Genomic DNA, 109987 nt, shown 5'->3' with positions numbered 1-109987 from the left:
CTCCCCGCCCGTGCCGGCTTCCCGGGCCGGTCCGTGCCGGCGACGACTGGTCCGTGCCGGCCTCCTGGCCAGCCCGGGGCCGGTCAGGAGGCGAGGCCCGAGGCGCGCCAGGCCACGTCGGCCAGGCGGTCCTGGCCGGCGGCGTTGGGGTGGAACCAGTCCAGCGGGTTGACGAGGTTCAGGTCGAACCGCACCCGGTGCACCGCCCCGCCGTCGTAGCGGCAGCGTGAGCCGTACGCCTTGCAGGCGGCGGCGAGCTGGGCGTTGTAGTCGTCGATCCGCTCCCGGACGGCCGCCCGGCGGGCCCGGTCCAGCGGGTCCGTCGAGGCCGGGTCGGCCAGCAGCGCCGGGCAGACGCCCCGCTTCCAGGCGCGGACCGCCCGGGCGTCGGTGTGCCCGACCTCCCAGAGCCGATACAGGTCCGGGATGCTCACCACCAGCACCCGCGCCTTCGGCCGGCCCTGCCGCAGCACCCGCAGGCCCCGGTCCACCTCCGCGCGGAACCGCGTCACGGGCGTCATCGCCTCGATGCCGCCCCGGCACACGTCGTTGGCCCCGATCAGCACGGTCACGTGGTCGACGCGGTCGCGTACCGCCTGCTGGGCCTGTCCCTCCAGTGACGCCGCGCGCGCTCCCGGGCGGGCGTGGTTGTAGGCCCGGCCGCGGATGGCGGGGGTGCGGTCGAGCAGCCGGCGGTAGAGGCTGTCCACGCGCAGCCCGTCCCCGGTGGACCACGAGTTGCGCTGGCACGAGGTCAGCACCAGGCAGGAGCCGAAGCCGGTGCTGATCGAGTCGCCGAGCGCCGCGATGCCGCCGGACGCGCCCGGCGACGGCGTCTCGCGTGGCGGGCGGGAGCCGGGGTCCCCGCCGCCCTCGCAGGCGAGGGCGACCAGTGCCAGCAGGCAGGCGACGGCGGCGACCCAGCGTCGAGGCATCTCTTCCCCAGTCCCGCAGCGGAGAGCAACAGCGCGGTAACTCTACGCGCGGGCCGGGGTGCGGTCACCCGCTGCTGTCGGCTATGCGGCACAGGCCTGTTCCGCCGCGCCTCGACCTGCTATTGGCAGCCCGCCTGCCCGGCGGGCGACGGGGTGTCAGCGGGCCGAGCGCCACGGCGGGCGCTGCCCGTGCAGCCACCAGTGCAGGGACGCCGTGATCCGGGGCAGCACCAGGTAGGTCATCAGCGGGGTCAGCGTGAGGGTCATCAGCAGCACCCGGGCGGCCAGCGGCACCTCGGGGAGGAACCGGCTGGTCAGCAGCGTCGCGGTGAGGCTGAGCGGGAAGAAGGCCAGCCAGATCGTCACGGCCTGCTTCCAGCGCGGCGGGGACGGCGGCGGCACGGTGGGATCGGCGCTGACCGGCACCGTCTCGACGACGTGCTCCCGCGGCGGGTCGAACCAGCCCTCGATCCCGGTGCGCCGCTCCACCCGGGTGTGCTCCACGATGCCCTGCGCCGAGGAGAGCCACCAGTGCCGCTGCGGCGACTCCTCCCACCGGCGCAGCGTCTCGTGGTCCGCGAAGCGGTAGATGATGTGCCACTCGCCGGAGCCGGGCGCGCTGCGTACCCAGCCGGACCCGAGGAACCCCGGGAACGCCTCGGCCAGCGCCGTGCCGGCCCGCATCCAGGCCACCATCTCGCTGGTCCGGGCGGGATCGGTGCGCCGCGCGACGGCGACGGTCACCGGCAGGGCGTGGGTCATGGTCATGCCGACCATCCTCCCCGGCCACGGGCGGGATCCGGCGGCTCATGGCGCCCGGGTGTAACGCACCTTACCGGCGGCGTGACGCGGCCCACGCGGCCCGCGGCGGGGGCCGGGGTGGCCGCGGAGCGGGTTAAGTCGGCCGATCGGGGGTAGGTCCGTGCAATGACGAGATCGCAGCCCCGGCGCGCCCGTGGCACGGTCGGCCACGCCTACAGCGCGCTGAACATGCGGCTCCTGCTCGCCGGGTTCGGGCTGGTCACCATGGCCGTGTTCGCGGTGCTGGCGTTCCGTGCCGACCTGGTGTGGCTGGGGGTCCTCTGCGTGGTCTTCGCGGTGGTCGCCGTGGTCGACCTGATCATCATCCAGCGCCGCCGTGCCGCCCGCCGCCGGGAGGAGCCGGGCGCCCGCCACTCACTCTTCGAGTGACAGGAGTACGAGATGCCCATCGCGACCACCAACCCCGCCACGGGACAGGTGCTCAAGAGCTACGACCCGATGTCGGCCGAACAGATCGACGCCGCCATCGAGCGCGCCGACCTGGCGTACCGCCAGCTGCGGGGCACCACGATCCCGCAGCGCGAGCGGTGGCTGACCGCGGCGGCCGACCTGCTGGAGGCCGAACGCGACGAGACCGCCCGGCTCATGACCACCGAGATGGGCAAGACGTACGCGGCGGCCAAGGCCGAGGTCACCAAGTGCGCCACCGCCTGCCGCTTCTACGCGGCGAAGGCCGCCGAGTTCCTCGCCGACGAGCCCGCCGACGCGACGGCGGTCAAGGCCACCCGGGCGTTCGTCCGCTACCAGCCGATCGGGCCGGTGCTCGCGGTGATGCCCTGGAACTTCCCGCTCTGGCAGGTGATGCGCTTCGCCGCGCCGGCGCTGATGGCCGGCAACACCGGCCTGCTCAAACACGCCTCCAACGTGCCGCAGACCGCGCTGCTGCTGGAGGACCTCTTCCGCCGCGCCGGCTTCCCGGAGGGGGCGTTCACCACGCTGCTGGTCGGCTCGGCCGAGGTCGACCGGGTGCTCAGCGACCCCCGCGTACGCGCGGCGACGCTGACCGGCAGCGAGGGCGCCGGCCGCTCGATCGCCCAGATCGCCGGCCGGGAGCTGAAGAAGACGGTGCTGGAGCTGGGCGGAAGCGACCCGTTCGTGGTGATGCCCTCGGCGGACCTCGACCGGGCCGCCGAGGTGGCGACCACCGCCCGCTGCCAGAACAACGGCCAGTCCTGCATCGCCGCCAAGCGGTTCATCGTGCACGCCGACGTGTTCGACGCCTTCGCCGAGAAGTTCGCCGCGCACATGTCGGCCCTGCGGGTCGGCGACCCGATGGACCCCGACACCGACGTCGGCCCGCTGGCCAGCGAGGGCGGGCGCGACGAGATCCACGCCCAGGTGCGGGACGCGGTCGACAGGGGCGCCACGGTGCTCTGCGGCGGCGAGCCGCCCGCCGGCCCTGGCTGGTTCTACCCGCCGACGGTGGTGACCGACCTGAGGCCGGAGATGCGGATGTGGTCCGAGGAGGTCTTCGGGCCCGTCGCCGGCCTCTACCGCGTGTCGTCGTACGACGAGGCGATCGAGGTGGCCAACGGCACCTCCTTCGGGCTCGGGTCGAACGCCTGGACCCGCGACCCCGAAGAGCAGGAGCGCTTCGCCACCGACCTGGACGCCGGCAACGTGTTCGTCAACGGGATGACCACGTCCTACCCGGAACTGCCCTTCGGCGGGGTGAAGAACTCCGGGTACGGCCGGGAGCTCTCCGCGCTGGGCATGCGCGAGTTCTGCAACACCAAGACCGTCTGGGTGGGCGAGGGGGCCGCCACGGCCGGCGCGGGCGCGCACGCCGAGTAGCAGCGCCCGGGCGCGGCCGGGCGGGGGGCAGCTTTAGCCGGACACCGTCACGGGTACGGAGTGACGCCATGACGGTGTTCGGCTTCCACGCGTCCCACGAGCAGATCCATCCCCGCGCCCTGCTGGACGCGGTGGTCCACGCCGAGCGGGCCGGCTTCGACGCCGCCATGTCCTCGGACCACTTCTCGCCCTGGAGCGGGCGGCAGGGCCAGTCCGGCTTCGCCTGGTCCTGGCTCGGCGCGGCCCTCCAGGCCACCAACCTGCCCTTCGGCGTGGTCAACGCGCCCGGCCAGCGCTACCACCCGGCGATCGTCGCGCAGGCGATCGGCACCCTCGCGGCGATGTACCCGGGCCGGTTCTGGGCGGCGTTGGGCACCGGCGAGGCGAGCAACGAGCACATCACCGGCGACGGCTGGCCGCGCAAGGACGTCCGCAACGCGCGGCTGCGGGAGTGCGTGGACGTGATCCGCGCGCTGCTGGCCGGCGAGGAGGTCAGCCACGACGGCCTGGTCCGGGTCGACCGGGCGAAGCTGTGGACCCGGCCGGAGCAGCCGCCGGCGCTGATCGGCGCGGCGGTCAGCGTGGCCACCGCCCGCTGGTGCGCCGAGTGGGCGGACGGGCTGATCACCGTGAACGCGCCGGCCGCGCACCTGCGGCAGATGATCGAGGCGTACCGGGGTGGCGGCGGGAGCGGGCCGCTGCACCTGCAGGTGCACCTGAGTTGGGCGCGGGAGCAGGCCGAGGCCGAGCGGCTCGCGTACGACCAGTGGCGCAGCAACGTCTTCGCGCCGCCGGTCTGCTGGGACCTGGACACGGCGGAGCACTTCGACGTGGTGTCGGAGCAGGTGCCGATGCAGCGGGTCCGCGAGGTCGTCAACGTCTCCGCCGACCTGGGCCGGCACGTCGGCTGGCTGGAGGAGTACCTGGACCTCGGCTTCGACCAGATCGCCCTGCACCACGTCGGGCAGGAGCAGCGGGCCTTCGTCGACACGTTCGGGGCGGAGGTGCTGCCGAAGCTGCGCGGCGTCGGGTGAGCCGAGCGGGCCATAGGCTCGTACGTCATGGAAGCTCTGTTCGACGTCGTCGTCTTCCTCGCGATCGCGACGCTGGGTGCGGCGCTGGCCCGGAAGCTCGGGCTGCTCGCGCCGATCCTGCTCGTGGTGCTCGGCCTCGCCCTCGCCTTCGTGCCGGGCTTCCCGCAGGTGCGGCTCGACCCCGAACTGGTGCTCGTGGGCATCCTGCCGCCCCTGCTCTACGTCGCCGCACTCGAGACCTCGGTGCCGGCGTTCCGGCTCAACCTGCGGCCGATCCTGCTGCTCGCCGTCGGGCTGGTGCTGTTCACCGCGTTCGCGGTCGGCCTCGTCGTACACCTGATGCTGCCGGCGGTGCCGTTCGCGGTCTGCCTGGCCCTCGGCGCGGTGGTGGCACCGCCCGACGCGGTCGCCGCCACCGCGGTGGCCCGCCGCATCGGGCTGCCCCGACGGGTCGTGACGATCCTGGAGGGGGAGAGCCTGCTCAACGACGCGACGGCGCTGGTGCTGCTGCGGGTCGCCACCCTGGCCAGCATCGGTGCCGCCGTCGGCGTCACGGAGGTGGCCGTGGAGGTCGTCACGGCCACCGGTGGTGGCATCGTGGTCGGCGTGCTCGGCGCGGTCGTCTTCGGCTTCCTGCACCGGCACATCACCGACCCGCTGCTGGACAACGCGCTGTCGCTGATCATCCCGTTCGCGGTCGCCTTCGCCGCCGAGGAGATCCACGCCTCCGCGGTGGTCGCGGTGGTGGTCACGGGACTGGCGCTCGGGCACCGGCTGCCCCGGCTGATGTCGGCCGCGTCCCGACTCCAGGTCGGTGCGTTCTGGCGGTTGACCCGGTTCCTGCTGGAGGGCCTGGTCTTCCTGCTGGTCGGCCTCCAACTGCCGGAGGTGCTCCGGGAACTCGACGAGCCGGCCGGATTCCTGGTCGCGATCACCGCGGCGGTGCTGCTCGCCGTCTTCCTGACCCGGTTCGTCTGGCTCTTCCCGGCCACCTACCTGGCCCGGCTGGTGCCCAGGATCCGTCGCCGGGAGTCCACGCCGTCGCCGCGCTACCCGATCGTGCTCGGATGGGCCGGCATGCGCGGCGTGGTCACCCTGGCCGCCGCCCTCGCCCTGCCGCTCACCCTCGCCGACGGCCGGTCCTACCCGCGCGCGCTGTTCATCTGGCTGGCCTTCGCGGTGATCGTGGTGACCCTGGTCGGCCAGGGCGCCACCCTGCCGCTGGTGGCTCGCCGGATGCGGCTGCCGCCCGACGACCCGGTGCAGGACGCGCTCTCGGCCGCGGGCGTGCAGCAGCAGGCCAGCCGCGCGGCACGGGAGCGCCTCGACGCGCTCGCCGACACCGCCCCCGCGCCCGTGGTGGAGCGGCTGCGTCGGGCGCTGGACGAGCGCACCAACCTGGCCTGGGAGCGCCTCGGCGGCACCGCGCGGGAGACGCCGTCCCAGGCGTACGGTCGGCTGCGGCAGGAGATGATCGACGCAGAGCGGGAGGTGTTCCGGGACGCCCGGGACTCCGGCCGCATCCCCGAGGAGGTGCTGGTGCGCGCCTACCGGGAGCTGGACCTGGAGGAGTCGTTGCTGCGGCGGGAGGTCGTGGAGTGAGTTGTCAGCACCTGACCGAAGCGGGCGCCGCCGTGCCGGAGAGCACCGACGTCTGCCCGGAGTGCGTGGCCATCGGCAACGAGTACTGGGTGCACCTGCGGTCCTGCCTCACCTGCGGGCACGTCGGGTGCTGCGACTCCTCGCCGTACCAGCACGCCTCGGCGCACTTCGCCGCCACCGCGCACCCGGTCATGCGGTCGATCCAACCGGGGGAGACCTGGCGCTGGTGCTTCGTGGACGAGGAGATCGGCTGAGCCCGCCCGGGGTCAGGGCAGGCGGCGGGCGAGGACCTGCCCGGGCCACGGGTCGCGGCCCGGGCGCTCGACCGTGAACGGTTCGGTGGGGGTGAAGCCCTGCCGCTCGTACCAGCGGACCAGCGCTCCGTCCCCGCCCGCGTAGCAGTCGACCCGGAGCAGGCTGAGCCCGTGCCCCCGGGCCAGCTCCGCGGCATGGGCGAGAAGCCGGCCGCCGATCCCCGAACCGCTGTGCGCCCTGTCGGTGACCAGCAGGTTGACGTACAACTCGGGCTCGGTGGCCGGCGGCACGTAGTCCGTCGCCGCGCCCACCACCAACGCCCCGACCGGCCGGTCACCGAGCATCGCCAGCCACAGCCCGCCGCCCGCCGACCAGGCGTCGGCCTGCGCGATCCGCCGCGGATCGGTCGACGCCGGCTCGGTGCCCCACTGGCCGGTGCGCCCCAGCGCCACCAGCCAGGCGGTCGCGTCGTCGAGCAGCCGCAGCACGGCGGGCGCGTCGGCGGGGCCGCCGGGACGCAGGGTGATGCTCCGCTCGGTCATGGTGGGCATCGTGCTACAGCGGTGTGCGTCGATTGCTGCCGCGGTCGTGCGTCGAGTGGCAGCCGGTTGCGCCATTCCGCGACGATCGCCCCTCCGCAGCCGCTCGGCGAACGCTGTCGAGCTGCCCCACCCATGGGACCAACCGTGCCCACCCCTGCCCATCTGCGCGGGCAGCTCGACAGTCCCGTGTCACCTGCCCCGGCCCCGGCGCTCCGCTCAGGGGCGTCAGGGCCGCCGGGCGTCGGGGGCGTCGGCCCCGGCCGGGGCTCCGGGGCCGCCGGCCAGCGCGGCGAGCCGCTCGGTGGCCAGGCAGGAGACCAGGCAGCGTTCCTTGCGGTCGCCGGCAAGCTGGGCGGTCCAGTCCGTGAAACCGCCGTCGCCGAGCTCGACCTCGTTCCCGCCGTCGCCCGCGGTGATCCGCAGCGCGGCGTCCACGTAGTAGCCCCGGCCGCGCCGGCGCTCCGGCTCGTCCACCAGCGGCACGGTGGACGGGCCGAGCCCCGGCCGGACGGTGTCCGCGATCCGCTCGCCGACGACGGGGCTGTCGAGGACCGTCAGGCGTAGCCGCGCCGACGCCTGCGGCACCAGGGTGGCGAGCACTGTCCGCCAGTACGCCAGGTGCAGCGTGAGCAGCCGCGCCTGGGTGCTGCCCGACCCGCTGTCACGGGCGCTCGAGACCAGCGCGAAGAGCCGGAAGTGCGCCGAGAATCCGGGCCCGAAGTCCTGCGCCCGCAGCACCCGGTGGCAGGCGGCCAGGTGCACCGTGCCGGCGGCGGGCTGTTCCCGGCGGCGCACCGCGGCCTCGATCGCGAGGGCGTTGGTGGGATCGCTCAGCACCTCGGTGAGCCGCAGGGTGGTGACGATCCGGTTCTGGCTCACCGGCGCGACCGCGGCGCAGGTCCCGAGCGGCGCGACGGGGGAGAGGTCGACGCCCGTGACGTCGGCGGGCAGCAGGTCCCACAGGCGGGCCTCGACCCCGGACAGCACCCGCGGGTCGACCGCCGCCGGCCGGGTGAACCGGTCCGTCCGCCAGCGGCGGACCAGGTCCGCCGGGCGTGCCGCCGCGGCCCGGTCCCGGGCCACCGCCAGCAGCAGCGTGCGCAGGTCCGCCGGGGCCAGGCGGGCCAGCGCGGCGCGGGCACCGTCCGGCAGCCGCCCCCACACCCGCCGCTCCGCGTCGTCCATGCCGGCCACCATCTCGTACGCCCCGGGCCCGGTCCACCGATATCTGGACGGCGTCCGGTACGTGATGGCCTTCCGTCGGTGCGGCGGCGCGCGACAGTGAGATTCGCCGCGCGACGCGCCGAGGTGCTGATCTCCTAGAGACAACTGCGCCCTCGGCCTGGCAGGCTGCCACCCATGACCCTGAAGCTGCGTTCCGTGGGAACGAGCGACCGTGGGCTGATCCGCAGTGGGAACCAGGACGCCCTGCACGCCGGCCCCTGGCTCGTCGCCGTCGCCGACGGCATGGGCGGGATGGCGGCCGGCGATCTGGCCAGCGCGATCGCCATCGAGGCGGTCGCTCCGCTGGACGTGGAGACCCCGGAGGACGCGCTGGTGGCCGCGCTGCAGAGCGGCATCGAGCTGGCCACCGCGCGGATCCGCCAGGCGGTCGCCGAGGACCCGGAGCGGCAGGGCATGGGCACCACCCTGACCGCCCTGCTCTTCGCCCGGACGGGCAGCTGCCTGGCCCTCGCCCACGTCGGCGACTCCCGTGCCTACCTGTTCCGGGAAGGGGTGCTCAAGCAGATCACCCGGGACGACACGTTCGTGCAGATGCTCGTCGACCAGGGGGTGATCACCCCCGACCAGGCCAGCAGCCACCCCCGCCGGGCCGTGGTCACCCAGGCCCTGCAGGGCGACGAGGTCTCCCCGGCGTACGCGACGATGGTGCCCTGGCCCGGCGACCGCTGGTTGCTGTGCAGCGACGGCCTGTCCAACGTGGTCCGCCCCGACACGCTCGCCGAGGTGCTCGCCGAGCACCCGGACCGCGCGGAGTGCGCCCGCAGGCTGATCGACCTGGCGCTGCGCGCCGGCGGGCCGGACAACGTCACGGTGGTCATCGCCGACGTGGTGGAGGAGTAGCCCGGCTCAGCGGCGGCGCGGGGTGGCGTGCCGGGTGGGCTGGGCCGTGGTCGGGTCCTCCGGCCACGGGTGGCGCGGGTAACGGCCGCGCAGCTCCGCCCGCACCTGCGGATAGCCGGCGCGCCAGAACGACGCCAGGTCGGCGGTGACCGCCACCGGCCGCCCCGCCGGCGAGAGCAGGTGCAGCAGCACGGGCACCCGGCCGTCGGCGACCCGCGGCGCGTCCCGCCAGCCGAACGTCTCCTGGAGCTTCACCGCGAGGACCGGCGCCGCCGGGTCGGCGTAGTCGAGCCGGATCCGGGAACCGCTCGGCACGGTGATCCGCTCCGGCGCCACCTCGTCGAGCCGGGCCGCCAGCGCCCACGGCAGCAATCGGCGCAGCGCGCCCGCCACGTCGACCCGGGCCAGGTCGGCCCGGCGGCGGGCGGCGGCCAGCTCCGGGCCGAGCCAGGCCGGCGCGTCGGCGAGCAGCGCCTCGTCGCCCACGTCGGGCCAGTCGCCGCCGAGCGCGTGCCGGCAGAACGCCAGCCGCCCGCGCAGCGCCCGCGCCGCCGGGGTCCAGGTCAGCAGTCCGAGACCGGTGCGGCGCAGGCCCGTCAGCAGGGCCGCCGCCACCTCCTCCGCCCCGGGCCGGATCGGCCGCTCGGCCAGCTCGATGGCGCCCAGCCGCACCACCTCACGCGCCACCACGTCCTCGCCGGACCAGCCGACCTCCCGCTCGGCGCGCAGCAGCGGCCCGCCCGCCTCCCGGGCGGTCGCCTCGTCGAGCGGGGTCGCCAGCCGCACCCGGGCGGCCGGCGCGCCGGGGGAGCGGTCCGCCACCGCCACCGCCAGCCACCCGGCCCCCGCCAGCCCCGACCCGGGCGCCAGCTCCGCCGCGGTCCCGCCGCTCATCAGGTACGCCGAGCCGCCCGGCCGCCGCGCCCGGGACAGCCGCTCGGGGTGGGCCAGCCCGACCAGCAGCCCGGCGGCGAGGTCGTCGGTCAGGTGGTCCTGGCCGGGGTTCCCGGTCGGGCCGAGGTCGTCGGCCGGCCGTGCCCGGCCGGTGTCTCCGGCCTTCGCCGCTTCGGGGCGGTGGGTCGGGCGGGCCCGACCGGTGTCTCCGGCCTTCGCCGCGTCGGGGCGGTGGGTCGGGCGGGCCGGGTCGGTGCCGGCCGCCGGCGCCGGTCCCGAGGGGGCCGGGGGCAGGGCGGCGCGCAGGCGGCGTACCTCCGCCCGCCAGCGGGCCGTGGCGCCCGGGTCCGCGCCCGCGCGCAGCCGGCGCCACGCGGCGGTCAGGTCGTCGCCCGGCCCGGCGACGGTGTCCTCCGCGAGCAGCGCCACGACCTCGGCCGCCCGGTCCGCGCCCACCCGGGCGGCCCCGTCCAGCAGCGCCCGGGCCAGCCGGGGATGCGCCCCGACGGCGGCGATCGAGCGGCCCCGGTCGGTGATCCGGCCCTGCGCGTCGACCGCGCCGAGGGTGGTGAGGGCGTCCCGGGCCACCGTCATCCCCGCGGCCGGGGGCGGGTCCGGCAGGGCCAGCCCGGCGCCGTCGGGCGAGCCCCAAGCGGCGAGTTCCAGGGCGAACCCGGTCAGGTCGGCGGTGGCGATCTCCGGCTCCGGTTGCGCGGCCAGCCGCTCGTGAGTGGCCGCCGACCAGCAGCGGTAGACGTGCCCGGGCGCCTCCCGGCCGGCCCGGCCGGCCCGCTGGGTCGCCGCCGCCCGGGACACCGGCACGGTGACCAGCGCCCCCAGGCCCCGGGCCAGGTCCATCCGGGCCACCCGGGACAGCCCGGCGTCCACCACCACCCGGACCCCCGGCACCGTCAGGCTGCTCTCCGCCACCGAGGTCGCCAGCACCACCCGCCGCCGGTCGGCCGGCCGCAGCGCCGCGTCCTGGTCGGCGGCGCGCTGCCGGCCGTGCAGCGGGAGCACGGCGACCGTGTCGCGCAGGTCGGCCAGCCGGGCCGCGACGGCGGCGATCTCGCCGGCCCCGGGCAGGAAGACCAGCACGTCCCCGGCGTGCTCGCGCAGCGCCCGGCGCACCGTCGCCGCGACGTGGTCGAGCAGGCCCCGGTCGACCGGGCCGGCACCGGGCGCGGCCACCGGCCGGGGCGGCGGCGCCCAGATCCGCGTCACCGGGTGCAGGGCCGAGGAGGCCCGGACGACCGGCGCGGCACCGCCCGCGCCGCCGAGCAGCGCGGCGAACCGGTCCGCCTCGGGGGTCGCCGACATCGCCAGCAGCCACAGGTCGGGGCGGAGCGCGGCCCGGGCCTCCACCGTGAAGGCGAGCGCCAGGTCGGCGTCGAGGTGCCGCTCGTGGCACTCGTCGAGCAGCACCGCGCCCACCCCGGCCAGCTCGGGGTCACGGTGCAGGCGGCGGACCAGCAGGCCGGTGGTGACCACCTCGACCCGGGTGCGCGCGCCGGACCGCCGCTCGCCGCGCACGGCGTACCCGACCCGCTCGCCGACGGGCTCACCGAGCAGCGCGGCCATCCGGCGTGCCGCCGCCCGGGCGGCCACCCGGCGCGGCTGGGCGACCAGCACCCGGCCCGCCACCTCGTCGGCCACGGCCAGCGGGGCGAGGGTGGTCTTGCCGGTGCCCGGCGGGGCCACCAGCACCCCGGCGCCGGCCGCGCGCAGCGCCGCGACCAGTTCCGGCAGCACCGGCCGTACGGGCAGGTCGAGGGGCACGTCCGAGAGCACGGCCCAGTCTCGCACCGCCAGCCGCGGCCCGGTCGGGGCGTACCCGTGGATGCCCGGCGGCGAAGGCCGGCCAGGCCGGCGCCGGGAACGCCAGGCACCGGCCCGCGCCGGTCGCCGGCCGGTGCCACGGGTCGGACGCGGCGAGGGCCGGACCCGCCGGCCCGGCCCTCGCCCACCATTTCCTAGTACGTGCCGTCGAGCTGCCCCCGCAGCTTGGTCAGCGCGCGGGCCAGCAGCCGGGAGACGTGCATCTGCGAGACGCCGACCTGCTCGGCGATCTGCGACTGCGTCAGGTTGCCGTAGAACCGCAGCGTGAGGATCTTCTGCTCCCGCTCGTCGAGGGTGGCCAGCGCCGGGCCGAGGGCGACCCGCAGCTCGGCCAGCTCGAACTCGCCGTCCTCGCCGCCGAGCATGTCGCCCAGCTCCGTCGCGCGGTCACCGTCGCCGGTGGGCGTGGAGAGCGAGACCGCGTTGTAGGCCCGCGCGCCCTCCAGGCCCTCCAGGACCTCTTCCTCGGTGAGCTTGAGGTGGGCGGCGATGTCGGCGACCGTCGGCGAGCGGCCGAGGGTCTGCAGCAGCGAGCTGTTGGCGTCGGAGATGGCCAGCCGCAGCTCCTGGAGGCGGCGCGGCACCCGGATGTCCCAGGTGCGGTCGCGGAAGTGCCGCTTGAGTTCGCCGATGATGGTCGGGATGGCGTAGCCCGCGAAGTCGACGCCCCGCGACGGGTCGAACTTGTCGATCGCCTTGATGAGGCCGACGGCGGCGGTCTGGGCCAGGTCGTCGGTGGGCTCGCCGCGACCGCTGTAGCGGTGGGCGAGGTGGTTGGCGAGCGGCAGCCAGGCCTCGATCGCCCTGTCGCGCAGGGCGGCGCGGGACGGGTGGTTGGCCGGCAGCGCGGCCATCGCGTTGAGCAGGTCGGCGGCGCTGTCGGTGAGCGCCCGCGGGTCGAGCTTCTCGGTGGTGCCCGGGGCCGCTGTGGTCGCCTGCTCGCTGATCGTTGGCGCGGTCATGGGTGGTCCTCCCTGCACCTCGTCCGCGGATAGAAAGACGTGACGCTTTGGTTTAGCTTCAGATGTCCGTTCGGAAGTCACCTTAGCCCGATCGGTCCGACGAAATCTAGCCGAAAGTACGATGTACTTAGGTGATTTTCCCCTATCAAAGGCCCGAAAAGGGCAAAATCCCATCGGATTGTGAGTCGGCTTACGCGATGCGTACGGTCAGCCGGCGTGGGCCGGACATCGACGCATCGACATCTGGCGGGCCATACCGGTCGGCCGGGTGGCCCCGCGGGCGCGGATGACCGGCCGCCAATGTCGGCTTTCCGTCGTTGTCCTATGGACGGGACCGGCCGTAGCGTGCGGTTACATCCTTCCGGAGGTGCCGTGCTCGACCCCGTCGCTCCCCAGCTCGTCGTGAACAGCCGCACGCTGTTCTTCAGCTGGCTGCCGGCGGACCCGCAGGCGGTCGCGGCGCTGGTGCCCCCGGGGCTGACCCCGTGCCCGGACCGGCAGGTCTTCATCAACCAGTACGTCGTCGACGACGAGAGCCAGACCTCCGGCTTCGGTGCCCACTCGCTGACCTACCTCGGGGTGTGCCTGGCCGGCGTCGACGCCCCCGGCGGGGCCAGCCTCGGCGGCTGGTGGACGCACTACGTGACCTCCAGCGAACGGGTCCGCGACTACGCCACCGCGCGCGGCGCGCCCGCCGTCGCCGGCCGCACGAGCATCGAGTGCCGGGGCGAAACCCTGGTCGCCGAGACGGCGATCGGCGGCACCCCGCTGATCCGCGCGCGCTGCCAGGTCGGTGAGACGGGGCAGACGATCAGCAGCGGCCACCACCGGTACTTCACCGGCCGGGACGGGGAGCTGCTCAGCGCCGTGTACCCGTTCGTCGCCGAACCGGTCGACCCGTTCGTGATCGACTCGGTGGAGTTCCTGGACCCGGGGCACCCGCTCTACGCGCTACGTCCGGAGAATCCGCTCACGATCGGCTTCGGCTTCTACTCCCCGCGCGCTTCGTTCGCCTACCCCGGCGGCCTGACCGTCTACACCCCGGAGACCGACGGCACGTCCCGGGTCGCCGGGCCCGTACGCGCCCGGGCCGCCGCGGTCTCCGTGCCGGCCTAGCCCCTCACCAGGTGCCGGCCCGACGCGCCCGCAGCGGCCGGCCGTCGGGGTCGTAGACCAGCCGGTACGCCGGCAGCGCCCACGCGCGGGTGTACCAGGGCAGCCGCTCCGGCCGGTGCGGCAGCAACCGGCCCGGCGGCCGGGGACCGACCCGCCCGGAGTCGTGCCACCGCCGCAGCGCGTCGGCGGCGGCGGTGATCGCCGCCACGGCGTCGGCGGGGTCGATCAGGTCGGCGTCCTCGCCGCCCCCGGGGTCCCGGTCCAGGTGCTCGCGCCACAGGCGCAGCCGCAGGTCCCGGGCGAAGACCCGGGCCCCGTCGCCCAGGCCGCCCGGGTCCGTCGGCGCCCGCCCGTCCCGGGTCTCGTCCAGCACCGCGCAGGAGAGCTCGCTGTCGTGGGTCCAGGAGCGGCGGTTGAAGTTGTCGCTGCCGACGCTGGCCCAGACGTCGTCGACCACGCACACCTTGGCGTGCACGTACACCGGCGTGCCGGCGGGGTTCTCCAGGTCGAAGACGTGCACCCGGTCCGGGGCAGCCCGCTCGCACAGCGACAGCGCCTGCTCGCGGCCGACGGAGTTGGGCGGCAGCGCCAGCCGGCCGTCCACGTCCGGATAGCGGGGGACCACCGCGACCAGGTGCAGGTCGGGGCTGTCCCGCAGCGCGCGGGCGAACAGGTCGGCCACCTCCGTGGACCACAGGTACTGGTCCTCCAGGTAGATCAGCCGGCGGGCCCGGCGGACCGCCTTGGTGTAGCCGCGGGCCACCGTACGCTCGCCGTCCGGGGCGAAGGAGTAGCGCGGGCGGACCACCGGGTAGGTGCGCAGCACCTGTACGTGGTGCGGGCCGCAGGGCGGCGGGTCGGCCGGCTGGTCCGGCAGCGGGTCGGGGCGCAGGTCCGAGCCGCGCAGCCGGTCTCGCAGGTAGGCCAGGGGGTTCTCCGAGTCCAGCGGCACCGGGTCGGTCCACCGTTCGCGGAAGGCGGTGTCCAGCGCGCCCACCACCGGCCCCCGCACCGCGAGCTGCACGTCGTGCCACGGCGGGTGCTGCCCGTACCGGGCGGACATCTGCACGACCTGCCGGTCGCCCCGGTGGCCGGCGTCGTCCCGCCGGCTGTGGCACAGGTCGATGCCGCCGGCGAAGGCGACGTCCCGCTCCGGCGCCCGCGGGTGGCGCAGCACCACCAGCTTCTGGTGGTGCGAGCCGCCCCGGCGGACCCGCTGGTCGAGCAGCACCTCGCCGCCGGCGGCGGAGATGGTCTCGCTGAGGTTGCGGTTCTCCGCCTCGCTGTAGGCCAGCGCGTCGAGGTGGGAGCGCCAGATCAGGCCCTTGACCACCACGCCGCGCTGGGCGGCCTGCGCGAAGAGCTGGGCCACGGTCGGCCCGTCGGGGCGCAGCAGTTGGTCCGGGTCGCCCCGCCAGTCGGTGAAGAAGAGATGGTCGCCCGCCTCCAGCGCCGACACCTCGTCGACCAGCCGGTCGAAGTACGCGGCACCGTGAATTAAGGGCTCCGCAAGGTTTCCGCTGGTCCAGACGGGTAACTCTGACACCGGGTTGGCGCGTTCCCGTGCGCTGAGGAACCAGTTGCGCGGTCCCACCGTTCCAACCCCCCGAGGTCGACAACGTCCTCACGGTAGGACCCCCGTCGCGGGTCCGCATCCCGGCCGGCGCCCCCGGCGACCGGTCGGCCGACCCCCGACGCCACCCGACACGACGCGAGCAACCGAGGAGGCAACACCATGCCCGGCGAGACGACGAACTCCGTGCCCGAGTACCGCGAGCAGGCGGTGGAGAGCGAACGGGGTGCGCTGGTGGCGGTGTTGCTCATGGTGATCCTGGGCGTCGCCGGCATCTTCGCCGTCTCCTGACGCCACGCGCCGCCGTCCGGTGACGGCACCGCACTCGACGCGCCGGTGGCGCCTCCGGTCGTCCGCCGGAGGCGCCACGTCCGCGCCTGCGCTCAGGGCCGGGGCGCCTGGCCGTCGGTGTGCGGCAGCCGCTCGGCCGGGACGACGCCGAGCCGGCCGGCCTGGAAGTCCTCGACCGCCTTGAGCAGCTCGTCGCGGGTGTTCATGACGAACGGGCCGTAGTGCGCCACCGGCTCCCGGATCGGCTCGCCGCCCATGATGTAGAGGTCCAGCGCCGGGGTGTGGCTGTCCTGGCGGGCGTCCGCCGCGAAGGTCAGCGCGTCGCCCGGGCCGTGCACGGCGAGCTGGCCCGTGTGCACCGGCCGCCCGTCGGTGCCGACGGTGCCACGGCCGCCCAGCACGTAGACCAGGGCGTTGAAGTCCGGCCGCCACGGCAGGTCGACGCGCGCGCCCGGCTGCACGGTCACGTGGGTGATGGTGATCGGGGTGTGGGTGGAGCCCGGCCCCCGGTGCCCGGCGACCTCTCCGGCGATCACCCGGATCAGCGCGCCGCCGTCCGGCGTGGTGAGCAGCGCCGCCTCCTTGCCGCGGATGTCCTGGTAGCGGGGCGGGCTCATCTTGGCGACCCGGGGCAGGTTGACCCAGAGCTGCGTGCCGTGGAACAGCCCGCCGCTCGTCACGAGGTGCTCCGGCGGCGCCTCGATGTGCAGCAGGCCACTGCCGGCCGTCATCCACTGGGTGTCGCCGTTGGTGATGGTGCCCCCGCCGCCCTGCGAGTCCTGGTGGTCCATGATCCCGTCGATCATGTAGGTCACGGTCTCGAAGCCGCGGTGCGGGTGCCAGGCGGTGCCCTTCGGCTCGCCCGGCGCGTAGTCCACCTCGCCCATCTGGTCGAGGTGGATGAACGGGTCCAGCTCGGTCACCGGCACGCCGGCGAAGGCCCGGCGGACCGGGAAGCCCTCGCCCTCGTAGCCGCTCGGAGCGGTGGTCAGCCGGCGGACCGGCCGGAACGCGGTGGACTCGTCGAGCCGGGGCAGGCGCGGCAGGACGAGCACGTCGTCGACGGTGATGGCGGGCATCGGAGGCTCCTCAGTTGTCGGGGTGCGGGGTCGACGCGTCGCGGTCCGCGCGCAGGCGCCGGCCGAGCCGCTCGAAGATCCGGGTGAGGCAGGCGACCTCGGCGTCGTCGAGGTCGTCCATCAGGTGGGCGCGCACCGACCTCAGGTGGTGCGGGGCGGCTTCGCGCAGGGTCAGCAGCCCGGCGGCGGTGAGCACCGCCTCGCTGCCGCGGCGGTCCTCGGGACAGGGCTCCCGGGCGACCAGGCCGCGCCGCTGCATCGACGAGATCTGGTACGTCAGGCGGCTCGGCGAGAAGACCAGGCGCCCGGCCAGCTCGCCCATCCGCAGCCGCTGGTCCGGCGCCTCGGAGAGCAGGACGAGCACGTGGTAGTCGGCGAAGCTGAGCGCGCTGTCGGCGCGCAGATCCTCCTCCAGCCGCGTGAACAGCCGCTGGCTGGCCTCGATGTAGGCCCGCCAGGCGGCGAGTCGGGGGGCGTCCAGGCTCTCGGTCACGCCGCTACAGTAGCACTCTTTCAAAATTTAACTAGTGGGGTGTGAGCGCGGTTACCGCCGCTGTCCGGAACGGGTACTCCAGCTTTGAAAGACAGCGCTGGAACCCGAGTGGCGGGGTGCGCGGGTGTGTCAGACTCCGGCGTCGTGGACCATCTCGAACTGACCGCCCCGGGCCTGCTGCTGCGTCCGTGGCGGGAGGCGGACGCGCCGGCGGTCCTCGCCGCGCTGCGCGAGCCGGCGATCGCCCAGTGGAACCCCCCGGCGGGGCCGGTCGACGGGGAGGCGGCGCTGGCGTGGGTGCGTCGCCGGGCCGACTGGTCCGCCGGGGACCACGTCTCCCTGGCGGTCGCCGACCCGGCCGATCCCGCCAGGCTGCTCGGCTCGGTGTCGCTGTTCCGGATCCACGACCGGAACGCCTCCATCGGCTACTGGACGGTGGCCGCGGCGCGCGGTCGCGGCGTCGCCTCCAGGACCGTCGTCCGGCTCACCGGGTGGGCGTTCGCGGCGCTCGGGCTGCACCGGATCGAGCTGTGTCACGCCGTGGCCAACCCGGCCTCCTGCCGGGTGGCCCAGCGGGCCGGTTACCTCGCCGAGGGCACGCTGCGGGAGTCCTACCGCTACGGCGACGGCCGCCGCTACGACGAACACCTGCACGCCCGCCTCGCCACCGACCGCTGAACAACGCCCCGCGCCCCGCCCGCCACCCACCCGGGCCCGGCAGGTCCCCGCCCGCCGCCCGGGCGGGAGGTCCCCGGGCGGCGGTCGCCCGGGTCCGGACGTCACCGGGTCTGCGGCGACGCGGTGAGGTGCATCCGGCCGACCAGTTGCCGAGCCTGCTCGGCGAACTGCGCGTCGACGATGACCGCGTACTGGCCGGCGCGCAGCGAACTGGCGGAGGTGAAGTCGCGCTGCCCGCCGGTCATCGCGTGCGTGACCGCGCCGAACACCGCACCCCAGATCGCGCCGACCACCAGCGCGACCAGGATGATCGCGATCCAGTTGTCGCCCGCCGTGAAGATGCCGAACAGCAGCCCGACGAAGATCCCGAACCAGGCACCCGTGCCGGCGCCCAGCAGCGCCGCCCGGCCGGTGGTCATCCGGCCGAGCACCGTCTCGACCAGGGTGAGGTTCGTGCCGACGATGGCGGTGTGCTCCACCGGGAAGCGGTTGTCCGCCAGGTAGTCCACCACTCGCTGGGCGGACGGATAGTCCGGGTACGAGCCGATCGTCACGGTGGGCGGGCCCATCTCCGGGCCGTGCCCGTCGCCGGCATGGGCGGCCGGCCGACCGGCGGGACCGGACGGGAGGGTGTCGCCGCCAGGCATGCCGGGCCGCCAGCCCGAGGTCCCACTCGACGGTGTGCTCATGAGCCTCCTCCTTCGTCAACCGCCCGCGTTCCCGCCGCCGTCCACGGGTAACGCCGCCGGGGGCGCGGACCGCACCCGTCGGGCCGGCCCGGTTCGACAGGACGCCGCGTCCGGCCGGTCCTCCCCGGCCGGTCCGCCGCGGCGGTCACCGGCGGCCGGGACGGGGTCAGCGGCCGGCGTCGCGCAGGTACGCCGAGGTGGCCTCGTCCGCCGGGAAGAACGACTCGACGGACAGCTCCTCGACCGTCACGTCGAGGGGGGTGCCGAAGGTCGAGACGGTGCTGAGGAAGGAGAGTTCGCCGCCGGGACGGCGCAGCCGCAGGGGCACCACGACGTCACCCGCGCGGGGCAGTTCGGCGGCCGGATCAGCCGACCCGCCCGGGTAGCCGCGCAGCTCCTCGTGGAGCGCGGTCAGCTCCGGGTCGGCCGTCAGTCCCAGGTGCCGGCGCAGCCGGCCGAGCAGGTGGTCGCGCCACTCGGCGAGGTTGACGATGCGGGGGGCCAGACCCTCGGGGTGCAGGGTCAGCCGCAGCGCGTTGACGGGCGGCCGGAGCAGGTGCGTCGCGACGCCCTCGGTGAGCAGCGGCAGGGCGGCGTTGCCGGCGACCAGGTTCCAGAGCCGGTCCACCGCGACCGCCGGGTACGGCTCGTGCGCGCGCAGGACCCGGCGTACCGCGTCGAGGACCCGGCGCAGCTCGGGGGAGTCCAGCGGCGCGTGGGAGTAGACCGGGGCGTACCCGGCGGACAGCAGCAGCCGGTTGCGGTCCCGCAGCGGCACGTCGAGGTGCTCGGCCAACCGCAGCACCATCTCCCGGCTCGGCGTCGCGCGGCCGGTCTCCACGAAGCTGAGGTGCCGGGTGGAGATCTCCGCCTCGACCGAGAGGGCGAGCTGGCTGAGCCCGCGCCGTTCCCGCCACTGCCGCAGCAGCGCCCCGACCGGCGCCGACCGCCCCTCGACCACCTCGGCAGCGCCCACGTTCCGATCCTATGGCCGGGGTGGACGGGCGGTGGGGGCCGGCACCGCCGTCGCGGAGAATGGGGAGATGCGTCTGGTGATCACCGCCGACACCCACGTGCCGGCGCGGGCCAAGGACCTGCCGGCGCCGCTCTGGGCGGCCGTCGACGCCGCCGACGTGGTGCTGCACGCGGGAGACTGGGTGGACGAGGCGCTGCTCGACGCCCTGGCCGCCCGGGCCCGCCGGCTCGTCGGCGTGTACGGCAACAACGACGGGCCGGCGCTGCGCGCCCGGCTGCCGGAGGTCGCCCGGGTGGAACTCGACGGACTGCGGATCGCGGTCGTGCACGAGACCGGGCCGAAGGCCCGGCGCGAGGAGCGCTGCGCGGCCCGCTTCCCCGACACCGACCTGCTCGTCTTCGGTCACTCGCACATCCCCTGGGACACGGTCGCCCCGGGCGGGCTGCGCCTGCTCAACCCGGGCTCGCCGACCGATCGGCGCGCCCAGCCGTACGCCACCTTCGTGACCGCGCGGGTGGCGGCGGGGCGGCTCGACGAGGTCGAGTCGCACCGCCTCCCGCCGCGTCACTGACCGCGGCCGGTCTCCTCCTGAAGCTCGTCGATCCGCTTGGACGCCTCGGCCTTCGTGAGCCCCTCCGGCAGGTCCTCGCCGGCCTCGCGGGCCAGCGTGGCCAGGTACGACTCCTGCGCCGCCGTCGGCGGCTCCTCGCCGGTGACCCACTCGTCGGGGTCCTTGATCGCGCCCTGCGGATTGGCCCGGGTGCTGTCGCGGTCCGCCATCATCTCCACCTTTCCTCGAACAGACGTGCCAATACCCCGCCCCGGGCCGATCCATGCGGCGGCCCGGACGGGGTCCTGTCGTCCGCCGGCGATCCGGCTCGGACCCCCACCCGCCCCGCCGTCCCGCCGGCCTGCCGGGGTGGCCTTCGCGCGCCGACGTGCCCGGGTCGATCTCGTCCGCCCGCCGGGCGTCGGGGCGCATACGATCACCCGGTGAGCGCGGACCGGGCGGGTGTGGTGGTGGTCGGCGCCGGCATCGCCGGGGTGGCCTGCGCGACGGAACTGGTCCGCGCCGGCGTGCCGGTGGAGATCCGGGAGCGCGCCCGGGTGGCCGGTGGCCGGCTGGCCAGCCGCCGCTTCGACGGCCGGCCCGCCGACACCGGTGCCGCGTACCTCACCGTCAGCGATCCCGACTTCGCCGAGGTGGTCGAGGGGTGGCGGGCCGCCGGGCTGGCCCGGGAGTGGACCGACACCTTCGTCGCGTACGGCGCCGACGGCCGGCGCGAGGTGCCCGGCCCGATGCGCTGGGCGGCGCCCCGGGGGCTGCGGTCGCTGGTCGAGCACCTGGCCCGGGACCTGCCGGTGACCGTCGACCGGCTCGTGCTGGGCGTCGAGCCGGGGCCGGTGGTGGACGGACGGGCCTGCGAGGCGGTGGCCCTGGCGATGCCGGGGCCGCAGGCGGCCCTGCTGCTCGACCCGGCCCTGGACGCCGCCACGCGGGTCGTGCAGGCGCAGCGGTGGTCGCCGTCGCTGGCCGGGGTTCTGCGCTTCCCGAGTCGCCGGTGGGCCGCCTTCCGGGGCGCGTTCGTCAACGACCACCCGCTGCTGAGCCTGGTCTGCGACGACGGCGACCGGCGCGGCGACGGCGCGCCGGTGCTGGTCGCGCACACCACGCCCGGGTTCGCCGCCGGCCACCTCGCCCAGCCCACCGGCGCCGGGCCGGCGATCGAGGAGGCCGTCCGGGACCTGCTGGGGCTGCCCGAGCCGGCGGTGCACGTGCACGTGCACCGCTGGAGGTACGCGAAGCCGACGGCCGGCCGGGGCGGCACCTACCACCTGGACGCCGACGGCGTCGGGCTGGCCGGCGACGCCTTCGGCGAGCCCCGGGTGCAGAGCGCCTGGCTCTCGGGCCGCGACCTCGGCCGCGCCCTGGTCGCCCGCCTGACCTGACCGCCCGCCCCGGACCTCGGGTCGCCGCCGCCTGACCGGGCCCCGGCCAGGCCGATCGCTCGCCGCCGACTGACCGGTCGCCCCGGTCTGCGCCGACCGGTCAGCGCGTGACAGCGACGGGCTCGCCGGCGCGGCCCCGCTCGGACGGGTCGGCGGTGCGATCGCCCCTGCGGTCCAGCAGTTGCATCACCGGGGTCGCCGCGACACCGTGCACCACCACCGACACGATCACCACGAGGCCGACGGTCGCCCAGATCAGGTCCGCCTGCGCGAAGTCGGTCTTCGCCGTCGCGTACGCGAGGTAGAACAACGAACCGACGCCGCGGATGCCGAACAGCGCGATCACCCAGTGCTCGGCGGGCCGGCCCGGCGCGCCGAGCAGGGACAGCCGGCCGACCAGGGGCCGGACCACGAAGACCAGCGCCAGCCCGACCGCGGCGGCCGGCCAGGTCAGCGGGGCCAGCAGCCCGCCCACCACCGCGCCGCCGAAGAGCAGCAGCAGCATGACGGTCAGCAGCCGCTCGATCTGCTCGGCGAAGGCGTGCAGCACCGAGTGGAACTCGTGGGTCCGTTCGGCGGCCCGGATCGCCCGGGCGGCCACGAAGACCGCCAGGAAGCCGTACCCGCCGACCACCTCCACCAGCCCGTACGCCAGGAAGGTCGCGGCGAGGGCGAGAAAGCCCTCGGCGTGACGGGCCAGCCGCAGCTCGCTCGGGGCCCGGAAGAAGAGCTTGCCGAGCAGCCAGCCGATCAGCCAGCCGCCCGCCACCCCGGCGACGATCTTCCAGAGCACGTCCACGGCGAGCCAGCGGCCCAGCCAGTCCGCCGGGGCGAGGCCGGCGGTGGCGATGGCGATGGCCGCGTACACGAAGGGGAAGGCCAACCCGTCGTTGAGCCCGGCCTCCGAGGTGAGGGCGAAGCGGACCTCGTCCTCGGAGTCCTCGACGTCGGTGGGCTCGCCGACCTGCACGTCGGCGGCGAGCACCGGGTCGGTGGGGGCGAGGGCCGCCCCCAGCAGCAGCGCGGCGGCCGGCACGAGCCCGGCCCACCACCAGCCGAGCAGCGCCACCGCGGCGATGCACACCGGCATGGCGATGGCCAGCAGCCGCCACGTCGACGACCAGCGGGCCCAGCTCAGCGGCCGGTCGATCTTGAGGCCGGCGCCCATCAGCGCGACGATCACGCCGATCTCGGTGAGGTGGGTGGCGATCTCCGGGTACGCGAGCGGATCGGGGTTCGGCAGCCCGGTGGGAAGGACGAAGGCCAGCATGCCGAGCCCGAGGAAGGCGATCGGCATCGACAGCGGCCGGCGTTCGAGCACCCGGGGCAGGACCCCCGCCAGCAGCGCGCCCAGACCGACCACCGCGAACGCCACGTCTACCGGCTCCACGACACCACCTCTCCGCGTCGCCCACGGCGTGCGGGCAGGCGGAGAGAGTCCTTGCCCCCGGAGGTCTTTTCGTATTCCTGTCCCGATCGACTTCGTGTCCCGGTCCGGTGCGGTGCGACCGTCACGCCGTGGCGATCGGCGAGTCCGGGAGGGCGGCGAGCAGGGCCGCGGGATCGTCGTAGACGGCCAGCGCCCCGGCCCCGGCCAGCTCGCCCCGACTCGTCCCGCCGCAGGTCAGCCCGACGCACGGGATGTCCAGCTTGCCGGCGGCCGCGACGTCCCAGACCGAGTCGCCGACGAAGACCACCCGCTCGGCGGCCAGCCCGGACTGCTCCAGCGCGGCCACCAGGATGTCGGGTGCGGGCTTGCTCTCCTGCGCGTCCGCCGCGCAGGTCACGGTGTCGATCACGTCGTCGGCGGCCAGGGCCCGGCGCAGCGCGGCGACCTCGTGCTCGGCGGCGGAGGTGGCCAGCACCACCCGCAGCCCCCGCTCCGCGCAGGCCCGCAGCAGGTCGGCCGCGCGGGGCAGCGGGACCAGCCGCTCCCAGTACTCCGCGAAGAGCGCGTCGTGGGCGTCCCGCAGCTTCCCGTCCGCGCCGCGGTCCCGCTCCGGGCCGAGCAGGTGGTCGAGCAGTTTGTCCGAGCCCATCCCGATGGCGCGGTGGATCTCCGCCATCGGTACCTGCCGGTCGGTCTGGCGCAGCGCCTCCCACCAGCTCACGGTGTGCAGGTATGTGGTGTCGACCAGGGTGCCGTCCACGTCGAAGAGGACACCGGCGGGCTGTTCGGTGGGCATGGTGTTCCTCCTACCCCGTGCCGGGCCGGCTGACGCCACCGCTCAGCCGGACGGGATCAGCAGCTCGAACCAGACCGTCGAGCCGCGTACGGTCGGGTCCGTCCCCCACGCGTCGCTCAGCTCCTCGATCAGCCCGAGCCCCCGGCCCCGGCTGCTGAGCGTGTCGGTCTGCGCCCGGGTGACCGTGCCCCGGGTGCCCGAGTCGGCGACCGACACCAGCAGCCGCTCCGGGCTCAGGTCGATCTCCACGCGGGCGGCGGTGCCGGCGTGCAGCAGCGCGTTGGTGGTCAACTCGCTGGTGCAGAGCACCGCCGCGCCGATGATCGACTCCGGCACCTGCCACTCCGTGAGCTGCCCGGTCATCCAGTGCCGCACCCGGCTCGGCGCGGTCGGCTCGGCCGGCACCTCCATGCTCGTCGACCGGCTCGGCCGCAGCGCGTGCTCCACCGCCAGCACCGCGACGTCGTCCTCGGTGGCGCCGGGCACCGCCGCGGTCGCCACCGCGCACAGCGCGCGGGGGTCGCCGCTGCCCGCCCCGGCCACCGCCTCGGCCAGGGCGTCCAGGCCCGCCGTCAGCCCCTGCCAGCGCCGCTCCACCACGCCGTCGCTGAACAGCAGCAGCGTGTCGCCGGGGGCGAACCGGACCGTCGCGGTGGGCGGCCGGCAGCCCAGGCCCAGCGGGGCGCCGGCGGGCACGTCGACGTACTCGGCGACCGGCTCGCCGTCCGGGGCGCACCGACGGATCAGCGGGGCGGGGTGGCCGGCGCTGGCCAGGGTGAGCTGCTGCCGCTCGGCGTCGACCACCCCGAAGACCACGGTCACGAAGAGCTCCTGCGTGTCGCCCTCGGCGCCCAGGCTGGTGACCAGCCGGTCGAGCCCGGCCAGCACGGCGTCCGGGCGCGGATCGGTCAGCGCCAGCGCGCGCAGCGCGGCCCGGACCTGCCCCATCCGGGCCGCGGCCTGCACGTCGTGGCCGGCGACGTCGCCGAGCACGATGCCCAGGCCGCCCGTCGGCAGCAGGAACGCGTCGTAGAAGTCCCCGCCGGCGGCGTTGCCGTCGACGCCCGGGTCGTAGCGGGCGGCGATCCGCATCCGGGGCAGGTCCGGCAGGTGCTCGGGCAGCATGCTGCGCTGCAGGAGCTGGGCGGTGCCGTGCTGCGTCTCGAACCGGCGGGCCCGCTCGGCCGCCTGGCCGACCAGCTCGGCGGACGCGGCCAGCAGGGCCCGCCGGGCGGCCGACCAGACGCGCGGGGCCTGGTAGCCGACGGCCAGCCCGCCGCGGACCACCGACGCCCGCAGCGGCACCGCGGCCAGCGCCCGGATCTTCTGGTCGTGCCGGTCCACCGCGATCTCCCGCAGCGGGTGGCCGTCGTCGACGAAGAGCGGCACGCCGGTGCGGGCGGCCGACGCGACCGGGCCCTCCCAGTCCGGCGGGATGCGCCGCCACAGCGGGGGGAGCCGCTCGTCGGCCTCGTCCATCAGCTCGCCGCGTACGCGCCGGACCATCCGCCACCCGCCGCCGCCCTCGTCCACCGCGAACGAGACCCGGTCGGCGTCGAACGAGGTGATCGCGTAGCGCAGCGTCACCCGGGCCACGTCGTCCAGGGTGAGGGTGCCGGCGAGCGCGGCGGCGAAGTCGCTGAGGCTCTGCAACTGCTGGGTGACCTGGGCGGTCTCCGCGGCCACGGTCAGCACGCCGACGATCCGCCCGGCGCTGTCCCGCACCGGGGAGTGGCCCCGGGTGAAGACCCGCTGCTCGACCGGGCCGGTGCGCCGGTGCAGGGGAAGGGTGGACTCCTTCTCCAGGAACGGCTCGCCCGAGCGGTAGGCGCGCTCGACGGCGTCGCCGACCCCGGGCATCGGCCAGACCTCCGGGAACACCTCGCCGGCCGGCCGGCCCACCGCCCCCGGGTGCCGGTCGCCGATCAGCTCCGCGTACCCGTCGTTGTAGAGCAGCAGGTGGTCGGCGCCCAGGGTGAGGGCCATCGGCACGGGTGAGGCGAGGACGACCTCGGTCGTCGCGCGGACCGCCGGGTCCCACGAGTGCCACGGGCCGAGCGGGGTGCCGGCCCAGTCGTGGCCGAGGACGGCGGCCGCCGCGCCCGAGGCGGAGGGCGCCCCCGACACCGGGGCTGGTGGGTTGGGGACCCGTCCGACCGTTCCTGGCATGAACGCAGCCTAACCGGACCACCCGGCACCCGTTCCCGATCATGTCCCGCGCGTCGTCCACGGCGAATGTTCGGCCAGGTCGGGACGGTTCTGTGATGACATGTCGGGAAAAAGACGGGGACCGGCACGGCGTGCCGCGTCGGCGACCGGGTAAGCGCCCGACGCAGTCCATGCGACAGGAGGGACATCATGCCGGAAACCCTCGCGGTCAGGCAGGTCGACATCGGCGACGCCGTGGCCGACATGTGGAGGTCGGTGCTGCTGTTCATACCGCGGGCCGTCGCGTTCATCGCGATCCTCGTGGTCGGATGGCTCATCGCCAGAGCCGTGCTGAAAATCGTCGACGCGGCGCTGGAACGGGTGAACTTCGACAAAGCGGTCGAACGGGGCGGCATCAAGCGCGCGCTGGAACGCACGAAGTACGACGCCAGCGACATCCTGGCGAGACTCGCCTACTACGCCGTACTGCTGTTCACCCTGCAGTTCGCCTTCGGGGTCTGGGGACCCAACGCGATCAGTGACCTGATCCGCGGCGTGGTCGCCTGGCTGCCACGCGCCTTCGTGGCGATCATCATCGTCGTCGTGGCCGCCGCGATCGCCAACGCCGTCCGGGACCTGGTCACCGGGGCGCTGGGCGGGCTCGCGTACGGCAAGATCCTGGCCGACCTGACGGCGATCTTCATCCTCGCGCTGGGTGTGATCGCCGCGCTGAACCAGGTGGGCATCGCCACCACGGTGACCACACCGGTGCTGATCGCGGTGCTCGCCACGGTGGCCGGCATCCTGATCGTCGGCGTCGGCGGCGGTCTGGTGAAGCCGATGCAGAACCGCTGGGACGGCTGGCTGAACCGGATGGCCGAGGAGTCGCGGGCGGTGCAGGAGCACCGCCGGGCCCGGGCGGCCGGCGAGACCGACGTCGGCCGCCAGATGGCCGACCGGGCGGCGGCCGAGCGCGCCCAGGCCATGCCGCAGGAGCCGACGATGGCCGGCGGGCGTGGCACCTACCAGTCGGGGAACGTGGGCGACGAGACCCAGCAGTTCCGCCGCTGATCGAGCCGGTGACGGCCAGTCGGGAGGGGTGTCCGCGAACGTGGCGGGCGCCCCTCCGGCGTGCCGGCGGACGCGGTCGGCCCGCTCAGACGCGGGGGAGCGGACCCGGCGCCGGGGTGCCCAGCGAGCGGGCCAGCGCGCAGACCGCGAGCAGCCGCGTGAGCAGCCAGTCCGGCTCGGACCAGTCCACCGGCGCCGCCGTCGGCTCCCAGCCGTGCTCCAGCGCGGCCGCGCGCACGCCCTCCGCGTAGCCCGCGAGTGCGGCGGCGCTCAGCGACCGCCGGTCGCCGTCCAGGCTCTCCCGCACCGCCGCGGCGTGCTGGTCGACCAGGGCGAGCAGTCCCGGCCGCGCCGCGGCGGCGGCCAGCCCCTCGACGCCGACCGAGGTGGACAGGAGGGCCAGGGTGGCTCGCGCCGAGCCGGCGGCGGAACGGGCCTCGACCCGGTTGAACGGCACACGCATGGGAAACGAGGCTATCCGGCCGATTCCCCGGTCGACCTCGGCCACTCGGCGGGTTTTTGGTCCTCCACCGATCGGTCAACCCGGCCACCGGGATTGACCCGGCGCGGGCGGGGCAGGAGGAGAACCGCCCGGACGGGCGCAGCCGACACCGTGGAGGAACGGATGGGACAGCACGTGGACGGACCGGACGAAAGGCACCGCCGGCCGGCCGGGGTCAGCGACGAGACGGTGGCCGCGCTCGGCAAGCTCAGCGAGGCGCTGGAGTGCGTCGAGCGGGTCCGCGGCCACCTCTACTCGATGCACCAGCTCGTCGGGCACGCCGACCTGATGCTCGACGACGCCGTGGAGATGTTCCGCGCCGCCGGGCACCCGCACATCGCCGAGCGCATCGACACCGAGCTGCTGGGCCGCAACGTGATCGCCGGCCGCTGGACGTTCCAGATCGTCGAGGACTTCGACGACGGGTACTACGCCCTCTTCCGCGACCTGGACCGGTCGGCCCGCGAGGAGCTGGTCGACGGTCGCCGGCACCTCTACGAGGCGGAGATGAAGGAGCGGCGGCGGAGCCGGGGCCGCCCCGGCCACGAGGCGCGCCCCGGCGGAGCGGGCTAGCGGCCTTTCTCCGGTCACGAGGCGCGCCGGAAGCGGGCCCCGCACAGGCGCCCAGGGGGCCGCGCCGGCCCCGAGGCGCGCTCCGCCGGTGCGGGGCTAGCGCGCCGCCACCGCGTGCTCCTCGGCCGCGATGCGCAGCGCCACGACCAGCCGGCGGTAGAGGTCGTCGCCGGCCAGCAGCTCGGAGTGGGTGCCCTGGGCCCGGATCCGGCCGTGCTCCATCACCACGATCCGGTCGGCGTCGAGCACGGTGGAGAGCCGGTGCGCGATGGTCACCACGGCCCCGGCCGCCGCGCGCTGCCGGACGCACTCCTGCAACGCCGCCTCGGTCAGCCCGTCGACCTGCGCGGTCGCCTCGTCGAGCAGCAGCACGTCGGGGGTGCGCAGCATGGCCCGCGCCAGGGCGATGCGCTGGCGCTGCCCGCCGGACACCTCCGTCGACGACAGCGACGTGTCCAGTCCGTCCGGCAGCGAATCGACCTTGTCGTCGAGCCGGACGGCGCGAAGAACCGTCCGGATTTCCTCGTCCGTGGCGTCCGGGTGGGTGAAGCGCAGGTTGTCACGGATGGTGCCGGGCACCACGGGGGTCTCCTGCTCGACGTACGCGAGCCGGGCCCGCACCTCGTCGTGCCCGTGGGCCGCGTACGGGCGGCCGTCGAGGAGCAGTTGCCCCCGCTCGGGCTCCAGGAAGCGCAGGATCAGCGAGAACAGCGTGGTCTTGCCGGCCCCCGACGGCCCCACGATCGCGGTGTGCCCGCGCCGGGGAATGGCCAGGTCGATGTCGTGCACCGCAGCGGGCGCGTCCGGCCCGTACCGGGCGGTGACCCCACGGAACACCAGCACCGGCTGCTCCGCGTCGGGTGTGCCCGGGTGTTCGGTCGGGGCGGACACCGGGCCCGCCGGCTCGGCCGGGATGGTCTCGACCTCGCGGATCCGCCCCGCCGCGGCGATCCCGGCCTGCAACGCCGTGGTGTTCTGGGTCAGCTCGGTGATCGGCCCCATGAGCTGGAACGTGTACAGCAGGAACGCGATCAGGCTGGAGATCTCCAGCAGATCACGCTGGGCCCGCCAGGCGCCGATGCCCAGGATCGCGATCACCGCGAGCTGGATCCCCGTCCAGGCGATGGTCCAGACCGACGCGGTCACCCGCGCCGCCCGTACGCTGTGCGCCGCCGCCTGCCGTGCGTCGGCGACGATCCGCTCGGTCAACCGGGCCTCGGCCCGGCTGGCCTTGACCGTCCGGATCGCGCGCAGCGCCCCCTCCAGCGTGCCGCCGAGCGTGCCCATCGACTCCTGCGCTGCGGCCTGCGCCGCCGCGATGCGGGGCATGAGCGCGCCCATGACCGCCGCGACGACCAGCACGGCCACGATGGTGCAGCCCAGCAGGAACAGGTCGAGCACGCCCATCAGCACCAGCGTGCCGAGTAGGGCGATGCCGGCGTTGACCAGGCCGACGATGCTGCCGGACGCCTCGCGCAGCAGTTGCGTGTCGGAGGTGGCCCGGGTGACCAGCTCGCCGGTGGGTCGGCGTTGCAGGTCGCCGACGCGGGCCCGGAGGTAGTGCCGGACGATCGCGGCCCGGGCGTCGAGCACGATGTGCTCGGCCAGCGTCCCGAGCAGCCGCCACTGCCACAGCGAGATGGCCGCGCCGACGACGACGAGCGCCAGCAGCAGGCAGATCGGGCGGGCCATCGACCCGCCGGCGCCCAGTGTGTCCAGGACCCACTTGGTGACCATCGGCGTCGCGAGCCCGGCCGCGTTCGCGGCGAGCCCCAACACGAGCCCGAGGGCCATCGTCCGCCTGTGCGGGGCGAGGAACGACGCGAGCGTACGCATCCGGGATGGCGCCGGCACGGAGGAAGTCATGCCCTGAATGGAACAGCGATGTTCCAATCCAGTCAAGCGCTATACCGAAACGACGTATTGCTATCCTCGCCGCGTGACCGATACGCAGGTGTCCGGCAGCCGGGCCCGGACCCGCCAGGCCATCGTCGGCGCGGCGATCGAGGTGCTGGGGCGCAACCCCGCCGCCTCCCTCGGCGACATCGCCGCCGCCGCCGACGTGGGGCGTACGACGCTGCACCGCTACTTCGCCGAGCGCGCCGACCTGCTCGCCGCCGTCGGCACCGAGGCCGGGGCCCGGCTGGCCCGCGCGACCGCCCAGGCGCGGATGGCCGAGGGCAGCGGGGCGTCGGCCGTGCGCCGGCTCTGCCAGGAGTACTTCGACCTCGGCAGCCTGCTCTCGCTGATCTTCACCGAGCCGGGCCTCGCCGCCGCCCCGACCACCGAGGGGCCGGCCGGCTGCGATCCGGAGTTCGCCGCGATGGTCGAGCGCGGCCACCGCGACGGGACCATCGACCCGGAGCTGCCGGCGGCCTGGGTGCAGAGCCTGGTCTGGTCCCAGCTGTACGCCGGCTGGGCCTACGTCGCCGAGACCGGCGCCTCCCGGCACGAGACGCTGCGCCTGATCCTGCGCACCGTCGACGGCGCGATCGCGGTCAAGCCGGGCTGATCCCGCGCGGCGAGGGCCGCGCTCTCCGCAGCGCTAGTCCGTCGAGCGCGCGTCGGCCGGGCGGCGGCGGGCCGCGTCGTCGGCGATGATCACGGTCGCCACCATCAGCGCCACGCAGAGGCTGAACAACCAGGAGTCGTCCGAGACCAGCTTGGCGGAGACGGGAGCCTGGAGCGCGGCGAGGAGAAAGCCGAGCCAAGCCAGGCGGCGCTGACGCGTGGAGAGGAAGCCGGAGCCCTGTTGCATCCCGAAAGTCTTGCGCGCGACCCAGGGGTTGCCGTCAGCCGAACGGCCGATTCTGGATGAGCTGTCCGTTTCTCCACCCGTCCGGACCGCACTTTTTGTCCCTGCGGGGGAGGCCCGGTCGCGGCGCCGGTGACACGAGGCAGGATGGTGGTTCGTGTCCACTGTCCCGCCCCGCGCCTCGCTGCTCCTGCTGGCCTACCTCGCCTTCGTCAGCCTCGGCCTGCCCGACGGGCTGATCGGGGTGGGCTGGCCCTCGATCCGGGCCGACTTCGGCGTGCCCACCGAGGCCGTCGGCCTGGTCCTCACCGCCGGGACCGCCGGCTACCTCACCTCCAGCGTGCTGGCGGGCTTCACGCTGGCCCGGCTCGGGGTCGGCTGGCTGCTCGCCGGCAGCACCCTGCTGGCCAGCCTCGCGCTCACCGGCTACGCGTTGACGCCCGGCCTCGCCCTGATGGTGGGCTGCGCCCTGGTGCTCGGTCTGGGCTCCGGCGCGATCGACTCCGGGCTCAACGCGTACGCCGCCGGCGCCTTCGGTCCGCGCCACATGAACTGGATGCACGCCTTCTTCGGCCTCGGGGTGGCGCTCGGGCCGCTGATCATGACCGGGGCGCTCAGCGCGGGGCTGGCCTGGCGCTGGGGGTACGGCCTCGTGGCGACGGCCCAGCTCGTCCTGGCCGCCGCGTTCGCGCTGACCGTCCGGGCCTGGCGGGACCGGGCCCCGGCCCGCGAGCCCGCCGGGCCCCCGGTCGGCGCGGCGCCCGTCGCCCCGCCGACCGTCACGCCGGTACGCGAGACGCTGCGGCTGCCGGCGGTCTGGACCGGCGCGCTGGCCTTCGCCGTCTACGTGGCGATCGAAGTGGACGCGGGGCTCTGGGCGTTCCTGCTGCTCACCGAGGGCCGCGGCCTCGGCGCGGCGGTCGCCGGCATCTGCGTCTCGGGCTACTGGGGGTGCCTGTTCGTCGGGCGGGTGGTGCAGGGCGTGGTGGCCGAGCGGCTGGGCGCGGGGGTGGTGCTGCGGGGCAGCCTGGTCGGGATGGCCGTCGGCGCGGCCCTGATCGCGGCCCCGGCCCCGGCCTGGCTGGCCGTGTCCGGGCTGTTCGTCGTCGGGTTCGCCGCCGCCCCGGTCTTCCCGCTGCTCACCCTCACCACCGTCGACCGGGTGGGCGCCGCGCACGCGGACCGGACCATCGGGCTCCAGATCGGCGCCGCCGGGCTGGGCGGGGCGCTCGTCCCGGCGGGGATCGGCGTGCTGCTCGGCAACACCTCGGTCGAGCTGCTCGGGCCGGCGCTGGTCGTGCTCGCGCTGGCGCTGATCGCGCTGCACGCGGCGGGCACCCGCCGGCAGCACGACCGCCACCGGGCCGGAGGTGCCGGCCGGCCGGTGCCGGCGACCCGCTGAACGGACCGGCGCCGGCCCAGGCCGATGGCGCCGACCGGCCGGTGCCGGCGGCCCGCTGAGCTGCGGCCGGCGCAGGCCAGGCGACGCCGAGGGAGACCGCCAAGGCGGCTCCGCACGATGATGGAGACCCGATGAGCATGGCCCCGAGGACCGGCGGGGCGCTCGCCCGCGCCGGCCGCGGCTCACATCGTGTCGGGGCCGGTCCGTCCGGTCGTGGAGGGGCGGTAGGCGCGCTGCGGGTCGGTCGGCTCGCGGCCCGCCCCGGCGGCCTGCCCGCCGCGGTCCACCGCCTCCGGCCCGTGCCCGAACGCGGCCTCCTCGCCGGCGTCGTTGCCCGTCGCGTCGTCGGCCTGGCCGTCCAGGGTCGACCGCGCGACGGCCTTGTCCAGTTCCGGTAGGGGAATCCGTTCCTCGTCCCGCCACACCGTGTTCTCGTCCGTCATACCCATCGCGGTACCCGGGCCGACTCCCCGCAAACGGCGATGGCCGCCGGGGGAGCCGGCGGCCATCGGAGTTCGTTGCCCGGGGGCGGGGGATCAGGGCTGCGGCCGGTCGACCCTGCCGCGCCAGGCGCCGGTCTCCTGACCGCGCCGCTCGATGAACTGCTTGAACCGATCGAGGTCGCCCTTGGCGCGCCGGTCGACGATGCCCAGCTTGTCGCCGGCCTGCTCGACCACGCCGTGCGGCTCGAACTCGAGTTGCAGGGTGACCCGGGTGGTGTCCGGGTCCAGCCGGTGGAAGGTCACCACTCCGGCCTGCTTCGTGCCGCCGGTCGAGCGCCAGGCGACCCGTTCGTCCGGGAGCTGCTCGGTGATCTCGGCGTCGAACTCGCGCTTCACCCCGGCGATCTCGACGGTCCAGTGGGTCATCGTGTCCGACAGTTGCCGGACCTCCTGCACCCCCTCCATGAAGTGGGGGAACTCCTCGAACTGGGTCCACTGGTCGTACGCGGTGCGCACCGGGACGGAGACGTCCACGTGTTCGGTAACGCCACTCATCAGGCATCCTCCTTCGTCCGCCGGTGTCGGGCCGGATCGTGCGGGAATCCGGTCACCAGCGGGTCGTCTCGTTCTTGTGGCCGAGCGCCGCCCACACCTCGGAGACCGTCTGGTAACGGATGCCCTCGGGCAGCCGCTCCAGCTCCGCGAGGATGTCCGCCGGCGCGTCGTTGTCCCGCGCGTTGGCGATCAGCGCCTCCCGGTCGCCCGGCAGGGCGGCCATCGTGATGTACCGTCCGAGCCGGCTGCGCCGTTCGACGTCCTGGGAACTCATCCCCTTGGGCGCGCCCGTACGCAACTCGCCGGCCGGGGCCGTCGTCGGCTCCGGCTGGTCCTCACCGGCCGGCTCCGGCACACGGGACTCGTCGACCCGCGAGCCGCCGGTCCCCGGCCCCTGCACGAGGCCGCTGACCTCCCGGCTCATCTGCTCGTCGACCCTCGGTCCGTGCTTGCTGCTGCCACGTTCCATGCCTTCTGCGCTACCCGGTGGCACCGGCGGTAAACCGGCAGCGGTCACGCGTCGGCGGGCGTCTTCGGGGGCAGGACCGGCTCGTCCGGGTCCGGCTCGCCGGCCTGGAGCACGCGACCCCGCTGCAACTCGGCGTTGATCTGCACGCCGAGCATCAGCGCCGAGTTGGACAGGTAGAGCCAGACCAGGAACGCGATCACGGCGCCGAGGCTGCCGTAGGTGGCGTCGTACGAGCCGAAGTTGGCCACGTAGAGGCCGAAGCCGAAGGATGCGACGACCCAGGACACCAGGGCGACCGCCCCGCCCGGGGTGAGCCAGCGGAACCGTGGCTGCCGGACGTTCGGCGCGATCCAGAACAGCAGGCTCAGCAGCACCATCATGACCATGGCCAGCACCGGCCACTTGGCGACGCTCCAGGCGATGCGGGCCAGCCCGCCGGCGTTCAGCAGGTCGCCCACGGCGTCGGTGACCGGGCCGCTGACGATCAGGCCGGTGGCGACGACGGCGAGCAGCACCAGCGAGACCGCCGCGAGCCCGATCTGCATGGGCCGCAGCTTCCAGACCGGCCGCCCCTCCGCCACGCCGTAGACGGCGTTGGAGGCCCGGGTGAACGCCCCGATGAAGCCGGACGCCGACCAGAGCGCGCCGAGCAGACCGAAGCTCAGCAGCACGCTGGCCGAGTCGTTCTGGTCGACCACGCCCCGGACCACCGAGACGAAGCCCTCGTTGGCCACCACCGAGCCGGCGCCCATGTCCCGGGCCAGGTCGAGCACGGTGTCCACGGTCTGCTCGCCGTTGGACACCAGCCCGACCAGGGCGACCACCACGATGGCGGAGGGGAAGAGCGCGAGCACACCGTAGTAGGTCAGCGCGGCGGCCCAGTCCGCGCAGTTGTCCTTGACGAAGTTCCGCGCGCTGCGCACCAGCACCCCGCGCCAGGTCCGCCAGCTCAACTGCCGCACCCTGCGGGGGATCCACAGCCGCTGCTCCCCGGTGCGCGCCGTGCCGGGCTCCGTCGTCGTCATGGCCCGCTCCCTGTGCCCCGGCCGCCGGACGCCCGGGCGCCTCCGGCTCAGCCTGGCCCCGCCGGTACCCCCGGCCGGAAAACGACAAACCCGGCCGCCCGGTTTGCCGACCGGCGGTGGGGGAACGGTCAAACCAGAACCCATCGACGCGGAGGAGGACGAGATGCCCGGGCGCGAGGTACTGCCCAGCACGCTGCGACGCTCCCCGGAGAAGGCGCAGCGCACCTGGGAGAAGACGCACGACTCGGCCGTGGAGACGTACGGCGAGGGGGAGCGGGCGCACCGCACCGCGTTCGCCGCGGTGAAGCACCGGTACGAGAAGGTGGGCGACCACTGGGAGCCCAAGGGCCGCAAGGGCCCGAGCGACCGACAGGCGGCCGGCGGCGGACCGGAGCGCCGGGCGCCCACCGCCGGCGGGGTGGACGCCAACGCCACCAAGGACCACCTGATGAAGGTGGCCCGCAAGCTGGACGTCCCCGGCCGGTCGAGCATGACCAAGCCCGAACTGGTCAAGGCCATCGAGAAGGCGAACAACCGGCAGACCGCGAAGGCCCGCGGCCGCTGAGGCCACCATCGCGTACGACGCAGGGGCTGCCCGACCGCGGGCAGCCCCTGCGTGCGCGTGCTCACCAGTGACCGCCGCCGGGCGCCTCGATGTGCACCGCCTTGGTGGCGGTGAACTCGTCCAGCAGTTCCGGGCCGTACCCGAAGCCGTGGCCGCTGCCCCGGCGCGGATGTGCGGCACCGCCCGGCGCCCCGCCGAACACCGCGTTGATCTTCACGGTGCCCACCGGCAACTCCCGCCAGGCGCGCTGGGCGTGACTCATCGACCCGGTCAGCACCGTGGCGGACAGCCCGTACGGGGAGTCGGCGGCGCACCGCAGCGCCTCGGAGAACGAGTCGACCACGACGATCGCGGCGACCGGCCCGAACGTCTCCTCGCGTACCAGCGTCATGTCGTGCCGGCAGTCGGTGACCACCGTTGCCGGGTAGAACGCCCCCGGGCCCTCGGGCAGCGTCCCGCCGGTGCGGATCCGGGCCCCCTCCGCCACCGCCGCGGTCACCTGCCCGTGCACGTGGTCGCGGTGCCGCCGGTCCACCAGCGGCCCCAGCTCGGTCGCCGGGTCCGCGCCCGGGCCGACCCGCAGCCGCTCCGCCCGCTCCACGAGGGACCCCGTGAGGTCCTCGGCGACGTCCCGGTGCGCGTAGATCCGTTCCACCGCCACGCAGATCTGCCCCGCGTTGGCGAACGCGCCCGTCGCCGCCTGCCCGGCCGCCCACACCGGGTCGACGTCGCCGTCGACGACCAGCGGGTCGCTGCCGCCGTTCTCCAACACCACCTTGGCGCCGGTCCGCGCCGCCGCCGCCGCGATGGCGCGCCCGGTGGCGGTGGAGCCGACGTGCGCGACCACGTCGACCTCCTGCGCGGCCAGCGCCGCCCCGACCTCCGGGCCGCCGGTCAGCAGCGACAGCACCCCGGGCGGCAGCGCGGAGTCCAGCGCCTTCGCCAGCAGCCAGCCGGTCGCCGGGGTGCGCTCGCTCGGCTTGTAGAGCACCACGTTGCCGGTGACCAGGGCGGCGCCGAGCAGCCCGCACGAGACCGCCACCGGGTCGTTCCACGGGGTGATCGCGGCGACCACCCCGCGCGGCTGCGGCACCATGAAGTCGAGGGCGTGCGTGCCGCCGTGCAGGGTCCGCCCGCCGCGCACCGGGGCGAGCTCCGCGTACTGTCGCAGCGTGCCGATGCCCGCCTCCACGCCGCCCCGCGCGTCCGCGAGGGGCTTGCCCATCTCGGCCGTCGTCGCGCGGGCCAGCTCGTCGGCGACCGCCGCCACCGCGTCCGCCGCCCGGTGCAGGGCCGCCACGCGCTCGGCGGGGGCGGTCCCCGCCCACTCCGCCGCGACGCCGCGCGCCGCCTCCACCGCCTTGCCGACCTCGTCCGCCGTCGCCACCGGCACGGAGCTGACCGGGGAGCCGTCGGCCGGATCGCGTACGACCAGCTCGCCCCCCTCGCCGCCCGCGCCCCACACTCCACCTATGAGCTGCGCAACCGTGTACATGCGGCGGTGGATCCCCGTGCCCCGACGAGGCAAACGCGTTTCGCCCGGTTGCCGGCAGGGTAGGCGGACCGGATGAGTTCGCCCGGCACGGAGAGCGCGGACGCCGTCGTCGTCGGAGCCGGTCACAACGGTCTGGTCGCCGCCAACCTGCTGGCGGACGCCGGCTGGGACGTCCTGGTGCTGGAGGCCACCGCCGCGCCCGGCGGGGCGGTGCGCTCCGCGGAGGTCACGGCCCCCGGCTACCTCAGCGACCTCTACAGCTCCTTCTACCCCCTCGGCTACGCCTCGCCGGTGCTGCGCGGGCTGGGGCTCGACCGGTACGGCCTGCGCTGGCGGCACTCGCCGGACGTGCTGGCGCACCTGCTGCCCGACGGTCGGGCGGCGGTGCTCAACCGCGACCCGGAGGCCACCGCGGCCTCGCTGGAGACGTTCGCGCCGGGCGACGGCAAGCGCTGGCTGCACGCGTACGACGACTGGCGGCAGGTCGCCGAGCCGATGCTGGACACCATCACCAGGCCGTTCCCGCCGGTGCGCGGCGGCCTGGCCCTGCTGCGCCGGCTGCGGGTCTCCGGCGCGCTGCGGCTGGCCCGGCGGCTGGTGGTGCCGGTCCGCAAGCTCAGTGAGGAGCTCTTCGACGGGGAGGGGGGTCGCGCGCTGTTGGCCGGTTGTGCCCTGCACACCGACCTGTCGCCGGAGGAGGCCGGCTCGGGCGTGTACGGCTGGCTGCTCGCCATGCTCGGCCAGCAGGTCGGCTGGCCGGTGCCCGAAGGCGGCGCGCAGAAGATCACCGATGCGCTGGTGGCCCGGCTGACCGAGCGCGGCGGCCGGATCCTCTACGGCGCCCGGGTCGACCGGGTGCTGACCGCCCGGGGCCGGGCGATGGGCGTGCGCACCGTCGGTGGTGCCCTGTGGCGGGCCCGCCGGGCCGTGCTGGCCGACGTCCCCGCCCCCGCGCTCTACCTGGACCTGGTCGGTGCGGCGGCGCTGCCGCCCCGGCTGGTGGAGGACCTGGCGCACTTCCGGTGGGACGGCTCGACGCTGAAGGTGGACTGGGCACTGTCCGCGCCCGTGCCGTGGACCAACCGCGCGGGGGCCACCGCCGGCACCGTGCACCTCGGGGCGGACCTGAACGGGCTGACCGGCTACGCGGCCACACTGGCCCGCTCGGAGGTCCCGCGCGACCCGTTTTTGCTGGTCGGGCAGATGTCGGTGGCCGACCCCAGCCACTCGCCGCCGGGCACCGAGTCGCTCTGGTCGTACACCCACCTGCCGTTCCGCCGGCACTGGCGGGCCGAGGAGATAACCGACCACGTCGACCGGATGGAGCGGGTGCTGGAGGAGGCCGCGCCCGGTTTCCGCAGCCTGATCGTGGGACGGCACGTGGCCGGGCCGGCCGACCTGGAGGCAGGCGACCCGAACCTGGTCGGCGGGGCGGTCGGCGGCGGCACCTCCGCCGCGTACCAGCAGCTCTTCCTGCGCCCGATCCCCGGCCTCGGCCGCGCGGACACCCCGGTGGACCGGTTGTTCCTGGCGAGTGCGTCGGCGCATCCGGGCGGCGGGGTGCACGGCGCCCCCGGCGCGAACGCCGCCCGCGCCGCCCTGGCCCGCGACCGCGCCCTCACCGGTCCGGTGTACGCCGCCACGATCGACGCGGCGCACCGCGCGATCTACCGCTGACCCGACCGCACCACCCACGCGCGTCCGGCGTCGCCGCCCGCACCCGGGCCGCACCGAAATCCCGGCTGTACCCGGGATTCCGGCTGTACCGGTAGATCCCGGCCGCCCTGTGGATTCCCGCGGCTTCCATGGATCCCAGCGGGCCAGCCGGCGGGACCGGCGGCTGACCCACGCTGCCGTCACCAGCTCGTCGAAGACGCTGCTCGCTGCTCGCTGTGCCTCAGCGTTCGACGTTGCGGTGCTTGGTGCGCAGCTTGAACGGCATCAGCGCGCTCTCGATCTTGGTGGCGGTGGTCATCTTGGACGCGCCGTCGCGCCGCTCCTCGAAGCGGATCGGCACCTCCAGGATGGTGTGCCCCAGCTTGGTGGCCAGGTAGTGCATCTCCACCTGGAAGCTGTAGCCGTTGGACTGCACGCGCTCCAGGCCGATGTCGCGCAGCGCGTCCGCCTGCCAGATCTTGAAGCCGGCGGTGAGGTCACGGATCCGGACCCGCAGCAGGGTGTGCACGTAGAGGTTGGCCCAGCCGCTGAGCGCCCGCCGGTAGAGCGGCCAGTTCTCGTCGAGTTCGCCGCCCGGCACGTACCGGGAGCCGATGACCACGCCCGCCTGGGTGGAGAGCAGCGCGCCGAGCATGCCCGGCAGCGCCTCCGGCGGGTGCGACAGGTCGGCGTCCATCTGCGCCACGTACTCCGCGCCGCCGTCCAGCGCGCGCCCGATCCCGTCCACGTACGCCCGGCCGAGGCCCTCCTTGCCGGCGCGGTGCACGACCTCGATCCGGTCGGGGTGCTCGATGGCCAGCTTGTCCGCCACCTCGCCCGTGCCGTCGGGGGAGTTGTCGTCGGCGACGAGGATCTTCAGGCCCGGCAGCGGCAGGGCCAGGAGCCGCTCGACCAGCACCGGGAGGTTGCCCGCCTCGTTGTAGGTGGGAACCACGACGGTCAGGCGTGCGTCCCGCCAGGGCGCGGGCAACTGCACGGGTTCGATCATGTCGGACATCCTCGGTCGGCGGACAGGGCTCCCTGAGAGCGTAGCCAGTTGCCACATCCGGGTCGAAAAGGCACCCCGTTCCGCCGGTCATCCGCCCCCTGGTCGGGGCGAGGACGGGCCTGAGTGGTGGTCCGTGGATCAGCGGAGGCGGCGGGTGAGGGCGGTGCCGGCCAGGGCCAGGCCGGCGAGGGCGACGGAGACGGAGACGGCCGGCTTGTGCGTACCGACCCAGAGGGCGGCCGAGCGGGTGCGGGCCCGGTCCGTGAAGACGCCCTCCACGCCGCGGTCCCGCTCGTCGTCGCCGGGGCGGTCCAGGTTGTCCCGCCAGGTATCCGGGTCGATGGGCGTCCCGGTCTGCTGGCTGTCGTAGCCGTCGCGGGCGAGCTTCCGGTCGAGCAGGCCGGGCGCCAGGATGTCGCCGAGCCGGGCCCGCCAGGTCGGCCCGCCCACGTTCAGCTCGCGCGGCCCGTGGTCGGCCGCCCAGACGATCGCCTTCGCGGCCACCTCGGGCGCGAAGATCGGGGGCACCGGCTGCGGATGCCGGGGCAGCCGCGTGCGCACCCAGGAGAACTGCGGGGTGTTGAGCGCCGGGAGCTGCACCATCGACAGGCTCACGCCCGGGCAGTCGTGCAGCAGCTCCGCCCGCAGCGAGTCGTTGAAGCCCTGGATGGCGTGCTTGCTCGCGCAGTACGCCGACTGCAGCGGGATCCCCCGGTAGGCCAGCGCCGAGCCGACCTGCACGATCGCGCCCCGTCCGCGCGCCCGCATGTGGCGCAGCGCCGCGAGGGTGCCGTGCACGGTGCCGAGGTAGTTGACCTCGGTGACCCGGCGGAACTCCGGCGCGGGGATCTCCCAGGCCGGGGCGAACACCGAGACCATCGCGTTGTTCACCCACACGTCGATCCCGCCGAACCGGTGCGCCACGTCGTCGGCGGCCCGCTGCACCGCGCCGGCGTCGGCCACGTCGACCCGGTAGGCGTGCACCTCGGAGGCGCCCAGTTCCCGGCAGTCCCGCTCGGCGGCGGCCAGGCCGGCCTCGCCGCGGGCGAGCAGCGCGAGCCGGGCGCCGCGCTCGGCGTACCGGCGGGCGACGGCGCGTCCCACGCCGGCACTCGCCCCGGTCACCACCACGGTCTGCGTCATCCGTCCGCCTTCTGCCGCTTGGCGATGTCCGTCAGCCGGGTCAGCGTCTCCCTGTTGCGCTGGTGCAGCACGAGGTCGTTGAGCTTGTTGCGTACCCAGCGCAGCGGGCCGGCGGCGAAGTCCTCGCCGATGCGCACCCGGGTCGTGCCGTCGCCGACCGGTTCGAGGGTGAAGACCACGTTCGCCTCACCCGCCGGCCAGAGCCCGGCGCGGATCACGAGCCGGCGCGGCGGCTCGCAGGCGAGCACCGTCGAGGAGTCCTGGAGGGAGAGCGGCCACGGCCCGGCCTTGTGGTGCAGTTGGGTGCCCACCCGGGGCCAGGCGTCGTCCACGTCCCGGACGTGCACCGTGCCGACGACCCAGTCGCTGTAGGTCCACCCGTCGGCCAGCACCGCCCAGACCTGCTCCGGGCGAGCTTCGATCACTTTCTCCACAATCGCCACTGCGTCCCCATACCCTGACGCGGCCCGGCCTAACAGCGCCCGCGGGTTAGCTTCTCCGGGGCGACGGGTAACGCCACCCCGGGCCGGCGTGTCGACGCCGCCGGCGTGGGCGACGCGGCGGCGCGTTGAAGATGACGTTTACTCCCCGGGGCGCCGGGAACCCGCCGGCTGTGCGACAGGACCAGGTGGAGCCGGATCAGCGCAGGTCAGCCCGGGTTTGTGCCGGCGCTGACCGGGGCGCGTCCGGGCCCGTCCTGTTCGACGCGGTGCTGCTGGACCGGGACGGCACGTTGGTGGAGGACGTGCCGTACAACGGTGACCCGGAGAAGGTGCGGCCGATGCCGGGGGCGCGGGCGGCGCTGGACCGGTTGCGGGCCGCCGGCCTGAAGCTGGCGGTGGTGACGAACCAGTCGGGCCTGGCGCGGGGCTGCTTCGGCGAGGCGCAGATGCGGGCGGTGCACGCCCGGGTCGAGGAACTGCTGGGGCGGTTCGACGCGTGGGTGGTGTGTCCGCACGACGACGGTGACGGGTGTGGGTGCCGCAAGCCGGCGCCGGGGCTGGTGCACGCCGCGGCCCGGGAGTTGGGCACGGTGCCGTCGCGGTGTGTGCTGGTGGGTGACATCGGCCGGGACATGACGGCGGCGTTGGCGGCGGGGGCGGTGGGGATCCTCGTGCCCACGCCGGTGACCCGCCCCCAGGAGGTGGCTGCCGCCCCGCAGGTCGCGGCGGACCTGCCGGCGGCGGTGGCGGAGATCCTGCGCCGCCAGACGGCCCTCGACCCGGCCACCTACGGCCAGCCGGCCCTCGACCCGGCCATCCCCGGCCGGGCCGGCATTCGACCTGCCCGGTGGACCGGGACCGGCACCGTTCCGCCGGTCGGCCGGCGGGAGCGGGGCGGGACGGTGCTGGTGGTGCGGTCGGACTCCGCGGGGGACGTGCTGGTCACCGGCCCCGGCATCCGCGCCGTCGCCGCCACCGCCGGACGGGTGGTGATGCTGTGCGGGCCCCGGGGGCGGGCCGCCGCGGAACTGCTGCCCGGCGTCGACGAGATCGTCGAACACCCGCTGCCCTGGATCGACCCCACCCCGGAGCCGGTCGACCCGGCCGACATGACGGCGTTGACGGATCGGCTGGCCGCCGTCGGCGCCGACGAGGCGGTCATCTTCACCAGCTTCCACCAGTCCGCCCTGCCCCTGGCGCTGCTGCTCCGGCTGGCCGGGGTCGACCGGATCAGCGCGATCAGCGACGACTACCCCGGCGCCCTGCTCGACGTGCGCCACCGCGTCCCGGCCGGCGTACCCGAACCCGAGCGCGCCCTCTCCCTCGCCGCCGCCGCCGGCTACACCCTCGCCCACGACGACGAACCGGCCCTGCGGTTGCGCCCGGCGCCGGAGCCCCCGCCCGAGGCCGGCGAGCCGGGCTACGTGGTGCTGCACCCCGGCTCGGCGGCGCAGGCCCGGGGCTGCCCGCCGGAGCTGGCCGCCCGGATCGTCCGCACCCTGACCGGCGCCGGCTACCGGGTGGTGGTCACCGGTGGCCCCGGCGAGCGCGAGCTGACCGCCCAGGTGGCCGGCGACGACGCCGTCGACCTCGGCGGGCGGACCGGGCTCGCCGAACTGGCCGCCACCGTCGCCCGGGCCGGCGCGGTGGTGGTGGGCAACACCGGCCCCGCCCACCTCGCCGCCGCCCACGGCGTCCCGGTCGTCAGCCTCTTCGCCCCGACCGTCCCGTTCGGGCAGTGGGGGCCGTGGCGGGTGCCGACCGTACGGCTCGGCGACGCCGAGGCCCCCTGCCGGGACACCCGGGCCGCCCGGTGTCCCGTGCCCGGGCATCCCTGCCTCAGCGGCGTCGGGGCCGGGCAGGTGCTCGACGCGCTGCGGCTGCTCGGGGTGGCCCCGGCGGGCCTGCCGGCGCCCGACGGGGGCGGCGTGGGAGACCGTGTGCCGGCGGCGGCCAGCACCGGCGGGAGCGGCCGATGAACGTCCTGCTGTGGCACGTGCACGGCTCCTGGACCACCTCGTTCGTGCACGGCAAGCACCGGTACCTCGTGCCGGTCACGCCCGACCGGGGCCCCTACGGTCTCGGCCGCGCCCGCACCTATCCCTGGCCGGACACGGCGGTCGAGGTCACCCCCGACGACCTGCGCACCGCCGACGTGGACCTCGTCGTCCTCCAACGCCCCGAGGAACTCGACCTCGCCACCGAGTGGCTCGGTCGCCGCCCCGGCCGGGACATCCCCGCCGTCTACGTCGAACACAACACCCCCAAGGACGGCGACGTCCCCCACAGCCGCCACCCCATGGCCGACCGGGACGACCTGCTCATCGCCCACGTCACCGCATTCAACGAGCTGTTCTGGGACACCGGCGCCACCCGCACCACCGTGGTCGACCACGGCATCGTCCCGCCCACCGCCGAGTACACCGGCGAGCTGGAGCGGCTGGCGGTGGTGATCAACGAGCCGGTACGCCGCGGGCGGGTCACCGGCACCGACCTGCTGCCCCGGTTCGCCGAGATCGCCCCGCTGGACGTCTTCGGGATGCGGGTCGCCGGGCTGGCCGACCACCTGGGCCTGCCGGCCGACCGGCTGGCCAGCCACGACGACGTGCCCCAGCACCGGATGCACGCCGAGCTGGGGCGGCGGCGGGCGTACCTGCACCTGTGCCGGTGGACGTCCCTCGGGCTGAGCCTGATCGAGGCGATGTCGATCGGGATGCCGGTCGTCGCGCTGGCCACCACCGAGGCGGTGACGGCGGTGCCGCCCGGCGCCGGAGCCCTGTCCACCCGGGTCGACACGCTGCTGGACGCCGCCCGCCGGTTCGTCGAGGAGCCGGCGGAGGCGCGCCGGGCGGGGGCCGTGGCCCGCGCCGCCGCCCGGGAGCGCTACGGCCTCGACCGTTTTCTCGCCGACTGGGACCGGCTGCTGGAGGAGGAAGTATGCGCATCGCGATGATCTCGGAGCACGCCAGCCCGCTCGCCATCCTGGGCGGCGAGGACGCCGGCGGTCAGAACACGCATGTCGCCGAGCTCTCCGCCGCGCTCGCGGCCGCCGGACACGACGTGCGGGTCTACACGCGCCGCGACGCGGTGGACCTGCCCGTGACCGTACGCAGCGCCGACGGCTACGACGTCGTGCACGTCCCGGCGGGGCCGGCCGAGCCGGTCGCCAAGGACGCGCTGCTGCCGCACATGAAGGAGTTCAGCCGGTGGCTGGTCGACCGGTGGCGGGGCGGGGACTGGATGCCCGAGGTGATCCACGCGCACTTCTGGATGAGCGGCCTCGCCGCGCTGGCCGCCAGCCGGCAGACCGGGGTGCCGGTGGTGCAGACGTACCACGCCCTGGGCGTGGTGAAGCGCCGGCACCAGGGCGTGCAGGACACCAGCCCCGCCCGCCGCATCGGCTACGAGCGCGAGCTGGGCCGCTCGGTCGACCGGGTGATCGCGCAGTGCCAGGACGAGGTGGGCGAGCTGGTCCGGATGGGCGTGCCCCGGTCCCGGATGACGGTCGTCCCGTCCGGGGTCAACCTGGGCACGTTCGCCCCGCTCGGCCCGACCGCCGACAAGGAGGACGGCCGGCCGCGGATCCTCACCGTCGGCCGGCTGGTCGAGCGGAAGGGCTTCCAGACGGTGGTCCGGGCGATGGCGTACGTCCCGGGGGCCGAGTGCGTGGTGGTCGGCGGGCCGCCCGCCGGCCTGCTGGAGACCGACCCGTACGCCCGCCGGCTGCGCGCCCTCGCCGGCACCTGCGGGGTGGCCGACCGGGTGAAGCTGGTCGGCGCGGTGCCGAGGGAGGAGATGGGGCGCTGGTACCGCTCGGCGGACGTCCTGGTGGCCGCCCCCTGGTACGAGCCGTTCGGGCTCACCCCGCTGGAGGCGATGGCGTGCGGGGTGCCCGTGGTGGGCACCGCCGTGGGCGGCATCAAGGACACCGTGGTCGAGGGGGTCACCGGCGACCTCGTCCCGGCCCGGGACCCGCGCGCGCTGGGCACCGCGATCCAGCGGCTGCTCGACGACCGGATCCGCCGCTTCGCGTACGCGGCCGCGGCGCGGGAACGGGCCCGGCGGCGGTACTCGTGGGCGGCCACCGCCGAGCGGCTGGTCGAGGTCTACGGCGACGTGGCGGCGGTGCGCCGGCCCACCCGGGTGGTGGCCTGATGGCGGCGGCCCCGACGCCGCTCGACGCGCACCTCGCGAACCTGGCCGCGGCGCTGCTGCCGTTCCGGCAGTACGAGGAGCTGCTGGCCGGGTGGGGGGAGACACTGGCGCGCCGGCTGGTCGACGGCGGCCGGCTGCTGGTGGCCGGCAACGGTGGCAGTGCCGCCGAGGCCCAGCACCTCACCGCCGAACTCGTCGGCAAACTCCGCGACGACCGCCGACCGCTGTCCGCCATCGCCCTGCACGCCGAGACCTCCGCCCTCACCGCCATCGGCAACGACTACGGCTACGACGAGGTCTTCGCCCGCCAGGTGCGCGCCCACGGCCGCGCGGACGACATCCTCCTGCTGCTGTCCACCAGCGGCACCAGCACCAACCTCCTCGCCGCCGCCCAGGCCGGCCGAGACACCGGCCTGCGCTGCTGGGCCCTCACCGGGCCCGCCCCCAACCCCCTCGCCGACCTCTGCCACGACACCCTCGCCGTCCCCTCACCCGACAGTCAGGTCGTCCAGGAACTCCACCTCGTCACCAGCCACCTGCTCTGCGAGTACGTGGAGCAGGCGCTGCCGACGGCGCTCGCCGGGCCGGGGGCGCCCGTGCGGACCGGGGTCGAGGTGGTGCTCGACGGTGGGGCAGGTCAGCAGGTCGACGCGTGATGAGGAGGGGAAGCGTGACGGGACCCGTGGTGGTGGTCGGCGACACCCTGCTGGACCGCGACGTCGAGGGAGTGGTGAACCGGCTCTGTCCGGACTCGCCGGTGCCGGTGCTGGACGAGACCGTCCACGTCGACCGGCCCGGCGGCGCCGGACTGGCGGCGGTCTTCGCCGCCGCCCAGGGCGCGGAGGTGGTGCTGGTGACCGCGTTGGCGGACGACGCCGGCGGGGCCCGGCTGAGTTCGCTGCTCGACGCCGCCGGGGTGCAGGTGTACGCCCTCGGCCTGCGCGGCGGCACACCGGAGAAGATCCGGCTGCGCGCCCGGGGCCGGGTGCTGCTGCGACACGACCGGGGCGGGGCCGCCGGCACGCCGGGCGAGCCCTCCGACGCGGTGCTGCGGGTGATCGCCCGGGCCTCCGCCGTGCTGGTCAGCGACTACGGCCGGGGGGTGGCCCGGCAGCCCGCGCTGCGGGCGGCCCTCGCCGAGACCCGGGCGCCGGTGGTCTGGGATCCCCACCCGCGGGGACCGGCGGCGGTGCCGGGGGTGCACCTGGCCACCCCGAACGAGTCCGAGGTGCGGGAACTGGTCAAGTCCCCGCCCGGCGCGACCCGGCTGGCGACCGCGTCCCGGGACGCGCAGGGGCTGCGGCAGCGCTGGCGGGCCGGCGCGGTCGCGGTGACCCTGGGCGGGGACGGCGCGCTGCTCTGCCACGCCGGCTCGACCCCGCTGGTGGTCTCCGCACCGACCACCGCCGAGGGGGACACCTGCGGCGCCGGCGACCGGTTCGCCGCCACCGCCAGCCTCGCCCTCGCGCGGGGCGCGTTGGTCTCCGAGGCGGTGCAGGAGGCGGTCGCGGAGGCGTCGGCGTACGTGGCGGGCGGGGGAGTGGCGACGGCGCTGCCGCCGGCGCGTCCACTGCCGCCGGCGGTGTCCAGCCCCGGCGGGGAGCGGGTCGGCGTGGCCGCGGCCGCCGCCGTGGTGTCGGCGGTACGCGCGGCCGGCGGCACGGTGGTCGCCACCGGCGGCTGCTTCGACCTGCTGCACGCCGGGCACGTGGCGACGTTGCAGGCCGCCCGGCAGCTCGGCGACTGCCTGGTCGTCTGCCTCAACTCCGACGCGAGCGTGTCCGGGCTGAAGGGCCCCGACCGGCCGGTGATCCCGCAGGGCGACCGGGCCCGGTTGCTCGCGGCGCTGAGCTGCGTCGACGCGGTGATGATCTTCGACGAGTCCACCCCGCACGCGGCGCTGTCCTGGCTGCGGCCGGACGTCTGGGTCAAGGGCGGCGACTACGCCGGCGACGGCGGCGAGCCCGCCCTGCCGGAGGCGGACGTGCTGCGCCGCTGGGGCGGGCACACCGTGGTGGTGCCGTACCTGGACGGTCGCTCCACCACCGGGCTGATCGCCGCGGCCCGGTCGGCCGGCCCCGCCGCCGTGCCGCCGCTCACCGACACCGTGCCGCCGACCTGTCCGCCGCCCGGCCCCGGTTCCGGGGGCGCGTCGGCGCAGCGGCCGAGCACGGCGGAGGGCACCCGGTGAGCGGCACACCGCCCGGGGCCGGGCAGACGGTGCTGGTCACCGGCGGGTCGAGTGGCCTCGGCGCCGCCGTGGTCGCGGCGGTGGCCCGGGCCGGCGGCCGGCCCGTGGTGCTGGACCGGCACGCGCCGGCGGACGGGGTGCCGTGGGTGGAGTGCGACCTGGCCGACACGCGGGCCGCCGAGGCCGCCACCCGGCAGCTCGCCGAGCGCTCCGGCGGGCTGGACGCGGTGGTCACCGCGGCGGGGGTGGACGTGCCGGGCCGGCTGGCCGATCTCCCCGGCGAGACCTGGGACCGCGTCGTGACCGTGGACCTGCTCGCCACGGCGGCCGTCGTCCGGGCCGCCCTGCCGTTCCTGGAGAGCTCCCGGGGCAGCATCGTCACGGTCGCCTCGACGTTGGGGGTGAAGGCGGTCAGCGACGCCACCGCCTACTGCGCGGCCAAGTTCGGGGTCGTCGGCTTCACCCGCGCCCTCGCCGCCGAACTCGCCGGCACCGTCAACGTCACCCTGCTCATCCCCGGCGGCATGCGCACCGCCTTCTTCGACGACCGCGACCCCCAGTACCGGCCGGGCCCCGACGCCAACCTCAACGATCCCGCCGACACCGCCGCCGCCGTCATGTTCGCCCTCACCCAGCCCCCCGGCTGCGCCGTCCGCGAGATGGTCGTCTGCGCCGAACAGGAAACCTCCTACCCGTGATCCTCGCCCTGCGCGCCCTCGGCGTCGGCGACCTCGCCACCGCCGTCCCCGCCCTGCGCGCCCTGCGCGCCGCCCACCCCGACGAGGAACTCGCGCTCGCCGCGCCCGCCTGGCTGGCCCCGCTGGTCGACCTCGTCGGCGGCGTCGACCGCCTGGTGCCCGCCGACGGCCTCGGCCGCCTCGACCCCGCCGTGCGAAGGCCCCGCCTCGCCGTCAACCTGCACGGCCGCGGCCCCGAGTCCCACCGCATGCTCGCCGAGACCCGGCCCGGCCGGCTGCTCGCCTTCGCCAACCCCGCCGCCGGCCACCACGACGGCCCCGACTGGGCCGACGACGAGCACGAGGTGCGCCGCTGGTGCCGGCTGTTGCGCTGGTACGGGACGGCGGCGGACCCGGCCGACCTCGGGCTGCGCCGGCCGCCGGCGGGGGACGCCCCGACCGGGGCAACCGTGCTGCACCCCGGGACCAAGGTCATGGCCAAGCGCTGGCCGGCGGAGCGGTTCGCCGCGCTCGCCCGGGAGCTGACCCGCCGGGGGCACCGGGTGGTGCTGACCGGCAGCGCCGACGAGCGGGCGCTCGCCGAGCGGGTCGCGTACGACGCGGGGCTGCCCGGCACGGCGGTGCTGGCCGGCCGGACGGGCCTGGCCGGGCTGGCGGCCCTGGTCGCGTACGCCCGGCTGGTGGTCTGCGGGGACACCGGCGTGGCGCACCTGGCGACCGGCTACGGCACCGCCTCCGTGGTGCTCTTCGGCCCGGTCCCGCCGGCACTGTGGGGGCCGCCGCCGGACCGCCCCCGGCACCGGGTGCTGTGGGCCGGCGGACGGGATTGGCCGAGGTGGGACGGGGTAGGAACGCATCCGACGTTGGCGGCCGTGGGTGTCGACGAGGTGGTGGCCGCCGTGGACGAGGCGGAACGGGCGGTGCGGGTTTCCGGTGCGGTTGCGGCGTAGTGATCCGGGCAGGCCGGGGTACGGGCGTCGCCGGCGCGGCAAGGGGTGGCTCTTCCTCGACCCGGCCGGCGAGCCGGTCCGCGACCCGGACGCGCTGGGCCGGCTGCGGGAGCTGGTGATCCCGCCGGCCTGGCGGGACGTGTGGATCTGCCCGCACCCGAACGGGCACATCCAGGCCACCGGCGTGGACGCGGCGGGACGCAAGCAGTACCTCTACCACCCGACGTGGCGGCAGAAGCGGGACGAGGCGAAGTTCGACCACGTGCTGGAGGTGGCCCGCCGGCTGCCGGTGCTGCGCGAGCGGGTCGGGCAGGACCTCTCCGGCCGGGGGCTGAACCGCGACCGGGTGCTGGCGACGGTCACCCGGCTGCTGGACATGGGCATGTTCCGGGTCGGCAGCGACCAGTACGCGGCCGGCGACGACCCGACCTTCGGGGTGTCGACCCTGCGGCCGGAGCACGCCCGGTCCCGGGGCGGCTGCGTGGTGTTCGAGTTTCCCGCCAAGGGCGGCGTCGAGCAGGTGCGCCGGATCGAGGACCCGGAGTTGTGCCGGGTGCTGACCAACCTGCGGCGCCGGCGGCGGGCGGCCGACCGGCTGTTCGGCTACTGGGACGGCCGGGACTGGCGCGACGTGCGCAGCGACGAGGTCAACGAGTACCTGCGCGACGCCAGCGGCGGGGAGATGACCGCGAAGGACTTCCGGACCTGGCACGCCACCGTGCTGGCCGCCACCGCGCTGGCGACGGCGGGGGCGCAGCGTTCGGTCACCGCCCGCAGGAGGGCGGTCGCGGGGGTGATGCGGAACGTCGCGGAGTTGCTCGGCAACACCCCGACCGTGGCACGTACGTCCTACGTCGACCCGCGTGTGGTCGACCTCTACCACGACGGTGTGGTGGCCCCGGTCGACGGGCGGACGCCCCGGGAGAGGGCCGAGCAGATCGTCCTGGAACTGCTGGAGGAGGCCTGACCGGCCCCGCCGTCGGTCCTGGGGGAGTGGGCGACGGGGCCGGGGTCCAGGACAAGTCCGGGTGGTCACCGGGCGGCCGCCCGCCGCCTCCATGGACGGCGGGCGCCTCGCCACGGCCCCCGTTGGCGCCCCGATCCCGCTGTCGCCATCGGCGGGAGGGGATCGGCCGCCTCGGATGTCAGTCTGCCCCGACCGGGTTGACCGTGGACGCCGTCGAGTTGACTTTCCGTGCCGGCTCCGCCTGACTGGCGCGCCAGGATTGCGGCGTCATGCCGTGGGCCGCCCGGAAGACCCGGCTGAAGTGCGCCTTGTCGGGAAAACCCCAGCGTGTCGCGATCGTCTGGATCGGATGGTTGCGCAGGCCCGGGTCGGCCAGGTCGTGCCGGCACCGCGCCAGTCGCAGGTCCCGGATGTACGACGCGACCGTCGACTCCTCGGCCTCGAAGAGCCGGTGCAGGCTGCGCAGCGAGATGTGGTGGGCGTCCGCCACCACCTGGGGGCTCAGCGTCGCGTCGCCCAGGTGCCGTTGGATGTAGCCCTGGACCTGGGCGACCAGCGCGCGCCGGCGTACCTCGGTGGGCACGGCGTCCTCGGCCACCAGGTGCCGACCGAGCATGGTGGACGCGAGGTCCAGCGCGACGGTGCCGAGCCGGGCGGCGTCGGCGGCATGGTACTGCTCGGGATGGTTGGCGACCTGGACGAGGAACTGCGCCAGCAGCGCGCCGATCCCCTCGGTGCCCGACATCCGGCCGCCGAGCAGGGGAGCCAGCCGGTCCGGCGGCAGCGGCAGCGCGCCGTGCGGGATGAGCGCCACCACCGACCGGGCCGCCTCCTGGCCCCGGTCGTCGCCGAGGTGCCGGACGCCGTGCGGGCGCGAGGCGTGGTAGAAGGTGAACTCGTCGGGCCCCAGCACGCTGCTCCGGCCGGCCTGGCTGACCACGCCGTCGCCGTTGACGGTCAGCGCCAGCATGTAGACCTCCGGATCCGACTGGCGCACCAGCTTCGGCGTCCGGACGCAGTCCAGCGACGGGTACCGGTAGTTGACGACCTGGATCGGGCCGAGCTCGATGATCTCGGCTCGGGCGGCGAAGTCGCGCGCGTGCTCCGTCCGGATCCGCAGCGGCGTCGCCGTCCGGGCCACCATGTCGAGCCACATCCCGAAGCGGTCGGCTGCCGGAACCTGTTCCGTGTCGATGGTGGTCCGCCGCAGCATCCCCGCCCCCGTCCCTCGCGCTCCGTCCGGTGGCCATTGTGGGCGACGCGGCCGGTGGCGGCCAGGGAGGGTTCGCGTTCAGTCCGCCGCCGAGCGGCTGCGGACCAGCACCTCGACGCCGTCGAGCACCCGGTCGAGGCCGAACTGCCACTCCGCGTCGAACTCCTCCGCGTCGTCGCCCTCGGCGGCGACGCCGTCGGCCAGCAGCGCGCGGATCGCCGGGTACGGGCCGTGCCGGGTCAGCCGGGCGAGCTGCTGCCAGTAGCGTGCGCCGGCCTCCTCCGGGCTGATCCTGGTCCGCGCCGCCGCCTCGGTGATGTCCGCCGTCAGGGTGGCCCAGTGCCGGGCGTACCCGCTGACCAGCAGGATCGTCGAGAGTCGCTCGGCGGCGCGCAGGCCGGTGCCGCGCAGGGTGTCCAGCCCCTGTTCCATCCAGCGCACCTGGTTGGGGCCCATCGGCGGGCCGCCGACCGGGACGTGCCGGGTCCACGGGTGGCGGTGGATCGCTGTCGCGTTGCCCAGCGCCCAGCGGGCCAGCGCCGGCCGCCACCCCTCGTCCGCGCCGCGCGGTGGCGGCGGATCGCCGTACGCGGCGTCGGCCATCAGCTCCAGCAGGTCGCTCTTGGCGGAGACGTAACGGTAGAGCGACATGGTGCCCACGCCCAGCTCGCCGGCGACGCGGCTCATCGACACCGCCGGCAGTCCCTCGGCTTCGGCCACCCGGATGCCGGCGGCCACCACCTGCTCCAGGCTGAGGCTGCGCTTGGGCCCCTTTCCGGGGCGTTCGCGCAGGCCCCAGGCGATCTCCACACTCTCGGGCAGCTCGACGTCGGCGTCGCTCACCCTCACCTCCCGATCCGGCTTGACCGCCATCCTAGCTTCTGCGTATCTTCTACGCAGAATAGCGTACGACGTACGCGGAATGCGGAGGGTGAGTGGCGATGGGAGCAGCAGCACCTGAGGCGGTGGAGACGATCGACCTGTGCAAGTCGTACGGCGGGGTCACCGTGCTCGACGGCCTGACCATGCGGGTCGCCCGGGGCAGCGTGTACGCCCTGCTCGGCCCGAACGGGGCCGGGAAGACCACGACCGTCCGGATCCTGGCCACGCTCGCCACCCCCGACGGGGGCGTGGCCCGGGTGGACGGTCACGACGTGGTGCGCGACCGGCGCCGGGTGCGGCGGACGATCAGCCTCGCCGGCCAGCACGCGGCGCTCGACGACCAGCAGACCGGCACGGAGAACCTGCACATGATGGCCCGGCTGGCCGGGCTGTCCCCCGCCGCCGCCCGGCGCCGGGCCGCCGACCTGACGGAGCGCTTCGACCTGGTCGCCGCCGCCGGACGGCGGGTGGCGACCTACTCCGGCGGCATGCGCCGCCGCCTCGACCTCGCGGCCAGCCTGGTCGGCGAGCCGTCCGTGATCTTCCTCGACGAGCCCACCACCGGCCTCGACCCGCGCAGCCGGCAGGGGCTGTGGGAGGTGGTGGCCGAGCTGGCCGGGGCGGGGGTGACGGTGCTGCTCACCACCCAGTACCTGGAGGAGGCCGACCGGCTGGCGGACCGGATCGCGGTGCTGCACGGCGGCCGGCTCGCCGCCGAGGGCAGCGCGGGCGACCTCAAGCGCCGCTTCGGCGCCCACCGCCTGGAGTTGACGCTGCGCGACGCGCCGAGCTTCGCCGCGGCGGAGCGCCGCCTCGGCGACCGGGTCACGCACCGCGACCCGGCCCGGCTGGAGTTGGCGGTGGCGACCGACGGGGGCGCGCCGCACGTCCGGCACCTGCTCGACGAGGTCGACCCGGACGGGCAGGGCCTCGCCCGGTTCACCGTCCGCGAGGCCACCCTGGACGACGTCTTCCTCACCCTCACCGACGACCCGGTGACGGCCGCGCGGGAGGTGGCCCGTGTCTGAGCTGACCCTGCGGCCCTCCCGCGCCGGCGAGGCGCTCGTGATGGCGGCGCGCTGCCTGCGGCTGTCCCGGCGCAACGTCGACGCGCTGCTGACCTCGCTGCTGCTGCCCGTGATCCTGATGCTGCTCTTCGTCTACCTGTTCGGCGGCGCGATCGACACCGGCACCCGGTACGTCACCTACGTCGTCCCCGGCGTGCTGCTGCTCTGCGCCGGCTTCGGGGCGGCGGGCACGGCCGTCAGCGTGACCACCGACCTGACCGAAGGGGTGATCGAGCGGTTCCGCACGATGGACGTCAGCGCCGCCGCGATCCTCGGCGGGCACGTCGTGGCCAGCATCGTCCGCAACACCGTCTCCACCGTGCTGGTGCTCGCCGTCGCCGTCGCCATCGGCTTCCGCCCGACCGTCGCGCCGCTGCGCTGGCTGGCCGCCTTCGGGGTGCTGCTGCTCTTCCTGCTCGCCGTGTCGTGGCTCTCGGCCGCGTTCGGCCTGCTGGCCCGCACCCCGGAGGCGGCCGGCGGCTTCACCTTCCTGGTGATGTTCCTGCCCTACCCGAGCAGCGCGTTCGTGCCGGTGGAGACCATGCCGAGCTGGCTGCGCGGCTTCGCCGACAACCAGCCGGTCACACCCGTCATCGAGACGCTGCGGGCCCTGCTGCTGGACACCCCGACGGGTACGGCTCCGGCCCGGGCCGTGGCCTGGTGCCTCGGAATCCTGCTCGTCGCCGTGCTGGCGAGCGTGGTGCTGTTCCGCCGCCGGGTCGCCTGAGCGCCGCGCGGATCCCGCCGCGCGTCGACCCGGCGACGCGTCCGGCCCGGCCGCTCGCGCCGGACGCGCGTCGGCGGCCACCCGGACCGGGCGACGGCGGCACCGGACCTCGTCCGGCGCCGCCGTCGCCGACGTGTCAGTCGTTGAGCACCTGGGCGAGCCGGTCGCGGAAGCGCCGCTCCGAGTCGCTGACCACGTCCCCGCCGAGGCCGAGGATGCCGCCGCTGGACGCCGCGCCCACCACCTGCTCGGCGATGTCCACCAGCCAGTGCTTGTACGCCCCGGCCTCGCCCTCGTCCACCTTGGCGGCCAGCAGCGCCGCCGCCTCCTTGGCCCGGCCCAGCACGTCCTCCAGGTAGGCCCGCGGGTCGGACGGCGCGATGACCGGCAGCTCCTCGCCGGCCTCGGGGTCGCCCACCCGGGAGACGACCTCCCCGGCGACGGCGGCGACCAGCGGGCTGGCCGACTCCCGGCCGGCGGAGATGGTCTCCAGCCCGGCCGCGTTCTCCGCCATGGTGCGCCTGGTGCCGTCGGACTCGGCGGCGCTCGCCGCGGCCACCACCGACTGTGGCAGGCCGACCAGCAGCCCCCAGTCCTCGTCGGAGAAACCGAACCCGGTGTACGCCGGCTGCTCGATCACGGCAACGCCCCTTCCCGCACTGAATCGCTCGTCGTCCACGGCCCCGCCAGCGGTGCCCGGCTCAGGCTAGTCGAGGGTCAGCAGGCCCTGTTCGGACACCACGCTGACGGACAGCGTCTTGTACCCCACCTCGTCGAAGAGAACCGTCATCCGGTCCTCCTCGTAGCTCAGCACCAGGCCGGGGCCCCACTCCGGGTGCCGGACCTGGCTGTGCACCGGGAACGGGCCGACCGCGCCGTCGTCGGCGGTGCTGGTGCCGGCGTGGCAGTTGTCGCAGTGCCCGCAGACCTTGGTCATCTGCTCGCCGAAGTAGGCCAGCAGCGTCTGCCCCCGGCAGGCGGTGGTCTCGGCGAAGGCCCGCATCATGTCGGTGCGCGACCGGGTCACGCTCTGTTGCCGCTCCGCCTCGGCCAGGGCCGCCGCGGCGGCGTCCACGGGCGTGGGGGAGTAGCGGGGCGCGCCGACGCGCTGCCTCGCCCGCGTCTCGGCCGCGCCGACCTGCTCCAGCAGGGCGAGGTACTGGCCGAGCTTGCGCGGGCCCAGGCCGGTGACCTCGCGCAGCTCCTTTTTGGTGCGCGCCTGCTTGCGCAGCAGCGCGGACAGGTCGCGCAGTTCCGTCTCGTCCGGCAGCCCGCCGCTGAAGAACCGTTGCAGCCCGACGTCCTCGGCCTGCCAGAGCAGCAGCACCCGCGCCGGCGCGCCGTCCCGGCCGGCCCGCCCGATCTCCTGGAAGTAGCTGTCCGGCGAGTCGGGCAGCGCCATGTGGACCACCCAGGCGATGGTGGGCTTGTCGATGCCCATCCCGAACGCCGAGGTGGCCACCATGATCGGCACCTGGTCGGCGAGGAACGCCTCGTGCAGTTCGGCGCGGGCGCCGGCCGCCATGCCGCCGTGGTAGTACTGCGCCGGGAACCCGGCGTCGGTGAGCCGGGCCGCCAACTCCTCCGCGGAGCGCCGGGTGGGCACGTACACGATGCCGGGCCGGGTGTCGTCGCGCAGCAGGGCGAGCAGCCGCCGCCACCGGTAGTCCTCCGTCGGGCAGTGGGCGACCTCGAGGAACAGGTTCGGCCGGTCCAGCCCGGAGACCACCACCTCGGGCTCGCGCAGCCGGAGCCGGGCGACGATGTCGTCGCGTACGGGCGGTGAGGCGGTCGCCGTCAGCGCCACCACCGGCGGCCGGCCGATGCCCTCGACGAGGTGGCCGAGTGCCAGGTAGTCCGGGCGGAAGTCGTGCCCCCACGCGGAGATGCAGTGCGCCTCGTCGATCGCCACCAGCGCCGGCCTCAGCGACCTCACCTCGGCCGTCCGGTCGGGGTTGGCGAGCTGCTCCGGGGTGATGAAGAGGAACTCCGCCCGCCCGTCGCGGATCTCGGCGATCGCCTCGGCCTGCTGGGCGGGCGACTCGGCGGAACTGATCCGCACCGCGCGCAGCTCCGGCCGCTGCCGCTCGTTGAGGGCCGCGATCTGGTCCTGCTGGAGGGCGAGCAGTGGGGAGATCACCACGGTCGGGCCGGGGATCAGGCTGGCCGGGATCTGGTAGATCGCCGACTTGCCGGCACCGGTGGGCAGTACCACCAGGGCGTCGCGGCGCTTCATCACCGCCCGCATGGCGGCCAGTTGGTGGGGCCGCAGCGCCGTCCAGCCGAAGAGGCTCTTGGCCGCGCGGCGCAGGGTCGTCGAGTGCGTGGACAGTTTCATCGAGGGCCGGAGGTACCCGCCGTGATCAGCGGCGAAACCGCCGCGGGGTGGGTGGCGCGGACGATCCCCGACGGCCGGCTCCGTTGACAGCCGGGACATCCGCCAGCCACTATGAACACTCGTTCATGAACGACTGTTCATTACGTTCCGAAGGCGGGTCGATGATCGTCAACGAGCAGCAGGCGCAGGCGTGGAACGGCTACGAGGGGCGGCACTGGGCCGCGCACCACGACCGCTACGACGCGGTGAACAGCGGGTTCAACGAGGCCCTGCTGGCGGCCGTACGCCCCGGTGACCGGGTCCTCGACGTCGGCTGCGGCAACGGCCAGCTCACCCGGCTGGCGGCCGGGCGGGCGGGCACCGGCGAGGCGCTCGGCGTCGACCTCTCCGCCCCCATGCTGGAGCGGGCCCGGGACCGGGCCGTCGCCGAGCGGGTGGACAACGTCCGGTTCCACCAGGCCGACGCGCAGGTCCACCCGTTCCCGCCAGGGGCGTTCGATGTGGCGCTGAGCCGCTTCGGGGTGATGTTCTTCGCCGACCGGGTGGCCGCCTTCGCCAACCTCGGCCGCGCGCTGCGGCCCGGCGGTCGCCTCGCCTTCCTCTGCATGGACGACATCCGCCGACGTGACCTCGGCCAGGTGCTCGCCGCCCTCGCCGCCCACCTGCCCCCGCCGGACGGGGACGGGACGGGAGTGGCCGAGCCGCTGTCGCTGGCCGACCCGGCGGTGGTCGACCGGGTGCTCACCGCGGCCGGCTTCACCGACGTCGACTGCGCTGCCGTCGAGGCGCCCCAGGTCTGGGGACGGGACGCCGCCGATGCCGCGGCCTTCCTGGCCGGCTGGGGGCCGATCCGCCACCAGTTCGACCGCGTGGACCGGTCGACCGTCGACCGGGCCACCGCCGCGCTGACCGAGGCGCTGCGCCGGTACGAGCAGCCCGACGCGGTACGCCTGCGCGGCACCGCCTGGCTGGTCACCGCCCGCCGCCCCGGCTGACCGGGGCGGTCGGCCGGCCTTCGGCGACGTCTCTACGATTCGGGTGATGTCACCCAGGACAGCGGCGGCCCTGCGGGGCGGCGACCGGAGTCTGCGCGATCACCTGATCGCCACGGCGGAGCGGCTGATCGCCGACCGTGGCGTGGCCGGGTTGACCGTGCGCGACATCGCCCGGGCCGCCGGCGTGGCCGACGGCGTGCTCTACAACCACTTCGCCGACAAGGAGGAGTTGCTCGCGCACGCGCTGCACGCCCACGTCCGCGCCGCCGAGGAGCGGGCGGGCGGGCCGGCGCCGGAGCCGGGCACCGGGACCGTCGGGGCGAACCTGCGCGCGCACCTCACCCGGGCCCTCGCGCTGCACGCGGCGGTCCTGCCGGCCTTCACCGGGCTGCTGCACCAGCCCCGGGTGCTCGCCCGCTTCGCGGAGCTGCCCGGTCCCGTCGCGGGTGGCTGGGTGCGCGCCGAGCTGGCCGACTACCTGCGGGCGGAGCAGCGGCTCGGCCGGGTGGCCCCGGACGCCCGGCCCGACGCCGTCGCGGCCCTGGTCGTCGGGGTCTGTCACGACCTGGTGCTCGGCCACCTGCTCGACCCGGCCGCCCCGGCCCCGGCCGAGCTGCCCGCGCGGACCGTCGACGACCTGGTCGTCACCCTGCTACGCGGCATCGCCCCGGCGCCCGACTGAGCCGGGCCGGGGCACCTGTCGCGCCGCCGGGGAAACACCGCTCAGCGCAGGCGCGGGAACACCTCGCGCTGGTAGAGGTCGAGCATGCCCTGCCAGTTCGGCCCCGTGTTGGCGACGTAGACCTCGTCGAAGCCGGCCTTGGCGTACTCGTCGATCTTGGCCAGGTGCGCGTCGGCGTCCCGCCCGCAGACGAACGCGTCCTTCATCATCTCCGGCCGGACCAGCTCCGCGGCCTGCTCGAAGTGCCGCGGCGAGGGCAGCACCTGGGACAGTTCGCCCGGCACCCCGGCGTTCGGCCAACGCTCGTACGCGATCCGCATCCCCTCCTCCTCGGTCTGCGCGTACGCCGCCTTGAAGCCGGCCTGGCACGGCTTGTCGCCGCCGCCCGCGCGGAACCGCCGGACCAGATCGGCGTCGGGGGACGTGTTGACGAAACCGTCGCCGATCCGGGCCGCCAGGTCGACGGCCTTCGGGCCGAAGCCCGACACGTAGATCGGCGGGGGAGTGTCCGGCAGCGTGTAGATCCGGGCGTGCTCGACGGTGTAGTGCCGGCCGTGGTGGTTGACGAAGCCGCCCCGCCAGAGTTCGCGGATCACCGCGACGGCCTCCTCCAGCATCTCCAGTCGGACGTCGGTCTGCGGCCAGACGTCGCCGAGGATGTGCTCGTTGAGCGCCTCGCCGCTGCCCACCCCGAGCACGAACCGGCCGGAGTGCATGACCGCGCTGGTGGCCGCCGCCTGGGCGACGATCGCCGGATGGACGCGCACCGTCGGGCAGGTGACGGCGGTGGTGACCGGGAGTCGGCAGACCTGGCTGAGCGCGCCGATCACCGACCAGACGAAGGGGCTCTGCCCCTGCGCGTCCGTCCACGGGTGGTAGTGGTCGGAGATCCAGAGCGCCTCGAAGCCGGCCCGCTCCGCGGCGCGCGCCTGTTCGAGCAGCTCCGCCGGCACGTACTCCTCTGTGGACAGAAAGTAGCCGATCCTCATGTTTCCCCCTCGCCGTGTCGTACCGGGTCCAACGAGGCAGGCGGTACCCCGGTGGCCGCCGTCGGAACCGGCCGGGCCGCGCGGGCGGGGATCAGCGCCGGAACATCGCGCGGATCGCGGCGAGCAGCAGCAGGCCGCCGACCACCAGGCCGAGCAGGCGTACGCCGGGGACGTCGGCCGGGCTCGTCGCGTCGGCCAGCAGCAGGGGATCCATCCCCGAACTGTCCCCAGCTCCGCGGCCGACGGCAACTGTAAAGTTTATTGACTATTCGGTCGGGCGATGTGACCATGGCAGCACCGCCGCCGGTGGCGGGCCGCCGGGGCGCGGAGAAGACGGGGGTACGACGACCGCATGAGCGAGCGAACCATCAGACACCACGCGGGCGGGCCGGCGTGAGCGGGCGCGCCGGCCGGACGCCGGGACACCGGCAGGTGGCGCCCCGCGCCGGGCGGGCCGAAGTGGTGGTGCCCCGCGCCGGGCGGGCCGAGGTGCTGGCGTGAGCGCCGGAAGCCTGGCGGCCCTGGCCGCCGCCGTCCTGCAGCCCGGATTCGTCGGCACCACCCCGCCGCCCTGGATCTGCCGCTGGCTCGGCGAGGGGCTCGGCTCGGTCGTGCTCTTCGCCCGCAACGTGGTCGACCCGGAGCAGGTGGCCGCGCTGACCGCCACCCTGCGCGCCGAGCGCCCCGACGTCGTCGTCGCCATCGACGAGGAGGCCGGCGACGTGACCCGGATCGAGTCCGCCCGGGGCAGCTCCCGGCCCGGCAACTTCGCCCTCGGCGCGGTGGACGACCCGGCGCTGACCGAGCAGGTCGCCCGGGACCTCGCCGCCGACCTCGCCGCGCTCGGGATCACCCTGGACTACGCGCCGGACGCCGACGTCAACTCCAACCCGGCCAACCCGGTGATCGGCGTCCGCTCCTTCGGCGCGGAGCCGGCGCTGGTCGCCCGGCACACCGCCGCCTGGGTGCGCGGCCTCCAGGCCGGCGGGGTCGCCGCCTGCGCCAAGCACTTCCCCGGGCACGGGGACACGCGGGTCGACTCGCACCACGCCCTGCCCCGGATCGCGGCCGACCGGGCCCGCCTCGACGCCGTCGAGCTGGCCCCGTTCCGGGCCGCCGTGGCCGCCGGCGTGCAGGCGGTGATGACCGGCCACCTGCTGGTGCCAGCGCTGGACCCGGAGCTGCCGGCCACCCTCAGCGGCCGGATCCTGGGCGGGCTGCTCCGCGACGAGCTGGGCTTCTCCGGCGTCGTGGTCACGGACGCGGTGGAGATGCGGGCCGTCGCCGGCCGGTACGGCTTCGCCGGCGCGACGGTGCGTGCCCTCGCGGCCGGGGCCGACGCGATCTGCATCGGCGGCGAGCGGGCCGACGAGGAGTCGGCGCGGCTGCTGCGGGACGCCATCGTCGCCGCCGTCGTCGCCGGCGACCTGCCGGAGGAACGCCTCGCCGAGGCGGCCAAGCGGGTCGGCCAGCTCGCCGCCTGGACGGTGACCGCGCGCGCCGAGCGGCCGCCCCGGCCCCGCCCCTCCGCCGAGGGCTCGGCCGTCGGGCTGGCCGCCGCCCGGCGGGCGCTGCGGGTCACCACCGCGCCCGCCGGCGTCGGCGCGCTGCCGCTGGCCGGCCCCGCGCACGTGGTGGAGTTCGAGCCGCCGCGCAACATCGCGATCGGCCCGGAGACGCCGTGGGGCCTGGCCGCCCCGCTCGCCGACCTGCTCGCCGGCACCACCACCGCCCGGTACGCCGAGGCCGACGTGCCCGCCGACCCGACCGCCGGTGCGGCCGGCCGGTGCGTGGTGCTGGTGGTGCGCGACCTGCACCGGCACGACTGGGTGCGGGCGGCGGTGGGCCGCGCGCTGGCCGCCCGCCCGGACGCGGTCGTGGTCGAGCTGGGCGTGCCCGAGGCGGTCACCGGTGCCGTTCACGTCGCCACCCACGGCGCCACCCGGGCCGCCGCCCGCGCCGCCGCCGAGCTGCTGACCGGTCGCTGACCCGCCCGTCCCGCCGACGGCGCCGACCGCCGGGTCGCCCCCGCTACGCCTCGGGGACGACCAGGTCGGCGTACTCGGGGTGGCGGTCGATGAAGGCGGCCATGAACGGGCAGCGGGGCACCACCCGCGTGCCGCGCTCGCGGAGCTGGTCGAGGGTGTCCCGGACCAACGTCGCGCCGACGCCCATGTTCTGGAACTTCGGGTCCACCTCGGTGTGGGTGAAGACCAGCACCTCGCCGCGCGGCAGGTACGCGGTGAACCCGGCCAGCGCGTCGTCGACCAGGATCTCGAACCGGTGCTTGGCGGGGTTGTCCTCGACCAGGGTGCTCACCCGGCCATTCTGCCCCCGCCACCGGCGAGCCGGTCCAGTTCGGCGAGCAACCGGTCCACCTCGTCGGCCGTGTTGTAGTGGTAGATGCTGGCGCGCACCGCCCCGCCGCTGTCCCGCAGCCCCGTCGCCTGGAAGTACTCGTAGGCGTAGTAGTCGCCCGCGGAGAGGCAGAACCCGGCCGCGCCCAGCTCCTCCTGGGTGCGCTGCGGGGAGAGCCCGGCCAGCCGGAACGACACCGTCGGGCAGCGCCGGGCGGGGGAGCCGAGCACCCGGACGCCGGGCAGCCCGGCCAGCCCGCCGAGCAGCCGGTCCAGCAGCGACTCCTCGTACGCCTGCGCGGCGGTCAGCCCGGCCCGCAGCCGCTCCCGGCGGCTGCCGGTGGCCGCCGGATCCAGCCCGGCCAGGTGGTCCACCGCGGCGGCGACCCCGGCCAGCAGCGGGAAGCTCGGCGTGCCGTACTCGAAGCGGTCCGGCACGGCGTCGGAGGAGGGCCGCAGCTTCGCCGGACGCAGTCGCTCCCAGGCGGCCGGCTCGGCCACCACCGCGGCCAGGTGCGGCCCCGACCACTTGTAGGCGCTGGTGACCAGGAAGTCGGCGCCCAGCGCGGCGAGGTCGGTGGGGCCGTGCGGCACCGAGTGCACCCCGTCGACGCAGACCAGCGCGCCGGCCGCGTGCGCGGTCTTGGCGATCGCCGCCACGTCGGGGACGGTGCCGATCGCGTTGCTGCCGGCGGTCACGGCGACCAGCCGCGTCCGCTCGCCGACCAGGTCCGCGTACTGCCCGGCCGGCAGCTCCCCGGTGACCCGGTCGAACTCGGCCCAGCGCACCGTCGCGCCGGCCGCCTCGGCGGCCTGCACCCAGGGGCGGACGTTCGCGTCGTGGTCGAGCCGGGAGACCACCACCTCGTCGCCCGGCCGCCAGCCCGCGCCCAGGGTCCGGGCCAGGGTGTACGTCAGCGCCGTCGCGCTCGGGCCCAGCACCACCCCGTCGGCTTCCGCGCCGAGCAGGTCGGCCACCGCCACGCGGGCGGCGGCCACCATCTCCAGCGACCGCCGGCCGGGCGGGAACGCGGCGCTGCGGTTGCCCACCGCCGCGCGCATCGCGTCGGCGACCGCGTCGACCACGGGCCCGGCGGTCTGGGTGCCCCCGGCCCCGTCGAGGTGGACGAAGCCCTCGGCCAGGGCGGGGTAGGCGGCGCGGGTGCGGGCGATGTCGAACGGCATGCCGGGACCCTAGCCGCCCCGGCCGCCACCGGCGCCGCCACCTGGGCGGATGATCATCATAATGCCGGGGTCGCGGTCGTCTCGTACCCTTGGCCGCGTGACGAACCGACGCGTGTACTCCCCGCTGACCCCCACCCGCCGGGCTGCCGGCCTGCTGGCCGGCCTGGCGCTCGGCGTCGCCCTGCTGGCCGGTTGCAGCTCCGAGGGCGCCTCCACCGACTGCGGCCTGGACGCCTGCACGGTCACCTTCGACCGTGGCGTCGAGGCCAGCGCCACCATCCTCGGCGTGGAGGCCAAGCTGGTCGGCGCGCAGGGCGACCAGGTGACCGTCGAGGTGGCCGGCGAGCAGCTGTCACTGACCACCGGCCAGCAGGCCACCGAGGTCGGCGGCTTCTCCGTGACGCTGGACAGCGTCACCGACCAGGAGGTCAAGATCCGGGTGGCGAGGAACCCCGGCAACTGACCCGCCCGGGGCGGCGGTGGCCGACGTTTGGGGATCTTCGCATTCGGAGATTGTGGCGCCATGTCACTCACCTGGAACGCCGAAGCCACCGCCTCCCGTACGGCGAACAGCCGGTGGCTCGAACTGTTGGCCCGGGCCGGTTTCATCGGCTACGGCATCGTGCACCTCCTGTTCGCCTGGCTGGCGTTGCAGATCGCGTTCGGGAAGCCCGCCGACGACGGCGACCAGTCCGGTGCGCTGCGCACCATCGCCGCCCAGCCGCTGGGCAAGTTCCTCGTCGTCACCATCGCGGTCGGCCTGTTCGCCATGGCGGTCTGGCAGGCGCTGGAGGCAGCGGTCGGGCACCGCGCCGAGCGCGGCAAGGAGCGGGTCTGGGAGCGGCTGGCCTCGCTCGGGCGGACCCTCGTCTACCTCTACTTCGCCTGGACGGCCGTCAAGGTCTTCAGGGACGCCGGCTCGAACAGCGCCGACCAGCAGGAGGCGCTGACCGGCCGGGCGATGGAGTCCTCCGGCGGTCGCTGGCTGGTCGGCCTGGCCGGGCTCGTGCTCGCCGCGATCGGCGTCGGCCTGGTGATCTACGGGCTGGTCAAGCGCTTCGAGAAGCATCTCAGGAGCGGTGAGATGAGCCCGCGGACCCGCCAGCTCGCCCGCCGGCTCGGCATCGCCGGCTACGTCGCCAAGGGCGTCGCGTACGGCATCGCCGGCCTGCTGATCATCCTGGCCGCCGTCAACTACGACCCGGAGAAGGCCCGGGGCCTGGACGCGGCGCTGCGCACGCTGCGCGACCAGTCGTACGGTCAACTGCTGCTCACCCTCGTGGCGCTCGGCATCGCCGCCTTCGGCCTCTTCTGCTTTCTCCAGTCCCGGTACCGCAAGGTGTGAGCCTGGTCGATTCCGGGGCCGTCCGGCACTATTGGGCCTTTGCCCCGAAACAGGCCGCCCGGTCCGGAAGAGGAGAAAACCTGTGCAGAGCTACCTCGGGACGATCGTCGCCGCGCTCGCCGCGGCGGCGATCGCCCTGTTCGTCGTCGAGGTCGTGCATCGCGTGGTCCGGCGGCTCGGCCGGCGCTCGCTGCTGCTGACCGAGCTCACCGAGCACGCGCACCGGTCGATCCAGGTCGCGGCCACCGTCCTCGCCGTGCAGTTCGCCGTGCGCTTCAGCACCGGCTACGCGGTCGGCGAGCAGTGGCGGCAGGTGCTGCTGCACGCGCTGGTGCTCGGCGTGATCGCGAGCGTCGCCTGGCTGGTCGCCTCGCTGCTCGTGGTGGCGGAGGACACGGCGCTCGCCCGCTTCCGGGTGGACGTGCCGGACAACCGGCACGCGCGGCGGGTGCGGACCCAGGTGGTGATGCTGCGCCGGTTGACCATCGCGGTGATCGTCGTCCTGGCGGTCGGCGTGATGCTGATGACCTTCCCGGCCGTACGCGGCATCGGCGCCGGCGTGCTGACCAGCGCCGGTGTCGTCGGTGTGGTCGCCGCGCTCGCCGCGCAGAGCCTGCTGGGCAACGTCTTCGCCGGCCTCCAGCTCGCCTTCAGCGACGCGGTGCGCCTCGACGACGTGGTGGTGGTCGAGGGGGAGTGGGGCCGGATCGAGGAGCTGACCCTCAGCTACGTGGTGGTGCAGATCTGGGACGACCGCCGGCTGATCCTGCCCACCTCGTACTTCACCACCAAGCCGTTCCAGAACTGGACCCGCACCGAGGCGGCCGTGCTGGGCACCGCCGAGTTCGACGTCGACTGGGCGATCCCGGTGCAGGCCATGCGTGAGGAGCTGCGCCGCCTGGTGGAGAGCACCGACCTGTGGGACGGCCGGGTCTGCGTGCTCCAGGTGACCGACGCGACCGGCGGCATGATCAAGGTGCGCGCCCTGGTCAGCGCGGCCGACGCCGGCAGCCTGTGGGACCTGCGCTGCCTGGTCCGCGAGCACCTGGTCGCCTGGATCCGGGACCAGCGGCCGACCGCGATGCCCCGGATGCGCACCGAGATCGGCGACGCGGAGAGCAACCTGCCGTGGCAGTGGGTACGGCCCCGCCGGCCGGTGCGCCGCCTCGCCGACGGCGAGGTGCCCGACGACGCCCGGGTCTTCGGCGGCAGCGACGACGGCGACGCCCGCAGCGAGGCCTTCGTCGGCCCCGACGAGCCCGCCGAAGCCCGCCGCTGACCCCCGCGCCCCTCAACCCCCGCGCCCCTCAACCCCCGCCCCCGCCCCGCCCCGCCCCGCCCCGCCCCGCGATCTTGCGCATTGTGCCCTCCGGATGCGGAGAACGTCCGCTTTGCCGGGGCGGAAGGTGCAAGATCGCGAGGCCGGGTGGGGGTCGGGGGGAGGGCAGGGGTGGGTGGGTCGTGACCTGTGGGGGCTGGGGGCGGTTGGAGGTGTGGGTGGGGTTGTGCCTCGTGGGGTGGCCGGGCGGAGTGCGCTGGCTCGGGAAGTTTGACCGGGCATTTCGTGGGGACCTGCTGCGCGACGCTTCTGCACCTCCTCCCGCGCGCCGTCCGCCGGCACGAGGGACGCGGCGGCCCGGGCTCACCGGCCGGCGCGCGAAGGATTGACGGGCGGCGACTCCGGGCATACAGCGCGGTGATGATGAAAGGAGGACAGCATGGCTGACGTGGCGAACGCCCGCACCTCCCGCGACGGGAGCGAGCCGTCCACCGCCGAGCTGGTGCAGCGGGCCACGGAGCAGGTCTCCCGCCTGGTCCGCGACGAACTGGCCCTGGCCCGCGCGGAGCTGACCCAGAAGGGCAAGCATGCCGGCATCGGCATCGGCCTCTTCGGCGGCGGCGGGGCGCTGGCGCTCTACGGCCTGGGCGCCCTGGTCGCCACCGCGATCCTGCTGCTCGATCTGGTGCTGCCGGCCTGGGCCGCGGCCCTGATCGTCGCGGTGGTGCTCTTCGTGATGGCCGGCATCCTCGCCCTGGTGGGCAAGAAGCAGGTCAGCCAGGCGGTCCCGCCGGTACCGGCGGCCACGGTGCGCAGCGTCCGGGCCGACGTCGACACCGTCGCCGCCGCGGTGAAGGACAGGGGGCGGGCATGACGACGGGCAACGGACGGGGCACCGGCGACACCGAGGCCCTCCGGGAGGAGATCCGGCGGACCCGGGTCGAGTTGGGCGAGACCATGGAGGCGTTGGCCGCCAAGGCCGACGTCAAGGCGCGGCTGAAGTCCTCCGCCGACCAGGCGAAGGAGCGGATGCGGGAGCAGGCCGCGCAGACCGTGGCCCGGGTGCGCGGGCAGGCGGCACAGAAGGCGCAACTCGCGCGAGGGCAGGCGCAGGAGACGGGCGCGGTCGTCCGGCGCAACCCGGCGCCGTTCGTGGCCCTCGCGGCCGGCGCGGTGGCCGCCGCTATCGTGCTGTTGATCGTCCGGGGGAGGCGTAGGTGAGCAGGAACATCGGGAGGGCCGCGTACAAGCCGGTCGGCGTGCTGATGGGCATCGCCGCCGGTGCGGTCGCGGGCATGATCTTCCGGCAGGTCTGGAAGGTGACGGCGGGCGACGGCGAGGCGCCCAGCGCCACCGACGAGGACCGCGGCTGGGGCGAGATCCTGGCGGCGGCGGCCTTGCAGGGCGCCATCTTCGCGGTCGTCCGGGCCGCCGTCGACCGGGGCGGCGCGGTGGGCGTACGCCGGCTGACCGGGCACTGGCCGGACTGACCCGGCTTTCGCCGAAGGCCCCCTCGCCGTGGCGGTGAGGGGGCCTTTCGCACGGCGGTAAGCGCCCACCCAGCGGATCTTCGGCATCCGTCAGGTCACATGTCGGAGAATTTCGTCGGGTAGGCTGTGCAGAGTTTTTGCGTACGTGGTTTGCTGTTCCACGCTGTTGAGAGATGGCGTGGGTTGAGAGAAGTCTCCTTCAATGGGGGCCGCCTCAGGCGCCGCTGCTCGAAAACGGCCAATCGGCCGCACGGCGTGCTCGGCCGCCAGTTTTAGAAGGAGATACACATGGCGCAGGGAACCGTGAAGTGGTTCAACGCTGACAAGGGCTTCGGCTTCATCACCGTCGACGGCGGGGGTGCTGACGTGTTCGTCCACTTCTCGGCCATCCAGACCAGCGGCTACCGCACGCTGGAGGAGAACCAGCGGGTGGAGTTCGAGATCGCCCAGGGTCAGAAGGGTCCGCAGGCCGAGCAGGTCCGCCCCATCTGAGCACCGCCGGTCGGCAGTCGCCGGCCAGTGGATGATCCGACGCCCGGATCACCAGTGAAGCCCCGTATCCCGCCCGGGATGCGGGGCTTTCCGCGTATCCGGGTGCGGTCGGCGCGCCGGGGCCGGGGGGCGGGAGCGCCGGGGCACTCAGCGGCGTCGGCGGGCGCGCAGCCCGGACCAGAGCAGGGCGAGTCCGATCAGGACGACGAGCGGCCCGAGGATCGCCCAGAGTCGCTGGTCGGTCATCAGGCTGCCCTCGACGTAGCCGAGGCCCTGCACCGTCCAGACCGCCCCGCCGACCACGGCGAGCAGGCCGAGGGTGAGCGGCAGCCAGCCCTTCATCGTGACTCCCCTTCGTCGATCCCCGTCCCGGGGAACCGTCCGACGAGCTGCTCGCTGCCCGGCCCGATCGCCCCGACGTGCCGCCCCGGCCGGGGGAAGGTCCGCTGCTCCATGCCACCGAGCCTAGTGATCCCGCTTGTGGGGCCGCGCCACGGGCCGTACGGTTAACAAGACGGACGTACGGTTTGGGAGGCTGTGATGTGGGATCCGACGACATACCTGCGCTACGGCGACGAGCGCTCCCGGCCCTTCCACGACCTGCTCGCGCGGGTCCCGGCCGAGCGGCCGCGCGCCGTGGTCGACCTCGGCTGCGGGCCCGGCAACCTGACGGAGACCCTCGCCGGACGCTGGCCGGACAGCCGCGTCGTCGGCCTCGACTCCTCCGCGGAGATGATCGCGCGGGCACACGCCACCGCGTCCCCGGTCTCCTTCGCGGTGGGCGACGTCCGGGACTGGCGGCCGGAATCCGACGTGGACGTGGTGGTCAGCAACGCGGTGCTGCAGTGGGTCCCCGGCCATCGCGAGCTGCTCGCCCGCTGGGCGCGTGAGCTGCCCGGCGGGGCCTGGCTGGCGGTGCAGGTGCCGGGCAACTTCGACGCGCCCTCACACCGGGCGCTGCGCGAGGTCGCCGGCCGCCCGGCCTGGCGCGCCGACCTCGCTCCACTGCTGCGCGAGGCCCCGGTCGACGACGCCACCGGCTACGCCGGGTTGCTGACCGGTGCCGGCTGCGCCGTGGACGCCTGGGAGACTACCTATGTGCACCTGCTGCCGGCCCGCGCCGACGCGGACCACCCCGTGCTGACCTGGATGGAGGGCACCGCGCTCCGGCCTGTCCGCGCGGCCCTGGACGCCGCCGGCTGGGCCGACTTCCGGGCCGAACTCGGCGTACGCCTCGCGCAGGCCTACCCGGCGCGACACGGTCAGGTGTACTTCCCGTTCCGACGCGTCTTCTTCGTCGCCCGTACCGGCGCCCGTGCAGAGGAGAACATGTGACCGACCTGCAAACCTTCATCGCCGGACTGCCCAAGGTGGAGCTGCACGTGCACCACGTCGGCTCCGCCTCGCCCCGGATCGTCGCCGAGCTGGCCGCCCGCCACGAGGGTCGCAGCCCCGTGCCCGCGGACCCGGCCGCGCTCGCCGACTACTTCGCCTTCCGCGACTTCGCGCACTTCATCGAGGTCTATCTGAGCGTCGTGGACCTCATCCGCGACCAGGAGGACGTCTGGATCCTCACCCACGAGGTGGCCCGCGAGCTGGCCCGCCAGCAGGTCCGCTACGCCGAGCTGACCGTGACGCCCTACTCGCACGTGCACCGGGGCATCCCCGCCCCGGCGTTCTGCGAGGCGATCGAGGACGCCCGCAAGCGGGCCGCGGCGGACTTCGGCATCGAGCTGCGCTGGTGCTTCGACATCCCCGGCGAGGCGGGCCTGCCGGCGGCCGAGGAGACCCTGCGGATCTCGCTGGAGGAGCGCCCGGACGGGCTGATCAGCTTCGGCCTGGGCGGCCCGGAGATCGGCGTGCCCCGGCCGCAGTTCAAGCCGTACTTCGACCAGGCCCGGGCGGCCGGCCTGCGCTCGGTGCCGCACGCCGGCGAGACCACCGGCCCGCAGACGGTCTGGGACGCGCTGCGCGACCTGGGCGCGGAGCGGATCGGGCACGGCATCTCCGCCGCGCAGGACCCGGAGCTGCTGGCCCACCTCGCCGAGCACCAGATCGGCATGGAGGTCTGCCCGACCTCCAACGTGCGGACCCGTGCGGTCGCCACCATCGACGAGCACCCGTTGCGGCAGTTGGTCGACGCCGGCCTGCTGGTCACCGTCAACTCCGACGATCCGCCGATGTTCGGCACCACCCTCAACGACGAGTACGCCGTCGCGGCCCGGCTGCTCGACGCGGGGCCGGAGGGGTTGGCCGCGCTGGCCCGCAACGCGGTGACCGCCTCCTTCCTGGACCCGGCGGGCAAGCAGCGGATCGGGGCCGAGATCGACGCCTACGTGGCGGCCGTCACTCGCTGAACGGGACGGGGGAGCCGGCGCGCGGCGTGGCAGGAGAGCGTCGCGCGCCGCGCAAAAGAAAGGTGTAGCGGGAGAGCGTCGCGCGTCGCGCGGAAAGGTGTGGCGAGAGAGCGTCGCGCGTCGCGCGGAAAAGGTGTGGCGGGAGAAGTGTGGCGCGCGGCGGGAGCAGGTTGTGGGGGGACCGTTGCTCCCGCCGCGCGCACGGCTCCACCGGCCGGTGGGTGCTCGGGGCAGTGACCGGTGGAACTGATGGGTTCGTGGAAGATCATGGCAGTTCGCGACGGGACGGCCGCCGCGGTTAATCGGGATCTAAGGAAGACTTGCGCCGGCCCACAGCTCGGCCGACCAGCCCGAACCGGCTGACCTGCCGGGGCGTCGCCTCGGGATCGGCGAGCAGCATGACCACGCTCGCCCCGCCGAGCCGGGCCCGGTCGATGCTCACCGAGCCGTTGGCCTGCAACGCCACCCGCCTGGCGATGTCCAGCCCCAGCCCGGTGGAGCCCTGGTCGCTGGCGCCCCGGCGCAGCGCCCGGTCGGGGTTGGCGATCCCCGGCCCCGCGTCGTCGATCCGGATGGCCACGTAGCCGTCGCGGCGGGAGACCGCCACCTCGAACGCGGTGCCCTGCGGGGTGTAGCGGAAGACGTTGCCGATCACCGCGTCCAGCGCGGCGGCCAGCTCGGCCCGCGGCACCGGCGCCGGGATGCGTAGCTGGGCGCCGGTCACCCGGTGCGGGCGGTTCTGGTCGCCGGCCAGCGCGGCCCAGAACACCATCCGGTCCCGGACCACCTCACTGACGTCGCACATCGCCGGTCCCGCCTCGTGCGCCACCGCCTTGCGGGTGGTCTTGATCAGCACGTCGATCTCGCCTTCGAGGGTGACGATCGCCTGGCGGATCCGTCGGATGCCGCGCCGCCGGTCCAGCTCCGCCGCGCTGAACGAGCCCACGCTGGTGTCGTCGGACTCCAGCGCCTCGGCGTCCAGCCGCAGCACGGTCAGCGGGGTGCGCAGCCGGTGCGACAGGTCGGCGACCAGCTCCCGCTCGTCGGTGCGCGCCGCGACCATCCGGTCGGCCATCCGGTTGAAGGCGTACCCGGCCTCGGCCAGCTCGCGCGGGCCGCTGGGCTCGACGCGTACGGCCAGGTCGCCGTCGCCGATCGCGAGCGCCGCCCTGACCAGCCCCCGGGCCGAGTCGACCGCGCGGGCGGCGACCCGGTCGACCACCAGCACCGCCGCGCCCACCAGCGCGGCGGCCACCCCGAGCAGCAGCAGCCACCGGCCGCCGGCGCTCTCGTCCAGCGCCGACTCGGGCACGAAGACCTCCACCACGGCGGTGCGGTCGCCGAGCACCACGGGGTCGAGCCGGAGCACGCCGCCGTCGACGTCGACGACCACGGAGCGCCGCTCGGCCCGCGCCCGCTCCAGGTCCGCGCCGCCGGCCCGGCCCGCGGACTCGTCGGCCCCCAGGCCGTGCACGACGGGCCGGGTGGTCGGGTCGTCGCCGCTGGCGGCCACGGCGCGCTGCACCACGGCGGGATCGGTGCTGACCGCGAGCGCCCCGGTCACCAGCGCGCTGCGGCGGGCGGCATCCGCGATCGCCTCATCGCGGGCCCGGTCACCGAGGCCGGTGGCGAGCGGGACGAGGAAGGCGAACGCGACCAGGGCGCACATGCCGGCCGTGAGACGGGCCAGCGACGCCCTCAGTCCGGCGCCACCAACCGGAAGCCGACCCCCCGCACGGTGCGCAGGTAGCGCGGCTTCGCCGCGGACTCGCCCATTTTGCGACGTAGCCAGTAAAGGTGAACGTCGATGGTCTGGTCCTCGCCGACCGACGGCTGCCGCCATACCTCCTCCAGAAGTTCCCGGCGGGACACTACCCGGCCCGGACGCGCGGCGAGATACGCCAACAGGTCGAATTCCTTGCGGGTCAGCGCCAACGGCTCGCCGTCGAGGTGGGCGGTGCGCTCCCCGACGTCCACCCGCAGCCCGCCGACGCTGTGCACGGCCGGCTGCACCGCCCGGCTGGCCCGCCCGGCCCGGCGCAGCACCGTGGTGATCCGGGCGTCGAGGTGCGCGCCGGTGAACGGCTTGACCATGTAGTCGTCGGCCCCGGCGCGCAGCAGCCGGACCACGGACTGCTCGTCGTCGCGCGCGGTGGCGATGATGATCGGCACGTCGGTGATGCCGCGCAGCATCCGCAGCGCGTCCGAGCCGTCGAGGTCGGGCAGGCCGAGGTCGAGCACCACCAGGTCGGGGGTCTCGGCGGCCACGCGGCGCAGCGCGTCCAGGGCGGTGCCCACGGCGTGCACGGCGTGCCCCCGGTCGGCGAGGGACCGCAGCATCGCGCCGCGTACGACGTGATCGTCTTCGACCAGGAGCACGGTGGCCACGCCAAGACGGTACTCGGCGTGGCAAGTTGATCGCGTTGCGGCGCACCTGCGAACCGGGCAAGCTGGTGCAACGATGTCCTTCACGCTCTTTGCCGACACCCGCCTCGCGCTCGCCCGGGACTCCCTCGCCGGCCTGTCGGTCGGTGACGCGCTCGGCTCGCAGTTCTTCGTCCCCGGTCGGCACCCCGCCGACCTGGCCGCCGGCAGGCTCCCCCCGCCGCCGTGGGAGTGGACCGACGACACCGAGATGGCCTGCTCGGTGGTCGCCGCCCTCGCCGCGGCGGGCACCATCGACCGGGACGCCCTCGCCGTCGCCTTCGCCGAGCGCTGCGAGCCCTACCGGGGGTACGGGCCGGGCGCCGTGACGATCCTGCGGCTGATCCGCACGGGCACGCCGTGGCCGGTGGCGGCCGCCGCCGCCTTCGACGGGCAGGGCTCGTGCGGCAACGGCGCGGCGATGCGCGTCGGCCCGCTGGGCGCCTGGTTCGCCGACTCGACCGCCCGCGCGGCGGCGCAGGCCCGGGCGTCGGCCGAGGTGACCCACGCGCACCCGGAGGGCATCGCCGGGGCGGTCGCGGTGGCGGTGGCCGCCTCGCTGGCCGCCCGGGCCCGGCTGGACGGCCACCGGCCGCCCCCGCGCCGGCTGCTCGCCGGGGTGGCCGCCGCGCTGGACCCGGCCACCGAGGTGCACCGGGGCGTACGCCGGGCGGCCGACCTGCTCGACCGGCCGCTGCGCGCGGCCGTCGACGTGCTCGGCAACGGCTCCCGGGTCACCGCCCAGGACACCGTCGCCTTCACCTGCTGGGTGGCGGCCGCGCACCTGGACGACTACCCGGCGGCGATCGGCGCCTGCGTCGAGGCGGGCGGGGACGTGGACACCACCGCCGCCATCGTCGGCTCGGTGGTGGCCGCGCACACCGGGGTGGGCACTCCCGGCGGGGTGCCCGCCGACTGGCTGGCCGCCCGCGAGCCGCTGCCCGACTGGTCCGCCTGACCCTTCCCGCCGGTCGGGCGGGCGCCGGGGCCGGCGTCCCACGGGTCGCGGGGGCGGTGGCGTCGCCGACCGTGCCGGCGGAGGCGACCGATAGCATCGCAGGAGCCGAACGCTCGGCGTCATCCGTACCGTCTGCTGGAGGAGTGACCGTGTCCGCACCCCGTACCCCCGCCGTGGCCGACCCCGTCGTCGTTGCCGCCGGGACCACGGCGGCCGACGCGGTGGCCGCGGCCGGGCTGCCCGCGGCCGGCCCGAAGGCGGTCGTCGTGGTCCGCGACCCGCAGGGCCAGCTGCGTGACCTGGACTGGTCGCCGCAGGTCGACACCGAGGTCGAGCCGGTCAGCCTCGACTCCCCGGACGGGCTCAACGTGCTGCGGCACTCCACCGCGCACGTGCTCGCCCAGGCCGTGCAGGACGTCTTCCCCGAGGCCAAGCTCGGCATCGGCCCGCCCATCGAGAACGGCTTCTACTACGACTTCGCGGTCGACAAGCCGTTCCAGCCGGACGACCTCGGCAAGCTCGAGAAGCGGATGCAGGAGATCATCAAGTCCGGCCAGCGGTTCCGCCGTCGCCGCTTCGGCAGCCTGGACGAGGCGAAGGCCGAGCTGGCCGCCGAGCCGTTCAAGCTGGAGCTGATCGACGTCAAGGGTGAGGGGCTGGACACCTCCGAGGTGATGGAGGTGGGCGGCGGCGAGCTGACCATCTACGACAACCTCGCCGCGACCGAGGACAAGGTCTGCTGGTCGGACCTGTGCCGCGGCCCGCACCTGCCGAACACCCGGCTGATCGGCGCGTTCAAGCTGATGCGCTCGGCCGCCGCGTACTGGCGCGGGTCGGAGAAGAACCCGCAGCTCCAGCGGGTGTACGGCACCGCCTGGCCGACCCGGGACGAGCTGAAGGCGTACCTGAAGCTGCTGGAGGAAGCCGCCCGGCGCGACCACCGCAAGCTCGGCGCGGACCTCGACCTGTTCAGCTTCCCCGACGAGATCGGCTCCGGCCTGGCGGTCTTCCACCCCAAGGGCGGCATCATCCGCCGCGAGCTGGAGAACTACTCCCGCCGCCGGCACGAGGCGGCCGGGTACGAGTTCGTCAACAGCCCGCACATCACCAAGGCGCAGCTGTTCGAGACCTCCGGTCACCTGCCCTACTACGCCGACACGATGTTCCCGCCGATGCAGCTCGAGGGCGCGGAGTACTACCTCAAGGCCATGAACTGCCCGATGCACAACCTGATCTTCAGGGCGCGCGGGCGGTCGTACCGGGAGCTGCCGCTGCGGCTCTTCGAGTTCGGCACGGTCTACCGGTACGAGAAGTCCGGCGTGGTGCACGGCCTCACCCGGGTACGCGGCCTGACCCAGGACGACTCGCACATCTACTGCACCCGGGAGCAGATGGCGGGCGAGCTGACCACCCTGCTCACCTTCGTGCTCGACCTGCTGCGCGACTACGGCCTGGACGACTTCTACCTGGAGCTGTCCACCCGGGACGACTCGCCGAAGTTCATCGGCTCGGACGAGGACTGGGCGGAGGCCACGGAGGCCCTGCGCACCGCCGCCGAGGCATCCGGCCTGGACCTGGTGCCGGACCCGGGCGGCGCGGCCTTCTACGGCCCGAAGATCTCGGTGCAGGCCAAGGACGCGATCGGCCGGACCTGGCAGATGTCCACCATCCAGGTCGACTTCAACCAGCCGGCGCGGTTCGGGCTGGAGTACCAGGCGGCGGACGGCAGCCGGCAGCAGCCGGTGATGATCCACCGGGCGCTCTTCGGCTCGATCGAGCGCTTCTTCGGGGTGCTCACCGAGCACTACGCGGGCGCGTTCCCGGCCTGGCTGGCCCCGGTGCAGGTGGTGGGCATCCCGATCCGCGAGGACCACACCGACTACCTGCACGGCTTCGTCGCGGCGTTGCGCGCCGAGGGCATCCGCGCCCAGGTGGACGCGGGCGACGACCGGATGCAGAAGAAGATCCGCAACGCCCAGCAGCAGAAGATCCCGTTCATGGTGATCGCCGGCGACGACGACGTGGCGGCCGGCACGGTCTCGTTCCGCTACCGGGACGGCTCGCAGCGCAACGGGGTGCCGATCGCCGACGCGGTGGCCCACGTGCTCGACGTGGTCGGCTCGCGCACCAACGTCGGCCCGTCGGCCGCCTGATCCACCACGTCGGAGTCCACGACGCACGGAAGGCCCCCCGCCGTCGGCGGGGGGCCTTCGTCGACGGGCCGTCGGGCGTCAGATCCCGCAGGTCGGGGCGGACCAGGACCGGCTCGGCGTGTTGCCCAGGTGGGTGTGGTCGTTGTGGCCCGGGTAGCCGGGGCCGAGGATGTTGCTGAAGCCGTGGTAGCGGGCCTGCTGGGCGAGCCGGCACAGCGAGGGTGAGCCGACCAGGTCGACCCCGTCGCCGTAGAGGTGCCGGCTGCCGGCGGCGCCGCCGACCGCGCTGTTGCAGGCGTAGCTGCGGAATCCGCTGCTGATGTAGATCGGCACGTTGCCGAGTGCGCGCCGCATGGCCTGGAGCTTCCACATCGACACGCGGGCGTTGAAGCGGGCGGTGCTGGCGGACACCGCGCCGCCGGACCAGTCGCTGTTGCACCTGTTCCATTCCGCGTAGCTGAAGCTGACCGGCGTGCAGTCGTCGTCCTGGAGCGCGTAGATCTGGTTGAAGGTCTGCGGCCCGGCGATGCCGTCGGCGCCCAACCCGTACGCCTGCTGGAAGCGGATCACGGCGGACCGGGTGCCCGGGCCGTACACCCCGTCGAGGGCGAGCACGGCGCCGTAGCCGGGGTAGCCCGAGACCCGGATCTGGAGTTGCCGGACGTCCTCGCCGGACATCCCCTCGGACAGGGTGCGTCCCCACGTGTAACAGCCGTCGGCGTGGGCCGCGCCGGCGGTGAAGGTGACGCCGACCACGGTGGTGGCGGCGGTCAGCGCGAGCGCCGCGAGGAATCTGCCGAACCGTCGGATCACGGAGACCTCCATCGGTCTATGGAAGCAAGTCGATGGATGGAAGTTTCAATGGTGCACTTCGATTCGTCAACAACTTCCATCGCCGGGTTCCCCACGGCGGGCCTCGCCGGTCGTCGGGCCGCTCCGTAGGATCGGCTTGTGGCAGGGGTGGAACGGCACACGGACAGCGGCATGGCCGACGGCCTGGAGCGGCTCTGGACGCCGCACCGGATGACCTACATCTCGGGCGAGGACCGTCCCGAGGGTTACGAGAAGCCGAAGGGGTGCCCCTTCTGCCTCGCCCCCGGCCTGCCGGCGGAGGAGAGCCTCGTCGTCGCGCGCGGCGCGCACGTCTTCGTGGTGCTCAACCTCTACCCGTACAACCCGGGGCACCTGCTGGTCTGCCCCTACCGGCACGTCGCCGACTACACCGACCTCGACGGGCCGGAGACCGCCGAGCTGGCGTCGTTCACCCAGACCGCGATGCGGGTGATCCGCAAGGTCAGCAACGCCCACGGGTTCAACCTCGGGATGAACCAGGGCGGGGTGGCCGGCGCCGGGATCGCCGCGCACCTGCACCAGCACGTCGTGCCCCGCTGGGGCGGGGACGCCAACTTCATGCCGGTGATCGGGCGCACCAAGGTGCTGCCGCAACTGCTCGGGGACACCCGGGAGCTGCTCGCCCGCGCCTGGCCCTCCTGACCCGGCCCGCCGCGCCCGGCCCGACTGACTCCGGCCCGCCCGCGCCCGGGCCGGGGTCGGGATCCCGGGCGGCGGCGGGGACATCGGGGCGGGAGCCGGAGGTGGCACGATGCGTCGATGGCAGTCACGACACGGACGTTGGGCCGCAGCGGTATCGAGGTCAGCGCGCTGGGCATGGGGTGCTGGGCGATCGGCGGCCCCTGGGCCGAGGGCACGCAGCCGCTGGGCTGGGGCGCCGTCGACGACGAGGAGTCCGTCCGGGCGGTACGCCGCGCGCTCGACCTCGGCGTGACCCTCTTCGACACCGCCGACACCTACGGGGCGGGTCACTCGGAGCGGGTCCTGGGCCGGGCGCTCGCCGGCCGGCGCGACGAGGCCGTGATCGCCACCAAGTGGGGCCACACCTTCGACGAGGCGACCCGCCAGGCCACCGGCGCGGACAGCTCCCCGGCGTACCTGCGGCGGGCGGTGGAGGCGTCGCTGCGCCGGCTCGGCACCGACCGGATCGACCTCTACCAGTTGCACCTCGCCGACCTGCCGGTGCCCCGGGCCGAGGCGCTCGTCGGCACCCTGGAGGACCTGGTCGCCGACGGGCTGGTCCGCGCGTACGGCTGGAGCACCGACCGCCCCGACCGGGCGGCCGCCTTCGGCCAGGGCGCCCGGCACGCCACCGCCGTGCAGCACACCCTCTCGGTGCTCCGGGACGCCCCCGAGCTGCTCGCCGTCTGCGACAAGTACGACCTGGCCAGCGTCAACCGGGGGCCGCTGGGGATGGGCCTGCTCTCCGGCAAGTACACGACCGGCTCCACCCTGCCCCGCGACGACGTGCGGGGGGTCGCGCCGGGCTGGCTGGAGTGGTTCCGGGGCGGTCGGCCCGCCCCGGAGTGGCTGCGGCGGGCCGCCGCCGTGCGGGCGGCGCTGACCGCCGACGGCCGCACCCCGGCCCAGGGCGCGCTGGGCTGGATCTGGGCGCGCAGCGGGCGCACCGTCCCGATCCCCGGCTGCCGCACCGTCGCGCAGGTCGAGGAGAACGCCGCCGCCCTGCACCGGGGGCCGCTGCCGGCCGACCAGTTCGCCGAGGTGGAACGCCAGTTGGCGGCGCTCCGCTCGGCCGCGCTCCGCGAGGCCGATCGCCCCCACCACCCGAGCCCCATGCTCCCCACCGCCCGCCCCTGACGCGCCCCAGCCGCCGGAGCACCGTCGATCACGCAGTCGTGGTGGGCGTCGCGCCCCGGATCGCCCGTTTCGTCGGGCAGCTCCACCGCGCCGAGCGGCTCCGTGCCACAACTACGCCCGCGAGGAGCCCGGTCAGGGGTGGCTGCCGTGTTCCTTGCGGACCTGGTCGGCCAGGTGGGCGGGCATGGGGTCGTAGCGGACGAAGTGGCGGCGGAAGGTGCCGGTGCCCGACGTCATCGAGCGCAGCTCGACCGCGTAACGGAGCAGCTCCGTGGCGGGCACCTCGGCGCGGACCAGGGTGCGCCCCTCGGCGTCCGCGTCCGGCTCGGTGCCGAGCACCCGGCCGCGCCGCCCGGACAGGTCGCCCATCACCGCGCCGACGGACGAGTCGGACACCCGGATCACCACCTCGTCGACCGGCTCCAGCAGCGCCGGCTGGCCCTTCTCGGCGGCGTCCCGCAGCGCCAGCGCGCCGGCGGTCTGGAAGGCCGCGTCGGAGGAGTCCACGCTGTGCGCCTTGCCGTCGAAGAGGGTCACCCGCAGGTCCACCACCGGATGGCCGGCGACCAGGCCCCGCTCCATCTGGGCGCGTACGCCCTTCTCGACGGAGGGGATGTAGTTGTGCGGCACCGCGCCGCCGACCACCCGGTCGACGAACTCGAAGCCGGCCCCGCGCGGCAGCGGCTCGACCTCGATGGCGCAGACGGCGTACTGCCCGTGGCCGCCGGACTGCTTGACGTGCCGGCCGTGTCCCTTGGCCGGGACGGTCAGCGTCTCCCGCAGCGCGACCCGGACCGGCTCGGTGTCCAGCTCCACCCCGCCCGCGCGCAGCCGCTCCAGCACCACGTCGGCGTGCGCCTCGCCCATGCACCAGAGCACCAGCTGGTGGGTCTCCGGGTTGCGCTCCAACCGCATGGTCGGGTCGCCGGCGACCAGGCGGGCCAGGTTGCGCGCGAGGGCGTCCTCGTCGGCGCGGCTGTGGGCCACGACGGCGACCGGCAGCAGCGGCTCGGGCATCTCCCAGGGGGCGATCAGCAGCGGGTCGTCCTTGGCGGAGATCGTGTCGCCGGTCTCCGCGCTGCCCGACTTGGTGATCGCGCAGATGTCGCCGGCCACGCAGGCGCCCACCTCGCGCAGGCTCGCGCCCAGCGGGGTGTAGATGTGCCCGACCCGCTCGTCGGCGTCGTGGTCGGGGTGGCCGCGCTTGGCCATCCCGTGCCCGGAGACGTGCACGGTCTGCTCCGGGCGCAGCGTGCCGGAGAAGACCCGGACCAGGGAGACCCGGCCGACGTGCCGGTCGACGGTCGTCTTGACCACCTCGGCGACCAGCGGGCCGTCCGGGTCGCAGGCCAGCGGCGGGCGGGGCGAGTCGTCCACCCCGGCGACCGCCGGCAGCTCGTGCTCCAGCGGCGACGGGAAGCCGGCGGTGAGCACCTCCAGCAGCGCGTCCAGCCCGACCCCGGTCTCCGCGCAGACCGGCACCACCGGGTAGAAGTGGCCCCGCGCGACCGCCTTCTCCAGGTCTTCGACCAGCACCTCGGTGCCGATCTCCTCGCCCGAGAGGTAGCGGTCCATCAGGGATTCGTCCTCGCTCTCGGCGATGATCCCCTCGATCAGCTCGTTGCGGGACTCGACGATGGCCGGCAGGTGCTCCGGGTCCGGCTCGCGCACGTCGGCCGGCAGACCGGCGGTGTAGTCGAAGACCCGGCGGGTGATCAGGCCGAGCAGGCCGACGGTGGAGACGCCGTCGTCGCCGAGCATCGGCAGGTAGAGCGGGAGCACGTTGTCGCCGAAGACCCGCTGGCAGAGCGCCACCGCCTCGTCGAAGTCGGCGCGCGGGTGGTCGAGCCGGGCGACGGCGACGGCCCGGGGCATGTCGACCGCCGCGCACTCCTCCCACAGGGCGGCGGTGGCGGCGTCCATCCCGTCGACGGCGGAGACCACGAACAGCGCCGCGTCGGCGGCCCGCAGCCCCGCGCGCAACTCGCCCACGAAGTCGGCGTAGCCGGGGGTGTCGAGCAGGTTGACCTTGATTCCGTCGTGCAGCAGCGGCGCGCAGGCCAGGCTCACCGAGCGCTGCTGGCGTACGGCCGCCGGGTCGTGGTCGCAGACGGTGGTGCCGTCGGCGACGGTGCCGGCCCGGCCGATCGTGCCGGTCGCCGCGAGCAGCGCCTCGACCAGGGTCGTCTTGCCCGCTCCGGAGTGCCCGACGAGCACCACGTTGCGGATCCGGCCCGGCTCGGTCACCACCGGCGCGCCGCCGGCGGCCCCCTTGTCCTGACTTTTCTGCGCCATGGGGCGCACCTCCCTCAGCCGTGGTTGGTGGCGACCGCCGCGCGCGACGGGGAAGCGGCCCGAGCGGGTTCCGCGGCGATATCCTCCGGTGCTCTGCAGGGTTGCGGGTAATCAACGGGCGGGTGGGTGAGCTGACTCACCTTTCCTGGCTCGATCTCACACCCGTTGCGGGGCCGGCACAAGCCTCCACCCTGCGCTCGTCGCCTGACCGGCCGTACCGCCGGTGGTGGCGGGACCGTTATCGTGGGACCGCCATGGCGAAGATCTTCCAAGTGACGGCCCGCGCGGGGATGACCCGCGTCGTCGAGCCGGTCGCACGCGGCCTGCTCCGAGCGGGCGTAACTCCCAACGCGGTCACCGTGGCGGGCACCCTCGGGGTGCTCGTCGGTGCGCTCGGCTTCGGTGCCCGCGGTCATCTGGTCGCCGGGGCCCTGATCGTGACCGTGTTCGCCCTCACCGACCTGCTCGACGGGACGATGGCCCGGATGAGCGGCGGCTCCACGAAATTCGGGGCGTTCCTCGATTCGAGCATGGACCGCATCGCCGACAGCGCGGTCTTCGGCGCGGTGGCGTACTGGCTCGCCACCGAGCACGACCATTCGGGCGTCGCCGCCGCGCTGATCTGCCTGGCCGCCGGCGGCCTGGTCTCCTACGTCAAGGCCCGGGCCGAGGGGCTCGGCATGACGTGCAACGTGGGCATCGCCGAGCGCACCGAGCGGCTGCTCATCGTCGGCGTCGGCGGGCTGCTCACCGGCCTCGGCGTCCGGCCCGCGCTGGAGATCGCGCTCTGGCTGCTCGCCGCGGTGTCGATCTTCACCGTCGGCCAGCGGATGGCCCACGTCTACCGCCAGGCCCAGCGGGTGCACACCCCGGGCGGGCAGGGGTGAGCGCGACGAGCGCCGGTCGGCCGCTGCCCGGGGGCCGGCGCCGGTGAACCTCACCGAGCTCGGCTACGTCGCCGGGTGGCGCGTGATCCGCGCGCTGCCCCGGCCCGTCGTGGCCGCGGCGTTCCGGGCGGGCGCCGACCGCGCCCACCGCCGCGGCGGCGGGGGTACGGCCCGACTGCGCGCGAACCTGCGCCGGGTGGTCGGCCCCGACCTGCCCGAGGCCGACCTCGACGAGCTGGTCCGCCGCGGCCTGCGCTCGTACGCCCGCTACTGGATGGAGGCGTTCCGGCTGCCCTCGCTCAGCCGGACGGAGATCCTGGCCGGCTTCCGGCTCGACGGCGAGGAACTGCTCGCGGCCGACGTGGCGGCCGGCCGGGGCGCGGTGGTGGCGTTGCCGCACGCCGGCAACTGGGACGCCGCCGGGGCCTGGGTCGCGGCGACCGGCTGGCCGATCACCACGGTCGCCGAGCGGCTCAAGCCCGAGGGCGTCTACCAGCGTTTCCTCGCCTTCCGGCGGAGCCTGGGCATGGAGATCCTGCCCACCCACGGCGGCGACCGGCCGGCGTTCGACGTGCTGGTCGACCGGGTCCGGGCCGGCGCGGTGGTGCCCCTGCTGGCCGATCGGGACCTCTCCGCCCGGGGGGTGGAGGTCGACTTCTTCGGGGCCCGCACCCGGATGCCGCCGGGCCCGGCCCTGCTCGCCCTGCGCACCGGGGCGCCCCTCTACGTCGCCTCGATGTGGTACGAGGCGGACGCGGCCTGCGCGTCGATCGAGGGTCCGCTGCCGCTGCCCGACCCCGAGGAGGGCCCGCTCGACCGGCGGGTCCGGTCGCTGACCCAGCGGATCGCCGACGGTCTGGCGGCGGGCATCGCCCGGCATCCGGAAGACTGGCACATGTTGCAGCGGATGTGGCTGGACCAGCACGGCACGGGTGGCGGCGCGACCCTGCCCTCCCCGGCTGCCGGACAGGCGTAAGGGAGGCGTTGAGGCGTGCGCATCGGCATCGTGTGCCCGTACTCCTTCGACGTGCCCGGCGGGGTGCAGAACCACGTCATGGACCTCGCCGAGGCGCTGATCGGCCTCGGGCACGAGGTGAGCGTGCTCGCCCCGGCCGACGAGGACTCCCCGCTGCCGCCGTACGTGGTGCCGGCGGGGCGGGCGGTGCCGCTGCCGTACAACGGCTCGGTGGCGCGGATCGCGTTCGGCCCGGTCTCCACGGCGCGGGTGCGGCGCTGGATCACCCGGGGCGATTTCGACGTGCTGCACGTGCACGAGCCGCTGACCCTGAGCCTGTCGCTGCTGGCCGTGCTCTCCGCCCGAGGGCCGGTGGTGGCCACCTTCCACACGGCGATGACCCGGTCGCGCGCGCTCGCCGCCGCGCAGGGGGTGCTCCAGATCGTGCTGGAGCGGATCACCGCCCGGATCGCGGTCAGCGCGCTGGCGCGCAAGGTGCAGGTCGAGCACATGGACGGCGGCGCGGTGGAGATCCCCAACGGGGTGGCCGTCGCGAAGTTCAACCACGCGCAGCCGCTGCCGAGCTGGCCGGGGGAGTGCGCGCCCGGGCGGGGCGGCGCGATCGGCTTCCTCGGCCGGTTCACCGAGGCCCGCAAGGGCTTCCCGATCCTGCGCGACGCCTTCGTCGAGCTGGCCCGGCAGCGTCCCGGGCTGCGGCTGCTGGTGGCCGGCCCCGGCGACCCGGACGACCTGTTCGGGCGCTTCCCGGTCGAGCTGCGCGACCGGGTGACCTTCCTCGGGCTGGTCTCCGAGGAGGACAAGGCGCGGATGCTGCGCAGCGTGCACCTCTACGTGGCGCCGAACACCGGCGGGGAGTCCTTCGGCATGATCCTCACCGAGGCGCTCGCGGCGGGCACCACGGTCGTGGCCAGCGACCTCGACGCGTTCCGCCGCGTGCTCGACGGCGGCCGGGCCGGCCGGCTCTTCCCGACGGGGGACGGGGCCGCGTTGCGTACCGCCCTGGCCGACCTGCTCGACGATCCCGACGGCCGGGCCGCGCTGACCGCCTGCGGCGACCAGGTGGTGGCCACCTTCGACTGGCCGGTGGTCGCCCGCCGGGTCCTGGAGGTGTACGCGGCGGCGATCGAGGCCACCGACGGGCGGGTCATGGACACCGAATGGGTGGGGCTGGACTGACGATGTCGGGCATGTGGTGGGGGGTGGTCGCGGCCCTGGCCGTCGGGCTGGTCGCGGCGTACCTGGTCTGGACCGCCGGGCGGGTCGACCGGCTGCACGGCCGGGCCGAGCTGGCCGCCCGCGCCCTGGACGCCCACCTGCTGCGCCGCGCGGCGGCCGCCGCGGTCCTGGCCGAGCGGCGCTACGGCGTCGAGCTGTACGCGGCGGCGCGGATCGCGCTGGACGCGCAGCCGGACGAGCGGGAGGCCGCCGAGAACGACCTCACCCGCCAGTTGCGTGCCGTGGAGCTGGACCCGGCCGATCCGGACTGCGAGGCGGTGATCGGCGCCAGCCGACGGCTCGCCCTGGCCCGCCAGGTGCACACCGACCTGGTCCGCGACGCCCGCGCGGCCCGCGGCCGTCGGCTGGTGCGGCTGCTGCGCATGGGGCGCCGCCGGCCCTGGCCGCGCTACTTCGACATCGACGACCCCACCCTCACCGTCCCGGCGGACGTCCCCGCCGGCTGAGGCGGGCAAGACCCGACAGAACGCCCAGACGGGACGCCGGACGCATTCGGCGACCGGGCGGCGGCGGGGCGGTGACGACTGCCACAGGGCAGGCCACCGTGGGTCTGATTGGCTGTCGGACGGGCGTTGGGACGGCCGTAGCATTTTCGCAGCCACCCCATCCCCGAGCACGTCGAGGAGCGATGACCCGTGCCCGAAACGACTGCCCAGAACGCCAGCGCCAGCCCGGTCACCGGCACCGCCCGCGTCAAGCGCGGCATGGCCGAGATGCTCAAGGGCGGCGTGATCATGGACGTGGTCAACGCCGAGCAGGCCAAGATCGCCGAGGACGCCGGCGCCGTCGCCGTGATGGCGCTGGAGCGGGTGCCCGCTGACATCCGTGCCCAGGGCGGGGTGTCCCGGATGAGCGACCCCGACATGATCGACGGCATCATCAACGCCGTCTCCATCCCGGTGATGGCGAAGGCCCGGATCGGCCACTTCGTGGAGGCCCGGATCCTCCAGTCGCTCGGCGTCGACTACGTCGACGAGTCCGAGGTGCTGACCCCGGCCGACTACGCCAACCACATCGACAAGTGGGCCTTCACCGTCCCCTTCGTCTGCGGCGCGACCAACCTCGGCGAGGCCCTGCGCCGGATCACCGAGGGCGCGGCCATGATCCGCTCCAAGGGCGAGGCCGGCACCGGTGATGTCTCCAACGCCACCACCCACATGCGCAGGATCCGGCAGGAGATCCGCCGGCTGGGCTCGCTGCCGACCGACGAGCTGTACGTGGCCGCCAAGGAGCTCCAGGCGCCGTACGAGCTGGTCAAGGAGGTCGCCGAGAGCGGCAAGCTGCCCGTGGTGCTGTTCACCGCCGGTGGCATCGCCACCCCGGCCGACGCCGCGATGATGATGCAGCTCGGCGCCGAGGGCGTGTTCGTCGGCTCCGGCATCTTCAAGTCCGGCAACCCGGCGCAGCGGGCCGCCGCGATCGTCAAGGCCACCACCTTCCACGACGACCCGGACGTGCTGGCCAAGGTCTCCCGGGGCCTGGGCGAGGCGATGGTCGGCATCAACGTCGACGACATCCCGCAGCCGCACCGCCTGGCCGAGCGCGGCTGGTGACGTGCGGGGAAGGGGCACCTTCCTGGCGTCTGACGCACAGGAAGGGCCCCTCCCCGACCGACATGCAGGAAAGGAGCGGCAGATGGGCGACGCACCCGTGATCGGAGTGCTCGCGCTCCAGGGCGACGTGCGCGAGCACGTCGCCGCCCTCGCCGCGGCGGGCGCGGACGCCCGCCCGGTGCGCCGGCCGCAGGAGTTGGACGCGGTGGACGGCCTGGTGATCCCCGGGGGCGAGTCCACCACGATCAGCAAGCTCGCGGACATCTTCGAGATGCGCGAACCGATCGACAAGCGGATCGCCGGCGGGATGCCGGTGTACGGCTCGTGCGCCGGCATGATCATGCTGGCCACCGAGGTCCTCGACGGTCGGCCCGACCAGCGCGGCTTCGCCGGCATCGAGATGACCGTGCGGCGCAACGCGTTCGGGCGGCAGGTCGACTCCTTCGAGGCGCCGGTGGCGATCACCGGCGTCGAGGGCGGGCCGTTCCACGCGGTGTTCATCCGGGCACCGTGGGTCGAGCGGGTCGGCGACGGCGTCGAGGTGCTCGGCACGGTGACCGAGGGCCCGGCCGCCGGACGGATCGTGGCGGTCCGGCAGGGCAACCTGCTGGCCACCTCGTTCCATCCCGAACTGACCGGCGACGCGCGCGTGCACGCGTACTTCGTGGAGCTGGTCCGGGCGTCGCGCTGAGCGGCGGCGAGCCGTGCCTCGTTTTCGCCCCGTCTGTCCTGGTCCGGGCGGTCGGGGCGTGGCGGCGAGGCGCGGCGCGGTGACAGCGGGCCGCCGGGCGTCGGTAGGATTGCCGAGATTCGGCAGGGCCATCTGCCCGTCACGGCTTCCACCAGGGCTGACCGGCACCACCGCGTGCGCCGGCGGGAGCGGGGCGTGCGCGGTGCGGTCGATGCAGACGGCGGGTAGCAACGGAGGTAACAGATGTCCGGCCACTCAAAGTGGGCGACGACCAAGCACAAGAAGGCGGTCATCGACGCCAAGCGCGGCAAGATGTTCGCCAAGCTCATCAAGAACGTCGAGGTCGCCGCGCGGACCGGCGGCGGCGATCCCGCCGGCAACCCCACGCTCTACGACGCCATCCAGAAGGCCAAGAAGAACTCGGTCCCGAACGACAACATCGACCGCGCCGTCAAGCGCGGCTCCGGCCTGGAGGCCGGCGGCGCCGACTACCAGACCATCATGTACGAGGGCTACGGCCCGAACGGCGTGGCGCTGCTCATCGAGTGCCTGACCGACAACCGCAACCGCGCGGCCACCGAGGTGCGCACCGCGCTGACCCGCAACGGCGGCTCGTTCGCCGACGCGGGCTCGGTGTCGTACATGTTCTCCCGCAAGGGCGTGGTGATCGTCCCCAAGGCCGAGACGACCGAGGACGACGTGATGATGGCGGTCCTCGACGCCGGCGCCGAGGAGGTCAACGACCTGGGCGAGGCGTTCGAGGTGGTCTCCGAGCCGACCGACCTGGTCGCGGTGCGCACCGCGCTCCAGGACGCCGGCATCGAGTACGAGTCGGCCGAGTCGTCGCTGATCCCGAGCGTCAACGTCCCCCTCGACGAGGACGGCGCGCGCAAGATCTTCAAGCTGATCGACGTCCTGGAGGACTGCGACGACGTGCAGAACGTCTACGCGAACTTCGACGTCTCCGACGAGATCATGGCCGCGGTCGGCTGATCGCGGCCTGACCCACGACGAGGAAGCGCGCCGGGCGACCGCCGCCCCGGCCGCTGCGTCGTGCCCTGCCCCGTGCCCGTCCGGGCGGTGATCGGGGCGGCCACCGCCCGGACGGGCGAAATTTCCGGATGATCATCCGGACACCCGCCGTTCGGAACGCTCGCATAGGATCTCCCGCTGTTCGATCTTCTTGAGCAACGGAGAGACATGCGAAGGACCCTCACCGCCGCGGTTGCCGTCCTGGCGATTCCCGTCCTGGCCGGCGCTGTCGCCCCGCCGCACGCGACGGCGGGCCCGATGCCGACTCCGGGCCGGGGCGTGGCCGTCGGGACGTCGCGCCCGCCGGTGGCGCCCCCGAACATGCCGGCGACGGTGTACGGGGGCGCGTGGCCCTCGGGCCACGTGCAGGGAGTGGCGGTCGACTGGAGCGGCGGTCACGTCTACTGGTCCTTCACGAACCTCCTGGTCAAGACGAACCTCGACGGCCGGGTCGTCGGCACGGTGACCGGCTTGACCGGCCACCTCGGCGACCTGGACGTCAACCCGGAGGACGGCCGCGTCTACGGCTCGCTGGAGTACAAGGCGCAGCGGGCCTTCTACATCGCCATCTTCGACGTTGCCCGGATCACCCGGATCGGAATGGACGCCGAGACGGACGGGGTGATGACCACCGTCTACCTGAAGGAGGTCGTCGACGACTTCACGGCCGACCTGGACGGCGACGGCGTCTTCGACGGCGACACCGGGCAGACCGCCGACCACCGGTACGGCGCCAGCGGCATCGACGGGGTCTCGTTCGGGCCGGCGCTGGGCGGCGGACGGAACGTGCTGATGGTGGCCTACGGCATCTACCCGAACACCACGCGTACCGACAACGACCACCAGGTGCTGCTCGCCTACGACGTGCGGCGGTGGAGCCTCCTCGCCCGCCCGCTCAGCCAGACCGCACCGCACCAGAGCGGGCCCGGGCAGCCGTACTCCAAGGTCTTCGTCCGGACCGGAAACACCACCTTCGGCGTGCAGAACCTGGAGTACGACCGGCACACCCGCCGGTGGCTGATGGCGGTCTACCGGGGCAGCAAGCCGGAGTTTCCGAACTGGACGCTCTACGCGATCGACGGCACCGTCGCCCCGCGGACCGGTGTGATCACCGGCCAGCCGGACGGCGCGACCGGGCAGATCGTCCCGCTGGCCCCGGCCGGGCTGGCCGATCCGGCCACCGGGATCCGCGGCTGGGAGGGGCCGGGCAGCTTCGGCCTGGAGGCGCTCGGCGACGGGCGGTTCTACGTGGTCAGCAGCGGGACGACCACGGTGGACGGTGAGCGGCGGCAGACCGGCACCGCCGTCCTCCAGCACTGGACGGGAGCGACGCCGAACCCCTTCGCCACGGCCGGATCCACCGTCGCCGGGCGCCGACCCGCAGCCCGTGCAGTGGTCTCCCGACCCCGCTGACCCTCGACGAGGACGGCGCGCGCTGTCCGACATGCGACCCGGACGCACGGGCCTCGCGATGCCGGGCAGCGACGCCGGCACTCGGTAGGTTGGGGGAGTGGAACGTCCGGGTCGGGTGGAGCGAGACGGTGGGCGGGTCGGGGAGGGGCACCGCTTCGCCCCGGGCGACGTCGTGGTCCGGCGCGAGATCCTGCACGGCGAGACGTGGTTCGCCTGCCCGACCGTCTGCGTCGAGGACTCGCCCGACCTGCTCGTGCTCTACCTTCCCCCGGGCGCGCAGTTCGGCTTCCCCGAGACCGGGCGGTTCCCGTGCGGGCGGCACCCGTGGCAGGTCGCCGGGCACCGGGCGTGGAGCGGCCACGGCAAGCTGATGCTGCACCGCCCGGGCGAGGCGCACTCCGTCGACGTCTTCTGGGCTGGCCCGGAGCGCGCCTTCGCCGGGTGGTACTTCAACCTCCAGGACCCGTTCCGGCGTACCCCGATCGGGGTGGACACCCTCGACCACGAGCTGGACCTCTGGTGGCCGGCCGACGCCGACCGCTACGTCTGGAAGGACGTGGAGATGTTCGCCCAGCGCCTGGAGGAGGGGCGTTATCCGGGGAGGGCCGACGCGATCCGCGCCGAGGGCGACCGGATCGCCGCCCTGCTCGACGCCGGGGAGCGGTGGTGGGACGAGGCGTGGGCGTCGTGGCGGCCGGACCCGGCCTGGCCGGTGCCGGCCCTGCCGGCCGGCTGGGACGCCGTCCCGCCGTCCCGCTGACCGCCGCCCGCCGGCCCCGAGCGTTCTCGGCCCTGCTCGTCAGGACCCGACGTCGCGGGGCAGGACCGGACGGACCTCGACCGGGCGGCCCGGCCCGCCGCCGGCGCGCGACGCGTACTCCGGGACGCCCACGCACGTGAACAGCAGCGCCGCGAGGTCGTCCGGCTCGCCGAGCAGACCCGGGACCTCCGAGTCGAGGAAGGTCATCCCGGAGGCGCCGGCACCCAGGGCGTACGCCGCGAGGTGCAGCCGGCCCTCGACGAGCCCGGCGGCGAGCTGGGCGTCGCGGTAGCCGCGGTCGTCGAGCGCCGACAGCGGGGTGGCGCCGACGACGACGTACGCCGCGTCGCCGGCGAGCGCTTGGTCCAGGCAGACCCGCAGCAGCTCGTCGCGCAGCTCCGCGGCCCGCAGCGGCGTCGTCAGGTCGGGCCAGCGGTAGAGACCGGGCGTCACACCGTCGACGTCGTGCACGGCCACCCAGTGCGACACCGGCACGCCGCGCAGGGCGGCGGCCAGGGGCCACTCCAGCAGGGCGCGCGGCAGCGTCCGGGACCGGTCCATGCGGCGCTGCGACCCGCGCCGGCGCACCACCTCGTCGAGCGGGTCGGACGGCGGGAACTCCGGCAGCGGCGGCGCCTCCGGCCAGGGCTCCCCGAGCGTGTCCCGCTCACCCGCGCGCTGCGCGGCGGTGCACAGCGGCAGCTCGACCGGCGGCAGCTCACCCGGCACCGCCGCCGCGGTGGGGCCGATCGCCGGCTCGCCGTCGCCGAGGGACAGCAGGGCGAGCGGATACTCGTGCACCCCGTCCGCGCCGACGAGGCGGCGCAGCGTGGCGTCCGGGAACAGCGTCCGCAGCCGTGGCGCGAGGCCGGCGCTCGTGGCCGCCGCCGACAGTTGGGACAGCAGCGTCCCGGCGTCCCAGTAGAGGTGCCGCCAGCCGCGCTCGGCGTACCGCCACCCCGTCCGCCACGGCACGCCCGTGACCACGAGCGTGGTGGCCGCACCGGTGGCGGCGGGGGCGACCTGGACGAGCGCGTGCCGCGCCGGGTCGTACCAGTGCACGCCGTCCGGGACGCCCGCGACGTCGCGGGCGCTCGCGTAGACCTCCAGCGGGAAGCGTGCGCCGGCCGAACCGGCGGCCCGGTAGAGGAACGGCCGCCCGTGGCGCTCGGCGGTGCGGACGACGCCGGCGCCGAGGAAGAGCACGCGGCCGAGCTGCGCGGCGTCGAGGAGTTGCGCCCGGCCCGCGGCGCCCGCGAGCACCGCCGTCGCGGGGATCCCCGGGTCGGGCAGGTCGCGCGGCAGGGCGACGACGGGCAGGCCGTCCGGATAGCCCTTGAGCTGCGGTGGCAGGGTCTCGGGGTCGTTCGGCACGAGGTCGTGACGGAGCCGCGGGTCGTCCCCGGGCACGTCCCAGTCGCGGTTCGGCACGTACGACGTCAGCCGGTGCAGCAGCCCGGCGCCGGAGTCGAGGTCCACAGCGGCCATCCTGCCAGTGCCCACGGCCCCGCACCGTGGTGACGACCGCACCGGCCACCCCACCCCGCGCGGTGGACCTCGTCGCCGGCGTCGAGGTCCACCGCGACGACCTCGCCCGGCGGCCGGGCCCCGGTCAGAGCCCGAAGAACGCGAGGTAGGAGTCGAGCTGGTGGGCGAGCATCGGCTCGCCGGGGTGCGCCCGCAGGCCGCGCGCGCGGGCCTCGGCCAGCAGGGCCGTCTCCGCCGGGGTCATGATGATGTCGGCGACCACGGCGTCCGCCGGCAGTTCGGCCACCGGGAACGGCAGCGGGTCGTCGGGGCGCAGCCCGAGGGGGGTCGCGTTGACCGCGAGGTCGGCGTCGGCCAGTCGCGGTCGCGCCGCCCCGGTGACCCGGTCCGGGTACGCGTCGGACAGCCGTCGCCGCAGCGTCTCCAGCCGGCCCGGGTCGGTGTCGGCCAGCCGCAGCTCCGCCACGCCGGCGTCGAGCAGGGCGACGGCGATGGCGCTGCCTGCCCCGCCCGCGCCCACCACGCACACCCGGCGGCCCCGGGGGTGGTGTCCGGCCGTGGCCAGCCCGCGGACGAACCCGTCGCCGTCGAAGGTCTCCGCGGTCCAGGTCCCGTCCGGCTCGCGCCGCAGGGCGTTGGCGCTGCCGGCCAGGCGGGCGCGGTCGCTGGCCCGGTCCGCGAGGGCCAGGGCGGCGGCCTTGTGCGGCACGGTGACCAGCATCCCGTGCAGGTTGCCCACCCGTTGCAGGCCGCGTACGACCGGGGTGAGGTCGGCCGGTGCGACGTGGACCGGGACGAGCACCGCGTCGGTGCCGCGGCGGGTCAGCACCGGATTGAGCAGGCCGGGGGCGCGCACCTGCGCGATCGGGTCGCCGAGCAGCGCGTACAGCCGGGTGGTGCCGCCGATCTCCGTCATGCCGCGCCTCCGTGTCGATGGCCGACGCCAGGGCCGCCCGTCCCGCCGGTCGGGTGCCGCGCCGCGCCGACGCTATCGCGGGCCCGGACGTGGGGCCCCTCCGGGTTCGCGCCCGGCCGCCGAGCCGGCCCCCTTCCGCCCGGTCGGCCGCCGCCGGTTCGGTAGGGGACGGTGGGTGTGCCCGGGGGCGTCCGACCCCTGGAGGCGCGGGGTGGGCGGACGCGGCGGTACGGGGGTGGCGGACCCGGAAACCGTTGCCGGCACCCCTAAGATCACCGCAAGGATCTTTCGCTGGGAAATATTTAGTGATATCAATCTCGCACCGATCCCTCTCACCCCCGGAGTGCGACGTGCGGAGAACTCGCTTCGTGACCCTCGCCCTGAGCCTCGCCACGGCTCTCGGCGTCAGCCTGTCCATGACGGCCCCCGCCCAGGCCGCCGCCACCGACCGCTACGTCGCCCTCGGCGACTCCTACGCCTCGGGCGTGGGCGCCGGCAGCTACACCAGCGAGAGCGGCTCCTGCCAGCGCAGCACCAACGCCTACCCCGCGCTGTACGCCGCCAGCGTCAAGCCCGCCTCGTACCGCTCGGTCGCCTGCTCCGGCGCCACCACGACCAGCGTGATCAACACCCAGCTCTCCGCGCTCAGCTCCACCACCAGCCTGGTCAGCATCACGGTCGGCGGCAACGACGTCGGCTACTCCAACATCATGACCACCTGCGTGCTCAAGGGCACCACCGAGTGCGTCGCCGCCGTGCAGGCCGCCGAGGACAAGGCCCGCGCCCAGCTCCCCGGCCTGCTGAGCAACGTCTACAACGGCATCAAGACCCGGGCCCCGAACGCCCGGGTCGTGGTCGTCGGGTACCCGGTCTTCTACCAGCTCGGCACCGTCTGCGTCGGGCTGAGCGCCACCTCGCGAGCCAAGATCAACGAGGCCATCAACCTGGTGGACGACATCACCCGCAGCGCGGCCAACGCGGCCGGCTTCACCTTCGCCGACGTGCGTTCGGCCTTCGTCGGGCACCAGCTGTGCAGCTACGGCGAGAAGTGGCTGCACGCCCTCAACTACCTCAACCTCGGCGTCTCCTACCACCCGACCGCGGCCGGCCAGTCCGGCGGCTACTACCCGGTCTTCCGCAACGCCGCCGGCTGACCCGACCGCGCGCCACCGCCGACGCGTACCGGCTGATCCGGCAGCCGCCCGCGGCGGCGGTGGCGCACGTCCGTCCCGGCTCCCGGTGGTCCTCGCCCGATCCGGCGGGACGCGGGCCGACCGGCCGCAGGGGCCCGGCACGTGGTGGGCGTGCCGGGCCGCCGTGCGTCAGCCCCGGACGCGGTACGCCAGGCCGGCGCCCCGCGACACCCTCAGCCCACCGTCTCGCGCGACCGCCACGCCGTCCGGACCGAGGTGCGGCCGTTGGTGCGCAGCAGCGAGCCCTCGTACACCCGGGCCCCCGCCGCGACGAGCGCGGCGGCCGCGACCAGCAGCAGGACCAGCGACAGCAGCGGCTCCCAGCCGGCCGCGTCCCCGGTGAACAGCCGCAACGGCATCGCCGTGGGCGCGGAGAACGGCAGGTAGGACAGCACCCGCATGGCGGTCGCGTTGTCGTTCAGGAAGATCACCGCGAAGAACGGCAGCATGACCGCGAGCTGCACCGGCATCGACACGCCGGCGATGTCCTCCTGGCGGTTGACCAGCGCCCCGGCCGCCGCCCACATGGCCGCGACCAGCACGAAGCCGAGCAGGAAGAACGGCACGAACCAGCCGATCGCCGGGGCCAGCAGCGAGAGCAGCCCCCCGCTGTCGCCGAACTGCACACCCACCACGGCGACCAGGGCGACCAGGGCGATCTGCCCGAGGGCCAGCAGGGTGCCGGCGACCATCTTGCCGGCCAGCAACGCCCGGACCGGCACCGCGGCCACCAGGATCTCCACGATCCGGGTCTGCTTTTCCTCGATGATGCTCTGCGCGATCTGCACGCCGAAGGTCTGCGAGGTGACGAAGAAGACGAACGCGAAAGCGAACGGCACCAGGAAGGCCACCACCGGGTCCACCGCGTCGGGGTCCAGCAGCCGCACCGGGGGCTGCGTGCTCAGCGCCGCGACCACGTCGTCGGGGGCCTCGTCCATGGCCAGCACCGCCGGCCCGGAGACCACGGCGGCGTCCACGTCGCCGTCGCGGACGGCCTGCTCGGCGGCGTGGTCGTCGGGCGCCAGCCGCACCTCCAGCCCCGCCTCGCGCAGCGGGCCGGCCGCCGCCTCGGTCACCGCCACGCTCGACGGGCCGCCGGAGAGCAGCGGCGGCAGGATGGTCGCGGCGGCGGCGATCAGCAGGAAGAACAGGGTGCTGATCAGGAAGGTGCGGTCGCGCAGCTTGACCCGGATCTCCCGGGCGGCGACCAGCCGGGTGGCTTGCCAGGTGTTCACTGGGCGACCTCCCGGAAGATCTCGGTGAGGGACGGGCTGACCGGGCGGAACGCGCGCACCGGGCCGCGGGCCAGCGCCGCGTGCAGCACCGCCTGCTCGTCCGCGCCGGGCGCGAGGTCGAACACGGCGCGGGCGCCGTCCAGGTCGACCAGGGTCACCCCGGGCTGGTCCCGCAACCAGCCGGCGTCGGTCTCCACCACCAGCTCGAACCGGGGCACCGTGTACGTCGCGCGCAGCTGCTCCCGGCTGCCGGCGGCGCGGATCACGCCGCCCGCGATGATCACCAGGTCGTCGCAGAGCCGCTCGACGACGTCGAGCTGGTGGCTGGAGAAGAGCACGGGCACGCCCGTGGCGGCCCGCTCCCGCAGGACCGCCACGACCGTGTCCACGGCCAGCGGATCGAGGCCGGAGAACGGCTCGTCGAGCACCAGCACCTCGGGGTCGTGCACCAGCGCGGCGGCGATCTGCGCGCGCTGCTGGTTGCCCAGCGACAGCGTCTCCAGCAGGTCGTCGCCGCGCTCGGCGAGCCCGACCCGCTCCAACAGCGCGTCCGTGCCGCGCCGTGCCGCGTCGGCCGTCATGCCGTGCAGCCGGCCCAGGTAGGCCACCTGTTCCCGGACGCTCATCTTCGGATAGAGGCCGCGTTCCTCCGGCATGTAGCCGAAGCGGCGGCGGACCTCCCGGGTCAGCGGAGCGCCCTGCCAGCTGACCTCCCCGGCGTCCGGGGCGAGCACCCCCAGGATGATCCGCATGGAGGTGGTCTTGCCGGCGCCGTTGCCGCCGACGAAGCCGGTCATCCGGCCGGCCGCCACGTCGAAGGAGACGTTCTGGAGCACCCGACGGTCGCCGAAGCTGCGGTCGACGCCGTCGAGACGGAGCACACTGGTCACGGCGGTCACGCTAGATCGTCAACGGCCCGCCGCCGTCCGCCCGCAGGCTGAGCGGGCAGGTCCCCCGCGCGGCGGAGGCGGGTCAGCCGCCGGGCCGCACCACCCCGTGTTCGTACGCGAAGACCACCGCCTGCACCCGGTCGCGCAGGCCGAGCTTGGCCAGCACCCGGCTGACGTGCGTCTTCACCGTCGCCTCGCCCAGGTGCAGCTCCGCGGCGATCTCGGCGTTGCTGGCACCCCCGGCGACCAGGACCAGGACCTCCCGTTCGCGGGGCGTCAGGTCGCGCAGCGCCGCCTCGGGAGGCATCCGCGCGCCGCCCCGCCCGGCGGGGTCGCCGGGGCGGGCGAAGGTGGCGATCACCCGCCGGGTGAGTTCCGGGGCGAGCAGGCCGTCGCCCCGGGCGAGCACCCGGATCGCCTCGACCAGCGCCTCCGGGGTGCCGTTCTTGAGCAGGAAGCCGCTGGCCCCGGCGCGCAGCGCGGCGAACAGGTAGTCGTCCCGGTCGAAGGTGGTGAGGATCAGCACGGCCGGCCCGCCCGGCTCCTCCTGCTCGGCCGTGATCCGCCGGGTGGCCTCCAGCCCGTCGACCCCGGGCATCTCCACGTCCATCAGCACCACGTCCGGGCACAACGCCCGGGTCATGCCGACGGCGCGTTCCCCGTCGGCGGCCTCCCCGACCACCTCGATGTCGTCCTCCACCTCGAGGATGACCCGGAAGCCGGTGCGGACCAGGTGCTGGTCGTCGGCGAGCAGCACCCGCACCGGCCGGTCGGCGTCGGGCGCCTCGCGGTCGGCGCCCACGCCGGGCACCTCGCGGTCGGCGCTCACGCCGGACGCCCCGCCGCGACCGGCAGCGGGAACCGGGCCCGCACCCGCCAGCCACCGCCGGCCCGCGGGCCGACCTCCAGCGCCCCGCCGTGGGTGGCGACCCGCTCGCGCATCCCGACGAGGCCCAGCCCGTCGGCGTTCGCGGGGCGGGTGGCCCGTCCGTCGTCGGTCACGTCCACCTCCACCTCGTGCGCCAGGTAGCGGATCCGCACGTCGAGTGCGGTCGCCCCGGCGGCGTGCTTGAGCGCGTTCGTCACGGCCTCCTGGACGACCCGGTACACGGCCTGGGAGACCGACTCCGGCAGCGGCACCCGGTCCCCGTACACCCCCAGGGTGGCCCGCAGGCCGGCCTGGCGGGCCCGGTCGACCACGGCCGTGACCTGGTCGATCGCGGCGGGTCCCGGCTCGTCCGCGCGGTCCGGGCGGTCGTCGCGGGCGCGGAGCAGGCCGAGCATCCGGCGCAGCTCGTCCACCGCCGTACGGGCCGTCTCCTCGATCGCGCCCAGCGCCGTGCGGGCCTTCGCCGGGTCCTTGTCGAGCACCCGGCGGGCGGCGGACGCCTGCACGCCCATCACCGACACGTGGTGGGCGACCACGTCGTGCAGCTCCCGGGCGATGCGGACCCGCTCGCCCACCACCGCGTGCTCACGGACCTCGGCCTGCGAGCGGCGCAGCTCCTCGGCCCGCGCCTGCACCTCGTGCTGCCGGCGGGCGGCCAGCCACGCGGTCTCCCCGAAGAAGTACGCGAACCCGAAGAAGAGGCCGTTGACCAGCACCCCGTTCACTATCGCGGCGAGCACGGGGGGCACCGGCCCGACCGCGCGGTCGAACGCGTCGGCCGGGATCCTGTCGATGGTGACCGCGTAGTAGATCCCCAGCCACGCGAACATGGTGGCGATGACGCCGATCCGCAGCCGGCGGGCCAGCCGGCGGTCCGGCCCCCAGGCGCCGAGCGAGTAGAGGGCCGCGAAGAGCGCCCAGGAGGAGAGCTGCGACTCCGGGGCGGAGCGCGCCTGCGCGGCGACGAACGCGACCGAGACGACCAGGAGGGTGGTGGCGGGGAACCGGCGTCGCCAGATCACCGGCAGCGTCACCGCGACGGTCCAGAAGACCTGCTCCGGCCCGGAGGGCGGCGGCCCCAGCAGGAAGGCCCCGGTGCTGCGGGCGAGGGTGAGGCTGACCAGCGCCAGGACGACCGTGGCCAGCCCGACGTAGACGTCGTACCGCCGCTGTTCCGGGGTGGGGCCCGGCCGCCGCCAGTCGTCGTCCGTCACGGTGTTCACGCTGGTGAGGATCCCATCCCGCCCCTCGGCGTTGGCCGGGCACCCTGCCGGGCGGCCACGTGCGGCCGCCGTTTTCGCCCGGGGGTACCGGTATCCGCGCGCCTGTCCGTGTCGACCTCCTCCGTCGCGCCTGTTCACACTCTGCTGCTGCGGCGACTACGGTCGGAAGGCGTCGACGGGGCCGCCGGCCGGGGGTGCCGGCGGGCACGGCGCCGGTGCGGGCGCCGACGGTGATCGGCTGGGCTGTGGTGGAGGTGTGATGGGCGTCGGGCAGGTGTCCACGTTGGAGTTCCTCGGCGGCGAGTTGCGCCGGGCGCGGCGCGACCGGGGGCTGAGCCAGGAGGAGCTGGCCCAGCGGATCAACTACTCGTCCTCGCTGGTCGGCATGGTGGAGATCGGCCAGCGGACCCCGTCGCAGGACTTCGTCGGCCGGGTCGACGCGGCGCTGGAGTCCGAGGGCTTCTTCGAGCGGCTGCTCACCCTCGTCCGGGCCGACGCCGCCCCGCCCTGGCTGCGGGAGTGGATCTCGGTGGAGGCGGAGGCGACGCTGATCCGCTGGTTCGAGCCGTCGCTGATTCCCGGCCTGCTCCAGACCGAGGCGTACGCGCGCGCGGTGCTCACCGGCGGCGGGATGCTCCGCGAGGTCGAGGTGGAACAGCGGGTGACCTCCCGGCTGTCCCGCCAGGCGGTGTTGACCCGGGAGGCCCCGCCGGAGGTCGTCTTCGTCATGGACGAGTTGGTGCTGCGCCGGCAGATCGGCGACCGGAAGGTGATGGCCGAGCAGTTCGCCCACCTGTTGGAGGTTGGTGACCTTCCCCAGATCGATATTCATGTGGTGCCCGCCGAAGCTGGCATGCATCCTGGGCTCGCTGGGCCGTTCATCCTGGCCCGCACCACGGATGGCGCGGAGGTGGCCCACCTCGACAACCAGTTGCGGGCGCAGGTCACAGATCGGTCCGAGGACGTTGATAGCCTTCAACGCGCGTGGGAACGGGTGCGGGGCGAGGCGCTGCCCCGCCGGGCGTCCCGAAAGCTGATTCAGGAGGTGGCACGGTCGTGGAGCTGACCGGCGCTATCTGGCGCACGTCGACCCGCAGCAGCAACGGCGGGTCCACCTGTGTCGAGGTGGCGACGAACCTGGCCGACGTGGTGGGCGTACGCGACAGCAAGGACCGTGGGGGACCGGTGCTGGCCTTCGGCCCCGCGGCCTGGACCGGCTTCCTCGCCGCGGCCACCGCCGGCGCCCTCCGGCCCGCTCGTCACGGCTGACGGCCCGGCACGCCGGGGCGTGCCGGGCCGCGTGGCGCGGTCGGGTCAGCGGCGGTCGCGCAGCGCCTTGACCACGCTCTCGGCGACGTCCCAGAGCACGATCAGCGCCGTGCCGGCGACCACGATGGTGGCGACGGTGTTCAGGTTCTCGCCCTCGCCGAGCCACTCGAAGCGGGCCACGAGGTCGGGGTTGAGCAGCCGGTCGGTCGACATCAGCCAGACCACCGGCACCGCGAAGGCCAGGTCGAGCACCGCGTTCGCCGCGACCAGCGGCCAGGTCCAGCGCCCGGCCCGGTACTTGGCGATCTCCAGGCCCACGGTGGCGACCAGCACGGCGATCAGGACCGGCAGCCAGAAGCTCCACAGCGCCGGGTCGAGGATCGGCAGGTTGCCGTCACCGTCCGCGGGGACGAACGACCGGAAGTGCTGCATCGGCAGGTAGGCGATGAAGATCGCCAGGAAGCCGATCGAGGCGGCGGTGTCGGTCAGGGTGATCTGTCGGTCGCCCGGGCCCTCCGGGAGCTGGTCGACGCTCCAGTCGGGCAGGTGCAGGGGAGTCCTGGTGCGCTCCAGCACCGCGAAGACCAGGGTGACCCAGAAGGCGATCTGGAGGGCCACCGTGAGGGCGGTGGTGACGCCCTCGCCGACGGCCCCGCCGGCGTTCTCGCCGTCGGTTGCCGCCAGCAGGCCGACGATCACGCCGGCCGTCGCCGGCACGAAGCTGAGCAGCAGCTTCAGCAGCCGCTCCCAGGCCAGGTAGTAGGTCGGCCCGATGAGCTGCAACCGGCGGTCGGAGTAGCGGGCGGCGAGCCGCGCCGGGTCGCCCAGCTCGGTGAGCACCTCCCGCTCGGCGGCGGTGCCGTCCTGCCCGCCGGTCGTGCGGCCCTCGACCATGTCCTCGATCGAGGCGCGCAGCTCGGTGGCGATCTCCTCGCGGCGCGCGACCGGCACCGAGCGCAGGGTCGCGGCGAGGTAGCGGTCGGTCAGGGAAGTCATCGGTCGGCTCCTTCGATCAGCCCGGTCAAAGAGGTCTGCACTGCGGCGAGGTCGGCGAGGAGCCGGCCCAGCACCGACTCGCCCTCCTCGCTGGTCCGGTAGAACTTGCGCGGCCGGCGCTCCTCGGTGTTCCACTCGCTGGTCAGCAGCCCCTGCTCCTCCAGCCGCCGCAGCAGCGGATAGAGCGTGTTGGCGTCGACCGGGAAGCCGTGGCCGGAGAGGCTTTGCAGCAGCGCGTAGCCGTAGTCGGGGCGCCGCAGGGCGACGAGGCTCGCCACCACCACGGTGCCTCGACGCAACTCCTGGAGGTGCGTCCGCAGGATCTCGTCGCTAACCATGCGTCACACCATACTGTGTGACACACACTATCGTCCAGCACTACATCATCGTGCGATCCTCCATCAGTGTGTTTGGGCAATACGGACGGCGCGGACCCCGCGGGGTCCGCGCCGTCGGTGAACCTTTTTGCTCGGCGGGACCGACGCTCCCGGAAGGTGTGGTCGACCCGGCCGTGCCGGGTGCCTTCGTCGGCCGTGCGGATCACGTCCCGCCCGGCAGCCGGGGCGACCTCGTCGACACGCGGCCGGGGAGATCCAGAACACCCCGCCCGCTCGGCCCCGCGCGGCGTCTGGAGCGGCCTCTTCCGGCGGCGATAGGGTAGGCCGACCGACCTCGACCATCCCATGATCCGACCCGGGGGGCGCCACGCATGGGCGATTCGTTCGCGCATCTGCACGTGCACACGGAGTACTCGATGCTCGACGGGGCGGCCCGCCTGAAGGACCTCTTCGCCGAGGTCAAGCGGCAGGGCATGCCGGCGGTGGCGATGACCGACCACGGCAACATGCACGGCGCGAACGACTTCTACAAGCAGGCGATGGCCGCCGGGGTCAAGCCGATCCTCGGCATCGAGGCGTACGTGGCGCCGGAATCACGCTTCCACAAGCAGCGGGTGCGCTGGGGCAGGCCGGAGCAGAAGAGCGACGACGTCTCCGGCAGCGGCGGCTACACCCACATGACCATCTGGGCGCGGAACAAGACCGGTCTGCACAACCTCTTCAAGCTGACCAGCCGGTCGTACACGGAGGGGTTCTTCGTCAAGTGGCCGCGGATGGACGCGGAACTGCTCGCCGAGAACGCCGACGGGTTGATGGCGACCACCGGCTGCCCCTCCGGGGAGGTGCAGACCCGGCTGCGCCTGGGCCAGTACGACGAGGCGCTCAAGGCCGCCGCGAGGTACCAGGAGATCTTCGGCAAGGAGAACTACTTCCTGGAAGTCATGGACCACGGCATCAGCATCGAGCGCCGGGTCCGCCAGGAGCTGCACGACATCTCCCGCAAGCTGGACATCCCGCCGGTGGTGACCAACGACTCGCACTACACCCACGAGGCCCAGGCCGAGGCGCACGACGTGCTGCTCTGCGTGCAGACGGCGGCGAACGTCGCCGACCCGAACCGGTTCCGGTTCGACGGCAGCGGCTACTACATCAAGTCCGCCGACGAGATGCGCGCCGTCGACAGCTCCGACCTCTGGCTGGAGGGCTGCCGCAACACCCTGCTGGTGGCCGAGAAGGTCGACCCCACCGGGATGTTCGAGTTCCACAACCTGATGCCGCGCTTCCCGATCCCGGAGGGGGAGACCGAGGAGTCCTGGTTCCGCAAGGAGACCTTCGCCGGGCTGGCCCGGCGCTACCCCGGCGGCATCCCCGAGGGCCACGTCGCGCAGGCCGAGTACGAGCTGGGCGTCATCATCCAGATGGGCTTCCCGTCGTACTTCCTCGTGGTCGCCGACTTCATCCAGTGGGCCAAGAGCCAGGGCATCGCCGTGGGCCCCGGCCGCGGTTCGGCCGCCGGCTCGCTGGTGGCGTACGCGCTGGGCATCACCGACCTCGACCCGATCCCGCACGGCCTGATCTTCGAGCGGTTCCTCAACCCCGAGCGCGTCTCGATGCCGGATGTCGACATCGACTTCGACGAGCGCCGGCGCGGCGAGGTCATCAAGTATGTCACCGACAAGTGGGGCGAGGACAAGGTCGCCCAGATCGCCACCTTCGGCACCATCAAGGCGAAGGCCGCGATCAAGGACTCGGCCCGGGTGCTCGGCTACCCGTACGCGGTCGGCGACCGGATCACCAAGGCGATGCCCCCGGCGGTGATGGGCAAGGACATCCCCCTGGAGGGCATCTTCGACCCCAAGCACCCCCGGTACGCCGAGGCCGGCGAGATCCGGGGCATGTACGAGGCCGAGCCGGACGTCAAGAAGGTCATCGACACCGCCCGGGGCATCGAGGGGCTGATCCGGCAGACCGGCGTGCACGCCGCCGGCGTCATCATGTCCGCCGAGCCGATCATCGACCACATCCCGCTGATGCGCCGGGACTCCGACGGGGTCATCATCACCCAGTTCGACTACCCGACGTGCGAGTCGCTCGGGCTGTTGAAGATGGACTTCCTCGGCCTGCGCAACCTGACCATCATCGACGACGCGGTGAAGAACATCCAGCTCAACCACGGCAAGGAGCTGGACCTGCTCGGGTTGCCGCTGGACGACAAGGCCGCGTACGAGCTGCTGGCCCGGGGCGACACCCTGGGCGTGTTCCAGCTCGACGGCGGGCCGATGCGCTCCCTGTTGCGGATGATGAAGCCGGACAACTTCGAGGACATCTCCGCCGTCCTCGCCCTGTACCGACCAGGCCCGATGGGCGTGGACTCGCACACCAACTACGCGCTGCGCAAGAACGGCCTCCAGGAGATCACCCCGATCCACCCGGAGCTGGAGGAGCCGCTGCGGGAGATCCTCGCGCCCACCTACGGCCTGATCGTGTACCAGGAGCAGGTGCAGCGCGCCGCGCAGATCCTCGCCGGCTACACCCTCGGCCAGGCCGACCTGCTGCGGCGGGCGATGGGCAAGAAGAAGAAGGAGATCCTCGACAAGGAGTTCATTCCGTTCCGGGACGGTTGCCGGGAACGGGGCTACTCGGACGAGGCGATCCAGAAGGTCTGGGACGTGCTGGTCCCGTTCGCCGGCTACGCCTTCAACAAGGCGCACTCGGCGGCGTACGGCCTGGTGTCGTACTGGACCGCGTACCTGAAGGCGCACTACCCGGCCGAGTACATGGCGGCGCTGCTCACCTCCGTCGGCGACGACAAGGACAAGATGGCGCTCTACCTCTCGGAGTGCCGCCGGATGCGCATCCAGGTGCTGCCCCCGGACGTGAACACCTCCGCCGGGCCGTTCACCCCCGTCGGCAAGGAGATCCGGTTCGGCCTCGGCGCGGTACGCAACGTCGGGGCGAACGTGGTCGCCGCGATCATGCGCTGCCGGGAGGAGAAGGGCGACTACGCCGACTTCTACGACTTCCTGTCGAAGGTCGACGCGGTGGTCTGCAACAAGAAGACCATCGAATCGCTGATCAAGGCCGGGGCGTTCGACTCGCTCAAGCACTCCCGCAAGGCGCTGCTCGCGGTGCACGCGGAGGCCATCGACGCGTACGCCGATGTCAAGCGCAAGGAGGCCGTCGGCCAGTACGACCTCTTCGGCGCCGGCTTCGGCGACGCGGAGACCAGCAGCACCACCGTGATGCCGGTGATCGGCGAGGGGGAGTGGGACAAGCGCGACAAGCTCGCCTTCGAACGCGAGATGCTCGGTCTCTACGTCTCCGACCACCCGCTCTTCGGCCTGGAGCACGTCCTCGGCGCGGCGGCCGACTGCACGATCGCCGCCCTGTCGGAGGAGGGCACCGTCCCGGACGGGGCGGTGGTGACCCTCGCCGGCATCCTCTCCGGCGTGCAGCGCCGGGTCACCAAGCAGGGCCGGGCCTGGGCCTCGGCCACGCTGGAGGACCTGGCCGGCGGCGTGGAGGCGCTGTTCTTCCCCAACACCTACGAGGTGATCGGGCAGTACATCGCCGAGGACGCCATCGTGGTGGTCAAGGGGCGGGTGGACCGGCGCGACGACACCCCGCGCATCATGGCGATGGACATGTCCATGCCCGACATCAGCAGCAACCCGGCGAGCAAGCCGATCACCCTCACCATCCCGGTGACCCGGTGCACGCCCCCGCTGGTGGAGCGGCTCAAGGAGACCCTGGTGCTGCACCCGGGCGACACCGAGGTGCACGTCAAGCTGCTCAACGGCAGCAAGGTCACCACGCTGCGGCTCGGCCCGTTCCGGGTGGCGGCCACCACCGCGCTGATGGGCGACCTGAAGAGCGTCCTCGGCCCCGCCAACGTGAGCTGACGCCGCCAGGGCCCCGGCGCCGGGGCCGCGAGCGCCGGATTGGCCGTCCCGGTACGCGCCGCGGGTGACTAGCGTCGTCGGTGTGGAGATCACACAGGCGCAGAAGCTGTGGCGGCCGCAGCCGGGCTGGCTGAACACCGCCAGCTACGGGCTGCCACCCGACCCGGTGTGGGACGCGGTGCAGGCGGCGCTGGCCGACTGGCGCGTCGGGCGCACGTCGTGGGAGGGCTGGGGAGAGTCGACGCACCGGTCCCGGGCCGCCTTCGCCGGCCTGGTCGGCGTGCCGGCCGCCGACGTCACGGTTGGCAGCAGCGTCTCCCAGTTGCTGGCCCCGGTCGCCGCCGCGCTGCCCGCCGGCGCGACCGTGGTGGTGCCGGAGGTCGAGTTCACCTCCAACCTCTTCCCGTGGCTGGTGCAGGCCGAGCGGGGCGTCCAGGTGCGCACCGTGCCGCCGGCCGGGCTGGTCGACGCGATCGACGCCGGCACCGACCTGGTCGCGTTCAGCCTGGTGCAGTCCGCCGACGGCACGATCGCCGCGTACGACGAGATCGTCGCGGCGGCCCGTGCGCACGGCGCGCTCGTCGCGGTGGACGCCACCCAGGCGTGCGGCTGGCTGCCGTTCGACGCGAGCCGAGCCGACGTGGTCGCGGTCGGCGCGTACAAGTGGCTGATGGCGCCGCGCGGCTCCGCCTTCGCCTACCTCGCCCCTGAGCTGCGCGAGCGGCTGCGCCCCGACGCCGCCGGCTGGTACGCGGGCAGCGACCCGCACGCCTCCTACTACGGCCCGCCGCTGCGCCTGGCCGACGACGCCCGCCGGTTCGACATCTCGCCGGCCTGGTTCAGCTGGGTCGGCACGGCCCCCGCACTGGAGTTGGTCGCCGAGATCGGCGTGCCCGCCGTGTACGCGCACGACGTCGCGTTGGCCAACCGGTTCCTCGCCGGGCTGGGCCGGCCGACGGGCGACAGCGCGATCGTCACCGTGGAGGTGCCCGGCGCGGCGCAGCGGCTGGAGCGGGCCGGCGTCCGGGCGGCGGTCCGCGCCGGCCGGGTCCGCGCCTCCTTCCACATCTATTCCACCCAGGACGACGTCGACCTCGCCCTGGACGCGCTCACCGGCTGAACCGGGGCGCGTCCACCGGGGCGGGTCAGCGCCGTCGGTGCGGATGATGCCGGGGCGACGGCGCCGCTCCGGGGTCACTTGGTGCCGGTGATGATCCCCGGGTTGATGCAGAGCCCGGGGTTGCTGCCGTTGCGCTCGGCGATCTCCAGGCACCGCGACACCTTGTCGACCTTCGCGTTCGTCTCGGTGATCTGCTTCTGGATGGCGGCGTTCTTCCGGTCCTGCTCCAGGTTCCGGGTCTGGGCGAGCTTGTCCTGGAAGGCCTTGATGTTGCCCTCGGTCTTGTCGTCGTGGTTGACCCGGGTGATCGTGACCGACAGGATGTCGACGTCGCTGGAGAGCCGCGTCTCCGCGCTGGCCTTGATGCTCTCGGCGAAGGGCTTCAGGTCCACGTTCAGGTTGCCGGTGTTCGCGTCGATCTTCTCCAGCGGGTTGTACGTGGCGAAGGCGTCGTTGACGGCGCTGTCGAGCTGGACGCCCACCCGCTGACCCCGGAAGCTGTCGAAGTCGCCCTTGTAGTCCATGAACTGCTTCGGCGCGTTCTCCGGCCTGACCTGCCACTCGACGAGCACCTCGACGCAGGCGTCGGCGAGCGTGCCGGTGCGGACCCGGACGCAGTTCTCGCCGCCGATGTGGTCGTACTTCTGCCGGCCGGCGTCCCACTCGCCGACCTTCTGCCACGGGGCGACCCATTTCAGGCCGGAGCCGGTGACCTTGCCCGTCGGCTTGCCGAAGCTGGTGACGATGCCGACCGAGCGGATCGGCACGGAGTGGGCGCTGGAGCCGACGACGAACACCACCACGCCGACGAGGCAGCCGAGCGCCGCCAGGGTGGCGGGTCGCTTCATCGAGCTGGCGCGAGCGCCGAGCGCGAGCGCGCCGGAGATCGCCAGACCGGCGGCGAAGATGATCGCAACAGTGAAGCCGAAGGGCATTCGCTCGGCACCTTTCGCGGGAGGAGGCCCATGACACTAGGGCCGCCGGTCAAGACGGTGCGGAGGTAGTGGCCGTGGGCCGTCCACATGCCGGTGGTAAGCGTCGGGCTGGACAGTGAGAGTCGTCGATGCTAACCGGCGGGGCTGTCGGGTGGGAGGTGGAGGTCCCGCACGGCCAGCCGCCCCGGAATATGGCTCCCATCGACATAGCTCGACCTCTGGTGCCGCCGTAGGTTTCCAGCACGCGACGGCCATGTGACCACGGTCACCGACCCGGCCGTCGCGACACCTACGGAGGAGTAGGCGATGGCCGGGCAAGCGCTCCTGTCGGCTCGTGGGCTGACCCGCGACTTCCGGGGCTTCCGGGCGGTCGACGGCGTCGACCTCGACATCGCGGCGGACAGCGTGCACGCGCTCGTCGGCCCGAACGGCGCCGGGAAGACCACCCTCTTCAACCTGCTGACCGGGTTCCTACAGCCCAGCGGCGGCCGGATCGAGCTGGCCGGCCGCGACGTCACCGGGCTGCCGCCCGAGCAGGTCGCTCGGCTCGGCGTGGCCCGGTCGTTCCAGATCACCAGCCTCTTCCCGCAGCTGTCCGCGCGGGAGCACGTCGAACTGGCATTGCAGAGCCCGAGCGGGCTGGGTTGGCGGTTCTGGCGTTCGGCGAAGCTGATGCGCCGCTACACCGACCGGGCCATCGAACTGCTCGACATGGTGGGGCTGGCCGAGCTGGCCGAGGCCCCCGCCGAGGCGCTGGCGTACGGGCGCAAGCGGGCGCTGGAGCTGGCCATCGCCCTCGCGCTGGACCCGAAGGTGCTGCTGCTCGACGAGCCGACCGCGGGCATGGGCCTGGAGGACGTCGACCGCACCGTCGACCTGATCGCGCGCGTCCGGCAGGGCCGGACCGTGGTGATGGTCGAGCACAACATGAGCGTGGTCGGGCGGCTCGCCGACACCGTCACCGTCCTGCAGGCCGGCAAGGTCCTCGTCGAGGGCCCGTACGAGCAGGTCCGCGCCGACGAGCGCGTGATCACCGCATACCTGGGAGCCGCTGATGCTGCGCATTGAGAACCTGTCCGCCTGGTACGGCGAGGCGCAGGTGCTGCGGGACGTCAGCCTGGACGTCTCCGCCGGCGAGGTGGTGACCCTCGTCGGGCGCAACGGGGCCGGCAAGTCCACCCTGCTGCGCTGCGTGATGGGCCTGCACACCGGCCAGCGCGGCACCGTGGAGCTGGACGGTCGGGACGTCGGGAAGCTGCCCGCGCACCGGCGGGCGCGGCTGGGGCTCGGCTGGGTCCCCGACGACCGGGGCAGCTACGCCACGCTGAGCGTCACGGAGAACCTCACCCTGCCGCCGACGGTCGGCCCCGACCCGTGGCCGCTGGAGCGGGTGTACGAGGCGTTCCCCGCCCTCTACGAGCGACGGGACTCGGCCGCCACCATGCTCTCCGGCGGCGAACAGCAGATGCTCGCCCTCGCCCGCGTGCTGCGGATGGGCGCCCGGCTGCTGCTCTGCGACGAACCGACCGAGGGGCTCTCGCCGCTGCTCGTGCAGCAGGTCGGCGACCTCCTGCGCGAGGCCAAGCGGCACGGGGTGACCGTGCTGCTGGTCGAGCAGAACCTGCACTTCGCCACCGGCGTCGCCGACCGGCACTACCTGCTGGCCGAGGGACGCATCGCGGAGGCGATGGACAACTCCGAGGTGCAGTCGCGGGAACGCGAGCTGCTGTCGTACCTCGGCATCTGATTTTCGATTTCGACGACCCGCGCGCCGCGCGGGGGTGGAGGGATGAGCATGCGTAGGACGGTGGGTGTGGCCGCCGCGTCGGCGGCGGCGATGGTGCTGGTCGCCGGCTGCGGCGGCGGTGGTCCCCAGTCGGGCGGGGACCAGAAGCTGACCGGGGGCAAGATCGTGCTGGGCGTGCTGAACGACCAGTCGGGCGCGTACTCGGAGCTGTCCGGCAAGAACTCGGTCAAGGCCGTCGAGATGGCCATCGCCGACTTCAAGGCGAAGCACGGCGACAAGGCGGTGACGAAGGACATCACCGTGGAGACCGCCGACCACCAGAACAAGCCGGACGTCGCCAACAGCAAGGCCCAGGAGATGTACGACCGCCAGGGTGTCGACCTGATCCTCGACGTGCCCACCTCGTCGGCGGCGCTGCGGGTGGCCGACGTGGCGAAGGCGAAGAAGAAGCTCTACTTCAACATCGGCGCGGCGACCACCGACCTGACCGGCAAGAGCTGCAACAAGTACACGTTCCACTACGCGTACGACACGTACATGCTGGCCAACGGAACCGGCAAGGTCACCACCCAGCAGGTCGGCAAGAACTGGTACATCCTCTACCCGAACTACGCCTTCGGGCAGGACATGGAGAAGAGCTTCTCCGCCGCCATCACCGCCGCCGGCGGGCAGGTCGTCGGCAAGGACGGGGCGCCGTTCCCGAACACCAGCGGCGACTTCTCCACCTTCCTGCTGAAGGCGCCGACGCTCAACCCGAAGCCGCAGGTGCTCGGCACCATGCAGGCCGGCGCGGAACTGGTCAACGTGGTCAAGCAGTACAACGAGTTCAAGCTGCGGGACAAGGGCGTCGGGCTGGCGGTCGGCCTGATGTTCATCACCGACATCCACTCGCTCACCCCGGCCGCGCTCGCCGGCACCACCTACACCGACGCCTGGTACTGGAACTTCGACCAGCAGAACCGCGAGTTCGCCGACCGGTTCCAGAAGGAGACCGGCACCCGGCCGTCCTTCGCGCACGCGGCCAACTACTCCGCCGCGACGCAGTACCTGGAGGCCGCGCAGGCCGCCGGCACCGACGACGCCGACGCGATCGTCATGGCGCTGGAGGGCAAGGAGGTCAACGACGTCTTCCTGCGCAACGGCAAGTTCCGCGCCGAGGACCACCGGGTCGTGCACGACGCGTACCTGGCCCAGGTGAAGCCGCAGTCCGAGGTCACCGAGCCGTGGGACTACGTCAAGGTGCTCGAGACCATCCCCGCCGCCGAGGCGTTCGCCGCGCCGTCGTCGGCGTGCAAGATGTGACGAGCCGATGACCGGCTTCCTGCAGAACACGTTCAACGGGTTGGTGAGCGGGGCGTTCTACGCCCTGCTCGCCCTCGGGCTCGCGGTCATCTTCGGGATGCTGCGGGTGGTCAACTTCGCCCACGGGGCGTTCTACATGCTCGGCGCGTTCGGCGCGTACGTCCTGCTCAGCGAAGCGGGCGTGCCGTTCTGGGCGGCGCTGGTGATCATGCCGGTGGGCCTCGCCCTGCTCGGCATGGCACTGGAGCGGGCGTTCATCCACCGGCTCACCCGGCTCGACCCGCTCTACAACTTCCTGCTCACCTTCGGCCTCACGCTGATCCTGCAGGACCTGGTGAAGCTCCGCTACGGCGTGCAGTCCAGCCCGTACGAGACCCCGTCCGCGCTGAGCGGGTCGGTCGACTTCGGGCTCTTCGACTTCCCCACCTACCGGGTCTTCATCCTCGGCTTCGCGATCGCCGTCTGCGTCGGCGTCTGGTGGGTGCTGACCCGCACCCGGATCGGCATGGTGGTCCGGGCGTCGACCGAGCGCCCCGAGCTGACCCGTGCGTTCGGCATCAACGTCGGACGCTGGGTCACCCCGGTCTTCGGCTTCGGCATCGGGCTTGCCGGGCTGGCCGGCGTTCTCGCCGCGCCGATGCGGGCGGTGAACCCGCTGATGGGTGCCGACCTGGTCATCGTGGTCTTCGCGGTGGTGGTGATCGGCGGGCTGGGCTCGATCTTCGGGTCCGTCGCCGCCGGCTTCGGCATCGGCCTGGTGCAGGCGTGGGGCGAGGCGTACCTGTCCGACTTCCCGATCGTGTCGCAGACGATCGTCTTCATCGTGATGGCCGTCGTGCTGCTCTGGCGCCCGGCCGGGTTGTTCGGACGTGAGGAGGCACCGGCATGACGAGCACCGTCGACACCACGACCGACGCCGGCCGCCCGGCGCCGAAGTCCGGGCTGGTCGCCGTGACCCGGGCGCCCGGCTGGGTCCGGTACGCGCTGCTCGCCGTCGGGCTGCTGGTGGCGTTCTGGCTGCCCAACGGGCTCTACCCGGCGGTGGCGGTGGACATCCTCTGCTGGGCGCTGTTCGCCGTCGCCGTGGACCTGCTGCTCGGCTTCACCGGGCTGATGTCCTTCGGGCACGCGGCCTTCTGGGGCGCCTCCGCGTACGTCACCGGGTTGGTGGCCATCCACGCCGGCCTGCCGTTCCCGGTGGCCGTGCTGGCCGGGGCGCTCGCTGCGGCCGTGCTCGCGGTGCCGATCGGCTACCTGGCGGTCAAGCGGACCGGCATCTACTTCGCCATGGTCACGCTGGCCTTCGCGCAGATGGTCTATTACATCGCCAACGAGTGGCGCTCGGTGACCCAGGGCGAGAACGGCCTGCAGGGCGTGCCCCGCGAGCTGTTCGGGCTGGACCTCACCGACGACTACTACTTCTACTACGCGATCCTGCCGATCGTGCTGCTCGGCCTGGCCGGCGCCTGGCGGATCGTGCACTCGCCCTTCGGCCGGGTGTTGGTCGGCATCCGCGACAACCCGGCACGGGCCCGCGCGCTCGGCTACCCCGTGCACCGCTACAAGCTGACCGCGTTCGTGCTGTCGGGCTTCATCGCCGGGCTCGGCGGCGGGCTGTTCGCCGTCGGGCACCGCTTCGTCTCCCTGGAGGTGCTGCACTGGACCACCTCCGGTAAGGCCGTCATCGTGGTGGTGCTCGGCGGGATCGGCACGCTCTGGGGCGGGGTGCTCGGCGCGGGCATCGTGGTCCGTCTGGAGGACTGGCTGTCGTTCTCCGGGTTCGAGGCGATCGGCCTCGTCACCGGCGGCATCTTCGTCCTCGTCGTGCTGCTGTTCCGGCGCGGCATCTGGGGCAGCGCCGCCGCCCTGGCCACGCGCTGGCTGGCCGCCCGCCGTCGGTAGTCCCACGCGGTGGTGGAGATGTGCCGCTGGCCGGCGCCCGTGTCGGGTGAGCCGGCCAGCGTTCCCCCTTGTGGTGGAAAGTCTGTCTCTGGTGTCAGTTGTTCCAGTGCTTGGCGACGAGGTCGGCGGCCTGCTGTTCCCACTGGGCGTAGTGGTCGGGGTACGCCGACACCTGCACGGTCTGTG

General features: G+C 74.4%; 109 protein-coding genes and 2 pseudogenes. 62 read left to right on the top strand and 49 right to left on the bottom strand.

The window, feature by feature from the left end:
• Positions 1 to 83: 83 nt before the first annotated feature.
• Complete coding sequence (locus ABT006_RS14360; protein ID WP_350706384.1) at positions 84 to 935, bottom strand: GDSL-type esterase/lipase family protein; 852 nt, start codon at positions 933 to 935, stop codon at positions 84 to 86.
• 156 nt (positions 936 to 1091) lie between these two features.
• Positions 1092 to 1703 carry an antibiotic biosynthesis monooxygenase gene (locus ABT006_RS14355; RefSeq protein WP_350706382.1) on the bottom strand — a complete coding sequence of 204 codons (612 nt, stop codon included), beginning with the start codon at positions 1701 to 1703 and terminating at the stop codon, positions 1092 to 1094.
• A gap of 159 nt (positions 1704 to 1862) precedes the next feature.
• Here ABT006_RS14355 and ABT006_RS14350 point away from each other — a divergent pair, with 159 nt between their 5' ends.
• The 5 genes from ABT006_RS14350 (at position 1863) to ABT006_RS14330 (ending at position 6441) form a co-directional block, all read left to right on the top strand.
• Positions 1863 to 2126, top strand: coding sequence for a DUF6343 family protein (locus ABT006_RS14350; RefSeq protein ID WP_350682876.1), 264 nt, complete (start codon positions 1863 to 1865; stop codon positions 2124 to 2126).
• A 12-nt stretch (positions 2127 to 2138) separates the two neighbouring features.
• Positions 2139 to 3551 carry an NADP-dependent succinic semialdehyde dehydrogenase gene (locus ABT006_RS14345; RefSeq protein ID WP_350706380.1) on the top strand — a complete coding sequence of 471 codons (1413 nt, stop codon included), beginning with the start codon at positions 2139 to 2141 and terminating at the stop codon, positions 3549 to 3551.
• Between the two features lie 68 nt (positions 3552 to 3619).
• Positions 3620 to 4585 carry a TIGR03885 family FMN-dependent LLM class oxidoreductase gene (locus ABT006_RS14340; protein ID WP_350706379.1) on the top strand — a complete coding sequence of 322 codons (966 nt, stop codon included), beginning with the start codon at positions 3620 to 3622 and terminating at the stop codon, positions 4583 to 4585.
• Between the two features lie 27 nt (positions 4586 to 4612).
• Positions 4613 to 6187 (top strand): Na+/H+ antiporter, encoded by a 1575-nt coding sequence (locus tag ABT006_RS14335; RefSeq protein WP_350706377.1) that lies wholly within the window; start codon positions 4613 to 4615, stop codon positions 6185 to 6187.
• A complete protein-coding gene (locus ABT006_RS14330) occupies positions 6184 to 6441 on the top strand; it encodes a UBP-type zinc finger domain-containing protein (RefSeq protein WP_350706375.1) in 258 nt (85 codons plus the stop codon). The genes ABT006_RS14335 and ABT006_RS14330 overlap by 4 nt, the downstream gene beginning before the upstream one ends.
• A gap of 12 nt (positions 6442 to 6453) precedes the next feature.
• Here the strand turns inward: ABT006_RS14330 and ABT006_RS14325 are convergent, their stop codons facing one another.
• Together ABT006_RS14325 and ABT006_RS14320 are read right to left on the bottom strand one after the other, a co-directional pair.
• Positions 6454 to 6984, bottom strand: a complete 531-nt coding sequence (locus ABT006_RS14325; protein WP_350706373.1) for a GNAT family N-acetyltransferase — start codon at positions 6982 to 6984, stop codon at positions 6454 to 6456.
• A gap of 225 nt (positions 6985 to 7209) precedes the next feature.
• A complete protein-coding gene (locus ABT006_RS14320) occupies positions 7210 to 8169 on the bottom strand; it encodes a hypothetical protein (protein ID WP_350706371.1) in 960 nt (319 codons plus the stop codon).
• A 174-nt stretch (positions 8170 to 8343) separates the two neighbouring features.
• Between ABT006_RS14320 and ABT006_RS14315 the strand changes: the two genes are divergently transcribed.
• Positions 8344 to 9069 (top strand): PP2C family protein-serine/threonine phosphatase, encoded by a 726-nt coding sequence (locus tag ABT006_RS14315; protein ID WP_350706369.1) that lies wholly within the window; start codon positions 8344 to 8346, stop codon positions 9067 to 9069.
• A gap of 6 nt (positions 9070 to 9075) precedes the next feature.
• Here the strand turns inward: ABT006_RS14315 and ABT006_RS35105 are convergent.
• The 3 genes and pseudogenes from ABT006_RS35105 to ABT006_RS14305 form a co-directional block, all read right to left on the bottom strand.
• Positions 9076 to 10059: pseudogene (locus ABT006_RS35105) on the bottom strand (ATP-dependent helicase C-terminal domain-containing protein); the annotation flags it as partial.
• A gap of 183 nt (positions 10060 to 10242) precedes the next feature.
• Positions 10243 to 11754 (bottom strand): annotated as a pseudogene (locus ABT006_RS35100) (helicase-related protein); the annotation flags it as partial.
• A 182-nt stretch (positions 11755 to 11936) separates the two neighbouring features.
• Complete coding sequence (locus tag ABT006_RS14305; RefSeq protein WP_350706365.1) at positions 11937 to 12764, bottom strand: SigB/SigF/SigG family RNA polymerase sigma factor; 828 nt, start codon at positions 12762 to 12764, stop codon at positions 11937 to 11939.
• Between the two features lie 372 nt (positions 12765 to 13136).
• Between ABT006_RS14305 and ABT006_RS14300 the strand changes: the two genes are divergently transcribed.
• Positions 13137 to 13880, top strand: coding sequence for a hypothetical protein (locus ABT006_RS14300; RefSeq protein WP_350706363.1), 744 nt, complete (start codon positions 13137 to 13139; stop codon positions 13878 to 13880).
• Positions 13881 to 13884: 4 nt separating this feature from the next.
• On the opposite strand, the gene ABT006_RS14295 is transcribed toward ABT006_RS14300, so the two are convergent.
• A complete protein-coding gene (locus tag ABT006_RS14295; RefSeq protein WP_502890948.1) occupies positions 13885 to 15426 on the bottom strand; it encodes a phospholipase D family protein in 1542 nt (513 codons plus the stop codon).
• Positions 15427 to 15615: 189 nt separating this feature from the next.
• On the opposite strand from ABT006_RS14295, the gene ABT006_RS14290 reads away from it, so the two are divergent.
• Positions 15616 to 15744 (top strand): hypothetical protein, encoded by a 129-nt coding sequence (locus ABT006_RS14290; protein ID WP_350706359.1) that lies wholly within the window; start codon positions 15616 to 15618, stop codon positions 15742 to 15744.
• Between the two features lie 92 nt (positions 15745 to 15836).
• On the opposite strand, the gene ABT006_RS14285 is transcribed toward ABT006_RS14290, so the two are convergent.
• Together ABT006_RS14285 and ABT006_RS14280 are read right to left on the bottom strand one after the other, a co-directional pair.
• Entirely contained in the window at positions 15837 to 16823 is a 987-nt protein-coding gene (locus tag ABT006_RS14285) for a pirin family protein (protein ID WP_350706357.1), read from the bottom strand.
• Between the two features lie 10 nt (positions 16824 to 16833).
• On the bottom strand, positions 16834 to 17316 hold the full coding sequence (locus ABT006_RS14280) for a MarR family winged helix-turn-helix transcriptional regulator (RefSeq protein ID WP_350706355.1): 483 nt from the start codon (positions 17314 to 17316) through the stop codon (positions 16834 to 16836).
• Positions 17317 to 17460: 144 nt separating this feature from the next.
• Here ABT006_RS14280 and ABT006_RS14275 point away from each other — a divergent pair, with 144 nt between their 5' ends.
• Positions 17461 to 17994: a GNAT family N-acetyltransferase gene (locus ABT006_RS14275; RefSeq protein ID WP_350706354.1), complete on the top strand. Its 534-nt coding sequence runs from the start codon at positions 17461 to 17463 to the stop codon at positions 17992 to 17994.
• A 101-nt stretch (positions 17995 to 18095) separates the two neighbouring features.
• Here the strand turns inward: ABT006_RS14275 and ABT006_RS14270 are convergent, their stop codons facing one another.
• Entirely contained in the window at positions 18096 to 18563 is a 468-nt protein-coding gene (locus ABT006_RS14270; protein WP_502890960.1) for a general stress protein, read from the bottom strand.
• 286 nt (positions 18564 to 18849) lie between these two features.
• The gene (locus ABT006_RS14265) at positions 18850 to 19659 is read right to left on the bottom strand and encodes a helix-turn-helix domain-containing protein (protein ID WP_350706350.1); all 810 of its coding nucleotides are present in this window, start codon (positions 19657 to 19659) and stop codon (positions 18850 to 18852) included.
• A 67-nt stretch (positions 19660 to 19726) separates the two neighbouring features.
• Between ABT006_RS14265 and ABT006_RS14260 the strand changes: the two genes are divergently transcribed.
• Entirely contained in the window at positions 19727 to 20230 is a 504-nt protein-coding gene (locus tag ABT006_RS14260) for a metallophosphoesterase family protein (protein ID WP_350706348.1), read from the top strand.
• Here the strand turns inward: ABT006_RS14260 and ABT006_RS14255 are convergent.
• Complete coding sequence (locus ABT006_RS14255) at positions 20224 to 20439, bottom strand: DUF3072 domain-containing protein (RefSeq protein ID WP_350706346.1); 216 nt, start codon at positions 20437 to 20439, stop codon at positions 20224 to 20226. The two genes, ABT006_RS14260 and ABT006_RS14255, sit on opposite strands and share 7 nt — an antisense overlap.
• 234 nt (positions 20440 to 20673) lie before the next feature.
• Between ABT006_RS14255 and ABT006_RS14250 the strand changes: the two genes are divergently transcribed.
• Entirely contained in the window at positions 20674 to 21609 is a 936-nt protein-coding gene (locus tag ABT006_RS14250; RefSeq protein ID WP_350706685.1) for an NAD(P)/FAD-dependent oxidoreductase, read from the top strand.
• Positions 21610 to 21709: 100 nt separating this feature from the next.
• Here the strand turns inward: ABT006_RS14250 and ABT006_RS14245 are convergent, their stop codons facing one another.
• From ABT006_RS14245 to ABT006_RS14235, 3 genes are all read right to left on the bottom strand, one after another.
• The gene (locus ABT006_RS14245; RefSeq protein ID WP_350706344.1) at positions 21710 to 22999 is read right to left on the bottom strand and encodes a cation:proton antiporter; all 1290 of its coding nucleotides are present in this window, start codon (positions 22997 to 22999) and stop codon (positions 21710 to 21712) included.
• A gap of 121 nt (positions 23000 to 23120) precedes the next feature.
• Complete coding sequence (locus tag ABT006_RS14240; RefSeq protein ID WP_350706342.1) at positions 23121 to 23795, bottom strand: HAD family hydrolase; 675 nt, start codon at positions 23793 to 23795, stop codon at positions 23121 to 23123.
• Between the two features lie 42 nt (positions 23796 to 23837).
• The gene (locus ABT006_RS14235; protein WP_350706341.1) at positions 23838 to 25964 is read right to left on the bottom strand and encodes an ATP-binding SpoIIE family protein phosphatase; all 2127 of its coding nucleotides are present in this window, start codon (positions 25962 to 25964) and stop codon (positions 23838 to 23840) included.
• Between the two features lie 189 nt (positions 25965 to 26153).
• On the opposite strand from ABT006_RS14235, the gene ABT006_RS14230 reads away from it, so the two are divergent.
• Entirely contained in the window at positions 26154 to 27014 is an 861-nt protein-coding gene (locus ABT006_RS14230) for a mechanosensitive ion channel family protein (protein WP_350706340.1), read from the top strand.
• 85 nt (positions 27015 to 27099) lie between these two features.
• Here ABT006_RS14230 and ABT006_RS14225 read toward each other — a convergent pair whose 3' ends face one another.
• Complete coding sequence (locus ABT006_RS14225; protein ID WP_350706338.1) at positions 27100 to 27477, bottom strand: DUF6401 family natural product biosynthesis protein; 378 nt, start codon at positions 27475 to 27477, stop codon at positions 27100 to 27102.
• Positions 27478 to 27639: 162 nt separating this feature from the next.
• Between ABT006_RS14225 and ABT006_RS14220 the strand changes: the two genes are divergently transcribed.
• Positions 27640 to 28089 (top strand): hypothetical protein, encoded by a 450-nt coding sequence (locus ABT006_RS14220; RefSeq protein ID WP_350706336.1) that lies wholly within the window; start codon positions 27640 to 27642, stop codon positions 28087 to 28089.
• Between the two features lie 96 nt (positions 28090 to 28185).
• Here the strand turns inward: ABT006_RS14220 and ABT006_RS14215 are convergent, their stop codons facing one another.
• Positions 28186 to 29955 (bottom strand): ABC transporter ATP-binding protein, encoded by a 1770-nt coding sequence (locus tag ABT006_RS14215; protein ID WP_350706334.1) that lies wholly within the window; start codon positions 29953 to 29955, stop codon positions 28186 to 28188.
• A gap of 73 nt (positions 29956 to 30028) precedes the next feature.
• Here ABT006_RS14215 and ABT006_RS14210 point away from each other — a divergent pair, with 73 nt between their 5' ends.
• On the top strand, positions 30029 to 30601 hold the full coding sequence (locus tag ABT006_RS14210; protein ID WP_350706332.1) for a TetR/AcrR family transcriptional regulator: 573 nt from the start codon (positions 30029 to 30031) through the stop codon (positions 30599 to 30601).
• Between the two features lie 33 nt (positions 30602 to 30634).
• On the opposite strand, the gene ABT006_RS14205 is transcribed toward ABT006_RS14210, so the two are convergent.
• Entirely contained in the window at positions 30635 to 30847 is a 213-nt protein-coding gene (locus ABT006_RS14205; RefSeq protein WP_350682944.1) for a hypothetical protein, read from the bottom strand.
• Positions 30848 to 31001: 154 nt separating this feature from the next.
• Here ABT006_RS14205 and ABT006_RS14200 point away from each other — a divergent pair, with 154 nt between their 5' ends.
• The gene (locus ABT006_RS14200; protein WP_350706330.1) at positions 31002 to 32246 is read left to right on the top strand and encodes an MFS transporter; all 1245 of its coding nucleotides are present in this window, start codon (positions 31002 to 31004) and stop codon (positions 32244 to 32246) included.
• Between the two features lie 182 nt (positions 32247 to 32428).
• On the opposite strand, the gene ABT006_RS14195 is transcribed toward ABT006_RS14200, so the two are convergent.
• From ABT006_RS14195 to ABT006_RS14180, 4 genes are all read right to left on the bottom strand, one after another.
• A complete protein-coding gene (locus ABT006_RS14195; RefSeq protein ID WP_350706329.1) occupies positions 32429 to 32689 on the bottom strand; it encodes a hypothetical protein in 261 nt (86 codons plus the stop codon).
• Positions 32690 to 32782: 93 nt separating this feature from the next.
• The gene (locus ABT006_RS14190; protein WP_350706327.1) at positions 32783 to 33244 is read right to left on the bottom strand and encodes an SRPBCC family protein; all 462 of its coding nucleotides are present in this window, start codon (positions 33242 to 33244) and stop codon (positions 32783 to 32785) included.
• A gap of 52 nt (positions 33245 to 33296) precedes the next feature.
• On the bottom strand, positions 33297 to 33713 hold the full coding sequence (locus ABT006_RS14185; protein WP_350706325.1) for a DUF2795 domain-containing protein: 417 nt from the start codon (positions 33711 to 33713) through the stop codon (positions 33297 to 33299).
• A 44-nt stretch (positions 33714 to 33757) separates the two neighbouring features.
• The gene (locus tag ABT006_RS14180) at positions 33758 to 34738 is read right to left on the bottom strand and encodes a YihY/virulence factor BrkB family protein (protein ID WP_350706324.1); all 981 of its coding nucleotides are present in this window, start codon (positions 34736 to 34738) and stop codon (positions 33758 to 33760) included.
• A 163-nt stretch (positions 34739 to 34901) separates the two neighbouring features.
• Here ABT006_RS14180 and ABT006_RS14175 point away from each other — a divergent pair, with 163 nt between their 5' ends.
• The gene (locus tag ABT006_RS14175) at positions 34902 to 35303 is read left to right on the top strand and encodes a ChaB family protein (RefSeq protein ID WP_350706322.1); all 402 of its coding nucleotides are present in this window, start codon (positions 34902 to 34904) and stop codon (positions 35301 to 35303) included.
• A 61-nt stretch (positions 35304 to 35364) separates the two neighbouring features.
• On the opposite strand, the gene ABT006_RS14170 is transcribed toward ABT006_RS14175, so the two are convergent.
• Positions 35365 to 36798 (bottom strand): aldehyde dehydrogenase family protein, encoded by a 1434-nt coding sequence (locus ABT006_RS14170; RefSeq protein ID WP_350706320.1) that lies wholly within the window; start codon positions 36796 to 36798, stop codon positions 35365 to 35367.
• A gap of 72 nt (positions 36799 to 36870) precedes the next feature.
• On the opposite strand from ABT006_RS14170, the gene ABT006_RS14165 reads away from it, so the two are divergent.
• A complete protein-coding gene (locus ABT006_RS14165) occupies positions 36871 to 38475 on the top strand; it encodes a phytoene desaturase family protein (protein WP_350706319.1) in 1605 nt (534 codons plus the stop codon).
• 220 nt (positions 38476 to 38695) lie between these two features.
• On the opposite strand, the gene ABT006_RS14160 is transcribed toward ABT006_RS14165, so the two are convergent.
• From ABT006_RS14160 to ABT006_RS14150, 3 genes are all read right to left on the bottom strand, one after another.
• Positions 38696 to 39463: a polyprenol monophosphomannose synthase gene (locus ABT006_RS14160; protein ID WP_350706318.1), complete on the bottom strand. Its 768-nt coding sequence runs from the start codon at positions 39461 to 39463 to the stop codon at positions 38696 to 38698.
• 138 nt (positions 39464 to 39601) lie between these two features.
• Positions 39602 to 40606 carry an SDR family oxidoreductase gene (locus tag ABT006_RS14155; RefSeq protein ID WP_350706316.1) on the bottom strand — a complete coding sequence of 335 codons (1005 nt, stop codon included), beginning with the start codon at positions 40604 to 40606 and terminating at the stop codon, positions 39602 to 39604.
• Complete coding sequence (locus ABT006_RS14150; protein WP_350706314.1) at positions 40603 to 41031, bottom strand: SRPBCC family protein; 429 nt, start codon at positions 41029 to 41031, stop codon at positions 40603 to 40605. The genes ABT006_RS14155 and ABT006_RS14150 overlap by 4 nt, the downstream gene beginning before the upstream one ends.
• 188 nt (positions 41032 to 41219) lie before the next feature.
• On the opposite strand from ABT006_RS14150, the gene ABT006_RS14145 reads away from it, so the two are divergent.
• Genes ABT006_RS14145 through ABT006_RS14110 form a run of 8 tightly spaced genes read left to right on the top strand, consistent with a single transcriptional unit; the run spans position 41220 to position 50010 of the window.
• Positions 41220 to 43028 (top strand): HAD-IIIA family hydrolase, encoded by a 1809-nt coding sequence (locus ABT006_RS14145; protein WP_350706312.1) that lies wholly within the window; start codon positions 41220 to 41222, stop codon positions 43026 to 43028.
• Entirely contained in the window at positions 43025 to 44002 is a 978-nt protein-coding gene (locus ABT006_RS14140) for a glycosyltransferase (RefSeq protein ID WP_350706310.1), read from the top strand. Before ABT006_RS14145 ends, ABT006_RS14140 begins: the two co-directional genes overlap by 4 nt.
• Entirely contained in the window at positions 43987 to 45204 is a 1218-nt protein-coding gene (locus tag ABT006_RS14135; RefSeq protein ID WP_350706308.1) for a glycosyltransferase, read from the top strand. Before ABT006_RS14140 ends, ABT006_RS14135 begins: the two co-directional genes overlap by 16 nt.
• Positions 45204 to 45860 carry a D-sedoheptulose-7-phosphate isomerase gene (locus ABT006_RS14130; protein ID WP_350706306.1) on the top strand — a complete coding sequence of 219 codons (657 nt, stop codon included), beginning with the start codon at positions 45204 to 45206 and terminating at the stop codon, positions 45858 to 45860. Before ABT006_RS14135 ends, ABT006_RS14130 begins: the two co-directional genes overlap by 1 nt.
• Positions 45861 to 45874: 14 nt before the next feature.
• A complete protein-coding gene (locus tag ABT006_RS14125) occupies positions 45875 to 47395 on the top strand; it encodes a PfkB family carbohydrate kinase (protein ID WP_502890946.1) in 1521 nt (506 codons plus the stop codon).
• Positions 47392 to 48093: an SDR family oxidoreductase gene (locus ABT006_RS14120; RefSeq protein WP_350706303.1), complete on the top strand. Its 702-nt coding sequence runs from the start codon at positions 47392 to 47394 to the stop codon at positions 48091 to 48093. Before ABT006_RS14125 ends, ABT006_RS14120 begins: the two co-directional genes overlap by 4 nt.
• Positions 48090 to 49043: a glycosyltransferase family 9 protein gene (locus tag ABT006_RS14115; RefSeq protein WP_350706302.1), complete on the top strand. Its 954-nt coding sequence runs from the start codon at positions 48090 to 48092 to the stop codon at positions 49041 to 49043. Before ABT006_RS14120 ends, ABT006_RS14115 begins: the two co-directional genes overlap by 4 nt.
• Positions 49027 to 50010 (top strand): DNA topoisomerase IB, encoded by a 984-nt coding sequence (locus ABT006_RS14110; protein WP_350706301.1) that lies wholly within the window; start codon positions 49027 to 49029, stop codon positions 50008 to 50010. The genes ABT006_RS14115 and ABT006_RS14110 overlap by 17 nt, the downstream gene beginning before the upstream one ends.
• A gap of 178 nt (positions 50011 to 50188) precedes the next feature.
• Here ABT006_RS14110 and ABT006_RS14105 read toward each other — a convergent pair whose 3' ends face one another.
• Complete coding sequence (locus tag ABT006_RS14105; protein ID WP_350706299.1) at positions 50189 to 51223, bottom strand: AraC-like ligand-binding domain-containing protein; 1035 nt, start codon at positions 51221 to 51223, stop codon at positions 50189 to 50191.
• Between the two features lie 78 nt (positions 51224 to 51301).
• Positions 51302 to 52066 carry a TetR/AcrR family transcriptional regulator gene (locus ABT006_RS14100; protein WP_350706298.1) on the bottom strand — a complete coding sequence of 255 codons (765 nt, stop codon included), beginning with the start codon at positions 52064 to 52066 and terminating at the stop codon, positions 51302 to 51304.
• Between the two features lie 98 nt (positions 52067 to 52164).
• On the opposite strand from ABT006_RS14100, the gene ABT006_RS14095 reads away from it, so the two are divergent.
• Positions 52165 to 53133: an ATP-binding cassette domain-containing protein gene (locus ABT006_RS14095; protein WP_350706296.1), complete on the top strand. Its 969-nt coding sequence runs from the start codon at positions 52165 to 52167 to the stop codon at positions 53131 to 53133.
• Positions 53126 to 53899 carry an ABC transporter permease gene (locus ABT006_RS14090; RefSeq protein WP_350706294.1) on the top strand — a complete coding sequence of 258 codons (774 nt, stop codon included), beginning with the start codon at positions 53126 to 53128 and terminating at the stop codon, positions 53897 to 53899. The genes ABT006_RS14095 and ABT006_RS14090 overlap by 8 nt, the downstream gene beginning before the upstream one ends.
• Positions 53900 to 54035: 136 nt before the next feature.
• Here the strand turns inward: ABT006_RS14090 and ABT006_RS14085 are convergent, their stop codons facing one another.
• A complete protein-coding gene (locus tag ABT006_RS14085; RefSeq protein WP_350706292.1) occupies positions 54036 to 54539 on the bottom strand; it encodes a hypothetical protein in 504 nt (167 codons plus the stop codon).
• Between the two features lie 66 nt (positions 54540 to 54605).
• Complete coding sequence (locus ABT006_RS14080; RefSeq protein WP_350706290.1) at positions 54606 to 56237, bottom strand: RecQ family ATP-dependent DNA helicase; 1632 nt, start codon at positions 56235 to 56237, stop codon at positions 54606 to 54608.
• Positions 56238 to 56398: 161 nt separating this feature from the next.
• Here ABT006_RS14080 and ABT006_RS14075 point away from each other — a divergent pair, with 161 nt between their 5' ends.
• Both ABT006_RS14075 and ABT006_RS14070 read left to right on the top strand, forming a co-directional pair.
• Positions 56399 to 57232 carry a class I SAM-dependent methyltransferase gene (locus ABT006_RS14075; RefSeq protein WP_350706288.1) on the top strand — a complete coding sequence of 278 codons (834 nt, stop codon included), beginning with the start codon at positions 56399 to 56401 and terminating at the stop codon, positions 57230 to 57232.
• A 46-nt stretch (positions 57233 to 57278) separates the two neighbouring features.
• A complete protein-coding gene (locus ABT006_RS14070) occupies positions 57279 to 57914 on the top strand; it encodes a TetR/AcrR family transcriptional regulator (RefSeq protein WP_350706287.1) in 636 nt (211 codons plus the stop codon).
• A 41-nt stretch (positions 57915 to 57955) separates the two neighbouring features.
• On the opposite strand, the gene ABT006_RS14065 is transcribed toward ABT006_RS14070, so the two are convergent.
• Positions 57956 to 58903 carry a TIGR03557 family F420-dependent LLM class oxidoreductase gene (locus tag ABT006_RS14065; protein WP_350706285.1) on the bottom strand — a complete coding sequence of 316 codons (948 nt, stop codon included), beginning with the start codon at positions 58901 to 58903 and terminating at the stop codon, positions 57956 to 57958.
• A 91-nt stretch (positions 58904 to 58994) separates the two neighbouring features.
• Positions 58995 to 59117 (bottom strand): hypothetical protein, encoded by a 123-nt coding sequence (locus tag ABT006_RS14060; RefSeq protein ID WP_350686202.1) that lies wholly within the window; start codon positions 59115 to 59117, stop codon positions 58995 to 58997.
• Positions 59118 to 59400: 283 nt separating this feature from the next.
• Between ABT006_RS14060 and ABT006_RS14055 the strand changes: the two genes are divergently transcribed.
• Positions 59401 to 60891 (top strand): glycoside hydrolase family 3 protein, encoded by a 1491-nt coding sequence (locus ABT006_RS14055; RefSeq protein ID WP_350706283.1) that lies wholly within the window; start codon positions 59401 to 59403, stop codon positions 60889 to 60891.
• 43 nt (positions 60892 to 60934) lie between these two features.
• Here ABT006_RS14055 and ABT006_RS14050 read toward each other — a convergent pair whose 3' ends face one another.
• Together ABT006_RS14050 and ABT006_RS14045 are read right to left on the bottom strand one after the other, a co-directional pair.
• Positions 60935 to 61222: a GNAT family N-acetyltransferase gene (locus ABT006_RS14050; RefSeq protein ID WP_350706281.1), complete on the bottom strand. Its 288-nt coding sequence runs from the start codon at positions 61220 to 61222 to the stop codon at positions 60935 to 60937.
• A complete protein-coding gene (locus tag ABT006_RS14045; protein WP_350706279.1) occupies positions 61219 to 62445 on the bottom strand; it encodes a cysteine desulfurase-like protein in 1227 nt (408 codons plus the stop codon). Before ABT006_RS14045 ends, ABT006_RS14050 begins: the two co-directional genes overlap by 4 nt.
• A 97-nt stretch (positions 62446 to 62542) precedes the next feature.
• Between ABT006_RS14045 and ABT006_RS14040 the strand changes: the two genes are divergently transcribed.
• The 7 genes from ABT006_RS14040 (at position 62543) to ABT006_RS14010 (ending at position 67051) form a co-directional block, all read left to right on the top strand.
• Positions 62543 to 62908, top strand: coding sequence for a hypothetical protein (locus ABT006_RS14040; RefSeq protein ID WP_350706278.1), 366 nt, complete (start codon positions 62543 to 62545; stop codon positions 62906 to 62908).
• 60 nt (positions 62909 to 62968) lie between these two features.
• Positions 62969 to 63790: a DUF1206 domain-containing protein gene (locus ABT006_RS14035; RefSeq protein WP_350706276.1), complete on the top strand. Its 822-nt coding sequence runs from the start codon at positions 62969 to 62971 to the stop codon at positions 63788 to 63790.
• Positions 63791 to 63872: 82 nt separating this feature from the next.
• Positions 63873 to 65069: a mechanosensitive ion channel family protein gene (locus tag ABT006_RS14030; RefSeq protein WP_350706274.1), complete on the top strand. Its 1197-nt coding sequence runs from the start codon at positions 63873 to 63875 to the stop codon at positions 65067 to 65069.
• 439 nt (positions 65070 to 65508) lie between these two features.
• Positions 65509 to 65943, top strand: coding sequence for a phage holin family protein (locus ABT006_RS14025; RefSeq protein ID WP_350706272.1), 435 nt, complete (start codon positions 65509 to 65511; stop codon positions 65941 to 65943).
• Positions 65940 to 66290 carry a DUF3618 domain-containing protein gene (locus tag ABT006_RS14020; protein ID WP_350706270.1) on the top strand — a complete coding sequence of 117 codons (351 nt, stop codon included), beginning with the start codon at positions 65940 to 65942 and terminating at the stop codon, positions 66288 to 66290. The genes ABT006_RS14025 and ABT006_RS14020 overlap by 4 nt, the downstream gene beginning before the upstream one ends.
• Positions 66291 to 66298: 8 nt before the next feature.
• Positions 66299 to 66559, top strand: coding sequence for a DUF4235 domain-containing protein (locus tag ABT006_RS14015; RefSeq protein ID WP_466023676.1), 261 nt, complete (start codon positions 66299 to 66301; stop codon positions 66557 to 66559).
• Positions 66560 to 66847: 288 nt separating this feature from the next.
• Entirely contained in the window at positions 66848 to 67051 is a 204-nt protein-coding gene (locus tag ABT006_RS14010; protein ID WP_007075740.1) for a cold-shock protein, read from the top strand.
• A gap of 147 nt (positions 67052 to 67198) precedes the next feature.
• On the opposite strand, the gene ABT006_RS14005 is transcribed toward ABT006_RS14010, so the two are convergent.
• Positions 67199 to 67393 (bottom strand): hypothetical protein, encoded by a 195-nt coding sequence (locus ABT006_RS14005; RefSeq protein WP_350706266.1) that lies wholly within the window; start codon positions 67391 to 67393, stop codon positions 67199 to 67201.
• A gap of 198 nt (positions 67394 to 67591) precedes the next feature.
• Here ABT006_RS14005 and ABT006_RS14000 point away from each other — a divergent pair, with 198 nt between their 5' ends.
• A complete protein-coding gene (locus ABT006_RS14000; protein ID WP_350706264.1) occupies positions 67592 to 68386 on the top strand; it encodes a trans-aconitate 2-methyltransferase in 795 nt (264 codons plus the stop codon).
• The gene (locus tag ABT006_RS13995) at positions 68383 to 69408 is read left to right on the top strand and encodes an adenosine deaminase (protein WP_350706262.1); all 1026 of its coding nucleotides are present in this window, start codon (positions 68383 to 68385) and stop codon (positions 69406 to 69408) included. Before ABT006_RS14000 ends, ABT006_RS13995 begins: the two co-directional genes overlap by 4 nt.
• Before the next feature lie 298 nt (positions 69409 to 69706).
• On the opposite strand, the gene ABT006_RS13990 is transcribed toward ABT006_RS13995, so the two are convergent.
• Together ABT006_RS13990 and ABT006_RS13985 are read right to left on the bottom strand one after the other, a co-directional pair.
• Positions 69707 to 71077: a HAMP domain-containing sensor histidine kinase gene (locus tag ABT006_RS13990; RefSeq protein ID WP_350706260.1), complete on the bottom strand. Its 1371-nt coding sequence runs from the start codon at positions 71075 to 71077 to the stop codon at positions 69707 to 69709.
• A 29-nt stretch (positions 71078 to 71106) separates the two neighbouring features.
• Positions 71107 to 71796, bottom strand: coding sequence for a response regulator transcription factor (locus tag ABT006_RS13985; protein WP_350706258.1), 690 nt, complete (start codon positions 71794 to 71796; stop codon positions 71107 to 71109).
• A gap of 73 nt (positions 71797 to 71869) precedes the next feature.
• Between ABT006_RS13985 and ABT006_RS13980 the strand changes: the two genes are divergently transcribed.
• Both ABT006_RS13980 and thrS read left to right on the top strand, forming a co-directional pair.
• Positions 71870 to 72790, top strand: a complete 921-nt coding sequence (locus ABT006_RS13980; protein WP_350706256.1) for an ADP-ribosylglycohydrolase family protein — start codon at positions 71870 to 71872, stop codon at positions 72788 to 72790.
• A gap of 149 nt (positions 72791 to 72939) precedes the next feature.
• On the top strand, positions 72940 to 74943 hold the full coding sequence (gene thrS, locus ABT006_RS13975) for a threonine--tRNA ligase (protein WP_350706254.1): 2004 nt from the start codon (positions 72940 to 72942) through the stop codon (positions 74941 to 74943).
• Positions 74944 to 75021: 78 nt separating this feature from the next.
• Here the strand turns inward: thrS and ABT006_RS13970 are convergent, their stop codons facing one another.
• A complete protein-coding gene (locus ABT006_RS13970; RefSeq protein WP_350706253.1) occupies positions 75022 to 75768 on the bottom strand; it encodes a D-Ala-D-Ala carboxypeptidase family metallohydrolase in 747 nt (248 codons plus the stop codon).
• A 159-nt stretch (positions 75769 to 75927) separates the two neighbouring features.
• Here ABT006_RS13970 and ABT006_RS13965 point away from each other — a divergent pair, with 159 nt between their 5' ends.
• Both ABT006_RS13965 and ABT006_RS13960 read left to right on the top strand, forming a co-directional pair.
• Positions 75928 to 76437, top strand: coding sequence for an HIT family protein (locus ABT006_RS13965; RefSeq protein ID WP_350706683.1), 510 nt, complete (start codon positions 75928 to 75930; stop codon positions 76435 to 76437).
• Between the two features lie 117 nt (positions 76438 to 76554).
• A complete protein-coding gene (locus tag ABT006_RS13960) occupies positions 76555 to 77613 on the top strand; it encodes an aldo/keto reductase (protein WP_350706251.1) in 1059 nt (352 codons plus the stop codon).
• A 132-nt stretch (positions 77614 to 77745) separates the two neighbouring features.
• Here the strand turns inward: ABT006_RS13960 and ABT006_RS13955 are convergent, their stop codons facing one another.
• Entirely contained in the window at positions 77746 to 79908 is a 2163-nt protein-coding gene (locus ABT006_RS13955; RefSeq protein WP_350706249.1) for an elongation factor G-like protein EF-G2, read from the bottom strand.
• A gap of 254 nt (positions 79909 to 80162) precedes the next feature.
• On the opposite strand from ABT006_RS13955, the gene pgsA reads away from it, so the two are divergent.
• The 9 genes from pgsA to ABT006_RS13910 all read left to right on the top strand — a co-directional run bounded on the left by pgsA (position 80163) and on the right by ABT006_RS13910 (position 88456).
• Positions 80163 to 80795, top strand: a complete 633-nt coding sequence (gene pgsA / locus ABT006_RS13950; RefSeq protein ID WP_350706247.1) for a phosphatidylinositol phosphate synthase — start codon at positions 80163 to 80165, stop codon at positions 80793 to 80795.
• Positions 80796 to 80838: 43 nt separating this feature from the next.
• Entirely contained in the window at positions 80839 to 81771 is a 933-nt protein-coding gene (locus tag ABT006_RS13945) for a phosphatidylinositol mannoside acyltransferase (RefSeq protein WP_350706245.1), read from the top strand.
• Between the two features lie 15 nt (positions 81772 to 81786).
• Positions 81787 to 82947 carry a glycosyltransferase family 4 protein gene (locus ABT006_RS13940; RefSeq protein WP_350706243.1) on the top strand — a complete coding sequence of 387 codons (1161 nt, stop codon included), beginning with the start codon at positions 81787 to 81789 and terminating at the stop codon, positions 82945 to 82947.
• A 2-nt stretch (positions 82948 to 82949) separates the two neighbouring features.
• Positions 82950 to 83453, top strand: a complete 504-nt coding sequence (locus ABT006_RS13935) for a hypothetical protein (protein WP_350706682.1) — start codon at positions 82950 to 82952, stop codon at positions 83451 to 83453.
• A 189-nt stretch (positions 83454 to 83642) separates the two neighbouring features.
• A complete protein-coding gene (gene pdxS, locus ABT006_RS13930) occupies positions 83643 to 84560 on the top strand; it encodes a pyridoxal 5'-phosphate synthase lyase subunit PdxS (RefSeq protein WP_350706241.1) in 918 nt (305 codons plus the stop codon).
• Between the two features lie 82 nt (positions 84561 to 84642).
• The gene (pdxT, locus tag ABT006_RS13925; protein WP_350706239.1) at positions 84643 to 85251 is read left to right on the top strand and encodes a pyridoxal 5'-phosphate synthase glutaminase subunit PdxT; all 609 of its coding nucleotides are present in this window, start codon (positions 84643 to 84645) and stop codon (positions 85249 to 85251) included.
• A 243-nt stretch (positions 85252 to 85494) separates the two neighbouring features.
• Positions 85495 to 86244, top strand: coding sequence for a YebC/PmpR family DNA-binding transcriptional regulator (locus ABT006_RS13920; RefSeq protein WP_350706237.1), 750 nt, complete (start codon positions 85495 to 85497; stop codon positions 86242 to 86244).
• A 207-nt stretch (positions 86245 to 86451) separates the two neighbouring features.
• The gene (locus ABT006_RS13915; RefSeq protein WP_350706236.1) at positions 86452 to 87696 is read left to right on the top strand and encodes a hypothetical protein; all 1245 of its coding nucleotides are present in this window, start codon (positions 86452 to 86454) and stop codon (positions 87694 to 87696) included.
• Between the two features lie 97 nt (positions 87697 to 87793).
• Positions 87794 to 88456 carry a ribonuclease FAU-1 family protein gene (locus tag ABT006_RS13910; protein ID WP_350706234.1) on the top strand — a complete coding sequence of 221 codons (663 nt, stop codon included), beginning with the start codon at positions 87794 to 87796 and terminating at the stop codon, positions 88454 to 88456.
• 39 nt (positions 88457 to 88495) lie between these two features.
• On the opposite strand, the gene ABT006_RS13905 is transcribed toward ABT006_RS13910, so the two are convergent.
• Together ABT006_RS13905 and ABT006_RS13900 are read right to left on the bottom strand one after the other, a co-directional pair.
• Positions 88496 to 89944: a nitroreductase family protein gene (locus ABT006_RS13905; RefSeq protein ID WP_350706232.1), complete on the bottom strand. Its 1449-nt coding sequence runs from the start codon at positions 89942 to 89944 to the stop codon at positions 88496 to 88498.
• 124 nt (positions 89945 to 90068) lie between these two features.
• Complete coding sequence (locus ABT006_RS13900; RefSeq protein ID WP_350706230.1) at positions 90069 to 90860, bottom strand: shikimate dehydrogenase family protein; 792 nt, start codon at positions 90858 to 90860, stop codon at positions 90069 to 90071.
• Positions 90861 to 91210: 350 nt separating this feature from the next.
• Here ABT006_RS13900 and ABT006_RS13895 point away from each other — a divergent pair, with 350 nt between their 5' ends.
• Positions 91211 to 92014 (top strand): SGNH/GDSL hydrolase family protein, encoded by an 804-nt coding sequence (locus tag ABT006_RS13895; protein WP_350706228.1) that lies wholly within the window; start codon positions 91211 to 91213, stop codon positions 92012 to 92014.
• Positions 92015 to 92226: 212 nt separating this feature from the next.
• Here ABT006_RS13895 and ABT006_RS13890 read toward each other — a convergent pair whose 3' ends face one another.
• The 4 genes from ABT006_RS13890 to ABT006_RS13875 form a co-directional block, all read right to left on the bottom strand.
• On the bottom strand, positions 92227 to 93288 hold the full coding sequence (locus ABT006_RS13890) for an ABC transporter permease (protein WP_350706226.1): 1062 nt from the start codon (positions 93286 to 93288) through the stop codon (positions 92227 to 92229).
• Positions 93285 to 94178 carry an ABC transporter ATP-binding protein gene (locus ABT006_RS13885; RefSeq protein WP_350706224.1) on the bottom strand — a complete coding sequence of 298 codons (894 nt, stop codon included), beginning with the start codon at positions 94176 to 94178 and terminating at the stop codon, positions 93285 to 93287. Before ABT006_RS13885 ends, ABT006_RS13890 begins: the two co-directional genes overlap by 4 nt.
• 82 nt (positions 94179 to 94260) lie before the next feature.
• Positions 94261 to 94980 carry a response regulator gene (locus tag ABT006_RS13880; RefSeq protein ID WP_502890959.1) on the bottom strand — a complete coding sequence of 240 codons (720 nt, stop codon included), beginning with the start codon at positions 94978 to 94980 and terminating at the stop codon, positions 94261 to 94263.
• Between the two features lie 23 nt (positions 94981 to 95003).
• A complete protein-coding gene (locus ABT006_RS13875) occupies positions 95004 to 96290 on the bottom strand; it encodes a sensor histidine kinase (RefSeq protein WP_350706222.1) in 1287 nt (428 codons plus the stop codon).
• Between the two features lie 259 nt (positions 96291 to 96549).
• On the opposite strand from ABT006_RS13875, the gene ABT006_RS13870 reads away from it, so the two are divergent.
• Both ABT006_RS13870 and ABT006_RS13865 read left to right on the top strand, forming a co-directional pair.
• A complete protein-coding gene (locus tag ABT006_RS13870; protein ID WP_350706220.1) occupies positions 96550 to 97356 on the top strand; it encodes a helix-turn-helix domain-containing protein in 807 nt (268 codons plus the stop codon).
• Entirely contained in the window at positions 97347 to 97559 is a 213-nt protein-coding gene (locus tag ABT006_RS13865) for a DUF397 domain-containing protein (RefSeq protein WP_350706218.1), read from the top strand. Before ABT006_RS13870 ends, ABT006_RS13865 begins: the two co-directional genes overlap by 10 nt.
• 45 nt (positions 97560 to 97604) lie before the next feature.
• Here ABT006_RS13865 and ABT006_RS13860 read toward each other — a convergent pair whose 3' ends face one another.
• Complete coding sequence (locus tag ABT006_RS13860; protein WP_350706216.1) at positions 97605 to 98555, bottom strand: HAAS signaling domain-containing protein; 951 nt, start codon at positions 98553 to 98555, stop codon at positions 97605 to 97607.
• A complete protein-coding gene (locus ABT006_RS13855) occupies positions 98552 to 98893 on the bottom strand; it encodes a PadR family transcriptional regulator (RefSeq protein ID WP_350706214.1) in 342 nt (113 codons plus the stop codon). Before ABT006_RS13855 ends, ABT006_RS13860 begins: the two co-directional genes overlap by 4 nt.
• 371 nt (positions 98894 to 99264) lie before the next feature.
• Here ABT006_RS13855 and dnaE point away from each other — a divergent pair, with 371 nt between their 5' ends.
• Positions 99265 to 102795 (top strand): DNA polymerase III subunit alpha, encoded by a 3531-nt coding sequence (gene dnaE, locus ABT006_RS13850; RefSeq protein ID WP_350706212.1) that lies wholly within the window; start codon positions 99265 to 99267, stop codon positions 102793 to 102795.
• 82 nt (positions 102796 to 102877) lie between these two features.
• On the top strand, positions 102878 to 103915 hold the full coding sequence (locus ABT006_RS13845; RefSeq protein WP_350706210.1) for an aminotransferase class V-fold PLP-dependent enzyme: 1038 nt from the start codon (positions 102878 to 102880) through the stop codon (positions 103913 to 103915).
• A 74-nt stretch (positions 103916 to 103989) separates the two neighbouring features.
• Here ABT006_RS13845 and ABT006_RS13840 read toward each other — a convergent pair whose 3' ends face one another.
• Positions 103990 to 104850, bottom strand: coding sequence for an SPFH domain-containing protein (locus tag ABT006_RS13840; RefSeq protein ID WP_350706208.1), 861 nt, complete (start codon positions 104848 to 104850; stop codon positions 103990 to 103992).
• Between the two features lie 306 nt (positions 104851 to 105156).
• Here ABT006_RS13840 and ABT006_RS13835 point away from each other — a divergent pair, with 306 nt between their 5' ends.
• Genes ABT006_RS13835 through ABT006_RS13815 form a run of 5 tightly spaced genes read left to right on the top strand, consistent with a single transcriptional unit; the run spans position 105157 to position 109801 of the window.
• Positions 105157 to 105918, top strand: coding sequence for an ABC transporter ATP-binding protein (locus ABT006_RS13835; protein WP_350706206.1), 762 nt, complete (start codon positions 105157 to 105159; stop codon positions 105916 to 105918).
• The gene (locus tag ABT006_RS13830; protein WP_350706204.1) at positions 105905 to 106597 is read left to right on the top strand and encodes an ABC transporter ATP-binding protein; all 693 of its coding nucleotides are present in this window, start codon (positions 105905 to 105907) and stop codon (positions 106595 to 106597) included. The genes ABT006_RS13835 and ABT006_RS13830 overlap by 14 nt, the downstream gene beginning before the upstream one ends.
• A 42-nt stretch (positions 106598 to 106639) precedes the next feature.
• Positions 106640 to 107899, top strand: coding sequence for an ABC transporter substrate-binding protein (locus ABT006_RS13825; RefSeq protein ID WP_350706202.1), 1260 nt, complete (start codon positions 106640 to 106642; stop codon positions 107897 to 107899).
• A gap of 7 nt (positions 107900 to 107906) precedes the next feature.
• Entirely contained in the window at positions 107907 to 108788 is an 882-nt protein-coding gene (locus ABT006_RS13820) for a branched-chain amino acid ABC transporter permease (protein WP_350706200.1), read from the top strand.
• Positions 108785 to 109801, top strand: coding sequence for a branched-chain amino acid ABC transporter permease (locus ABT006_RS13815; protein WP_350706198.1), 1017 nt, complete (start codon positions 108785 to 108787; stop codon positions 109799 to 109801). The genes ABT006_RS13820 and ABT006_RS13815 overlap by 4 nt, the downstream gene beginning before the upstream one ends.
• The last annotated feature ends 186 nt before the right edge of the window (positions 109802 to 109987 follow it).

Source organism: Micromonospora sp. NPDC002717, from assembly GCF_040295705.1.
GTDB lineage: Bacteria > Actinomycetota > Actinomycetes > Mycobacteriales > Micromonosporaceae > Micromonospora.
Note: the sequence above shows the minus strand (reverse complement) of the source record. Positions and strands in the feature narration are given on the sequence as shown.

What these genes read in the sequence shown, in the direction of transcription:
- ABT006_RS13825 (WP_350706202.1), top strand. Translation starts at nt 106,640, where the DNA reads ATGAGCATGCGTAGGACGGTGGGTGTGGCCGCCGCGTCGGCGGCGGCG.
- ABT006_RS14320 (WP_350706371.1), bottom strand. Translation starts at nt 8,169, where the DNA reads ATGGACGACGCGGAGCGGCGGGTGTGGGGGCGGCTGCCGGACGGTGCC.
- ABT006_RS14130 (WP_350706306.1), top strand. Translation starts at nt 45,204, where the DNA reads ATGGCGGCGGCCCCGACGCCGCTCGACGCGCACCTCGCGAACCTGGCC.
- ABT006_RS13935 (WP_350706682.1), top strand. Translation starts at nt 82,950, where the DNA reads ATGTCGGGCATGTGGTGGGGGGTGGTCGCGGCCCTGGCCGTCGGGCTG.
- ABT006_RS14355 (WP_350706382.1), bottom strand. Translation starts at nt 1,703, where the DNA reads ATGACCATGACCCACGCCCTGCCGGTGACCGTCGCCGTCGCGCGGCGC.
- ABT006_RS14180 (WP_350706324.1), bottom strand. Translation starts at nt 34,738, where the DNA reads ATGACGACGACGGAGCCCGGCACGGCGCGCACCGGGGAGCAGCGGCTG.
- ABT006_RS14325 (WP_350706373.1), bottom strand. Translation starts at nt 6,984, where the DNA reads ATGACCGAGCGGAGCATCACCCTGCGTCCCGGCGGCCCCGCCGACGCG.
- ABT006_RS14070 (WP_350706287.1), top strand. Translation starts at nt 57,279, where the DNA reads ATGTCACCCAGGACAGCGGCGGCCCTGCGGGGCGGCGACCGGAGTCTG.
- ABT006_RS14160 (WP_350706318.1), bottom strand. Translation starts at nt 39,463, where the DNA reads ATGATCGAACCCGTGCAGTTGCCCGCGCCCTGGCGGGACGCACGCCTG.
- ABT006_RS13835 (WP_350706206.1), top strand. Translation starts at nt 105,157, where the DNA reads ATGGCCGGGCAAGCGCTCCTGTCGGCTCGTGGGCTGACCCGCGACTTC.
- ABT006_RS14170 (WP_350706320.1), bottom strand. Translation starts at nt 36,798, where the DNA reads ATGTACACGGTTGCGCAGCTCATAGGTGGAGTGTGGGGCGCGGGCGGC.
- ABT006_RS14215 (WP_350706334.1), bottom strand. Translation starts at nt 29,955, where the DNA reads ATGACTTCCTCCGTGCCGGCGCCATCCCGGATGCGTACGCTCGCGTCG.
- ABT006_RS14175 (WP_350706322.1), top strand. Translation starts at nt 34,902, where the DNA reads ATGCCCGGGCGCGAGGTACTGCCCAGCACGCTGCGACGCTCCCCGGAG.
- ABT006_RS14005 (WP_350706266.1), bottom strand. Translation starts at nt 67,393, where the DNA reads ATGAAGGGCTGGCTGCCGCTCACCCTCGGCCTGCTCGCCGTGGTCGGC.
- ABT006_RS14240 (WP_350706342.1), bottom strand. Translation starts at nt 23,795, where the DNA reads ATGCCCACCGAACAGCCCGCCGGTGTCCTCTTCGACGTGGACGGCACC.
- ABT006_RS14270 (WP_502890960.1), bottom strand. Translation starts at nt 18,563, where the DNA reads ATGGGCCCGCCCACCGTGACGATCGGCTCGTACCCGGACTATCCGTCC.
- ABT006_RS14315 (WP_350706369.1), top strand. Translation starts at nt 8,344, where the DNA reads ATGACCCTGAAGCTGCGTTCCGTGGGAACGAGCGACCGTGGGCTGATC.
- ABT006_RS13970 (WP_350706253.1), bottom strand. Translation starts at nt 75,768, where the DNA reads ATGGAGGTCTCCGTGATCCGACGGTTCGGCAGATTCCTCGCGGCGCTC.
- ABT006_RS14225 (WP_350706338.1), bottom strand. Translation starts at nt 27,477, where the DNA reads ATGCGTGTGCCGTTCAACCGGGTCGAGGCCCGTTCCGCCGCCGGCTCG.
- ABT006_RS14360 (WP_350706384.1), bottom strand. Translation starts at nt 935, where the DNA reads ATGCCTCGACGCTGGGTCGCCGCCGTCGCCTGCCTGCTGGCACTGGTC.
- ABT006_RS14140 (WP_350706310.1), top strand. Translation starts at nt 43,025, where the DNA reads ATGAACGTCCTGCTGTGGCACGTGCACGGCTCCTGGACCACCTCGTTC.
- ABT006_RS14235 (WP_350706341.1), bottom strand. Translation starts at nt 25,964, where the DNA reads ATGCCAGGAACGGTCGGACGGGTCCCCAACCCACCAGCCCCGGTGTCG.
- pgsA (WP_350706247.1), top strand. Translation starts at nt 80,163, where the DNA reads ATGGCGAAGATCTTCCAAGTGACGGCCCGCGCGGGGATGACCCGCGTC.
- ABT006_RS14020 (WP_350706270.1), top strand. Translation starts at nt 65,940, where the DNA reads ATGACGACGGGCAACGGACGGGGCACCGGCGACACCGAGGCCCTCCGG.
- ABT006_RS14290 (WP_350706359.1), top strand. Translation starts at nt 15,616, where the DNA reads ATGCCCGGCGAGACGACGAACTCCGTGCCCGAGTACCGCGAGCAGGCG.
- ABT006_RS14260 (WP_350706348.1), top strand. Translation starts at nt 19,727, where the DNA reads ATGCGTCTGGTGATCACCGCCGACACCCACGTGCCGGCGCGGGCCAAG.
- ABT006_RS13980 (WP_350706256.1), top strand. Translation starts at nt 71,870, where the DNA reads ATGTCCTTCACGCTCTTTGCCGACACCCGCCTCGCGCTCGCCCGGGAC.
- ABT006_RS14000 (WP_350706264.1), top strand. Translation starts at nt 67,592, where the DNA reads ATGTGGGATCCGACGACATACCTGCGCTACGGCGACGAGCGCTCCCGG.
- ABT006_RS13840 (WP_350706208.1), bottom strand. Translation starts at nt 104,850, where the DNA reads ATGCCCTTCGGCTTCACTGTTGCGATCATCTTCGCCGCCGGTCTGGCG.
- ABT006_RS14255 (WP_350706346.1), bottom strand. Translation starts at nt 20,439, where the DNA reads ATGGCGGACCGCGACAGCACCCGGGCCAATCCGCAGGGCGCGATCAAG.
- ABT006_RS14035 (WP_350706276.1), top strand. Translation starts at nt 62,969, where the DNA reads ATGTCACTCACCTGGAACGCCGAAGCCACCGCCTCCCGTACGGCGAAC.
- dnaE (WP_350706212.1), top strand. Translation starts at nt 99,265, where the DNA reads ATGGGCGATTCGTTCGCGCATCTGCACGTGCACACGGAGTACTCGATG.
- ABT006_RS14205 (WP_350682944.1), bottom strand. Translation starts at nt 30,847, where the DNA reads ATGCAACAGGGCTCCGGCTTCCTCTCCACGCGTCAGCGCCGCCTGGCT.
- ABT006_RS14045 (WP_350706279.1), bottom strand. Translation starts at nt 62,445, where the DNA reads ATGCCGTTCGACATCGCCCGCACCCGCGCCGCCTACCCCGCCCTGGCC.
- ABT006_RS14305 (WP_350706365.1), bottom strand. Translation starts at nt 12,764, where the DNA reads ATGACCGCGCCAACGATCAGCGAGCAGGCGACCACAGCGGCCCCGGGC.
- ABT006_RS13820 (WP_350706200.1), top strand. Translation starts at nt 107,907, where the DNA reads ATGACCGGCTTCCTGCAGAACACGTTCAACGGGTTGGTGAGCGGGGCG.
- ABT006_RS14155 (WP_350706316.1), bottom strand. Translation starts at nt 40,606, where the DNA reads ATGACGCAGACCGTGGTGGTGACCGGGGCGAGTGCCGGCGTGGGACGC.
- ABT006_RS13960 (WP_350706251.1), top strand. Translation starts at nt 76,555, where the DNA reads ATGGCAGTCACGACACGGACGTTGGGCCGCAGCGGTATCGAGGTCAGC.
- ABT006_RS13965 (WP_350706683.1), top strand. Translation starts at nt 75,928, where the DNA reads ATGGCCGACGGCCTGGAGCGGCTCTGGACGCCGCACCGGATGACCTAC.
- ABT006_RS13855 (WP_350706214.1), bottom strand. Translation starts at nt 98,893, where the DNA reads ATGGTTAGCGACGAGATCCTGCGGACGCACCTCCAGGAGTTGCGTCGA.
- ABT006_RS13870 (WP_350706220.1), top strand. Translation starts at nt 96,550, where the DNA reads ATGGGCGTCGGGCAGGTGTCCACGTTGGAGTTCCTCGGCGGCGAGTTG.
- ABT006_RS13915 (WP_350706236.1), top strand. Translation starts at nt 86,452, where the DNA reads ATGCGAAGGACCCTCACCGCCGCGGTTGCCGTCCTGGCGATTCCCGTC.
- ABT006_RS13990 (WP_350706260.1), bottom strand. Translation starts at nt 71,077, where the DNA reads ATGTGCGCCCTGGTCGCGTTCGCCTTCCTCGTCCCGCTCGCCACCGGC.
- ABT006_RS14350 (WP_350682876.1), top strand. Translation starts at nt 1,863, where the DNA reads ATGACGAGATCGCAGCCCCGGCGCGCCCGTGGCACGGTCGGCCACGCC.
- ABT006_RS14010 (WP_007075740.1), top strand. Translation starts at nt 66,848, where the DNA reads ATGGCGCAGGGAACCGTGAAGTGGTTCAACGCTGACAAGGGCTTCGGC.
- ABT006_RS14335 (WP_350706377.1), top strand. Translation starts at nt 4,613, where the DNA reads ATGGAAGCTCTGTTCGACGTCGTCGTCTTCCTCGCGATCGCGACGCTG.
- ABT006_RS14230 (WP_350706340.1), top strand. Translation starts at nt 26,154, where the DNA reads ATGCCGGAAACCCTCGCGGTCAGGCAGGTCGACATCGGCGACGCCGTG.
- ABT006_RS13955 (WP_350706249.1), bottom strand. Translation starts at nt 79,908, where the DNA reads ATGGCGCAGAAAAGTCAGGACAAGGGGGCCGCCGGCGGCGCGCCGGTG.
- ABT006_RS14195 (WP_350706329.1), bottom strand. Translation starts at nt 32,689, where the DNA reads ATGACGGACGAGAACACGGTGTGGCGGGACGAGGAACGGATTCCCCTA.
- ABT006_RS14025 (WP_350706272.1), top strand. Translation starts at nt 65,509, where the DNA reads ATGGCTGACGTGGCGAACGCCCGCACCTCCCGCGACGGGAGCGAGCCG.
- ABT006_RS14165 (WP_350706319.1), top strand. Translation starts at nt 36,871, where the DNA reads ATGAGTTCGCCCGGCACGGAGAGCGCGGACGCCGTCGTCGTCGGAGCC.
- ABT006_RS14065 (WP_350706285.1), bottom strand. Translation starts at nt 58,903, where the DNA reads ATGAGGATCGGCTACTTTCTGTCCACAGAGGAGTACGTGCCGGCGGAG.
- ABT006_RS14285 (WP_350706357.1), bottom strand. Translation starts at nt 16,823, where the DNA reads ATGCCCGCCATCACCGTCGACGACGTGCTCGTCCTGCCGCGCCTGCCC.
- ABT006_RS14060 (WP_350686202.1), bottom strand. Translation starts at nt 59,117, where the DNA reads ATGGATCCCCTGCTGCTGGCCGACGCGACGAGCCCGGCCGACGTCCCC.
- ABT006_RS14220 (WP_350706336.1), top strand. Translation starts at nt 27,640, where the DNA reads ATGGGACAGCACGTGGACGGACCGGACGAAAGGCACCGCCGGCCGGCC.
- ABT006_RS14190 (WP_350706327.1), bottom strand. Translation starts at nt 33,244, where the DNA reads ATGAGTGGCGTTACCGAACACGTGGACGTCTCCGTCCCGGTGCGCACC.
- pdxT (WP_350706239.1), top strand. Translation starts at nt 84,643, where the DNA reads ATGGGCGACGCACCCGTGATCGGAGTGCTCGCGCTCCAGGGCGACGTG.
- ABT006_RS14340 (WP_350706379.1), top strand. Translation starts at nt 3,620, where the DNA reads ATGACGGTGTTCGGCTTCCACGCGTCCCACGAGCAGATCCATCCCCGC.
- ABT006_RS14105 (WP_350706299.1), bottom strand. Translation starts at nt 51,223, where the DNA reads ATGCTGCGGCGGACCACCATCGACACGGAACAGGTTCCGGCAGCCGAC.
- ABT006_RS13920 (WP_350706237.1), top strand. Translation starts at nt 85,495, where the DNA reads ATGTCCGGCCACTCAAAGTGGGCGACGACCAAGCACAAGAAGGCGGTC.
- ABT006_RS13860 (WP_350706216.1), bottom strand. Translation starts at nt 98,555, where the DNA reads ATGACTTCCCTGACCGACCGCTACCTCGCCGCGACCCTGCGCTCGGTG.
- ABT006_RS14080 (WP_350706290.1), bottom strand. Translation starts at nt 56,237, where the DNA reads ATGAAACTGTCCACGCACTCGACGACCCTGCGCCGCGCGGCCAAGAGC.
- ABT006_RS14095 (WP_350706296.1), top strand. Translation starts at nt 52,165, where the DNA reads ATGGGAGCAGCAGCACCTGAGGCGGTGGAGACGATCGACCTGTGCAAG.
- ABT006_RS14075 (WP_350706288.1), top strand. Translation starts at nt 56,399, where the DNA reads ATGATCGTCAACGAGCAGCAGGCGCAGGCGTGGAACGGCTACGAGGGG.
- ABT006_RS13900 (WP_350706230.1), bottom strand. Translation starts at nt 90,860, where the DNA reads ATGACGGAGATCGGCGGCACCACCCGGCTGTACGCGCTGCTCGGCGAC.
- ABT006_RS14135 (WP_350706308.1), top strand. Translation starts at nt 43,987, where the DNA reads ATGCGCATCGCGATGATCTCGGAGCACGCCAGCCCGCTCGCCATCCTG.
- ABT006_RS13905 (WP_350706232.1), bottom strand. Translation starts at nt 89,944, where the DNA reads ATGGCCGCTGTGGACCTCGACTCCGGCGCCGGGCTGCTGCACCGGCTG.
- ABT006_RS14345 (WP_350706380.1), top strand. Translation starts at nt 2,139, where the DNA reads ATGCCCATCGCGACCACCAACCCCGCCACGGGACAGGTGCTCAAGAGC.
- ABT006_RS13830 (WP_350706204.1), top strand. Translation starts at nt 105,905, where the DNA reads ATGCTGCGCATTGAGAACCTGTCCGCCTGGTACGGCGAGGCGCAGGTG.
- ABT006_RS13815 (WP_350706198.1), top strand. Translation starts at nt 108,785, where the DNA reads ATGACGAGCACCGTCGACACCACGACCGACGCCGGCCGCCCGGCGCCG.
- ABT006_RS14185 (WP_350706325.1), bottom strand. Translation starts at nt 33,713, where the DNA reads ATGGAACGTGGCAGCAGCAAGCACGGACCGAGGGTCGACGAGCAGATG.